Annotated in this window: 77 protein-coding genes, 3 tRNA genes, 1 pseudogene and 1 other annotated feature (1 of these 82 only partly in view); of the genes and pseudogenes, 44 read left to right on the top strand and 37 right to left on the bottom strand. The window is 56.4% G+C overall.

What is annotated here, in order from left to right; genetic code table 11:
- On the bottom strand, positions 1-1620 hold a 1620-nt coding region (locus ACTJKZ_RS17265), incomplete at its 3' end, for an Ig-like domain-containing protein (protein ID WP_440829871.1).
- 1173 nt (positions 1621-2793) lie between these two features.
- On the bottom strand, positions 2794-3462 hold the full coding sequence (locus ACTJKZ_RS17260; RefSeq protein ID WP_150010999.1) for a YecA/YgfB family protein: 669 nt from the start codon (positions 3460-3462) through the stop codon (positions 2794-2796).
- Between the two features lie 355 nt (positions 3463-3817).
- On the opposite strand from ACTJKZ_RS17260, the pseudogene ACTJKZ_RS17255 reads away from it, so the two are divergent.
- Together ACTJKZ_RS17255 and ACTJKZ_RS17250 are read left to right on the top strand one after the other, a co-directional pair.
- A pseudogene (locus ACTJKZ_RS17255) lies at positions 3818-3973 on the top strand (serine hydrolase domain-containing protein); the annotation flags it as partial.
- Between the two features lie 125 nt (positions 3974-4098).
- On the top strand, positions 4099-4614 hold the full coding sequence (locus ACTJKZ_RS17250; protein ID WP_161735949.1) for an RcnB family protein: 516 nt from the start codon (positions 4099-4101) through the stop codon (positions 4612-4614).
- A 46-nt stretch (positions 4615-4660) separates the two neighbouring features.
- Here ACTJKZ_RS17250 and ACTJKZ_RS17245 read toward each other — a convergent pair whose 3' ends face one another.
- The 4 genes from ACTJKZ_RS17245 to ACTJKZ_RS17230 form a co-directional block, all read right to left on the bottom strand.
- Entirely contained in the window at positions 4661-5773 is a 1113-nt protein-coding gene (locus ACTJKZ_RS17245) for an NAD(P)/FAD-dependent oxidoreductase (RefSeq protein ID WP_440829870.1), read from the bottom strand.
- Between the two features lie 19 nt (positions 5774-5792).
- Positions 5793-6545, bottom strand: coding sequence for an amino acid ABC transporter ATP-binding protein (locus ACTJKZ_RS17240; RefSeq protein ID WP_061061528.1), 753 nt, complete (start codon positions 6543-6545; stop codon positions 5793-5795).
- Positions 6538-7344: an amino acid ABC transporter permease gene (locus ACTJKZ_RS17235; protein ID WP_440829869.1), complete on the bottom strand. Its 807-nt coding sequence runs from the start codon at positions 7342-7344 to the stop codon at positions 6538-6540. Before ACTJKZ_RS17235 ends, ACTJKZ_RS17240 begins: the two co-directional genes overlap by 8 nt.
- A gap of 61 nt (positions 7345-7405) precedes the next feature.
- Positions 7406-8218: an ABC transporter substrate-binding protein gene (locus ACTJKZ_RS17230; RefSeq protein ID WP_161735952.1), complete on the bottom strand. Its 813-nt coding sequence runs from the start codon at positions 8216-8218 to the stop codon at positions 7406-7408.
- A 193-nt stretch (positions 8219-8411) separates the two neighbouring features.
- Here ACTJKZ_RS17230 and ACTJKZ_RS17225 point away from each other — a divergent pair, with 193 nt between their 5' ends.
- Positions 8412-9497, top strand: coding sequence for a LacI family DNA-binding transcriptional regulator (locus tag ACTJKZ_RS17225; protein WP_222924615.1), 1086 nt, complete (start codon positions 8412-8414; stop codon positions 9495-9497).
- A 5-nt stretch (positions 9498-9502) separates the two neighbouring features.
- Here the strand turns inward: ACTJKZ_RS17225 and pdxR are convergent, their stop codons facing one another.
- A complete protein-coding gene (gene pdxR, locus ACTJKZ_RS17220) occupies positions 9503-10951 on the bottom strand; it encodes a MocR-like pyridoxine biosynthesis transcription factor PdxR (protein ID WP_285086524.1) in 1449 nt (482 codons plus the stop codon).
- Between the two features lie 99 nt (positions 10952-11050).
- Between pdxR and ACTJKZ_RS17215 the strand changes: the two genes are divergently transcribed.
- Positions 11051-11764, top strand: a complete 714-nt coding sequence (locus ACTJKZ_RS17215) for a GNAT family N-acetyltransferase (RefSeq protein WP_161735955.1) — start codon at positions 11051-11053, stop codon at positions 11762-11764.
- A gap of 16 nt (positions 11765-11780) precedes the next feature.
- Here ACTJKZ_RS17215 and ACTJKZ_RS17210 read toward each other — a convergent pair whose 3' ends face one another.
- The 3 genes from ACTJKZ_RS17210 to ACTJKZ_RS17200 form a co-directional block, all read right to left on the bottom strand.
- Positions 11781-12326, bottom strand: a complete 546-nt coding sequence (locus ACTJKZ_RS17210; RefSeq protein WP_440829868.1) for a hypothetical protein — start codon at positions 12324-12326, stop codon at positions 11781-11783.
- A 218-nt stretch (positions 12327-12544) separates the two neighbouring features.
- Positions 12545-14836: a phosphatidylglycerol--membrane-oligosaccharide glycerophosphotransferase gene (opgB, locus tag ACTJKZ_RS17205; RefSeq protein WP_440829867.1), complete on the bottom strand. Its 2292-nt coding sequence runs from the start codon at positions 14834-14836 to the stop codon at positions 12545-12547.
- Positions 14837-15046: 210 nt separating this feature from the next.
- Positions 15047-15436: a tautomerase family protein gene (locus ACTJKZ_RS17200; protein WP_098051578.1), complete on the bottom strand. Its 390-nt coding sequence runs from the start codon at positions 15434-15436 to the stop codon at positions 15047-15049.
- 102 nt (positions 15437-15538) lie between these two features.
- Here ACTJKZ_RS17200 and ACTJKZ_RS17195 point away from each other — a divergent pair, with 102 nt between their 5' ends.
- Positions 15539-16456 (top strand): LysR substrate-binding domain-containing protein, encoded by a 918-nt coding sequence (locus ACTJKZ_RS17195; RefSeq protein ID WP_222924610.1) that lies wholly within the window; start codon positions 15539-15541, stop codon positions 16454-16456.
- Here ACTJKZ_RS17195 and ACTJKZ_RS17190 read toward each other — a convergent pair.
- Positions 16433-17446 (bottom strand): glycosyltransferase family 32 protein, encoded by a 1014-nt coding sequence (locus ACTJKZ_RS17190; protein ID WP_161735960.1) that lies wholly within the window; start codon positions 17444-17446, stop codon positions 16433-16435. The two genes, ACTJKZ_RS17195 and ACTJKZ_RS17190, sit on opposite strands and share 24 nt — an antisense overlap.
- 502 nt (positions 17447-17948) lie before the next feature.
- Between ACTJKZ_RS17190 and ACTJKZ_RS17185 the strand changes: the two genes are divergently transcribed.
- Positions 17949-18914 (top strand): WD40 repeat domain-containing protein, encoded by a 966-nt coding sequence (locus ACTJKZ_RS17185; RefSeq protein WP_253420996.1) that lies wholly within the window; start codon positions 17949-17951, stop codon positions 18912-18914.
- Here ACTJKZ_RS17185 and ACTJKZ_RS17180 read toward each other — a convergent pair.
- Positions 18896-19450, bottom strand: coding sequence for a histidine phosphatase family protein (locus ACTJKZ_RS17180; RefSeq protein WP_161735962.1), 555 nt, complete (start codon positions 19448-19450; stop codon positions 18896-18898). The genes ACTJKZ_RS17185 and ACTJKZ_RS17180 overlap by 19 nt on opposite strands.
- Positions 19451-20030: 580 nt before the next feature.
- Here ACTJKZ_RS17180 and ACTJKZ_RS17175 point away from each other — a divergent pair.
- The 3 genes from ACTJKZ_RS17175 (at position 20031) to ACTJKZ_RS17165 (ending at position 23527) form a co-directional block, all read left to right on the top strand.
- A complete protein-coding gene (locus ACTJKZ_RS17175) occupies positions 20031-21419 on the top strand; it encodes an MFS transporter (RefSeq protein ID WP_222924608.1) in 1389 nt (462 codons plus the stop codon).
- Between the two features lie 87 nt (positions 21420-21506).
- The gene (locus ACTJKZ_RS17170) at positions 21507-22529 is read left to right on the top strand and encodes a LacI family DNA-binding transcriptional regulator (RefSeq protein ID WP_222924606.1); all 1023 of its coding nucleotides are present in this window, start codon (positions 21507-21509) and stop codon (positions 22527-22529) included.
- 11 nt (positions 22530-22540) lie between these two features.
- On the top strand, positions 22541-23527 hold the full coding sequence (locus ACTJKZ_RS17165) for a nucleoside hydrolase (RefSeq protein ID WP_161735965.1): 987 nt from the start codon (positions 22541-22543) through the stop codon (positions 23525-23527).
- 150 nt (positions 23528-23677) lie between these two features.
- Here ACTJKZ_RS17165 and ACTJKZ_RS17160 read toward each other — a convergent pair whose 3' ends face one another.
- The 3 genes from ACTJKZ_RS17160 to ACTJKZ_RS17150 all read right to left on the bottom strand — a co-directional run bounded on the left by ACTJKZ_RS17160 (position 23678) and on the right by ACTJKZ_RS17150 (position 26313).
- Entirely contained in the window at positions 23678-24142 is a 465-nt protein-coding gene (locus tag ACTJKZ_RS17160; RefSeq protein WP_098051571.1) for a YbaK/EbsC family protein, read from the bottom strand.
- A gap of 94 nt (positions 24143-24236) precedes the next feature.
- Positions 24237-25031: a siderophore-iron reductase FhuF gene (fhuF, locus tag ACTJKZ_RS17155; protein WP_161735966.1), complete on the bottom strand. Its 795-nt coding sequence runs from the start codon at positions 25029-25031 to the stop codon at positions 24237-24239.
- Positions 25032-25215: 184 nt separating this feature from the next.
- Positions 25216-26313, bottom strand: coding sequence for a diguanylate cyclase (locus ACTJKZ_RS17150; protein WP_161735967.1), 1098 nt, complete (start codon positions 26311-26313; stop codon positions 25216-25218).
- 232 nt (positions 26314-26545) lie between these two features.
- Here ACTJKZ_RS17150 and ACTJKZ_RS17145 point away from each other — a divergent pair, with 232 nt between their 5' ends.
- Positions 26546-26830 carry a DUF1435 domain-containing protein gene (locus ACTJKZ_RS17145; protein ID WP_161735968.1) on the top strand — a complete coding sequence of 95 codons (285 nt, stop codon included), beginning with the start codon at positions 26546-26548 and terminating at the stop codon, positions 26828-26830.
- A 146-nt stretch (positions 26831-26976) separates the two neighbouring features.
- Here ACTJKZ_RS17145 and ACTJKZ_RS17140 read toward each other — a convergent pair.
- From ACTJKZ_RS17140 to rsmC, 4 genes are all read right to left on the bottom strand, one after another.
- Positions 26977-27063: transfer RNA gene (locus tag ACTJKZ_RS17140), tRNA-Leu, on the bottom strand.
- A gap of 28 nt (positions 27064-27091) precedes the next feature.
- Positions 27092-27178: transfer RNA gene (locus ACTJKZ_RS17135), tRNA-Leu, on the bottom strand.
- A gap of 30 nt (positions 27179-27208) precedes the next feature.
- Positions 27209-27295, bottom strand: a tRNA-Leu gene (locus ACTJKZ_RS17130).
- A gap of 151 nt (positions 27296-27446) precedes the next feature.
- Positions 27447-28478, bottom strand: coding sequence for a 16S rRNA (guanine(1207)-N(2))-methyltransferase RsmC (gene rsmC, locus ACTJKZ_RS17125; RefSeq protein WP_033731428.1), 1032 nt, complete (start codon positions 28476-28478; stop codon positions 27447-27449).
- 106 nt (positions 28479-28584) lie between these two features.
- Between rsmC and ACTJKZ_RS17120 the strand changes: the two genes are divergently transcribed.
- The 3 genes from ACTJKZ_RS17120 to yjjG are packed head-to-tail and all read left to right on the top strand — an operon-like array spanning position 28585 to position 30106.
- Positions 28585-28995 (top strand): DNA polymerase III subunit psi, encoded by a 411-nt coding sequence (locus ACTJKZ_RS17120; protein WP_161735969.1) that lies wholly within the window; start codon positions 28585-28587, stop codon positions 28993-28995.
- On the top strand, positions 28967-29407 hold the full coding sequence (gene rimI / locus ACTJKZ_RS17115) for a ribosomal protein S18-alanine N-acetyltransferase (RefSeq protein ID WP_161735970.1): 441 nt from the start codon (positions 28967-28969) through the stop codon (positions 29405-29407). The genes ACTJKZ_RS17120 and rimI overlap by 29 nt, the downstream gene beginning before the upstream one ends.
- Positions 29408-29425: 18 nt before the next feature.
- Positions 29426-30106 (top strand): pyrimidine 5'-nucleotidase, encoded by a 681-nt coding sequence (yjjG, locus tag ACTJKZ_RS17110; protein ID WP_440829866.1) that lies wholly within the window; start codon positions 29426-29428, stop codon positions 30104-30106.
- Positions 30107-30197: 91 nt separating this feature from the next.
- On the opposite strand, the gene ACTJKZ_RS17105 is transcribed toward yjjG, so the two are convergent.
- The gene (locus ACTJKZ_RS17105) at positions 30198-30848 is read right to left on the bottom strand and encodes a YtjB family periplasmic protein (RefSeq protein ID WP_095706238.1); all 651 of its coding nucleotides are present in this window, start codon (positions 30846-30848) and stop codon (positions 30198-30200) included.
- Between the two features lie 107 nt (positions 30849-30955).
- Between ACTJKZ_RS17105 and serB the strand changes: the two genes are divergently transcribed.
- The 3 genes from serB to nadR all read left to right on the top strand — a co-directional run bounded on the left by serB (position 30956) and on the right by nadR (position 34646).
- Positions 30956-31933, top strand: coding sequence for a phosphoserine phosphatase (gene serB / locus ACTJKZ_RS17100; RefSeq protein ID WP_440829865.1), 978 nt, complete (start codon positions 30956-30958; stop codon positions 31931-31933).
- Between the two features lie 13 nt (positions 31934-31946).
- Positions 31947-33329 carry a DNA repair protein RadA gene (gene radA / locus ACTJKZ_RS17095; protein ID WP_010253610.1) on the top strand — a complete coding sequence of 461 codons (1383 nt, stop codon included), beginning with the start codon at positions 31947-31949 and terminating at the stop codon, positions 33327-33329.
- Between the two features lie 75 nt (positions 33330-33404).
- On the top strand, positions 33405-34646 hold the full coding sequence (gene nadR / locus ACTJKZ_RS17090) for a multifunctional transcriptional regulator/nicotinamide-nucleotide adenylyltransferase/ribosylnicotinamide kinase NadR (RefSeq protein WP_161735973.1): 1242 nt from the start codon (positions 33405-33407) through the stop codon (positions 34644-34646).
- A 45-nt stretch (positions 34647-34691) separates the two neighbouring features.
- Here the strand turns inward: nadR and ACTJKZ_RS17085 are convergent, their stop codons facing one another.
- Positions 34692-35693, bottom strand: coding sequence for a zinc-binding alcohol dehydrogenase family protein (locus tag ACTJKZ_RS17085; RefSeq protein WP_161735974.1), 1002 nt, complete (start codon positions 35691-35693; stop codon positions 34692-34694).
- 95 nt (positions 35694-35788) lie between these two features.
- Between ACTJKZ_RS17085 and ACTJKZ_RS17080 the strand changes: the two genes are divergently transcribed.
- Both ACTJKZ_RS17080 and ACTJKZ_RS17075 read left to right on the top strand, forming a co-directional pair.
- Complete coding sequence (locus tag ACTJKZ_RS17080; RefSeq protein WP_161735975.1) at positions 35789-36685, top strand: LysR family transcriptional regulator; 897 nt, start codon at positions 35789-35791, stop codon at positions 36683-36685.
- A gap of 112 nt (positions 36686-36797) precedes the next feature.
- Positions 36798-37175 (top strand): type II restriction endonuclease, encoded by a 378-nt coding sequence (locus tag ACTJKZ_RS17075; protein WP_260059136.1) that lies wholly within the window; start codon positions 36798-36800, stop codon positions 37173-37175.
- A gap of 54 nt (positions 37176-37229) precedes the next feature.
- Here the strand turns inward: ACTJKZ_RS17075 and ettA are convergent, their stop codons facing one another.
- Complete coding sequence (ettA, locus tag ACTJKZ_RS17070) at positions 37230-38897, bottom strand: energy-dependent translational throttle protein EttA (protein ID WP_013356691.1); 1668 nt, start codon at positions 38895-38897, stop codon at positions 37230-37232.
- A 180-nt stretch (positions 38898-39077) separates the two neighbouring features.
- The gene (deoR, locus tag ACTJKZ_RS17065; protein WP_161731745.1) at positions 39078-39842 is read right to left on the bottom strand and encodes a DNA-binding transcriptional repressor DeoR; all 765 of its coding nucleotides are present in this window, start codon (positions 39840-39842) and stop codon (positions 39078-39080) included.
- A gap of 380 nt (positions 39843-40222) precedes the next feature.
- Between deoR and rbsK the strand changes: the two genes are divergently transcribed.
- The 3 genes from rbsK to ACTJKZ_RS17050 are packed head-to-tail and all read left to right on the top strand — an operon-like array spanning position 40223 to position 43485.
- Positions 40223-41140 carry a ribokinase gene (rbsK, locus tag ACTJKZ_RS17060; RefSeq protein ID WP_161731733.1) on the top strand — a complete coding sequence of 306 codons (918 nt, stop codon included), beginning with the start codon at positions 40223-40225 and terminating at the stop codon, positions 41138-41140.
- A 9-nt stretch (positions 41141-41149) separates the two neighbouring features.
- Positions 41150-42475 (top strand): L-fucose:H+ symporter permease, encoded by a 1326-nt coding sequence (gene fucP / locus ACTJKZ_RS17055; RefSeq protein ID WP_161731731.1) that lies wholly within the window; start codon positions 41150-41152, stop codon positions 42473-42475.
- Entirely contained in the window at positions 42472-43485 is a 1014-nt protein-coding gene (locus tag ACTJKZ_RS17050) for an aldose 1-epimerase family protein (RefSeq protein ID WP_285086501.1), read from the top strand. Before fucP ends, ACTJKZ_RS17050 begins: the two co-directional genes overlap by 4 nt.
- Positions 43486-43492: 7 nt before the next feature.
- Here ACTJKZ_RS17050 and urtE read toward each other — a convergent pair whose 3' ends face one another.
- The 8 genes from urtE to atzF all read right to left on the bottom strand — a co-directional run bounded on the left by urtE (position 43493) and on the right by atzF (position 55142).
- On the bottom strand, positions 43493-44191 hold the full coding sequence (urtE, locus tag ACTJKZ_RS17045) for an urea ABC transporter ATP-binding subunit UrtE (RefSeq protein WP_033769607.1): 699 nt from the start codon (positions 44189-44191) through the stop codon (positions 43493-43495).
- A 1-nt stretch (position 44192) separates the two neighbouring features.
- Positions 44193-44984, bottom strand: coding sequence for an urea ABC transporter ATP-binding protein UrtD (gene urtD, locus ACTJKZ_RS17040; protein WP_161731728.1), 792 nt, complete (start codon positions 44982-44984; stop codon positions 44193-44195).
- On the bottom strand, positions 44981-46054 hold the full coding sequence (urtC, locus tag ACTJKZ_RS17035) for an urea ABC transporter permease subunit UrtC (protein WP_161731726.1): 1074 nt from the start codon (positions 46052-46054) through the stop codon (positions 44981-44983). Before urtC ends, urtD begins: the two co-directional genes overlap by 4 nt.
- Entirely contained in the window at positions 46054-47619 is a 1566-nt protein-coding gene (gene urtB, locus ACTJKZ_RS17030; protein WP_222924592.1) for an urea ABC transporter permease subunit UrtB, read from the bottom strand. The genes urtC and urtB overlap by 1 nt, the downstream gene beginning before the upstream one ends.
- 99 nt (positions 47620-47718) lie before the next feature.
- Positions 47719-48987 carry an urea ABC transporter substrate-binding protein gene (gene urtA / locus ACTJKZ_RS17025; protein ID WP_161731743.1) on the bottom strand — a complete coding sequence of 423 codons (1269 nt, stop codon included), beginning with the start codon at positions 48985-48987 and terminating at the stop codon, positions 47719-47721.
- Between the two features lie 27 nt (positions 48988-49014).
- Entirely contained in the window at positions 49015-49716 is a 702-nt protein-coding gene (locus ACTJKZ_RS17020; protein WP_440829864.1) for a GntR family transcriptional regulator, read from the bottom strand.
- A 9-nt stretch (positions 49717-49725) separates the two neighbouring features.
- On the bottom strand, positions 49726-53343 hold the full coding sequence (uca, locus tag ACTJKZ_RS17015; protein WP_285086496.1) for an urea carboxylase: 3618 nt from the start codon (positions 53341-53343) through the stop codon (positions 49726-49728).
- A gap of 2 nt (positions 53344-53345) precedes the next feature.
- Entirely contained in the window at positions 53346-55142 is a 1797-nt protein-coding gene (gene atzF / locus ACTJKZ_RS17010; protein ID WP_440829863.1) for an allophanate hydrolase, read from the bottom strand.
- Positions 55143-55413: 271 nt separating this feature from the next.
- On the opposite strand from atzF, the gene sltY reads away from it, so the two are divergent.
- Both sltY and trpR read left to right on the top strand, forming a co-directional pair.
- Positions 55414-57333 (top strand): murein transglycosylase, encoded by a 1920-nt coding sequence (gene sltY, locus ACTJKZ_RS17005; protein ID WP_260059142.1) that lies wholly within the window; start codon positions 55414-55416, stop codon positions 57331-57333.
- Between the two features lie 45 nt (positions 57334-57378).
- Positions 57379-57699, top strand: a complete 321-nt coding sequence (gene trpR, locus ACTJKZ_RS17000; RefSeq protein ID WP_222924588.1) for a trp operon repressor — start codon at positions 57379-57381, stop codon at positions 57697-57699.
- Here the strand turns inward: trpR and yjjX are convergent, their stop codons facing one another.
- Positions 57700-58218 carry an inosine/xanthosine triphosphatase gene (gene yjjX, locus ACTJKZ_RS16995; protein ID WP_161731712.1) on the bottom strand — a complete coding sequence of 173 codons (519 nt, stop codon included), beginning with the start codon at positions 58216-58218 and terminating at the stop codon, positions 57700-57702.
- 204 nt (positions 58219-58422) lie between these two features.
- Here yjjX and gpmB point away from each other — a divergent pair, with 204 nt between their 5' ends.
- Positions 58423-59070, top strand: coding sequence for a 2,3-diphosphoglycerate-dependent phosphoglycerate mutase GpmB (gpmB, locus tag ACTJKZ_RS16990; RefSeq protein WP_161731710.1), 648 nt, complete (start codon positions 58423-58425; stop codon positions 59068-59070).
- 39 nt (positions 59071-59109) lie between these two features.
- Here gpmB and robA read toward each other — a convergent pair whose 3' ends face one another.
- Positions 59110-59991 (bottom strand): MDR efflux pump AcrAB transcriptional activator RobA, encoded by an 882-nt coding sequence (gene robA / locus ACTJKZ_RS16985; protein WP_161731708.1) that lies wholly within the window; start codon positions 59989-59991, stop codon positions 59110-59112.
- Between the two features lie 194 nt (positions 59992-60185).
- Between robA and creA the strand changes: the two genes are divergently transcribed.
- Positions 60186-60659 (top strand): protein CreA, encoded by a 474-nt coding sequence (creA, locus tag ACTJKZ_RS16980; RefSeq protein WP_161731706.1) that lies wholly within the window; start codon positions 60186-60188, stop codon positions 60657-60659.
- 71 nt (positions 60660-60730) lie between these two features.
- Here the strand turns inward: creA and arcA are convergent, their stop codons facing one another.
- Entirely contained in the window at positions 60731-61447 is a 717-nt protein-coding gene (gene arcA, locus ACTJKZ_RS16975; RefSeq protein WP_010253677.1) for a two-component system response regulator ArcA, read from the bottom strand.
- A gap of 609 nt (positions 61448-62056) precedes the next feature.
- Between arcA and ACTJKZ_RS16970 the strand changes: the two genes are divergently transcribed.
- From ACTJKZ_RS16970 to thrC, 5 genes are all read left to right on the top strand, one after another.
- Positions 62057-62761 carry a tRNA/rRNA methyltransferase gene (locus tag ACTJKZ_RS16970; protein ID WP_161731704.1) on the top strand — a complete coding sequence of 235 codons (705 nt, stop codon included), beginning with the start codon at positions 62057-62059 and terminating at the stop codon, positions 62759-62761.
- Positions 62762-62949: 188 nt separating this feature from the next.
- On the top strand, positions 62950-63018 hold the full coding sequence (thrL, locus tag ACTJKZ_RS16965; protein WP_071822204.1) for a thr operon leader peptide: 69 nt from the start codon (positions 62950-62952) through the stop codon (positions 63016-63018).
- Positions 62957-63075 (top strand) — a sequence feature (Thr leader region). (Overlaps the previous gene by 62 nt.)
- Positions 63076-63101: 26 nt before the next feature.
- Positions 63102-65564 (top strand): bifunctional aspartate kinase/homoserine dehydrogenase I, encoded by a 2463-nt coding sequence (gene thrA, locus ACTJKZ_RS16960; RefSeq protein WP_161731702.1) that lies wholly within the window; start codon positions 63102-63104, stop codon positions 65562-65564.
- A 2-nt stretch (positions 65565-65566) separates the two neighbouring features.
- Positions 65567-66496: a homoserine kinase gene (gene thrB / locus ACTJKZ_RS16955; RefSeq protein ID WP_440829862.1), complete on the top strand. Its 930-nt coding sequence runs from the start codon at positions 65567-65569 to the stop codon at positions 66494-66496.
- A gap of 3 nt (positions 66497-66499) precedes the next feature.
- Complete coding sequence (thrC, locus tag ACTJKZ_RS16950; RefSeq protein ID WP_161731698.1) at positions 66500-67783, top strand: threonine synthase; 1284 nt, start codon at positions 66500-66502, stop codon at positions 67781-67783.
- Positions 67784-67845: 62 nt separating this feature from the next.
- Here thrC and yaaA read toward each other — a convergent pair whose 3' ends face one another.
- Positions 67846-68619 carry a peroxide stress protein YaaA gene (gene yaaA, locus ACTJKZ_RS16945; protein ID WP_440829861.1) on the bottom strand — a complete coding sequence of 258 codons (774 nt, stop codon included), beginning with the start codon at positions 68617-68619 and terminating at the stop codon, positions 67846-67848.
- A 209-nt stretch (positions 68620-68828) separates the two neighbouring features.
- On the opposite strand from yaaA, the gene tal reads away from it, so the two are divergent.
- The 3 genes from tal to ACTJKZ_RS16930 all read left to right on the top strand — a co-directional run bounded on the left by tal (position 68829) and on the right by ACTJKZ_RS16930 (position 71909).
- Complete coding sequence (tal, locus tag ACTJKZ_RS16940; RefSeq protein WP_013356716.1) at positions 68829-69782, top strand: transaldolase; 954 nt, start codon at positions 68829-68831, stop codon at positions 69780-69782.
- A 125-nt stretch (positions 69783-69907) separates the two neighbouring features.
- Complete coding sequence (gene mog, locus ACTJKZ_RS16935) at positions 69908-70495, top strand: molybdopterin adenylyltransferase (protein ID WP_285086487.1); 588 nt, start codon at positions 69908-69910, stop codon at positions 70493-70495.
- 106 nt (positions 70496-70601) lie between these two features.
- Entirely contained in the window at positions 70602-71909 is a 1308-nt protein-coding gene (locus ACTJKZ_RS16930) for an MFS transporter (protein ID WP_222924587.1), read from the top strand.
- A gap of 51 nt (positions 71910-71960) precedes the next feature.
- Here the strand turns inward: ACTJKZ_RS16930 and satP are convergent, their stop codons facing one another.
- Positions 71961-72530 (bottom strand): acetate uptake transporter, encoded by a 570-nt coding sequence (gene satP / locus ACTJKZ_RS16925; protein WP_161731691.1) that lies wholly within the window; start codon positions 72528-72530, stop codon positions 71961-71963.
- Positions 72531-72833: 303 nt separating this feature from the next.
- On the opposite strand from satP, the gene dnaK reads away from it, so the two are divergent.
- The 4 genes from dnaK (at position 72834) to nhaR (ending at position 78248) form a co-directional block, all read left to right on the top strand.
- Complete coding sequence (gene dnaK / locus ACTJKZ_RS16920; protein ID WP_013356720.1) at positions 72834-74744, top strand: molecular chaperone DnaK; 1911 nt, start codon at positions 72834-72836, stop codon at positions 74742-74744.
- Positions 74745-74848: 104 nt separating this feature from the next.
- Positions 74849-75994 carry a molecular chaperone DnaJ gene (gene dnaJ, locus ACTJKZ_RS16915; protein WP_135910149.1) on the top strand — a complete coding sequence of 382 codons (1146 nt, stop codon included), beginning with the start codon at positions 74849-74851 and terminating at the stop codon, positions 75992-75994.
- A gap of 164 nt (positions 75995-76158) precedes the next feature.
- A complete protein-coding gene (nhaA, locus tag ACTJKZ_RS16910; protein WP_440829860.1) occupies positions 76159-77331 on the top strand; it encodes a Na+/H+ antiporter NhaA in 1173 nt (390 codons plus the stop codon).
- Between the two features lie 8 nt (positions 77332-77339).
- On the top strand, positions 77340-78248 hold the full coding sequence (nhaR, locus tag ACTJKZ_RS16905) for a transcriptional activator NhaR (protein WP_161731688.1): 909 nt from the start codon (positions 77340-77342) through the stop codon (positions 78246-78248).
- A gap of 36 nt (positions 78249-78284) precedes the next feature.
- Here the strand turns inward: nhaR and rpsT are convergent, their stop codons facing one another.
- Positions 78285-78548 carry a 30S ribosomal protein S20 gene (gene rpsT / locus ACTJKZ_RS16900; protein ID WP_008925553.1) on the bottom strand — a complete coding sequence of 88 codons (264 nt, stop codon included), beginning with the start codon at positions 78546-78548 and terminating at the stop codon, positions 78285-78287.
- A gap of 306 nt (positions 78549-78854) precedes the next feature.
- Between rpsT and ribF the strand changes: the two genes are divergently transcribed.
- From ribF to carA, 7 genes are all read left to right on the top strand, one after another.
- A complete protein-coding gene (gene ribF, locus ACTJKZ_RS16895; protein WP_013356724.1) occupies positions 78855-79784 on the top strand; it encodes a bifunctional riboflavin kinase/FAD synthetase in 930 nt (309 codons plus the stop codon).
- A 29-nt stretch (positions 79785-79813) separates the two neighbouring features.
- Complete coding sequence (gene ileS, locus ACTJKZ_RS16890) at positions 79814-82630, top strand: isoleucine--tRNA ligase (RefSeq protein ID WP_161731687.1); 2817 nt, start codon at positions 79814-79816, stop codon at positions 82628-82630.
- Positions 82630-83136 (top strand): signal peptidase II, encoded by a 507-nt coding sequence (gene lspA / locus ACTJKZ_RS16885; protein WP_003854827.1) that lies wholly within the window; start codon positions 82630-82632, stop codon positions 83134-83136. The genes ileS and lspA overlap by 1 nt, the downstream gene beginning before the upstream one ends.
- A gap of 3 nt (positions 83137-83139) precedes the next feature.
- The gene (gene fkpB / locus ACTJKZ_RS16880; protein ID WP_161731685.1) at positions 83140-83610 is read left to right on the top strand and encodes an FKBP-type peptidyl-prolyl cis-trans isomerase; all 471 of its coding nucleotides are present in this window, start codon (positions 83140-83142) and stop codon (positions 83608-83610) included.
- Positions 83591-84544, top strand: coding sequence for a 4-hydroxy-3-methylbut-2-enyl diphosphate reductase (gene ispH, locus ACTJKZ_RS16875; RefSeq protein ID WP_003854823.1), 954 nt, complete (start codon positions 83591-83593; stop codon positions 84542-84544). The genes fkpB and ispH overlap by 20 nt, the downstream gene beginning before the upstream one ends.
- 223 nt (positions 84545-84767) lie before the next feature.
- On the top strand, positions 84768-85583 hold the full coding sequence (gene dapB / locus ACTJKZ_RS16870; protein ID WP_285086477.1) for a 4-hydroxy-tetrahydrodipicolinate reductase: 816 nt from the start codon (positions 84768-84770) through the stop codon (positions 85581-85583).
- Positions 85584-86052: 469 nt separating this feature from the next.
- On the top strand, positions 86053-86147 hold the start of the coding sequence (gene carA / locus ACTJKZ_RS16865; protein ID WP_161731680.1) for a glutamine-hydrolyzing carbamoyl-phosphate synthase small subunit. Its footprint extends 1054 nt past the window's final position; the window shows 95 of its 1149 coding nt (coding positions 1-95); the start codon lies at positions 86053-86055; the stop codon falls past the right edge of the window.

Raw genomic sequence — 86147 nt, 5'->3', positions numbered from 1 at the left:
GGAGCCGGGCTCCATGCCGCCCCCGTTAATGGTCGGGGTGCTGTCGCTGGTGCTTGCGCCGTCGGCGACCGGGTTACCGGCGTCGTCGGTCATGCCGGGCACGGTTTCGCTGGTGTCGACGTTCACGTTCACGGTGTCGCTGCTGGCGTTGCCGTTCGCGTCGGTGCCGTCGATGACGAGTGCATGCTCGCCGTCGTCCAGCGGATTTTCCGGCGTGAAGGTCCAGCTGCCGTCCTCACCCACGGTGGCGGTGCCGAGCTCGGTGTCGCCGTCGGAGATCACCACGGTGGAGCCAGGCTCCATGCCGCCGCCGTTAATGGTCGGGGTACTGTCGCTGGTAGTGCTGCCGTCCGCCACCGGGTTACCGGCGTCGTCGGTCAGGCCCGGTACGGTTTCGCTGGTGTCGACCGTCACGTTCACGGTGTCGCTGACCGCATTGCCGTTTGCGTCGGTGCCGTCAACGACCAGCGCGTGCTCGCCGTCATCCAGCGGATTTTCCGGCGTGAAGGTCCAGCTGCCGTCCGCGTCCACGGTGGCGGTGCCGAGCTCGGTGTCGCCGTCAGAGATCACCACGGTGGAGCCGGGCTCCATGCCGCCGCCGTTAATGGTCGGGGTGCTGTCGCTGGTGCTTGCGCCGTCGGCCACTGCGTTACCGGCGTCGTCGGTCAGGCCCGGTACGGTAGCGCTGGTGTCGCCTTCTGCCGGGTTACCTGCGTTGTCCCCCGCGCCCGGGGTAGAATCACTGCCATTGTCTTCTGCCGGGATACCTGCATCATCACTCACGCCCGACGTTGTGTCGTCGGTGTCGATGATAACGTCGACAGTGCTGCTGCTGGCGTTGCCGCTGGCGTCGGTGCCGTCAACCACGAGCGCGTGCTCGCCGTCGGCCAGCGGAGCGTCCGGGGTAAAGGTCCAGTTACCGTCCGCGTCGACGGTGGCGGTGCCGAGTTCGGTGTCGCCGTCGGTGATCACCACGGTGGAGCCGGGCTGCATGCCGCCGCCGCTGATGGTCGGCGTGCTGTCGCTGGTGCTTGCGCCGTCCGCCACCGGGTTACCGGCGTCGTCGATGAGAGATGGCGTTGTGGCAGGAACAACGCTGGCAGCACTATTGTCTTCACTGGTTGCTGCAGAGTTATCTTCATTCGCTGCTACAGAGTTGTTATTTCTTGAACCCCCACTGCCACCAGAGTTTGACGCTGCAGCCACACCAATCAATGCAGCAAGACCACCTAAAACACCTCCCGCTACATAGACATTGTCCGCGATAAGGGGATCCGTCGAGGTCGAAACAAGTTCATAAACGCTATTAACCGAATCATAGTCATACGCGTAAATCACACCGTCTGAACCAGAGGCTGTCATGACCGGTATTTCTTCTGCGCTGACGTTCTGCAGGATGATGTCATACTGCTCACCCGTGACATCATCCACCAGCCTGAATTTCATCTGGCCATTCGCTTTTGACGCAATGATCTTCTGGGGAGGCTGCCCATCAACACTGTGAACTTCATAGGACGCAGCCTGTGGCATTGACTCCAATGCCAGCGACTTTCCAGGTTGTAAAGCATGTTTAGCAATAACATTGCCCTGAGTATCTTTAATAATTAATTGTGTTTTCATTTTTCACCAATAGTGTTGAAATGAATCTGGCGGTTAAAAAGTAGCCAGATGCTGCTGTGTTATTTTGATAAAAAATTTTAAAACAGTGAGTTAACCTCCAGATGGCAGTGAGTTATGGCCCGATAACGCGGTGTCATAAAAATGACTAAAAATATATTTTTATCTTAACGCTTAATAATTAGTGTGATTTGACACTCTGTTTAATAATGCTGACCGGTTTTTTCTTAGCTCTGCTATAGGGTTGGTTATTCATTGCCATGGCAAGGTTTTATCCTGTTTGATGGCTAAGCACTTATCTGAGTAGATAGATAAGTGTTTATCACTTTCATCACTCATATCTTATAGAGAGAAGGATGGTTTAGTTAGTTCTTTAACTTTAATCTGTATTCTTACAAATAAAATCATGAAAGGGAATTTACACACTCTTATCCACACGCTGTAGAGGAGTAATCTAAGTTGAGTTAATCAGACAGTATAAAATAAGTTATTATGGATTTTTTTCGATTTTAAACTCCGAAAAACAACTGATCAGACCTTGCATGCAGGAATTTTTTGTCAATCTTGTGTAAATGTATTTAATAATCCGCTACCAGCGCAGAAATGATTTTCGTTTGTTTCTGTTTTTATTAATAATTAATAATATCAGTAGCTTATATGTATTTATTCGGCCTGATTGAGCATTTTCATTATAAATTTAAACGTAGAAAATACGATTGGAGTTAATGCTGTTTTAACAAGAAATAATCGTGCATTATCACATGGCAATAAATAACATCGTTTCATATTTAGCAATAAATGCACTTTTCAAAATCAGCTCATTGATAAGAACGATAGATCGCAATTTTATAACTGTTGTTAAAATAAAGATGTATATCTATCAGGGTTTATAGGGAGTGATAAACCCGGGCAGGCTATACCTGATTTGAAGTTAATGATGGGTTTTTAAACGCAACATTTTTGCTTTTTAACGATGTAGAGTGAAAAATTATTAACTTTCATTCCTGATCGGGAAGGGTGCTTAATACAGAAGGGTAAAATCGTGCTTACCTCAGCGATAAGCATGTTGCTGTTCAGACCGTAGACTGTTTAATCGGGGAAGGTAACGGATAGATAATCTGGCGAGACCTGCCGGGCGGTGGTAACACCCGGCAAGTGATTGAGCTAATCAGTCAATTAATGAAGACAGCACTGCTTATACTTTTTGCCGCTGCCGCACGGGCAGGGATCGTTACGGCCGGGCAGTTTCTCAGCTGAAACAGGTTTCTGTGGCACGGGAATCGCTTCCGGCTGGGAGATCCAGTGGTCATGCAGCGCCAGCGCAGCAGGGCGGATTGCCTCAATGCTGGCTTCCATCTCCTCCGGCGTCATAGCGTCAATCTTTTCGAGGTTCTCTTCCACGCCGTGCAGGGCGATAGCATCCAGCGCAGGCTGCAGATCCGCTGGCAGAGCAGACCAGTCGGTCAGCGCGACACCGCGCATATAGCCGAAGCACCACTCTTCAACCACGGTAAACTCCAGACCCTCCATCTCGCGGATGCCAAACAGCGGTTCGAACTGCTCCGGGAATTCAGATAAGCGATCAGCCACATCATTCATATGCTGGAAGCACAGCGACATAAAACGCGTCATTTCACGCTCGTTGCTCCATTTTGGAATCTGCTTCTCGCCACCCCACAGCGCCACCAACCACTGGCTGGGTTCGACGGTCACAGGGCCGGAGAGAACGGCAGTCAGCAGACCATCCAGTTCGGAGACATCAATAATCGACGCTTCGCTGCCATATTTTTCCAGCATATCTTCCAGCCATTGCAGCTCTTTTTCGGACAGTGGGCCTTCTTTCATGCGGTTGCCTCCCGGGCATATCAAATTTCAGCGCGGCGTTAAGCCTCAAAACCGCAGCAGTGTACACCCTTGTGGGCTGCAACACAGCTAACCCTGTTCGGGCATTCCCTGGCAGTTAAACCGTGTTCAGCCTCTCTGTCACCTGTTATGCAACTACAGTCACGTACGTTCTGGCGCTGCCGCCGCTCAGCTACGCGTTAAATAAATGACTGACAGAAGGAAAACAGCGTTTCCTGCAGCATGGTTTTGGCTGGCTTTTTCACACGGATCGTCGCTATCGGCCAGTGGATGGACAGATTAACAATGCGACCTAATCTGCCTGCTGGCGGATGGTATCACCTTCTCGCAGATCTCCGCGCTGTCGGGCTATATCGGCGCCTACGCCAGTTTTATCGGCTACGACAAACGTCACGGTAATGCGGTTGTGGTGCTGCAGAGCGGCTTTAACCGGAGCAACAATTCAGGCATTGCGTTGTTGGTCGATCTGGCAACTCAGGATAAAGTGGTCTGATCCGTTATCTGGCCTGTGTGCAGTAAGGCAAACAGCGCTGTTTTCCCTGCACATAGCATCAGCACAACGGAACGGAAGTGCGATAAACTTTAGCCTGACTGTCAAAATTCAACGTGGAAATCATTATGCGCAGGACTCAACGTGTACTTTTATCAATGGGATTACTGGTTGGCTCGCTGAGCCTGATCCCCGCTGTACAGGCTGCTGGCGAAGCAACGGATACCGTTCCGCCACCGCCGCAGATCCAGCCCGCTAATCCTGATGCTCAGACCGCGACGCCTGATACCGGCAGCGTTCAGCCAGATGCCGGTGCGGCGCAAAACCAGGCACCGACCAGCTCACAGTCTAATGATGGTATTACGCCCACCACGCCAAACACGCCGTCAACGGTGAATGGTGCGCGCCCTGATTATGAACTCAGCACCATCATCATCGACTACAAACAGTACAAAATCGGTGACATCGTGCCAGAGAAGTACACCGATAAAACTTTCACCATTACCGAGTGGCAAAAGCGTAATCTGCCTGCCCCGCAGGAAAATACTCACTGGGCGTATATCAACGCCAACTACATTCTGATTACCAATGACACTGGCAAAATCGTCATGGGTAAATCGGGTGATATCTTCTTCCGTGGCTAATTCCGTGGATAAATAAAATCAGCCGGTCGTGATGACCGGCTTTTTTTTAGCTGAAACGTTCTGCACTAAAGCTGGCCAGCATCGGATGCTTCTCACCGCTTACGATCTCCTCCGCCAGTAATTCCCCGACAATCAGCGCCAGCGTTGCGCCCGAATGCGTGAACGCCACATAACAGCCCGGCACCTTTTGCAGTTGTCCCAGCACCGGATCGCCATCGCCCGGAATCGGCTTCAGGCCAGTCTTCCAGCTCTGAACGCTGAGCGGCTCGTCACCCCGTAACAGCTTGCTCGCTTCGTCCGCCAGCTTTGCCACGACCTGCTCATCAATATAGTAATCACCTCCGGCCAGCGGCTGGATATCCTCTTCATACCAGTCATGATCCAGCGCGTAACGGTTGCCGGGATTAGGCCGGATGGCGGCGCGGGGCGTGTTCAGCACCGCTTTCAACTCATGGCTGCCTGGTTCCGTGATGACCAGCATGGAGACCGGCGATCCGTTGGGGATCGTCACGCCGAGAGGTGCTACCACATCCGGTGTCCAGGGGCCACAGGCGACCACCACCGCATCTGCCCGCAGCTCACCCTGTTCAGTGCGGATGCCACAGGCGCGGCCCTGATCGGTGAGCACGCTGGCTTTACCGGCATGTTCTATCACTTCACCCCCGCGCGCCCGAAACTGATTCACCAGATACTCTGTAAGGTGTGGCAGGCTGACCCAGCCTTCACCAGGATTAAATATTGCCTGCGGCGGCAGCGCGTCGGGATTGATGGCCGCATCCGCCTGCGCCACGTTATCCGCAGTCATGAGTTGTGAGTCGTAGCCGTGGGTTTTCTCATAAGCATGCCGTGTCTGGGTTCCGGCTGCATCGTCTTTAAACCAGCAGAGCCCGCCATCGAAACGTAGCCAGTCAAGGTCAGGATGTTGAGCAAACAGGGTGCGATAGCGATCGATACCCGCCATGCGCAGCGCATGGTAGGGCAGGGAGCGCTCACCCGCTGAGTTGAGCCACGACAGTGAACGTCCCGATGCGCCGGAGCAGAGTGCAGCTTCGGTCACCAGCGTCACCGCCGCTCCGCGTTTTGTCAACTCCAGCGCCGTCGACACACCGATGACGCCACCGCCCAGTACCACCACTTTTATTTCATTTTTTAACGCCATTATCAGGTTCCTTGCTCAGTTACAGCACTTCAGAGAGAAAACGTTGCAGTCGCGGCGACTGCGGTGCATCAAAAATGGCACCCGGCGGTCCGGCTTCAACAATCTCGCCTTCGTCCATAAACACCACCTGATCTGCCACCTTGCGTGCAAAGCCCATTTCATGGGTCACTACAACCATTGTCATGCCGCGACGGCAGAGATCCGCCATCAGCGTCAGGACACCTTTCACCAGTTCGGGATCGAGCGCGGAGGTCGCCTCGTCAAACAGCATCACCTCGGGATCCATCGCCAGCGCGCGGGCAATCGCGACGCGCTGCTGCTGACCGCCGGAGAGATCGCGTGGCCGGTGATCGGCGCGTTGCCCCAGGCCCACCTCTTCCAGCCGCTGACGCGCAATCGCCATCGCCTGCGCTTTAGGCAAGCCTTTAACCCGCCACGGGGCCAGCGCCACGTTCTCCAGCGCGCTGTGGTCGGGGAAGAGATTGAAATGCTGAAACACCATGCCAATCCGCAGCCGCAGCGCATCGGGTTTGTCGTGCAGCACCGATCGGTCAGCCAGCAGCACATCCCCGGACTGCGGTTCATGCAGCCGGTTGATGCCGCGCAGCAGCGTCGATTTACCCGAGCCGGATGGTCCGATAATGCAGGTAGTACTGCCAGGCGCGACCCGCAGCGAGACGTTACGCAGCACCTCAATCGGGCCATAGGCCAGCGTCAGATCGCGCAGCTCCAGGCTGGCGCCGTGCCAGCTCGCGCCGTTCAGGTTATTCATGGGGGCCTCCGATTCGGGGTTGCGTGACCAGTGAAACCCCGGGCGCTCTGACTTCATCCACTTCTTTTAAGCCGCTTTTCGGTGCCGTCAGGCGACGGCGGCCGGTGCGATAGCGCACATCGACATAGTTGACCATGTGTGTCAGCGGCACCGTGATGATCAGATAGAACAGCCCGGCCAGCATCAGGGGCGAGAGGTTGCCAGTGAGCACTGCCGCATCCTGACCCACGCGAAACAGCTCCCGCTGCTGGGTCATCAGGCCCAGCAGGTAGACCAGCGATGAATCTTTGATAATGGCGATGAACTGGTTAACGATGGCGGGCAGCACACGGCGGATCCCCTGCGGGATGACCACCAGCCGCATTGCCCGGCCATAACTCATCCCCAGCGCCCGGCAGGCCTCCATCTGGCCGCATTCCACGCTCTGAATACCGGCGCGGAAAATCTCGCCCATATAGGCGCTGGCGATCAGGCTGAGGGCGAAGATCCCCAGCGGATAGGGTGTAGGACCGAACAGCTGATAGCTGAATCGCGCCAGGCCCTGACCAATCAGCAGAATGGTCAGAATCGAAGGCAGACCGCGGAACAGATCGGTATAGAGCCGGGCAGGTAGTCGCAGCCAGCGTGAGGACGAGATGCCCATCAGCGCCAGCAGAAGACCAGATAGCGTGCCGAGCAGCGTAGCTGCCAGCGAGATAATCACCGTGTTGACCAGCCCGATGGTCAGCATCTGCGGCAGTACTTCCATCATTGATGGAAAATCAAAGAAGGTGCGGGAAAGAATCGTGAGCAGGTCCATCGCCGTCTCCATGCAGGGTGGGGGATCCCCCGGTTAACTCAGGACGCGGACGTCCGCATCTTTACTGCCCGCCAGGCAGATACTGTTTTGGCATCGGCGATCCGGGGAACCACTTCTCGTAAAGTCGTTTCCAGGTGCCATCCTGCATCGCGGCTTTGATGGCGCCGTCCAGCGCAGCCTTAAAGGCGGGTTTGCCTTTGGCGATGGCAATGCCGGCCGGTGCATCAAACGAGGGGATGTCGGCGGCAGAGACCAGCTTAAAGCGGTCGGCATAGCTTTTTGCTGCCTCGTAGTCGAGGAAGATCGCGTCGAGCGTACCGTTGTTGAGCGCGGAAACTGCGCTGTTGTTATCCGGGAAGCGCACGAGATCGGTCTGGGTGAAGTGTTCGACGGCATAGCTCTCCTGCAGCGTACCCTGGACCACCCCGAGCCGGCGTTTTGCCAGGGTGGCGACATTCTTGACGCCGCTGTCAGAGCGGGTCAGCACGGTGAGAAATCCCGCCAGATAACCCGTCGAAAAGTCGACCGTCTTTTCCCGCGCCGGAGTGATACCGATAGCCGCCACCGCCGCGTCATACTGACCGTTAGCCACGGCCGGCATAATCGCCGAGAAGTCCTGACCAATAAAATCGACCTTATCGATTCCGATTCGGTGGGCGACATTCCGGAAGAACTCGACGTCAAAGCCGGTAAACTCACCGCTGGCATCCGTGAAGGTGTAAGGTTTTGAGTCGCCGACGCTGGCGATGCGTAGCTGACCCGGTTCGATCAGCCCATAAGGATTGTTATCGCTGGCAGCCAGCGTACAGAACGAAAGTGAACAGAGTGCGAGCGTGGTGCCGAGCAGCTTGCCCAGGGTGGTTTGCGATTTCATAGCTCATCCGTTTTTGCAGGTTTAAACATCAGAGACAGTTGAGCCAGCAATTATAATTGAGACCGGTCTCAACGCAGGTGGCACCTCAAGACGTGGGCATTGTGAGACCGGTCTCAAGGGGTTATAATGAGTTTAAGCACAGCCTTTTTTCGGCGTCAATATTCCTGTCATCAACCTGTGATTCAAAATAATTATGACGAGTCAGAAACGACAATCGAAAGCGCCTACCGTGGCGGATGTGGCACGTGCAGCAAACGTCTCTAAAGCTCAGGCGGCCCGTGCGCTGGGCGGTTATGGGGCCGTCAGTGATGAGGTGCAGGAGCGGGTCAGCAGCGCGGCCTCAGCGCTGGGCTACCGTCCGAATGCTTTGGCCCGCAGCATGAATACCGGGCGTTCTCATACCATCGGTGTGATTGTCGGTGATATCGAAAACCCTCACTTTGGCCTTGCGCTGCGCGGCATGGCCGATGTAGCGCGCACGGCCGGTTACCATCTGCTGCTTAGCAACAGCGATGAGAAACTGCAGGCTGAGCAGGATGCAGTGCGGGTGATGCTGGAAAAGCGGGTCGACGGCATTATCGTTGCGCCATGCTGTTCGGAGCACCAGCACAACAGCCATCTGACGCAGGTACTGGAAGAGGGCAGAGCGCTGAAATTATTTGATCGCGCAGTGACTGACCTTAATGTGGAAGCGATCTGCTGCGAATTTACGGATGTCGCCGCAGAAGCGACCGCCCGATTGCTGGAGGCAGGTCATCGTCATATCGCCTATGTTACCAGCATGGCGCTGGCAACCGATTACAGAGCACCAGAGGATTTTGGCCTGACGCCGGTTGCTCAGCGCGTTAGCGGCATGATGCAGGCCTTTGCTGCCGCGGGCGTGGAGTTTGATCCAACGCTGGTGAAAGTGAACGCGCTGGATGAAACGGAGATTGCCCGTATTGTGGCTGAGCTGTGGCAGCGTCCGCAGCCGCCCACGGCGCTGGTGGCCTCTGACAGCGTGGTCGCGATGTGGCTGCTGCGGGAAGTCACGCAGCGCGGACTGCGCATCCCTGCCGATCTCTCATTTGTGATGTATGACAATTTTCCGTGGAGTGAGATTGTCACGCCGCCGCTGACGGTGGTGGCGCAACCGGTCTATGAGATGGGCCGTGAGGCGGCACGACGCCTGATTGCGGAGATACGCGGCGAGGCAGCCGGGCCAATGCCGCGCTTTGACGCCCGCCTGATGATTCGCCAGTCGATTGCTGCGCCGGCCAGCCTGATCAGCGCGGAATGATCAGGTTATCCGGGCCAGCTGAGCAGGCGACTTAGCTGGCGCGTAGCTGCGGTAATTTGCGTGTCGCTGCAGTTGCCATAGCCAATAACCAGCCCCTGCTGCACCCGTTCCTGCAGATAGAAGGTCGAGAGAGCCGTGGGTGCGTATCCCGCCTGGAGCAGTTTGCGGGTGATAGCGACGTCATCCCGATGAGGATCGAGTGGCAGCACCAGATGCATACCGCTGTTACCGCCCAGCAGCGGAATCGACTGACCCGCAGCGCGCTGCAGTTCGGTTCGCAGCCATGCCTGTCGCTGACGATAGAGACGACGCATTTTACCGAGATGGCGGCGATAATCACCACTGAGAATAAAATGCGTCAGTGCCTGCTGCTCCAGACGGTTTCCGCCGCGCAGTAGCTGATGAAGCGCTGGTCGCAGTCGACTGACCAGCGGGGCGGGCAGTACCATAAAACCGATGCGCAGCGCAGGGAACAACGTCTTGCTGAAAGAACCAAGATAGATAACCGGGGCATTATCGGTCATGCCCTGCATCGCCATGACAGGCTCGCCGTGGTAATGGAAGTCGCCATCATAATCATCTTCAATAATCCAGGCCTGGTGCTGCTGCGCAGCAGCAATCAGCGCCAGACGCCGGGCCGCGCTCATTACCGCGCCGGTGGGATACTGATGGGTAGGCGTTGTATAAATCAGACGGGGCGGAGTCCGTTCCCAGTGTATCGGCTCGGGGGCAAGACCCTGCTGATCGATGGGGATCGGGACAACGTTAAGCTCCCCGGCCTGCAGAGCGGCTTTGGCACCGCGATAGCCGGGCTCTTCAATCCAGCCATGGTCGCCAGGATTGCTTAACAGGGCGACGCACAACGTTAGCGCCTGCTGCACACCTTCGGTAATCACAATCTGTCCGGCATCACAACGTACACCACGCGTGAGACGCAACTGCTGCGCCAGTACATCACGCAGTTCGGGATCGCCAAACGGATCGCCATAGCCGAGTAGCTGCGGTGGCGTGTGACTCAATATCTGATTCAGCGTCCGGCGCCATGCAGCCAGCGGGAAATGGGTCAGAGCGGGGATACCGGGACGCAGGGGCAATGCGCCGCTGTCCATTTCCCTGCTGTGGTGAAAGAGATCAATTCGTTTTGCCAGCGGCCAGCTGGCTAACGTATCGTCATCCGTCTGTACGGCAGGTAAAGCCAGCGGGCTGATGCGGCTGCCTTGCCGATCGCTCATCAGATAGCCCTCTGCCTGTAGCTGTGTCCAGACGTTAAGCACCGTATTCCGTGAAACCTTTAGCTCAGGTGCCAGCTGACGCGTGGACGGTAACATCGTTCCGGCAGCAAGCTGACCCTGCAAAATGCCCTGTTTTATCCGCCGATAAAGTTGCTGCTGCAGTGTGGTCCCTGCTGCTGGTATCAATGGAGCCAGCAGCAAATCTGGGATCTCTGGCTTCATGACCTGCTCCGTGGATCCATCATTTTTCATGATTGTGGTACTTTTTAACCCACCATGATAGTGGCAATCTGCAGATATCATCTGTAGCCGGGAGGCGATATGTCACAACACCTGAATCAATTCGGTCAGCCGGTCGGTCAGCCTTTACCAGACTGGCAACCCCGTCCTTTGCCCCAGCATCAGGTTTTCACCGGCGAGTCGTGTCGGCTGGAGCCGTTCAGTGCAGCACGGCATGGTGATGCACTGTCTGAGGCCTGGGAGATGGCTGAGGATGGACGCGACTGGACTTACCTGCCAGCCGGTCCCTTTACCGAACGCCAGGCATGGCAGGCGTATGCCGCACAGCTTGAAGTGAGCCGCGATCCGCTGCATTTTGCTGTGATCGATCTCGCCACCGACCAGGCGGTGGGGAGCCTGTCGTTAATGCGCATCCAGCCTGAATATGGCGTGATGGAAGTCGGGCATGTCATGTTTTCGGCCCGGCTGAAGCAGACCCGCATGGCAACGGAGGCGCATTTCCTGCTAATGCGTTACGCATTTGAGACGCTGGGTTATCGTCGCTATGAATGGAAATGCGACAGCTGTAATGCCCCGTCGCGTAAGGCGGCGGCACGGCTGGGCTTCCGGTATGAAGGCGAGTTCCGTCAGGCAATCGTCTACAAAGGGCGTTCGCGTGACACCAGCTGGTTTTCGATTATCGACAGCGAATGGCCGCAGGTGAAAAAGGGCCTGAAGCGCTGGCTGGCGGAGGATAACTTTACCGCCGAGGGTCAGCAGCGCGAAAAGCTGGAGGCGCTTCGCGACAGACCCTGACCGGGCGATAACGGGATCACATTACACAATCTTTCAGGACCGCCGCCAGCAGGGTGGTGGTCATCAGGATAGACAACCGTTTGATCCAGCGCATATCGGTGGTCAGGGTCACAACGTCATTTCTCAGGCTGTCGACAGCCGAAGTTAATCGGAAATTCATTTCACTGAGAGCGACATCCAGCTTATCCACTTTGCCTTCTGACTGATTAAAACGGATGGCCAGTTTGTCTGTTTTTCTTTCAACATGGCCAAGCCGCTCATCTATCTGATCGACTTTGGCCGTAAGTTTGCCGAGTCGATCGTCCATCTGGTCGATTTTGGTCGTGAGGTTACCGATCCGATCGTCTGTCTGGTCTGCTTTTGTCTGAAGCTGGCCGATCCGGACGTCAATATGATTGGTTTTGGTCTGAATCTGACCGAGTTGCTTCCCGACCTGTGCGCCTGGCGGCCTCTGCTGCATATCGTTAAACACCTCCACCATCGCCTCCGCTTGCTGATCGTTGATCCCTGCCTGTTGCAGCGCTTTAAAGGCTTTATGGGTACTCATCATTGTGCTTGTCATCACGACACCTCCCTGTGTACTCCAGCGATAACCGCATCATGACAGGCACAAAGCGTATCCCCACTCAACCGGTTATATTTTGCGCGACATGCCGAAAAATATCAATTAGTTCAACAGGTAACGTGCAGCGAAGTACGGGCTGGTTCGCAACAGAGAGCTGATGACAGTATGAGGTGCCTCTGCGGATTACCGCAGAGGCGGAAGGGGAAAAAACGGCGTTATGGCTGTGGTACGATTTTAATTTCAACCATACCGATGCCCAGTTTGCGCGGATCCTGGCCGGTGATATTGCCGATGTTACTCAGCTGCGGTTCCAGTGGCGCAATCACCAGCTGATGGCTGGCGTTTGGGTTATCGAAATGCAGAGTATGCGTCGATACCTCTTCGCCCAGCGACAGCAGTTGCTGCTGATCGCCAACCCGAACCGGGATCGCGCGGTGTGCGTTGGGGCCATATGCACGTGCGGTAATGACCAGATCAAACTTAGCCGGGAGCGCATCGACATAATCGATATGCACTTCTGGCGCGAGATTGGCGTTTGACCAGCGCCCCCAGCTCTCTGGCCGTGAGATGCCGCTGAAGCTTTTAACCGTTTCTGGCGCGCCAGGCACGTCGAGCCGGAAGCTGTCAGCGCTATAGCGAATGTTGTTATCTTCAATCCGGATCTGCGCCAGGTTCTGCTGGTAACGTGCCTCGCTGACAGCGCCGTCCGGAAACTGCACTTTGCCTTTCCATTGCGGTTTGTCGACATGCGTCACGGTTGGCGTGCCGCCAAGCTGCCCCATCGCCACACAGAGATCGCCGGAGAGGGCCAGCGAAGGCTGCCAGAGTCGTGCCATTTTAAAACAGCGATCCACCCAGAGAAATTTATCGGCTGAGGCGAAATCGGCCAGCTGATAGCGCAGCGGGGCCGAATATTCCCCTTCCGGCATCGGCTCCACATGCTTATCGCTGATGCGGAACAGAATCGGCAGTTTAAAGGTGGTGCCTGAGAAGCTGAACGTATTCTTCGCCTGATCCACCGTGAAGTTGTCTATCTTCTTCGGGAAATTCCAGAGCTGAATAATGTCAGGTTTCCAGCTCGCCACCTTACTCTTCATATCGTCGAACTGGGTGGAAAGTGAAAGAGAAGAAAGGCTGCTGCGGCCCAGGCCAATCGCGTTATCGCCGCCGAGAATATCCAGCAGCGTTGCGCCATTATCCAGTGTGCTGCGCTTCGCTTCCATCAGTTCCGCCTGCGGTTTATCACCCCGGATCACCATGAATAGATTACGACGAGGTTGTTTGACCAGCCACGGATGCGCCGTGTTATTCATGGCCAGATGATCGGAGCTCACCACAATCACGGTATTTTTAAACCACGGCGACGCTTTGATGCGCGCAATCAGTCGCGCCACATGTTCCTGCGAGCAGGCGACCGCACTGAAGGACTGATTCGGTTTGCCTTCAATGCTGTAGCTTCTGCGATCGCAACTGCGTGAGATAAACCCGTCCGGGTGATGCGTATCGACGGTCAGCGTAAACAGCGCAAAAGGTTTACCGGCCTGGGAGAGTTCCTGATACTTTTCAAAGACTTCGTCCAGCACCGTATCGTCGTAATAACCCCAGTTATTGCGGTAAGCAGGATCGGCAACGCGACTTTTCAGCTCCTGCGAACCATAAAGATTTTCAGGGTCGAAACCGTGCGATTTCAGGAAGACATCTTTACCGGCAAAACGGAGATCGGCACCCTGAATAAACCAGTTCTGGTAGCCGGAGTTTTTCAGGATGTCGCCCAGACAGACGTTTTGCGGATAGAAGCTGGAGAGCGACGCCGACGCATTGCCGTCAAACGGCGCAAACAGCGGAATGCCGCACTGTGAGGCGACCATACCTGCAATGGTGTAGTCGGTGCCGGGTAACTGTTCGGTTTCGCTGAAGTCGATACTCTGCTCTTTCTGCCGGCTCAGCTCAGGCGCCAGGCCGGGAAAGGCGATGGGGTCGAAATAGGTGCGCTCTAAGCTTTCACCATAGATGTAAACCACGTTGAGGCGCGGCTGTTCAATGCGATTACGCGGCACTTTATAAAAGTTGTCGAAGTCAGAATCGGCCATCTGGGTATGCGACACGATGAGCGTCGCAACCTGACGAAAGGCCGGGGTAGTCTGCACTGAGCCGAGTGCGCAGGCGGCCGCCAGCAGCGACCAGCCCATGTGATGCGGACGCTTACGCCGACGCAGAATCCACGACAGCAGGCAGAACAGCAGGAACAGCACAATAATCAGCCCAATCGCGGGCACCACATACTTACTGACACCCGCGCCGGTCAGGCTATTGGTCAGGGTATAGAGCACCGCATCGTTGATGCCGTCTCCGGTAAAATAGTTGCTGGCATACAGGGTGGCGTTCAGCACAACGAAAAGCACCAGCAGGATAAGAACTAGAATAAACCAGAATTTGTTACGCCCGGCTTTACAGGAATAGATTGCAATAGCGGCCAGAAACAGCACGACGGAGACCAATTCGGACAACGGTAAATCCTCTCTCTACAGGGTTGCACGAGGCTTCACGCAACCGGCCACCTTCGGGGGATGGTTTTTCGACAATCTATATTGGCTGTCATCCGGCTGCAACATATCCGGCCCGATTTGTGCGGTGTAGAGCAGATTGGTTAAGAAGAGAGGTTTTCAGGCGTGACGGTGGCTGGCGCACCGTCAGCAGAGCAGAAGTCAGGACGTTTTTCAGAGTTTGCCGGTGAGGTATTGCGCTTCGCCGTCGGCAAAACTCCAGTCACCTTTGTCGTTGGTGATAAAGCTGATCATTAAATCGTTGCCCTGCACGCCACAGTGCTCACGCAGCTCACGCGCCAGCTCCGCCATAAAATGCTGCTTCTGTTCACGGCTGCGTGGGCTGGTATAAACCCGCACCATCACCAGATTATCGCTGCGGCTGAATCCCAGGCCGGTATCCTGAAACACCATCTGATAGCGCTTGTTTTCCTGAACAATCTGATAACGATCGCGTTCAGGCACGTTAAAAGCTGTCAGCACGGCACGGTGCGCTGCATCCAGCAGTGTACGCAGCTCTGATTCTGAACGACCCTGAATAACATCGAATTGCAGTAGTGGCATAGTGAACTCCTCATCGTGATTAATGCGCCTATGGTGACTTCTTTATCCGGCGGGAAAAAGCGCGTAGCCTGAAATGATTATTCAATATAATGAACAATCGCAATGAAAGAGATGAAAACGGATACGCTATGGGATCATCTTCACTGGCTGACCGTACTGGCTGAGCAGGGCAGCTTTACCCGCGCGGCAGAGCGGCTGGACGTCAGCAAAGCGGCGATGAGTCAGAAAATCAAAGAGCTGGAGCAGATAGCCGGTGTACTGCTGGTACAGCGCACCACACGCAGCGTGCGGCTGACATCGGCGGGTGAGAAGCTGGTGGAGGAGTTGCGCGAGCCTTTTGCCCGCATCGAACAGAGTTTTTTCAGCGTGCGCGATACCGCCGGGCCAGTGCGTGGTCTGGTGCGTATTACCGCGCCGGTGGCGTTTGCCCGACAGCAACTGGTGCCGATTATTGGTGAGTTTCTGCGTGACTATCCGCAGGTGCGTCTGCAGCTGGATGTGACGGATCGCATTGTGTCGCTGAGCAGTGAGGGATTTGATCTGGCAATCCGGCACAGTGACACGCTGCCGGAAACCCATGTGGCGCTGCCGCTGTGTGATACGCAGACAGTACTGGTGGCCTCACCCGCCTATCTTAACGAACAGGGTATACCGAACACGCCGCAGGATCTGGTGCAGCATAACTGTCTTTACTATCCGCGTGGTGTTGAATCACCGCGCTGGCGGTTTGCTACCGCAGCGGATGGCGAAGAGGTGCAGGTCCGGATTCAGGGCAGTTTTGCCACCAACAACAGTGAGTCGATACGCGATGCCGCTCTGCAGGGACTGGGAATCGCGATGCTGCCCGACTTCAGCGCCCGTGAAGCGCTGGCCGCGGGCTCATTGCAGCAGGTGTTATCTGAGTGGCAGCCGGTTGAAGCCTTTGCCGCCCGCCTGTGGATCGTCCGACCCTGGGCGGCGCAGGTGCCCCGCGCAGTCACCACCTTTACGCACTGGCTACGCGCGCGTTTTGACCGTTGATGGCAATGCCAGCGCAGGTGATGGGGTGTCCATCATCTCGCCAATCAGGCTGCTGCGGTTATACAAACCCAGCCGCAGATTGAAGTCGAGATGCAGTCGCTCGTTGCCGGTTAATTTGATAATCGGTGGTGGCGTCTCTGGCCGCTGCTGAAACATCACCGACTGCGCAAAGGCGGTGCTGCTGTCGGCATGCAGGCGCTGATAGTACCAGGCGCTGGCTTCCCCTTTACGCAGATAAAGATTGGCTCGCCGGTATTCGCGCATCGCGATCTGCTGCGCCAGTGACAGGAGCTGACGTGACGGATTATCTACATTTTGCACAATCAGCGGAAAATCATCCCGCTTTTTAAGCTCATGGAAATAGTTGCGGATACCGACGTTTTTAACCGGTGCCAGCTGTTTCAGCCATTCGCGAATGAAGGCATTTTGCGGCGGCGCGGCAATAAACCAGCTCTCGGTGACCGGCGCAAGCAGGTTCAGCGTTGATTGCTCGCGATAGTAGCCGATGAGATCCATTGGCCGCGTCTTGTGAACGCGGTGTACCCAGGCGAGATTCTCAAACAGCAGGGTGCTGCAGTCGATACCGATACCGCCATAGCGGTGAATCAGCTCAAGCCGGATGATTTCACTTTTATGTGCCAGCGTCAGATCGGAAGAGATAAAGCTGAGTTCGGGCAGCCACTGCGACAGGGTGCGCTGCGTAACCAGATAAACCTGGTGATCAGGATTGTCCCGCCGGATTTTACTGATATTCAGCGCCATTGACGTCGGCAGCTGATCGTTATGCCAGACCATCCAGACAATCTTTGGAATCTCAGGCAGATCTTTCTGCTGAGCGATCAATACGACATTATCTTCCTGTCCTGGATCATATTCCGGTGCCTGACAGAGGCTCTGTTGTTTCTTATTCCATAACATCTGGCTACTGAACGATATTCTTTTCCAGTTACGCCAGATTTTATGCGCTGAACGTTGGCGATGTGAAGTCATGGTACACCTGTTATTTTTATTTTCCCGCGATAGTTCAGGCTCTGGCCGTTACGCCTGAGGCGTGAACGGACGGCATTGAATAATGGCTCATCCCGATGAATGCGGGAATTAATGAATAGTTTTCCCTGGTGGCGACGCAGTGCGGGAGCGCGCGATAGTTTCCTCACGGCTTTTTAATTGCACTGCACCTTTTTAATAAAACATTATTTACACATTAGCTATGTCTTTTTTTGACTTTAGGATAATACGGAAATCATCCGGTCACCCTATTGGAATAATAATATCGGCATGGTTAATCAGTTATTTAAATGTGTCTGAACACATAACTAAAGAATATCTGAATATTATGCTGAGCCTTTGGGTTTTCTCAGGGCCCGGACATCAGGATCAGTGAATATTGCGCTTAACGTGTAGCGTAAGCCCGGCTCAACAATTCCCGGAATCGTACAGCCTGAAGAGGATTGTCTACGCTTAAGAAGAACTTACTGAGAAAGGAGCGCGCATGCAGAGTGAATCCTATGGTTTACTGGCGGTTGATAAGCAGGGTAATCGCGTCCTGTTTCTTAATCCGGAAACCTTCGCGGTCGAGCGCGAGCTGAACGCTTTTCCACCGCGGCCGCATGAACTCCTGATGCTGGCCCCCTGGGGCAAAGCGTATGTGCCCATCTATGGTGACGGCGTTCATGGCAATAACCCGCATCCGGGTCACAAAGTGGCGATCATTGATTTGCAGCGTCGCGAGATCAGCGGCTTTATCGATCTGTCGCCGTTGCGTGCCCCACACAGTGGGCAACTGGGCCGTGATGGCAAAGTCTATCTCTGCTGTGAGCAGAGCGCCGCTGTAGCCGTGATCGATCCGCAGACCGACAAAGTGGAAAAGATCATCCCGATTCCTTCTCACAACGCGCATCGCCTGACGCTGTCACCCAGCGGCCGCAAACTGTTCACCGATAACGAAGAGGATGCGACCATCACCGTCGTGGATCTCTGTGAAGCAGAGGGACGGGTCATCGATACGATTCTGCTGCCGGGTCCGATTGCGGGCATCGCCGCCTCACCAAAACACCCTTATCTGGTCGCCAGCGCCGCGGATGCGCCGTTACTTTATGTGATCGACCGACAGAGCCACCGTATTCGCCAGCGCATTACGCTGCCAGGTCATCAGCAGCCCTGCCAGGTGGTTCGCTTCAGCGCCGATGGCGAACAGCTGGTGGCGATTGGCGATCAGGAACCACTGGTAACGCTGTTTGACGACCTGCTGAATCCGCTGGGCGATATCAGCGTGGGCAACATGCCGATGGATGGCTGCTTCACGCCAGACAGGCAACAGCTGCTGATTGCTAATCAGGATGATGGCACGCTGAGCGTGATCGATCTGGCGCAGGGTAAAGTGATTGCCACGCCGCGTGTCGGAACAGGCTGTGAGGTGCTGGGCTATTTTCCGATTGGTCAGATAAACGGACGGTGATAGATCGCGGAACTCCAGTGGCGGCTGCTGGCATGTTTTTCTGCCTGCCAGCCGCGTTTACGTAATTCGCGCGCAATCATCTTGTTCATGATGCCGTGGCCCAGCAGCAACACTGTGCCACGCTGTGAGTGTCCTATCAGCTTCTCTGCCGCCGCCGAGGCGCGGCTGCGCGCATGTTGCAGCGACTCCGCTTCACCCGCATAACCGCAGAACCACAACAGCCGCAGTAAGGCCAGCCAGCAGATCGTTGGCAGCTGAAAGGCCCCCGTCCGCAGCAGCGGTACGGCGACTTCGCTGTAGAGCGCATCAATCTCATGAGGCTGCAGGCCAAGCTGGCTCAGAGAGGATTGTGCGCGGGGCAGAGGACTGCAGACAATAATCGCGGCCTGACGGGCGATCTCAATACTGCGCGGTGGCGGCCCGTCACTGACTCCGGACTGATCGTAAGCTTCGCACCAGTCTGCAAGTGTCTGCACGCTCTGACGACCTGCGGCCTGGTGGTCAGGTTTACCGTGTCGCATCAGAATAATGGTCATAACACCTCTGTCAGGCTTTTTTTCAGGGTAACGCATTGTCTGCGCTTGCAGAGATTTTTCAGAATAAAGACGAAGTGTCATCTGCAGGTAATCAGGGTGTGCGACAACAGAACCCGATGAAAGGATTTTAGCCTCGCTTATAACGCTCAATGATTAGAGAAAATGCTAACTTACCGTGCAGAGTGATTTTTTATTGTGCGATATGGTGGAGTTAACTGGCTGAATTTGCGCTGAAAATGTGCGATGACGCAATGTGATAGTGAAGTTTTACTAACAAATTTCGTCGGGATGCCTTGATTTATCTACGCGCGTAGATACACTAGGTCCCCAGTGATTGCTCACGGTGCGATGCATAGTAGGCTCCATTGATTGTTAAGTTACATTCGCTCAGTTTAAGCGACCGGTGAAAAATACATCGGCGAAACGGGGCGAAGAACAAGATTCCAACACCAGGGAATCCTTTAACCTTTCATCATGGTTAGTCAACTGAACGTCGCCACCGGGGGAATTCCGCTTTCATCAGGGAATCGACCCATGGACGGGCGTTTATCAATCTGCATACTCATTCAGGGATAGGGTTATGACGGCACACAATTCCGTTAAGCAGCAGGCATCACTGTCTTCCACCTCAGCCGCCGACGAGCGGTTTAACACTTCTTCAGGCCGAAAAGATTTCTGGCGCGCCACTTTCTCATGCTGGCTCGGAACGGCAATGGAGTACGCGGATTTCGCACTCTACGGCCTGGCTGCCGGTATCATCTTTGGCGACGTCTTCTTTCCGGAATCGACTCCCGCGATGGCACTGCTCTCCAGCTTTGCGACCTGGTCCGTCGGGTTTATTGCCCGGCCTATCGGCGCGCTTTTTTTCGGCTGGCTCGGCGACCGCAAAGGCCGTAAGGTGGTGATGATCTCCACCATCATTCTGATGGGCGCTTCCACCACCTTTATCGGCTTAATACCGAGCTATGCCGCGATTGGCGTCTGGGCTCCGGCCTGTCTGGTGCTGCTTCGCTTTACCCAGGGTTTCGGCGCGGGCGCAGAGTTATCGGGCGGCACGGTGATGTTGGGTGAGTATGCGCCGACAGAGCGTCGCGGACTGGTTTCTTCCGTGATCGCACTGGGCTCCAATAGCGGCACGCTACTGGCCTCACTGGTCTGGCTGCTGGTGGTGCAGATGGATCAGCAGAGCCTGCTGGAGTGGGGCTGGCGTATTCCCTTTCTCAGCAGTGCCTTGATTGCCCTGGTTGCGCTGTGGATTCGACGTCATCTGCGTGAAACGCCGGTGTTTGAGCGCAGAAAAGCGGAGATCGAAGCGGAACGTGCAGGCGTACTGGCGGCGCCGGTAGTGGATCAGCGACCGTTCTTCCAGCGTACACGTGCCTTCTGGACCATGGTTGGCCTGCGTATCGGGGAAAATGGCCCGTCCTATCTGGCGCAGGGCTTTATCGTCGGTTACGTCGCGAAGGTACTGATGGTGGATAAGTCCGTGCCGACAACGGCCGTGTTCCTTGCCTCACTGCTGGGCTTCCTGATTATTCCTTTTGCAGGCTGGCTCTCCGACCGTTTTGGTCGCCGGGTGGTGTATCGCGTCTTCTGTCTGTTACTGATGATCTACGCCTGGCCTGCCTTTACCCTGCTGGACACGCGTGAACCGATGCTGGTTATCCCGGTTATCGTGGTCGGTATGGCACTGGCGTCACTGGGTATCTTTGGTGTGCAGGCTGCATGGGGCGTGGAAATGTTCGGTGTTCATCATCGCTACACTAAAATGGCGGTGGCCAAAGAGCTTGGCTCGATTTTATCCGGCGGCACGGCACCGCTTATTGCCGCTGCTATGCTCTCTTATACCGGTCACTGGTGGCCGATTGCGGTCTACTTCTCTGCAATGGCCGCCATTGGATTCTTTACCACCTTTGTCGCTCCTGAGACGCGAGGGCGGAATCTCAATCTGCCTGAAGATGCCATCTAGATTTGCCTGAGGGTGCCATCTGCCATGGGAGAGCGATAAACAGCAGGCCGTGTAAAGCGGCCTGTTTTTTTTATGGAGGAACGTGATGTGCCTAAGTCGTTAACGGGAAAAGTGACCCGCAGTGAAGTTGCGAAAGCGGCAGGCACCTCAGTGGCAGTCGTCAGTTATGTCATTAACAACGGGCCTCGTCCGGTCGCTGAGGCGACCCGCCAGCGGGTACTGGAGGCGATTAAAGCGACCGGTTACCGGCCAAATGCGGCAGCACGCGCCCTGGCATCCGGTAATACCAAAACGTTTGGACTGGTGGTGCCCAACATCGGCAATCCCTTCGTGGCGTCAATGGCGCACGTGTTGTTGCAGGAGTCGATGAACCACGGTCACGTCATGCTGCTGGGTGATGCAGGTGACGATCGCAAACGCGAACTGGAGTTGATTCAGGGGCTGCTCAACCGGCAGGTCGATGGACTGTTTTACAATAGCGTCGATCGCCATCCTTACATCGACCTGATTAAAGCAAGCGGAACGCCACTGGTGATGCTGGAGCGGGTTGAGCCTCAGCCGGGTGTGAACATGCTGCGGGTCAATGAACGTCAGGCCGCGTGGCAGGTGACGGCACATCTGTTGAGTCACGGTTATCAGCAGGTGGGGATCATCAGCGGCCCGGTCGATATGCTCAACGCGCAGGATCGTATTCAGGGCTGGCGCGATGCCATGCACGATCGTGGCCTGCCGGTTGATGAGTCGCTGATGTTTCCTGCCAGCTACACCCCACAGGGCGGTTACGAGGCGGCACAAACCATGATCGCCCGCGGCTGTGTGCCTCGTGCGTTGTTTACCAGTAATGAAGGTCAGGCGATTGGCGCGCTTCGCGCCTTTTCCGAACATCACATTCGCGTGCCGCAGGATGTGGCACTGGTCTGCTTTAACGGGACCAATCACTCGTCGTTTCATGTCCCGACATTAACCACCGTGCGTCAGCCACTGCGTGAGATGGCACGCTCTGCGATTCAGATGCTGAAAGAGGGGCAGAGCGAAGCGCAATTAAAGGAGTTTCCACACTATCTTGAAATCGGTGAATCCTGCGGCTGTCAGCCGCAAAGTCAGAGTTAATTTATAAAAATATGAAAAGAATCATTATTGATTGCGATCCCGGCAATGGTATCGCGGGTGCCAACACCGATGATGGGCTGGCAATTGCGCTGGCCTTAGCTTCACCAGCCCTGTCGCTGGAATTGATCACCACCGTAGCGGGTAACACGCCATCTGACGTGGGCGCTCGCGTTGCCAAAGATCTGATCGTCCGGCTGGGATTATCTATTCCGGTCGTACAGGGCGCGACGCAGGCGTTACAGGAAGATCCTGCGCCATGGCGCGAGATGCTGGATCATCGGGTCAATCAGCTTGCGCAGGGAAAACTCTGGCAGGATGTGCGTCAGCCAGCCGATGTTGCGGCGGATGCGCTTGATGCGGCTGACGCTATCGGCAAACTGATTTGCGACAATCCGGGCGAGATTACGCTGGTGGCAATTGGCCCGCTGACGAATGTGGCGCTGGCGATGCAGCGTTATCCCGCCATGGCAGAATCGGTGGCGGAAATTGTGATCATGGGCGGCGTCTTCTCGCTGGATGACTACATCAAAGACACCAATTTTGGTCTGGATCCCGAGGCGGCGCATCAGGTGTTGCACAGCGGTGCTACAGTGACACTGGTGCCGATGGATGTCACCACGCAGACGCTGCTGACCCAGCAGGATCTGACCCGCCTCACCGCCGTCGATCATCCGCTGACCGAATTTGTGCGCGACACGCTGCGACCGTGGATCGACTATTCAATGGAAACCCGTCAGCTGGCGGGATGCTGGATCCACGATGCGCTGGTGGTCGCCTGGTTGCTGAATCAGCGAGTCGCCTCAGGCATCGATTACCGGGTTGATATCGAACTGCGTCCCGGTGCGACGCGTGGCAAAAGCTGGCGTTATCGTCAGCCGCTTCGGCTCACTGTCGGTGTGCCTGATCACTGCGGCGCATCGGTGCATGTGCTGCATAGCGTCGATAACACGCTGCTGTTGTCGATCATTGAACAGGCATTTATGCGCCTGACATCCTGAAGTCATGGGCGATTAACTGCGCCCGCTTACTGCGCGTGATCGGCTGCCATGATAAGGCAGTGATTATCAGCGGCTGACAAAATTTGTCAGGTTGTCAGTAGCATTCGGGCGCAGGCAGAAGATGTAGGGTTTATCAACCAATACAAAGCGTTAGATCGCTTCACACACGTCGATCCAGCGGGCGTTAGTCAGTTCAGCCATCTGCTGTGGCGAGATACGGACGGCGCTGTGGATAGCGCCAGCGGCGGGCAGGACTTCATCAAAGCTGCGCAGTGAAACATCACAGTAGACGGTCAGCGGATTCTCCAGACCGAACGGACAAACGCCGCCCACTGGGTGGCCGGTCCAGTTAATCACCTCGTCGACGCTCAGCATCCGCGCTTTCGCGCCCAGCGCTGCTTTCAGCTTGCGATTATCCAGCCGGGCATCACCGCGTGTCACAATCAGCACCACGTCGTTTTTGACTTTCAGTGACAGGGTCTTGGCAATCTCTCCTGGTGTCACGCCATGGGCGCGTGCAGCCATCCCGACCGTTGCAGTGCTTTCTGCCAGTTCAATAATTTCAATTTCAGGGGCGTGTTCGGCAAAGAACTGGCGCACGGACTCCAGACTCATCTTTCTCTCCAGGCTTATCGAAGGCGTAAAAATTGCCACAAGCCTCAGTGCCTGTAAACGAGATAAACGGAGAATTCGCTGTAATTAAGTCTGTTTAGCTGCCGCTCAGTGTGCAGTTGCCGCATTGTTGGACATCAGGGATGCGATAACGCTGGCAACAGCTGCGACGGACCAGTTCGCCGTTACGCGGGATCATGGTGCGGTAAAGGGGGTTTGCGCTGCCATCCAGCAGCCGCTGGTTGAAGAACAGCGCCTGCTCCAGTTGCAGGATCAGCGCCTCATCGATCTGGCTTTTCAGCTCACCCAGGAACCACTGGAATGAGTAGCCCATGTTGTTCCAGATGAGTCGGGCGTTAATATCACCATGCTGCGTAATGCTATCGACCACCGGGATCAGATGCTGCTGAATCAGCCGATCAATGCGCTGCAGGGAATTAAGATAGCGCGCTTCTTCATCTTCCTGCACATCGATCCAGAACGTGGCCGGATGGCCATTCTCATGAAATCCGACGCGAATATGCTCAGGCGAGCAGTCCAGCGCACGTGACTCCTGCAACAACGCCATAATGAGCGGTGGCAGCAGCAGGCCAAAATACCACTGTGCCCAGAGTGACAGCACCGGTTTCGCTTCACGAACGGCATCAGGATGATCGCGATAGAGATAATCACTATAGCGCTGGATGAGCGGACCAAAGGCCTCTGACGCCGACCAGGCGGCAAGTGTCAGCGTATCGCGCGGAGCAGACTGGTTGAACTTCGTCGATTCAAGCAGATAGCTGCGCTGTTGCTGCAGCCGCTCATGCAGACTTTCCGCCAGCGGGCGGTCATTCTGCCGGAAGATCATCGACTGAGCGCTAAAACGCTGTTCCTGAGCTGAAGCAGTTGCCATGACGACTCGCAGAAAGTGTAGATAAGAAAGCAAATGATAATCGTTATTGATTAACTCTACAAGTCGCGTAAAAAAACGTCGCTGCTGGCGGGAAAAAGGCGGGGATTGAGAGCGGTCATCAGGCCGGACAGGGCAGCACTTCGCTCGCCACCGTTCCGTTCAGTAACGACCGCATTATGCTTACTCAGGCATGTTCGCTGGACGTCTGAGGCTGCTGTCGGGGCAAATCTTCCCAGGCCAGGATGGTATTGCGACCCTGATTTTTAGCCACATATAACGCGCTGTCCGCATTGGCGACCGCCAGATCGAACTCATTATCATAAATGGGCGCGATACCCGCACTGATAGTAACGTGGGTTGAAACGGTCTCATTGAAAAGGTGAGGGATTTCTAAATCCAGCACATACTGGCGGATTCGCTCTGCCAGCTTCATGGCGATGGAACTGTTCACATTGGTCATCAGCACCAGAAACTCTTCGCCGCCGTAGCGGGTGACGACATCACGCGAACGCACTGCATCACGAATCGCGACAGAGACCCGCGCCAGCGCCTGGTCGCCCATCGCATGTCCATAGTTATCGTTGTAGGCCTTGAAGTGATCGATATCCAGCAGCAGCACGTAGTGGCTGCCAGCATGGTTTTCCAGAATATTATCGAGCCGGTTCTTCAGGCCGCGGCGGTTATAGAGTCCGGTCAGCGGATCGAGCATGCTGAGATCGCTGAATGTCTCTTTCTCTTCATAGAGCTGATGCATGAGGCGCAGGGTAAAGCTGTCGGCACGGCGGCGCATCAGATGCTGCAGGGAGAAACCGATCAGGGGCAGGATGATCGTCAGCAGGATCAGCGGCAGATGCTGTCCATTGTCGAGCAATAGTACGGTGAATACCGGCGGCGCGACGTGCAGACAAAAAGCACCCAGATAATCGCTCAGGGCGATGGCACTGATAAATAACACACTGATCAAACTGATAATAAGAAAGCCACCATCAAAATAGAACACCTGATGAAAGCGATAATTAATGTGCAAAGCCCAGAGCATGCCGAGCAGGAGTGCTACAGGATTTAACAGGGGAAGTTTTAGTCTGGGCCATATTAAATAGGTAATTAACATGATGCCGCTAAACGCAGCGACACAAATTACCGGCAGGGTCGCGTCATTTGTCTCATTGCTCATTACGGGCAGCAGATAAAATAGCGAAACGGCGATATTTAAAAAGAGAAAAAGCATCACTGAAAGCCGGTATTTACTCTGTTTCAGTTCTTCATATGATTGTAATTTCATTATAAATACTCGTGACGGCCCTGAAATACCAAAGCGCAAGCCGGCAAAAAAAAGATTCTGCCAGAGAGTGAGCAAATTATTGCTGTTGCTGTTATTAAAAGTGTTATCGGCCGCAATCTAGCATTTTCCAACTGGTCTGTCATCTTCGTTGCCGGACGTGACAAAAACAGGCTGCAAGGCCGTTAAAACTGTCATATGATAATGGGAATGCTTATCATTTGAGGTTTGCGTCATGGGGATAGCGATTATTGCGGCCTGCGGCCTGTGGGGAGTCAGCTGGGCATTGGGTAAAAAGCTGGATAGTGCGTGGGGCGTATTGCTGCCCTGCATCGCACTGCCGCTGTTCGCCTTGTGGGAACCGAGCTTCAGTCAGTGGCGGATGGTGATGACGGTTGCACTGCTACTGACGGTCGTAATGCTGTTTAGCCCGCGTCTGCGTCACTATCTGCTGCTGCCCTCCTGTCTGGCGTTAGCAGGCGGACTGGCGGCTATCTCTGTGAATTTTCATCTGATTTAATCGGGGCGGAGCGGCTGAAAATTGTCGTACAGCATGAAGCGACCGGATGAGCGAAATCAGGCTGAAAAAATGAGGTGAGCAGGGGATAAAACGATACTGCAAAGGAAGCTGAAGAGCATTGCGGGAAAAACTGAGGATGACAACGTTGGTGCGAAGAGAGGGACTTGAACCCTCACGTCCGTTAAGACACTAACACCTGAAGCTAGCGCGTCTACCAATTCCGCCACCTTCGCATCGAGTTGTCTGTTCATATCACCGCAATGGTGCGAAGAGAGGGACTTGAACCCTCACGTCCGTTAAGACACTAACACCTGAAGCTAGCGCGTCTACCAATTCCGCCACCTTCGCGCAGTGCTCGCGATATGAAACATGTGATTTTGGTGCGAAGAGAGGGACTTGAACCCTCACATCCGTTAGGACACTAACACCTGAAGCTAGCGCGTCTACCAATTCCGCCACCTTCGCATACCCGTAACATCCTGAGAATGTTACAACCACGGAGGCGCATTCTAGAGATTTTACTCTTTGCGTCAACAACTATTTCGTCGGGCTGAAACGATCGCTGTAAAAAGCAACGTTTTCAGCCCGGCAACGCAGTTAACGCCGGGAAAAGCGCTTAGCGCGTTTTGGCTCCGCGACCGTAAACAGCACGATAAACTTTAAAACGACCGGTCTGCGCGATAACTTCGTGACTGCCGAAGGCTTCATCCAGCGCCTGCGGGTAGGGCAGGAAGGTGTTTGCGACGATACGCAGTTCACCGCCGGTGTTCAGGTGTTTCACTGCGCCACGGATCAGCGCCTGGGCGGCGTCGAGGCTGGTCTGGGTACCTTCATGGAACGGCGGGTTCGAGATAATCATGTCGAAACGCCCCGTGACGTCAGAGAAGACGTTGCTGGCGAAGACTTCGCCCTCAATGCCATTGGCGGCCAGCGTCAATTTACTCGCTTCAATGGCAGCCGCGTGCACGTCGCACAGCCACAAACGTACTTTAGGCGAACGGGCCGGCAGAGAGGCGGCAATCACGCCTGCGCCACAGCCCATATCCAGCACTTTACCTTTGGTATGTGGAGTAAAGGTCGAGAGCAGCAGGGCACTGCCGCTGTCCAGGCCGTCACGGCTGAAGACGCCAGGCAGGGTATGAATCGTCAGACCATCCAGCTGATACTGATGACCAAAGCTGCTGGCATCAAACTCAGGCTGTTTGTCCAGACGACCATGGTAGAGACCACAGCGACGCGCGCTGTCGATTTTCTCCAGTTTCACCCACGACTCCACCATACCTTCAGCACTGCGCACGCCGCTGCGGTTTTCACCGACCACGAACACGTCACAGCCGACCGGCAGCAGAGAGAGCAGGTTCTGCAGCTGGAACTGCACTTCCGGCTTATTCTTGGTCCAGAAGTAGACCAGCGTATCGCAGCCCTGCACATCTTCTGCCTGCGCAACCATGCCGTAACGCGCCTGCTCGCCCATACGACGGCTGAGGTTTTGCCAGTGATGATATTGCTGGGTGTGAACGCGCGACGAGGCGGTTTCCAGCTGAGCGGGCAGGTCATCCTGCAGATCGCCAGCAAATAAAACATGGCGGGCGGTAAATTCATCACTGTGGCGCAGAATGACTTCGCTGGCCGGGGTTAAAGCAGACATGTAGGGCTCCTGTAAGATCTGAGCGGGGATTATAGTGGTTTGTTGGCGCATGTTCGATGGGTTTGCTAGCATAGCGACGCATTCAGGCAGCAGAACAGGTATCACCATGACGTCCAGGCGCGACTGGCTTTTACAGCAAATGGGAATTACACAGTACCAGCTGCGCCGCCCGCGCGTGCTTCAGGGCGAAATTGCCGTCACGCTGGCACCGGATACGCAGTTAATTATTGTCGCTGACGCACCGCCCGGTCTGCATGAACCGCTGATGCGCGACGTGCTGCATGCTCTCAATCTGCAACCCGAACAGGTCATGACCGTGACGCCGGATCAGCTGCAAATGCTGCCGGAGACGCTGAACTGCGCGGGCTGGCTGCTCGGCGTAGAGAGCGAACAGACTTTCAATGGCGTAGCATTAACCAGCGCCTCTTTCAATGAACTAATCAGCAGCGGCGTCGCCAAACGCGCGCTCTGGCAACAGATGTGTAACCATGACAGCCATCTCTTTACTCACCCCTGACGATCTGGCGCAGGCCTACGCCATTGAGTGTCGTAGTCACGCGTTTCCCTGGAGTGAAAAGACGTTTGCCAGCAATCAGGGCGAGCGCTTTATCAATTTACGTCTCGATGTTGACGGCAAAATGGCCGCCTTTGCGATTACGCAGGTGGTACTGGACGAAGCCTCGCTGTTTAACATCGCGGTCGATCCCGCTTTTCAGCGCCGGGGATTGGGCCGCCAGTTGCTGCAGCATCTGATCGATGAACTGATTAAACGCGACGTGCTGACGCTGTGGCTGGAAGTGCGGGCCTCGAACCAGCCCGCCATTGCGCTCTATGAGCAGCTTGGATTCAATCAGGTCAGTCGTCGCCCCAACTATTATCCCACCGCCAGCGGCCGTGAAGATGCCATTCTCATGGCCCTGACGCCGTAGTGGTGTTAAGGAGCTTTAATGATCGATAACTGGGACTGCATCCTGTTTGATGCGGACGATACCCTTTTTCATTTCGACGCCTATGCTGGTTTACAGCGCCTGTTTGCGGGTTATGACGTGCAGTTCACCGACCAGGATTACAGCGATTATCAGGCTGTCAACAAACCGCTGTGGGTCGATTATCAGAACGGCACCATCTCAGCGTTACAGCTGCAGACTCAGCGTTTTAACCACTGGAGCGAAAAGCTCAGCGTGGCGCCAGAGATCCTCAACAGCGGCTTCCTCAGCGCGATGGGCGAGATCTGCACGCCGCTGCCGGGTGCAGTCAGCCTGATGAATCAACTGCATGGCAAGGTAAAGATGGGGATCATTACCAACGGCTTTACCGCGCTGCAGCAGACGCGTCTTGAGCGCACCGGTTTCCGCGATTACTTCCCGGTGCTGGTGATCTCTGAGCAGGTCGGCGTGCCTAAACCGGCGGCAGAGATCTTTGATTATGCGCTGGAACGTATGGGCAATCCGGATCGGCAGCGGGTGCTGATGGTGGGTGATACACCAGAATCAGATATTCTGGGCGGCATGAATGCTGGCGTGAAAACATGCTGGCTCGATCATGGCACCCGGCCGCTGCCGGGACATATCAAACCAACCTGGCAAGTCAAATCGCTGAGTGAGCTGGAAGCGCTGCTGATCGGCTGATGGAAGCTGCCTCGCAAATCCGCAACTTTCCTGTAAAAAAGGCCCGCACAGCGGGCCTTTCTCGTTTTATCTTTACCGCAGCGCAGGCGCGTTACTCTTTCTTCTCGTCGTCCTCATCCCGATCCTCTTTCACCGGAGTGCTGGCGGTAAGCAGAAACGGCGACTGCTGCCAGCGGGTGCGGCGATGGCGCAGCAGGGTACGGGAGAGAATAATGCCGATCGCCAGCGCCAGCAGCATCATCAGACGCAGAATATTGGTGGTGTTATCGACCTGATGTGAGTCGGTGACCAGCACGTGGGTATCCAGCGTTACGCGCAAAAAGCCCAGCGGGCCATCGTTTCCGGCCAGCGGCTGCACAATCTGGTGGTTGAAATAGCTGCCCGCGCGCTTGCCGTCGAGCGCCAGCCGGTCGCGGACATTGATGTTTTCACCGCTGTGCGCCACCAGACTGCCGTCTCCGTCATATACGGATGCATCCAGAATACGGCTGTTCGCCGTCATCTGATTAAGGATGGCTTCGATCTGATTCCGGTTATTTTCACTGTTGTCCATCAAGGGCTTAAGGCTGAACGCCACCTGGCTGGTCAGCGTATGCGCCAACTCCTCGACCTGCTCAGAACGCGCCGTCTGATGGCCGAGACTAAACCAGGAGGCGCCTTGCATCAGCACGACCAGCAGCGCCATCGAGATAAGAACGATCACGGTACGATGTAAGCGAAATTTCAGTGCGGTTTTAGCCATTAATCATCCGGGTCATATCACAACAGAAAGCCTGGAGATTATGTTGCCAGAAGCGACGCAGACAAGGTAGCCTCTTGCGTGGTTTTGTTGTCCCTACAGGAGCTCTGATGCCAAATCGTTTAACCTGGTGCGATCTTCCCGCCGATGTCTCCCTCTGGCCGGGTTTGCCCCTTTCTCTTAGCGGTGATGAAGTGATGCCGCTGGATTATCGTGCTGGCCGTACCGGCTGGCTGCTGTATGGCCGCGGTCTGGATAAGCAGCGGCTGACCGATTACCAGCACCAGCTGGGTGCGGCGATGGTGATCGTCAGCGCCTGGAACGTCGATGAGTATCAGGTGATTCGCCTGGCGGGATCGCTGACGCCGTTTGCCAGCAAGCTGGCGCACGACGCCGGGCTGGACGTGGCACCGCTGGGAAAAATCCCGCATCTCAAAACGCCAGGCCTGCTGGTGATGGATATGGACTCCACCGCGATTCAGATCGAGTGCATCGATGAGATTGCAAAACTGGCGGGCTGCGGCGAGCAGGTGGCGGAAGTCACGGAACGCGCGATGCGCGGCGAACTCGACTTCACCGCCAGCCTGCGTCAGCGCGTGGCCACGCTGCAGGGGGCGGACGCCAATATTCTGAAACAGGTGCGTGATGCCCTGCCGCTGATGCCAGGCTTAACCACCCTGACGCAGAAGCTGCAGGCGCTGGGCTGGCAGATTGCCATCGCGTCTGGCGGCTTTACCTACTACGCCGAATACCTGCGCGACAAGCTGCATCTGTCGGCGGTGGTCGCTAATGAACTTGAAATTCGCGACGGCAAACTGACCGGCAACGTGCTGGGACCGATTGTCGACGCACAATACAAAGCCGATACCCTGAAGAAGCTGGCGCAGCGTTTTGACATCTCGCCGGAACAGACGGTGGCGATCGGCGATGGGGCCAATGACCTGCTGATGATCAAAGCCTCAGCGCTGGGCATTGCGTTCCATGCTAAACCTAAGGTGAATGAGCAGACTGCGGTCACCATTCGCCATGCCGATTTAATGGGGGTGTTCTGCATCCTCACCGGCAGCCTGATCCACGAAGAGCGTTAACAGAGGTATTGATTTGGCCAAAGCGGCAAAACGCGCATTTGTCTGTAACGAATGTGGCGCAGATTACCCACGCTGGCAGGGGCAATGCAGCGCCTGTCACGCCTGGAACACCATCACCGAGGTGCGCATCGCCGCCTCGCCCGCCGCTGCGCGTAACGAGCGCCTGAGTGGTTATGCCGGCAGCGCTGGCACCAGCCGGGTGCAGAAGCTCTCTGAAATCAGTCTGGAGGCGTTACCGCGCTTCTCGACCAGCTTCAAAGAGTTTGACCGGGTACTGGGCGGCGGCGTCGTGCCGGGCAGCGCTATTCTGATTGGCGGCAGTCCGGGCGCGGGCAAATCCACGCTGCTGCTGCAGGTGATGTGCCGGTTGTCCGAAGGGATGAAAACCCTTTACGTCACCGGTGAAGAGTCACTGCAACAGGTGGCGATGCGCGCCCATCGTCTGGGATTACCCACCGAAAATGTCAATATGCTGTCGGAAACCAGCATTGAGCAGATCTGCCTGATCGCCGAGCAGGAGCAGCCGCAACTGATGGTGATCGACTCGATCCAGGTCATGCACATGGCGGAGATCCAGTCATCGCCGGGCAGCGTTGCTCAGGTGCGTGAAACCGCCGCTTACCTGACGCGCTTCGCCAAAACGCGCGGCGTGGCGATCATCATGGTCGGCCACGTCACCAAAGATGGTTCGCTGGCCGGGCCGAAAGTGCTGGAGCACTGCATCGACTGTTCAGTGCTGCTGGATGGCGATGCTGATTCCCGCTTCCGCACGCTGCGCAGCCATAAAAACCGCTTCGGCGCGGTGAATGAGCTGGGTGTGTTTGCCATGACCGAGCAGGGCATGCGTGAAGTCAGCAACCCGTCAGCTATTTTCCTGTCGCGCGGCGAAGAGATCACCTCGGGCAGTTCGGTGATGGTGCTGTGGGAGGGGACGCGTCCGCTGCTGGTGGAGATTCAGGCGCTGGTCGATCACTCGATGATGGGCAATCCACGCCGCGTGGCGGTGGGGCTGGAGCAGAACCGCCTGGCGATTCTGCTGGCGGTTTTACACCGCCACGGCGGATTGCAGATGGCGGATCAGGATGTGTTCGTCAACGTCGTGGGCGGCGTCAAAGTCACCGAAACCAGTGCAGACCTGGCGCTGATGCTGTCGATGGTGTCGAGCCTGCGCGATCGTCCGTTGCCGCAGGATCTGGTGATCTTCGGCGAAGTAGGACTGGCGGGCGAGATCCGTCCGGTGCCCAGCGGGCAGGAGCGCATCGCTGAAGCGGCGAAGCATGGCTTCAAACGCGCCATTGTGCCGGCAGGGAATGCACCGAAAAAACCGATTGCCGGGATGCAGGTTTTTAGCGCGAAGAAGCTGGCCGATGCGCTGGCGATTCTGGACGATCTGTAACGCGCCTGCGGCCGCCAGCGAAAAGCCGCTGGCTGGCCGCTCCCACCTTAACCGCATTGATGCAGGAGGCACGACATGTCGTCGTTTGATTATCTGAAAACGGCCATTCGCCAGCAGGGCCATACGCTGCAACAGGTCGCTGATGCCAGCGGCATGACCAAAGGCTATCTGAGCCAGTTACTCAATGCCAAAATCAAAAGCCCCAGCGCGCAAAAGCTGGAGGCGCTGCACCGCTTTCTGGGACTGGAGTTTCCGCGCCGCGATAAAACGGTGGGCGTGGTGTTTGGTAAGTTCTATCCGCTGCATACCGGCCATATTTATCTGATTCAGCGCGCCTGTAGTCAGGTGGATGAGCTGCATATCATTATGGGTTATGACGAGCCGCGCGACCGCGAGCTGTTTGAGAACAGCGCGATGTCACAGCAGCCGACAGTCAGCGATCGCCTGCGCTGGCTGCTGCAGACCTTTAAGTATCAGAAAAATATTCGTATTCACGCCTTTGATGAAGAGGGGATCGAACCCTATCCGCACGGCTGGGATGTGTGGAGTAAAGGCGTCAGCGCGTTTCTCAGCGAGCACGGCATTGCGCCGGACTGCATCTACACCAGCGAAGCGCCCGATGCGGAGATGTACCAGCAGCACCTGGGCATTCAGACCGTGCTGGTCGATCCCAACCGATCCTTTATGAGCATCAGCGGCGCGCAGATTCGTCAGGATCCGTTCCGCTTCTGGGACTACATCCCGACTGAAGTGAAACCGTTCTTTGTGCGTACCGTGGCGATCCTCGGCGGAGAGTCGAGCGGTAAATCGACGCTGGTGAATAAACTCGCCAACATCTTCAACACTACCAGTGCCTGGGAATATGGCCGCGACTATGTCTTTTCCCATCTGGGCGGTGACGAAATGGCGCTGCAATATTCCGATTACGACAAGATCGCGCTGGGACAGGCGCAGTACATCGATTTCGCCGTCAAATACGCGAATAAAGTGGCGTTTATCGACACCGACTTTGTGACCACGCAGGCGTTTTGTCTCAAATATGAAGGGCGTGAACATCCCTTTGTGCAGGCGCTGATCGATGAGTATCGTTTTGATCTGGTGATCCTGCTGGAGAACAACGTGCCCTGGGTCGCGGATGGCTTGCGCAGCCTGGGCAGTTCAGTGGATCGGCGGGAGTTTCAGTCGATGCTGGTCACGATGCTGCGGGAAAATAACATCGAATTCCTGCACGTGAAGGAAGATGATTATGACGCCCGTTTCCTGCGCTGTATTGAGCTGGTGAAAGCGATGCTGGGCGAGAAAAACGCCCAGCCGTAACGCATGCATTGGCCCGGTCTGCCGCACGGCAGCCGGGTCAGGGCATTAATAGACCATCACCACTTTGCCGCGCATGTGGCCTTCCAGCACGCGCTGGTGGGCGGCGGTTAAAGTCTCAACGCTTAAGCCATGCAGTGTTTCGCTCAGCGTGGTCTGCAGCTTACCTTCATCCAGCAACGCCGATACCGCATCCAGAATCTCGCCCTGACGCGCCATATCCGGTGTATTGAACATGCTGCGGGTATACATCAGCTCGAAGTGCAGTGCCGCACTCTTCAGCTTCAGCTGGTCCATCGACAGGGGATGTTCGTTTTCCACGATGGTGCAGATATGACCCTGCGGAGCGATCAGCTTCGCCATGGTTTCCCAGTGACCGTCGGTGTCATTCAGGCAGAAGATATAATCGACCTGCTTAATGCCCTGTTTCTCCAGCTCACCGATCATATCTTTGTAGTTGATCACCAGATCGGCTCCGCGATCGCGGCACCACTGGGCGGAATCTTCACGCGAGGCTGTCGCAATGATCTTCACCTTGCTGCGCAGTTTCGCCAGCGGGATCGCCAGCGATCCGACACCGCCCGCGCCGCCGACGATCAGCAGCGTCTGATCTTCCGTTGCGGTCTCCAGGTTCAGTCGCTCAAACAGGCCTTCCCAGGCGGTCAGGGCCGTTAGCGGGATCGCCGCCGACTGCGCCCAGTCCAGGCTCTCTGGCTTGTGACCGGTGATGCGTGAGTCAACCAGCTGTTCGGTGCTGTTACTGCCAGGGCGGGTCAGATCGCCCGCATAGAAGACTTCATCGCCAGGCTTAAAGTTGCTGACTGAGCTGCCCACTTCCAGCACAACGCCACTGGCATCCCAGCCGAGAATGCGTGGCTGCTGTAAGCCGTTCTTCTTCGCCCCTTTGTGCACCTTGGTATCGACCGGGTTGACCGACGCGGCTTTGACTTCGACCCGCAGGTCATACTCACCTGGCGTAGGGGTTTCAGGAAAAATTTCGGTAAAGTTTTCCGGATTTTCGGGATTAACTGCGATAGCGCGAATAGACATAAAGATTCTCCTTGGTCAGTGTCTTAAGTGTAGAACCTGATTTTAGCGGTGATAAGATGGACAATCTCTCATAGAGTGTTCGTCTGAGGTGAACAATGGCATTTCGTCAGTGGCAGGATATGGCGCTGTTTGCGCTGGTGGCGGAATGCGGCAGCTTTACCGGCGCGGCAGAACGCGCGGGTCTGCCCAAATCGAGCGTCAGTCAGCGCATCAGTCAGCTGGAACAGCGGCTGGGGATCCGGCTGCTGAATCGCACCACCCGCCAGCTCAACCTGACCTTTGCCGGTGAGCGCTATCTGCTGCATTGCCAGGAGATGATGCAGGCCAGTGAGCGCGCCGATCAGGCGATTGCCAGCCTGCGGGAAAACCCCAGCGGGCGCCTGCGCATTACCAGCCCGGCAGGCATTGGTGCCACGCTGCTGGCGCGCTGTAATGCAGAGTTTTTACGTCTTTATCCTGATGTGACGCTGGATGTCTCGATCTCCGATGAGATGCGCGATCTGGTACAGGAGGGCTTTGATGTGGCGCTGCGCACCGGTCAGCCGCAGGAGTCCTCGCTGATTGGCCGCCGGATAGGCAACTGCCCGCGACTGCTGGTGGCTTCTCAGCACTATCTTAATCAGCATCCACCGCTGCTTCACCCACAGCAGCTCTCGGCCCACCGCTGTATTGCGCATCGCGCCTGGAATGAATGGGTGTTGCAGCGCGATGACGAGTTCTATCGCTGGCTGCTGCCGCCAGGCCATCTCACCGACAATTTACTCTATGCGCGCGAATCGGCGCTGGGCGATGCGGGTATTACGCTGCTGCCGCGCTTTCTGACCGACGGGGCGATGGCGGATCCCCGACTGGTGCCGGTACTGCCGGAATGGGAAATCGAGGGGAATGAGCTGTGGCTGGTCTATCCGGGCCGTAAACTGAATTCACCTGCGCTGGCGCGCTTTATTGAGTTCGCGCTGCAGTCACCGGTGTTCAGGGAGTTTTATCGCTGAACTTAAAATAAAAGTTATAACCGTAACCTGTAACTTTGACACCCGTAGCAGAAAATTACATTGCATTAATTACGATGGCATTTCCCGTTCTTCTCAAAGGAAGAGAAATGTTATGAAAGCTCAAAATTTAAAAAGTGCATGTATTAAAACTTTATCAAAAAGTGAACTTTATGATCAAAGAGAGTTTAATGGTGTAGCAGCTCTTAAAAATATTTTAGGTAATGAAAATAAAGATATTGAAGCAGATTTTGTACTCAGGGGCAGTGATGTCAGCTGTAGTGCATCACTGACTTGGTATGATGCCAGAAAGTCACATGAAAGCCGGTCTGAATTTCGGCTTTATTATGAAGGCAATCCGGTAATGGAGCTCGCAGTGCCTGGTGATAATATTGTCATTGGTTATGATAAAAAAAGTAAATTAACCTGCATTTTATTTAAAACACATGATGATGAGCATCAAGGGCATGTTGAAGAATGGATGCCGCTTTAAAAAAATAAAAAAGGGAAGCATCCGCTTCCCTTTTTAGTATTAATCAGACTGCGATTACTTCGTCATACGTTTGTACTTGATGCGCTTCGGCTCCAGCGCGTCGGCGCCGAGGGTACGCTTCTTGTACTCTTCATATTCGGTAAAGTTACCTTCGAAGAATTCGATGTTGCCCTCATCCTGATAATCCAGAATGTGCGTGGCGATACGGTCCAGGAACCAGCGGTCATGCGAGATCACCATCGCACAGCCCGGGAACTCCAGCAGGGCGTTTTCCAGCGCGCGCAGGGTTTCAATGTCCAGGTCGTTGGTTGGCTCATCGAGCAGCAGCATGTTGCCGCCAACCTGCAGCAGCTTCGCGAGGTGCAGACGACCACGCTCACCACCCGACAGTTCGCCCACGCGTTTGCCCTGATCGACGCCTTTAAAGTTAAAGCGGCCGACATAGGCGCGGCTTGGCATCTCGGTGTTACCGATACGCATGATGTCCTGACCACCGGAAACTTCTTCCCACACGGTTTTGGAATTGTCCATGCTGTCGCGGAACTGATCGACGGAGGCCAGCTTAACGGTCTCACCCAGCACGATGCTGCCGGAATCAGGCTGTTCCTGACCGGACATCATACGGAACAGGGTGGATTTACCCGCGCCGTTCGGACCGATAATCCCGACAATCGCGCCTTTTGGCACAGAGAACGAGAGATCGTCAATCAGCACACGGTCGCCATAGGACTTACGCAGATTGCTGACTTCCAGCACTTTGTCACCCAGACGGGCACCTGGCGGAATGAACAGTTCGTTGGTTTCGTTACGCTTCTGGTAGTCGGTGTTATTCAGCTCTTCAAAGCGTGCCAGACGGGCTTTGCCTTTAGACTGCTGGCCTTTTGGTCCTTTACGAACCCACTCCAGCTCTTTCTCAATCGACTTACGACGAGCCGCTTCAGAAGAGGCTTCCTGCGCCAGACGCGCATCTTTCTGCTCCAGCCAGGAGGAGTAGTTGCCTTCCCACGGAATACCTTCACCGCGGTCAAGTTCCAGAATCCAGCCTGCCACGTTATCCAGGAAGTAACGGTCATGCGTGATCGCCACGACGGTGCCTTCGAAGTCATGCAGGAAACGCTCCAGCCAGGCGACAGATTCGGCGTCCAGGTGGTTCGTTGGTTCGTCCAGCAGCAGCATGTCTGGTTTTTCCAGCAGCAGGCGGCACAGGGCGACGCGGCGACGTTCACCACCGGAAAGGGTGGCGATTTTCGCGTCCCAGTCTGGCAGGCGCAGCGCATCGGCAGCACGTTCCAGCTGGGTATTCAGGTTGTGACCATCGTGTGCCTGGATGATCTCTTCCAGACGGCCCTGCTCGGCGGCCAGCTTGTCGAAGTCTGCACCCTCTTCGGCATAGAGCGCATAGACTTCGTCGAGACGTTTCAGTGCGCCAACCACTTCTGACAGTGCTTCTTCAACCGACTCACGCACGGTGTGTTCAAGGTTAAGCTGCGGCTCCTGCGGCAGGTAGCCAATCTTGATGCCTGGCTGCGGACGCGCTTCCCCTTCGATATCTTTATCGATGCCGGCCATGATGCGCAGCAGGGTAGATTTACCCGCACCGTTCAGGCCGAGTACGCCGATTTTTGCGCCAGGGAAGAAGCTGAGCGAGATGTTTTTCAGGATATGACGCTTCGGCGGAACTACTTTGCCGACGCGATGCATGCTATAGACGAATTGAGCCACGTTGGTTTGAGCCTCTGGGTCTGTTGGTCGTTGGAATGATGTCGAAGTTTAGCCTTTTTCACCGTTTAATCCCAGCCAGGGGGCGGCGAATATTCGCCGGGCAGAAGGGATGCCGGACGGCGTGCGGGATAACTGACTGATTTCCGCGCTCAATTGCTGACGATAGTACCGGGGCAGCCCTCAGGGCAGGCGCAGTGGTATCGCCTGCTGTGCCAGCCAGTTCTGCAATGCCTGGTCGGGCGCGCTGTCACTCACCAGCAGATCAAAGCGCTGTAGCCCGGCGATGCGGGCGGGCAGCACTTTGCCATATTTACTGCTGTCCGCCACCAGCACCGACTTTTGGGCACGCAGCATGGCGTGATGTTTCATCATCAGCTCATTGGTGTTGTAGCAGGTCGCCCCCTGATCTTTGTCGATGCCCGCCGCAGAGATAAAGGCCAGCGTCGGACAGAGATCGTCCAGGAGGGTATGCACGCCAATCGGCGTAAACAGCGCATTGTCGGCATGAAATTCACCGCCGCTCAGAATCACACTACAGGCCGGTTTCTCTTTCAGGGTCAGAAAGGTGTTCATGGCGCAGCAGATGGCAGTAAATGACAGCGTGTCAGGAATGGCATCAACGATATAGGGCAGGGTAGTGCCGCAGTCAAAGAAGACCGTATCGTTTTCGCTGATCAGGCTGGCTGCCGTCTGCGCCAGCCGCTGCTTTCTGGCGGCATTCTGCCCATGCTGATCGCTGACAAAATAGTGACCGGCATGACTTTTCGGGTCGCTGACGATATAGCCGCCCAGCAGGACCACGCTGGAGCCTGGCTCGGTTAAATCACGGCGAACCGTCATCTCTGAGACGCCTAACAAGTGGGCCGCATCTTTCAGATGCAGTTTGTCGGTGCGTTTAAGCGCCTGGGTCAGCTTGTGAATGCGTTCGTCGCGCCGGGTTTCCATGGTCATCTCTCTGTTACCTATCCTGTAGTGCGGAGCAGGAACGCCGGAATCGACGCTATATCGCGACAAACCTCACAGATTTGAATGAGTTGCGTCTCATCCGCCAGGCTGGCAGTCAATCTTACCCGCAATCTGTAAGAGCCGCAAACCTCCGCCGTGCGGTGATCCCGGCCCATCATCACTGGCGGTAACATCTCTCAGCCGTCATGGCCCCTGATGTTATCTTGTTATAATAGTAACACTTTAAATCCCCCTTTATGCCGTTTACCGCCGGTATCTGCCACTTCAGGATGTGGTTTTTGTCACATATTTAACCTTTAAGAAAGGTTATTGTTAATTTAATAACATTTTAAGTGTGAAAAACATCCGGGAGTTCTGTCATGACAATTGCGGTTATCGGCTCAAACATGGTCGATCTGATTACCTATACCAACAGCCTGCCGAAAGCGGGCGAAACCCTTGAAGCGCCCGACTTTGCCATTGGCTGCGGCGGTAAAGGCGCTAACCAGGCGGTCGCGGCCGCGAAAATGGGTGGCAACGTAATGATGGTCAGCAAGGTCGGCGACGATCTCTTTGCTCCCAACACCGTTGCTAATCTGCAGCAGCAGGGCGTGGACACGCGCTTTGTCACTACTGCAACAGGCGTCTCCAGCGGCGTGGCACCGATTTTTGTCGATGACCAGTCGCAGAACCGCATTCTGATCATCAAAGGGGCCAACCAGCAGCTGAAACCGGCCGATATCGACGACGCGGCAGAGGCGCTGAAAGCCTGTGAGCTGATCATCCTGCAACTGGAGATCCCGCTGGAAACGGTCTATTACGCCATCGATTTTGCCCGCCAGCATCAGATCAGCGTGATCCTGAATCCGGCGCCGGCCGTCGCCACGCTGGATATTCACTACGCCTGCAAATGCGACTTCTTTATGCCGAACGAAACCGAGCTGGAGATCCTCACCGGCCTGCCGGTCAACACTGATGAAGAGGTGATCCTGGCCGGGCAGTCGCTGCTGAAGCATGGCCTTAAAAATCTGATTATCACGTTGGGCAGCCGGGGCTCGGTCTGGATGAGCGGCGACGAGATCCATCGCGTGGCCGCCACGCCGGTTCAGGCGGTGGATACCAGCGGTGCGGGCGATGCCTTTATCGGCTGTTTCGCGTATCTGCTGGTGAAAACCGGCGATGTGGTCGCCGCTATGACCCAGGCCTCTGCTTATGCCGCCTGCAGCGTCACCGGGCGCGGCACGCAGCGCGCTTATCCCGACGCCGAGTGTTTCCAGCGTTTTCTCAACCGTAACTGAGGTTCTGCTATGCAACAGAAAATTGTTCAGCAATCTGATGGCTATCTGAATAAAACGCCGCTGTTCCAGTTCATTCTGCTGTCGTGCCTCTTTCCGCTCTGGGGTTGTGCAGCGAGTCTTAACGATATCCTGATCACCCAGTTTAAAAGCGTGTTCGCCCTGAGCGATTTTGCCAGTGCGCTGGTGCAGAGCGCCTTTTATGGCGGCTATTTTCTGATTGCGATCCCCGCCTCGCTGGTGATCCGTAAAACCAGTTACAAGATGGCAATCATGATCGGCCTGGCACTCTATATCGCTGGCTGTATCGCCTTTTATCCCGCTTCGCACATGGCGACCTACACCATGTTCCTGGCGGCGATCTTTGCTATCGCCATCGGCCTGAGCTTCCTGGAAACTGCGGCCAATACCTACAGCTCGATGATTGGTCATCGTGACCATGCGACGCTGCGCCTCAACGTCAGCCAGACCTTCTATCCGATTGGTGCGCTGATGGGGATCGTGCTGGGTAAATATCTGGTGTTCCAGGAGGGCGACAGCCTGGAGAGTCAGATGGCGACGATGACGGCAGAGCAGGCGCATGCCTTCCGTCTGACGATGCTGGAGCACACGCTGGAGCCTTACAAATATCTGGTGATGGTGCTGGTAGTCGTAATGCTGCTGTTTATGTTCACCCGCTATCCGCGCTGCAAACCTGAGAGTAATGAGAGATCGCGCCCCTCGCTGGGCGAGACCTTCCGCTATCTGGCCGCTAATCGTCACTTTAAACGCGGCATTGTGACCCAGTTCCTCTATGTTGGCATGCAGGTCGCGGTCTGGTCGTTTACCATTCGTCTGGCGCTGACGCTGGGGGCGACCAACGAACGTCACGCCTCTAACTTTATGATCTACAGCTTCGTCTGCTTTTTTATCGGTAAGTTCGTGGCGAACTTCCTGATGACCCGCTTCCGTGCCGAGAAAGTGCTGATCGCCTATTCGGTGCTGGGCGTGCTGACGCTGGCCTATGTGATGCTGGTGCCGAACTTTACCGCCGTCTACGCCGCTGTGTTTGTCAGCGTGCTGTTTGGTCCCTGCTGGGCGACGATCTACGCGGGAACGCTGGCGACGGTCGATAACAAATACACCGAAGTCGCAGGCGCGTTTATCGTGATGGCGATTGTCGGTGCGGCCTTTGTCCCGGCGCTGCAGGGCCTGGTTTCGGACTCACTGGGTTCGATGCAGCGGGCATTTGGCGTCTCGCTGCTCTGTTTCGCCTGGGTCGGATTCTACTTCTATGGCGAACTGCGCCATAAAAAACAGCTGGTTGCGACCGGTCGTCTGGCGGAGGAGTCACCATGAAAACCCGTTTACCTTTAGCCCGTGAACAGTTTCACACCACACCCTGGGTGCTGTTAGAGAGCGATGACTTCCGGGTTGAGTTGTTTCGCTATCCGGCGGGCATTGAGGCGGTGCGCATTCATAACCGGCGCGGCAGCGTGACCGTGCTGCCATTTCTCGGACAGATGGTCTGGGACGTGCAGTTCGACGAGCACAATCTGACCATGGGCCACAGTTTTAAACAGCCGCTGCCCGCCAAGTCGATCATCGACACTTACGGCTGTTTTGCCTTTCATTCGGGACTGCTGGCCAACGGCTGTCCCGCACCAGAGGACGATCATCCGCTGCACGGTGAGATGGCCTGCGCCCGCATGGACAGCGCCTGGCTGGTGCTGGAGGATCAGACGCTGTCGCTGGAAGGGGAGTGTGAATATGTTAAAGGCTTCGGCCATCACTACCTTGCGGCACCTGCCGTCCGCCTTCAGGCCGATCGGCCCCGTCTGACGATAGCGATGACGGTGACCAATCTGGCGGGCGCGGCGATGCCGCTGCAGTATATGTGTCACCTCAACAGCGCGTGGATCGACCAGGGACGCTTCCGGCAGTCGATCCCCGATCGGGCATTCCAGCTGCGTCGCTCGATCCCCGCACACCTTAAACCCACACCTGCCTGGCGCGAGTACACGGATCACTTATCGCGCGATCCACAGGCGTTACAACAGCTCGATCAGCCGCAACTCTGCGATCCGGAGATCGTCTTCTTCGCGGACGATCTGCCGCAGTATGGCGATGACGTGCAGTTTGAGCTGCATTCGCCGCAGGGCTATGCGCTGATGACGCGCTTCTCTACCGCGCAGTTTCCGCACGCGACCCGCTGGCTGCTGCATAACCACGATCAGCAGGTGGCGGCCTACATTCTGCCCGCCACCTGTCGTCCAGAGGGCTTTCTGGCCGCGCAGCAGGCCGGTACGCTGATCACCCTGGCCAGCGGCGAAGAGCGGCACTTCTCCGTCGAGACCGGCCTGCTCTGAGCCGGATTTAAATCGCCACCAGGCCGCGCACACCCTCAGCTTCCATGGTGTCGCCGCGGCCACGCTGCACGATCTCCCCGCGCGACATCACCAGATAACTGTCCGCCAGCTCCGCTGCGAAGTCATAAAACTGCTCCACCAGCAGGATCGCCATATCGCCCCGCTGCGCCAGCTGGCGGATTACCGCGCCGATCTCTTTGATCACCGAAGGCTGGATCCCTTCGGTCGGCTCGTCGAGGATCAGCAGCTGTGGCCGGCAGGCCAGCGCCCGGCCGATCGCCAGTTGCTGCTGCTGACCGCCTGAGAGATCGCCGCCCCGGCGTGACTTCATCGCCAGCAGCACCGGAAAAAGTTGGTAGATCTCCTCCGGTACTTCACGTGCCTGGGCAGCCGGAAAGCGTGACAGGCCCATCAGCAGGTTCTCTTCCACCGTCAGACGCGGAAAGATTTCCCGACCCTGCGGCACATAGGCGATGCCCGCCTGCACCCGCTGGTGCGGCTTGCGGCCATTCATGCGCTGCTGCTGCCAGTGAATCTCGCCTGACTTCGCCGGAATCAGCCCCATCAGGCATTTCAGCAGCGTGGTTTTCCCCACGCCGTTGCGCCCCAGCAGACAGGTAATTTCGCCAATCTTAACCTCAAATGACAGGCCGCGCAGAATATGACTGCCGCCATAATATTGATTCAGTTCAGTAACCTGTAACATTTCAGCGCCCCAGATAAACGTCGATAACCTGCTCGTTGGACTGCACGTCGCGCAGCGAACCCTCGGCCAGCACCTGTCCCTGATGCAGCACGGTGACATGGTCGGCGATAGTCTCGACAAAGCCCATGTCATGCTCCACCACCATCAGCGAATGCTTGCCCGCCAGGCTGCGGAACAGCTCGGCGGTGTAGGCCGTTTCGGCATCGGTCATACCCGCGGCCGGTTCATCCAGCAGCAGCAGATGCGGCTCCTGCACCAGCAGCATGCCGATCTCCAGAAACTGCTTCTGGCCGTGTGACAGCAGGCCCGCGCGACGCTGGCGTTCGCCGCCCAGCCGCAGCAGTTTCAGCACCTCATCAATGCGGTCACGCTGTTCGCCGCTGAGGCGGGCGCGCAGGCTGGCCCAGACCGATTTGTCGTCTTTGAGCGCGATCTCCAGATTCTCGAACACGGTTAACGCCTCAAACACCGTGGGTTTCTGGAACTTACGGCCGATACCGGCGCGGGCGATCTCCACCGGTGAAAGGCGGGTCAGATCGCTATCCTGGTCGTAGATCACCCGGCCAGCGTCAGGACGTGTTTTGCCGGTAATCACATCCATCAGCGTGGTTTTGCCCGCACCGTTAGGGCCGATCACGCAGCGCAGTTCACCGACGCCGATCTGTAGCGACAGATCGGTCAGCGCCCGGAAGCCGTCAAACGACACGCTGATTTTCTCCAGTTGCAGCACCGGATCGCGCTGCGCCCGATGGCGATCCGCCAGTTGAGTCTGGGTAAACAGGACATCACTCATTTTTTCCTCCGACGCAGCAGGCCAATCACGCCGTGCGGCAGAAACAGCGTGACCAGGATAAACATCAGTCCCAGGAAGAAGAGCCAGTATTCAGGGAAGGCGACGGTGAAGAAGCTGCGCGCGCCGTTCACAATCGCCGCGCCCAGCAGTGGGCCTATCAGCGTGCCGCGTCCGCCCAGCGCCACCCAGATTGCCGCTTCTATCGAGTTGGCCGGTGACATCTCACCCGGATTGATAATGCCGACCTGCGGCACATAGAGCGCCCCGGCCAGGCCGCACAGCACGGCGGAGAGCGTCCAGACAAACAGCTTGAAGCCGCGCGGGTCGTAACCACAGAACATCAGACGGTTTTCGGCATCGCGTACTGCGGTCAGCACCCGGCCAAACTTGCTGCGCGCCAGGGCAAAGCCGATCCCCAGGCTCAGCAGCAGCAGCAACACGGTGGCGATAAACAGCCCGATGCGGGTGCCGGTCGCCGTCACCGAAAAGCCGAGCAGGGTGGTAAAGCCGGTAAAGCCGTTGTTGCCGCCAAAACCGGTTTCGTTGCGGAAGAACAGCAGCATTCCGGCGTAGGTCAGCGCCTGGGTCATGATGGAGAAGTAGACGCCTTTGATCTTCGAGCGAAAGGCGAAGAAGCCAAACACCAGCGCCAGCAGGCCCGGCACCAGCATGCTCAGACAGAGCGCCCAGACGAAATAGTCGGTGCCGGTCCAGAACCAGGGAAGTTCACGCCAGGAGAGAAAGGACATGAAGGCGGGCAAACCCTCACCGGCAGCCTGGCGCATCAGGTACATGCCCATGGCATATCCGCCCAGGGCAAAGAACAGGCCGTGACCCAGCGACAACAGTCCGGCGTAGCCCCACACCAGATCCAGCGCCACCGCGATCACCGCATAGCAGAGGATTTTGCCGACCAGCGTCAGGGTATAGGTGGAGATCGCCAGCGGATGCGTGGCGGGCAGCAGCGCCAGAAATGGCATCACCAGTAATGCCAGAGTGATCGCCACGCCGATGCCGATCGTCAGGCGCGGCGCGGTGCGCGCCACGCGAAGCGTGATGGGTTGCGTCATCAGTCAGTCACCCTTCCTTTAACCGCAAACAGCCCCTGCGGGCGTTTCTGAATAAACAGCACGATAATCACCAGAATCAGGATCTTGCCCAGCACCGCGCCAATCTGCGGCTCCAGCACTTTGTTCAGAATCCCCAGGCTGAACGCGGCAACCACGGTGCCCGCTAACTGGCCGACGCCACCCAGCACCACCACCAGGAACGAGTCGATGATGTAGCCCTGACCCAGCTCCGGCCCGACGTTTCCGAGCTGTGACAGCGCCACGCCGCCCAGCCCGGCAATGCCCGAACCGAGGCCAAATGCCAGCATATCGACGCGGCCGGTCGGCACGCCGCAGCACTCCGCCATGGCGCGGTTCTGGGTCACGGCGCGCACGTTCATGCCAAGGCGGGTCCGGTTCAGCAGCAGCCAGGTCAGCGCCAGTACAAACACCACAAACAGGATTACCGCGATGCGGTTCCACGGCAGCACCAGATTAGGCAGCAGCTGTAAGCCGCCGGAGAGCCACGACGGGTTCGCCACCTCCAGGTTCTGCGCCCCGAACAGCACCCGCACCAGCTGGATCAGCATCAGGCTGATCCCCCAGGTAGCAAGCAGCGTCTCCAGCGGACGGCCATAGAGATGGCGAATGATGGTGCGCTCCAGTGCCATACCGATAGCGGCAGTGACCATAAAGGCGACCGGCAGCGCCAGCAGCGGATACCAGGCTAAATAGTCCGGTGCAAACTGCTGGAACAGGCTCTGAACCCACCAGGTGGCGTACGCGCCGAGCATCAGCATTTCACCGTGCGCCATGTTGATCACCCCCAGCAGGCCATAGGTGATCGCCAGGCCCAGCGCGGCCAGCAGCAGGATGGAGCCCAGTGACAGGCCGCTAAACGCCTGCCCCAGCAGATCACCCCACATCAGCCGTTTCTGAATCTGTTGCAGGCTTTCCGCCGCGGCTGCCCGCACCGTGGCGTCCGGCTCATTCGCGGGCTGAGTCAGGCGTTGCAGACTGGCCTGCGTGTTAGGATCGCTGGATTCGCCCAGCAGTTTTACCGCCCGCAGGCGCACCATCGGCTCGTCATCCGCCAGTTGCAGGTTCGCCAGCGCCAGCGCTAATGCGGCATGCACCCGGCTGTCCTGTTCGGCGGCCAGGCGCTGTTCCAGCAGCGGCAACTGGTCAGCGGCACCCCCATTCTGCAACTGCTGCGCTGCGCGCAGGCGCAGTGCCGCATCGCTGCTCACCAGCTGGTGGGCGGCCAGCGCATTGTTAACCAGCACGCGCAGGCGATTGTTCATAAACAGCTTTTTCAGGTTTCCTGTGGGCTGCGCCACCGCATCCAGCGGCTGCAGCGTGGATCCCTGCTGGCTGAACGGCTGTTTATTCTGGTCGATGACCACCGTTTCGGCATGCAGCGCTTCCAGCAGCGGCAGGCGATGACTGTCCGGTGCGGTGGCCCACTGTTGCAGCAGCGTGGCCTGCTGGCTGCGGCTGGCGGCGGCAAAGTCAGCCGCCGGTCCGGCACTCGCAAACAGCGGGAGCAGCAGCAGCAGGCTGAAAAAGCAGCGACATAGATTCATAAAAGGAGCCTCGTTTGGGAAGGTCAGCACGGCAGCCTGTTGAGTGCTGCCGTGCTGCCGCGTCACAGCGGGTGACGCTTTCTCATCAGCAACGCGCGCTTACTGCGCGGTCTTCACCGGGTGATCGGGCTTCTTGTCGTTACCGGCAATGTACGGGCTCCACGGCTGTGCGCGCACCGGCTTATCGGTCTGCCACACCACGCTGAACTGACCGTTCTCTTCTACTTCGCCAATCATGACCGGCTTATGCAGATGATGGTTGGTCTGATCCATGGTCAGGGTAAAGCCATCCGGCGCGTTGAAGGTCTGACCGGCCATCGCCGCGCGTACTTTGTCCACATCCGTCGTGCCCGCTTTTTCCACCGCCTGCGCCCACATATGGATGCCAACATAAGTTGCTTCCATCGGGTCGTTGGTGACGACGGTAGCCGCATTCGGCAGGTTGTGTGCTTTGGCGTAGGCGCGGTAATCGGCGACGAACTTCGCGTTGGTCGGATTATCGATCGACTCGAAATAGTTCCAGGCCGCTAACTGACCCACCAGCGGTTTGGTGTCGATGCCGCGCAGCTCCTCTTCGCCCACCGAAAAGGCGACCACTGGAATGTCAGTAGCTTTGATGCCCTGGTTCGCCAGCTCTTTGTAGAACGGTACGTTGGAGTCGCCGTTGATGGTCGAGACCACCGCCGTTTTACCGCCTGCCGCGAACTTTTTGATGTTGGACACGATGGTCTGGTAGTCGCTGTAACCAAACGGCGTGTAGACCTCTTCGATATCTTTGTCGGCCACGCCTTTGCTGTGCAGGAAGGCGCGCAGGATTTTGTTGGTGGTGCGCGGATAGACGTAGTCGGTACCCAGCAGGAAAAAGCGTTTCGCGCTGCCGCCATCTTCGCTCATCAGGTACTCCACCGCCGGAATCGCCTGCTGGTTAGGCGCCGCGCCGGTGTAGAAGACGTTGGGTGACATCTCTTCCCCTTCATACTGCACCGGATAGAACAGCAGGCCGTTCAGCTCTTCAAACACCGGCAGTACCGATTTGCGTGACACTGAAGTCCAGCAGCCAAACACCACTGCCGCTTTATCCTGAGTGAGCAGCTGCCGCGCTTTCTCGGCAAATAACGGCCAGTTAGAGGCGGGATCGACCACCACCGGCTCCAGCTTTTTCCCCAGCACGCCGCCTTTTGCGTTGATCTCATCAATGGTCATCAGCGCCACATCTTTCAGTGGCGTTTCAGAAATCGCCATGGTGCCGGAGAGCGAATGCATGATACCCACTTTGATGGTGTCAGCCGCCTGCGCACTCCAGGCGAACCCCATGCTGATAACGGTAGCGGAGAGGGCGAAAGCCTTGATCAACGAACGTCTTTTCATCATTTAAACCCCTGGGTGGTTGTTATGTTATTCGGTAAGCTGGAGCCGGGCCTGCTGGAGGCGGTGCAGGGTGATCTTCCTGACCTCCGCCTTACTGACGGCGATGTGATCGGTCAGGATGCGTTGTGCCTCGATGGTCTGCTGCTGAAAGATCGCCTGTAAAATCTGCGCATGTTCCTGATAAGTGGCACAGACGCGGTCATCACGGGTGAAGTCGAGCCGACGGATAATGCGGATCTTCTCCGTGAGTTCGGCGTGAATGCGTGCCATCTCCGGGTTACCCGCTGCCGCGACCAGCGTCATGTGAAACGCCTCGTCATGCTGCGACACCACCAGGCCCTCGGTGAGCGCCTCTGCCTCACACCAGAACTGATTCAGTTCGCTTAACAGCGCGCCAGACTGCGGCGCAGGCAGGGCGCAGAGGCGTTTTACCGCCTCGCACTCCAGCACCGTGCGCAGGTCATACAGCGATTCGAACCAGGCGAAATCGAAATTTTTAATCTGCCAGCCGTTGCGGAACCACACTTCGACAAAGCCTTCGCGCTCCAGCCGGAACAGCGCCTGGCGCACCGGCGTGCGGCTGACCGCCATCCGTCCGGCGATTTCGCTTTCGCTGAAACGATCGCCCGGCATCAGGCGAAAGGCGAAAATATCGGCCTTCAGCGCCTGATAGACCCGTTCGGCCAGCGCTTCCGGGCGCGCTTTAGGGGATTGAGGTTGGGTTGTCATCGGCGCTCCTTATTCCAGCCACAGCAGGGTGTCGCCAGGACTGACCGGACGGCCCGCCTGACAGGCAATCCGCGTTACCCGACCGGCCTGCGGGGCGACAATCGCCAGCTCCATCTTCATCGCCTCGACGATAATCAGCGTCTGCCCGGCGCTGACTGCGTCGCCCGGCTGCACCAGCACTTTCCAGATGTTGCCATTGAGGTCCGCCTGCACCGGCAGCCCGTTCTCCTCCTCTTCGATGACGCTGGCAGGCGTGTCATCCGCCTGCGTTGCGTTCTGCTCTTCCTGCGCCCAGAGCTGCACTTCCTGTTCAAAGGCGGTGGCCTGGCGCTGGCGAAACGCGGCAATCTCTGCGGCGTGGTCGGCGAGGAACTGTTGGTGGGCGGCAAAATCAAACTGCGTCTCTTCAATACGCAGGCTGGCACGACCTTCCCGGAAATCTTCGCGCAGCTGGTTCAGTTCGGTTTCACTTACCGGATAGAAGCGCACCTGATCGAAGAAGCGCAGCAGCCACGGCGCATCAGGCGTGAACTGCGGGTTTTTCAGGAAGGTGTTCCAGATAGGCAGCGTGCGGCCCACCAGCTGATAGCCGCCGGGCGAATCCATGCCGTAGATACACATATACATGCCGCCAATCCCGACGGTGCCTTCGGCGGTGAAGGTGCGCGCCGGACTGTATTTGGAACTCAGCAGGCGATGGCGCGGATCGATCGGCACGGCACAGGGTGCGCCAAGATAGACGTCGCCCAGCCCCAGCACCAGATAGCTGGCGTCGAACAGGGTGTCGCGTACCTCATCGCGGCTGCTTAAACCGTTAATGCGCTGGATAAAATCGACGTTGTTGGGCAGCCAGGGCGCGCTGGCACGCACCGTCTCCTGATAGCGGCTGACCGCACCCAGCGTGGCGCTGTCTTCAAATGCCATCGGCATCCACACCACGCGGGAGGGCACTTTCAGCGTGCTGACGTCGCCCAGCGTCGCTTCCAGCGCCAGCAGCAGTGACATCAGCCGGGACTGGCTAATGATGCGGCTGTCGTAACGCACCTGCAGCGAACGCACGCCAGGCGACAGCTCCCCGACACCCGTCTCCGCCTGCGCCGTTAGCGCATTCATCAGCAGATGGACGCGCAGGCGCAGCGCCAGGTCCAGCACGTTGTCACCATACTCAATCAGCACATATTTATCGCCCGCCTGGCGATAGACCACTTTTGGCGTGCTGTTGGTAGCCTCAATGGCGGCCAGAATCGTGGCGGAGCCGTGAGCGGTTTCGGCCAGCGACGGCACGGCAAAGGTTGGTGGATGTTCCGGTCGCAGGGTGTCGACCAGGTGCATCTGTGCTTTTTCCCGCGCCAGCGCATCGTCTGCCGTAATGGGATGGAAGCGGATGGTGTCGCCAGGTTTGACCTGACCCACTTTCCACAGCTCGGCTTTGGCGATAGTTACCGGACAGACAAAGCCGCCCAGGCTCGGGCCATCGTGCGTCAGGATCACCGGGAAGTCGCCGGTGAAATTGACCGCGCCGATGGCATATTCACAGTCGTGAACGTTGGAGGGGTGCAGGCCCGCTTCGCCGCCGTTGGCGCGGGTCCAGGTCGGTTTCGGGCCAACCAGCCGCACGCCGAGGCGGTTGGAGTTGTAGTGCACCTGCCAGTCGCTGGCAAAGAACTCGTCGATGGCAGCCTGGGTGAAGAAGTCTGGTGCGCCGTGCGGGCCGTAGAGCACGCCGATGCGCCATTCACTGCCGTAGTGCGGAATCAGTGCGGTATCGAGTGGCTGCGGATCGCTGACTGGCGCAGGCGTGGTGCAGGCTGCCCGTTCAGGCTGTGAGATCGCCAGCATATCGGCCACGCGCAGGGTACGTCCGGCGTGACCGCCAAACTGTCCCAGTGAAAAGGTGCTGCGGCTGCCCAGATATTCCGGCACGTCGAAGCCGTTACGCACCGCCAGATAGCTGCGGCAGCCGGTCCGCGCGCGTCCCAGCGCCAGAGTCTGTCCCGCTTTCACGGCCAGCGGCTGCCAGGTGCTGACCGGTTCTCCATCAAGCCGGGCGTTGCAGTCCGCGCCGGTCAGCGCCAGAATGGCATCGCAGTGGAAACGCAGCGTCGGTCCCTGCAGAGTAAATTCCAGGCCTGCGGCTGATTCATGGTTACCGACGATGCGGTTCGCCAACCGGAACGCGAGGTCATCCATCGGGCCGGAAGGCGGCACACCAATATCCCAGTAGCCGAGGCGACCAGGGTAGTCCTGAACCGAACTGAAGGTGCCGGGCTGCAGCACTTCCACTACGGAGGAGGCAGGGACGACGCTGTCGAGGTAGCGCGTCCAGACGTTGCCACTGCGAAAAGCGTCGCTGGTGGTGATCTGGCGCAGATAGTCGAGGTTGGTGGCGATGCCATGCAGCTGCGTGGCATCCAGCGCCTGGTGTAGTTTTTCCAGCGCCGCATCGCGGGTGCTGGCATGCACAATCAGCTTGGCGATCATTGGATCGTAGAAGCTGGAGACCTCGCTACCGGTTTCGATGCCGCTGTCGACCCGCACGCCGTCAGGGAAGGTAACGCCGGTGAGCAGGCCGGGGCTGGGCTGAAAGTTCTTCAGCGGATCTTCCGCGTAGAGCCGCACCTCAATGGCCGCGCCCTTTGGAGGCCGCTGCAGACGTGCCCAGTCCACCGCATCGCCCGCCGCCACCTGCAACATGCATTCGACCAGATCGAGTCCGGTGACGCATTCTGTGACCGGATGTTCCACCTGCAGACGGGTGTTCACTTCCAGAAAGTAAAAGGTCTGCTGGTCGACGTCGTAGATATACTCCACGGTACCTGCGCTGCGGTAGTTAACCCGCTCGCCGAGCCGAACCGCCGAGGCGAGCAGGGCGTCACGCGTCGCCTGCGATAAACCGGGTGCCGGCGTCTCTTCCACCACCTTCTGATTGCGGCGCTGCAGTGAGCAGTCGCGTTCGCCCAGTGCCACCACGGTGCCGGTGCCATCACCAAAAATCTGCACTTCAACGTGGCGGGCGCGATCGATACAGCGCTCCAGAAAAACGCCGGCATCACTGAAGAACTGTTCGCCCAGACGGCGCACGCTCTCCCAGGCGCTGGCGAGCGCATCGGCATCGGCGCAGCGCGTCAGGCCAATGCCGCCGCCGCCCGCCGTGCTTTTCAGCATCACCGGATAGCCTATTTCATCGGCGGCCTGTAACGCCGCCTCCAGCGAGGCGAGCAGCGGTGTACCTGGTGTCATCGGGACACCCGCGCTGGCTGCCAGCTCACGGGCGCGGTGCTTCAGGCCGAACTCACCAATCTGCTGCGCGGTAGGGCCGACAAAGGCGATGCCCGCCGCGTCGCAGGCGTCAGCAAACGGCTGGCTTTCAGAAAGAAAACCGTAGCCTGGCCAGATCGCCTGCGCGCCGCTCTGCTGCGCCGCCGCCAGGATTTTGTCGATACGAAGATAGCTGTCGCTGGCTTTGTCGCCGCCCAGCGCGATAGCGATATCGGCCTGCTTAACGTGCTGCGCGTTGCGGTCAGCGTCGGAGTAGACTGCGACGCTTGTCACCCCGAGGCGCTTCAGAGTGCGGATGGCGCGGCAGGCAATTTCGCCGCGGTTGGCAATCAGTACGGTGGTGAACATGCTCAGTGACTCCCCTGTGATGCCAGCCAGTTGCGCCAGCCGCCTGTTTCAGTAATCTCCAGCGCGGTCTTCAGCGCCGAGCCTTCGCAGATAAAGCCTTTCACCACCCGGCCATCAGCCAGCGTCAGGCTGCCGATACCCAGCGGGGCGGGGATCTCCGCCACAAACTCGCCAAAACGCGCGACCGGGATATCCCACAGTTCAACGGTGATCGCAGCGCCCTGTTCATCACGCATCAGGCCGGGCTTTTTGATCGCGCCCTCCAGCAGGGCGAAGAGGCGATAGTGTGGCGCGGTCTGCGTCTCTTCGACCCAGACGGCCTTGCGTTCAGTGAGCTGGAAATTAAGTGGCATGCCGGTCAGATGCGCGCCCACGACCGCCAGCCGGACGTGGTCGGGTGAAGCGGGCAGCGAAGTGCGCCGGGTCGGAAAGGGCTGGCCGGTCGCGCCCAGCGGCAGCGCGAGCTGCTGCTGCCAGCGAAGACCAAATTCCGCCAGCGCCCGATCGTGCCAGGCTGGCGCAATCAGTGTGATGCCAGCCGGGAGATCGTCGTTGCGGAACGGGCCGGGCAGCGCCAGCGCTGAGAGGTCGGCAAGATTGGTGAAGTTGGTATAGGTGCCGAAATGTGAGTTGTAGAGAATCGGCTCCTGCTTCATCTCCTCCAGGGTGTGGATGGTGGGCGAGGTCGGCACGACCAGCGCATCAAACTGTGCCAGCGTCTGGTGTATCTGGCGCGTCAGCTCCGCCCGCAGATACTCCGCCTTATAAGCATCGACCGCGCTGTATTTCAGGCCGCTGGCGACGATCTCATTCACCACCGGGTCCATCTCCGCCGGATGATCGAGCATCCCGCCCACCGCCGCCGTGCGTTCGGCGACCCAGGCGCCGTAATAGAGCTGTTCAGCCAGCTTGCTGAACGGGGTGAAGTCGATAGGGTGCAGCGTTGCGCCGCCCGTCTGTAATGCCTCCAGCGCCTGATCCCAGGCTGCTTCGGCCGCAGCATCATCAAAAAATTCCGGGTTCAAAGGTACAGCAAAATGGGGATGAACCGGCAGGCTGGCCGGGGCGGTGCGCGGATTCACACGCGAATAGGCGTCACCGGCATCATAACCTCCCATGACGCTGGCGACGCTAAACGCATCTTCTGCCGTCAGCGCAAACACCGAAAGGGTGTCGTTGAGGCGACAGGCGGGCACCACGCCGCGCGCAGAGAACCAGCCTTTGGTCGGCTTGAGGCCGACTATATTGTTAAAGCCTGCCGGCACACGGCCCGAACCGGCGGTATCGGTGCCCAGCGAAAAAGCGACCAGCCCGCGCGCCAGCACGGATGCCGAGCCGGAGCTGGAGCCGCCACTGACATAATCAGCATCAAAGGTGTTACTGACCGCACCATAAGGCGAGCGGATTCCCACCAGACCGGTCGCGAACTGATCGAGGTTGGTTTTGCCGATGACGACGGCGCCAGCGGCTTTCAGCCGGGCGACGGCGACCGCGTCTTCGCTGGCGGTATAGGTAAAGGCAGGGCAGGCAGCGCTGGTGGGCCAGCCCGCCACATCAATATTGTCTTTGACCGCAAAGGGCACACCAAACAGCGGCAGCGAGCCGGGATCGCGCTGATAGTCCGCCAGCAGTGGCGCAATCTGTGCCGCTAACTGATCCGGGGTCGCGAGATAGATCCAGGCATTATCACGGGTATCCATCGCTGCCAGGTGTGCGCTCAGCAGTGAGGTTATCTGTTGCGGAGCCTGCTGATAGCGCTGCTGCCAGGCGGCAAGTGTCAGGCCGAGGGTTGAAGTCATAGGAAGAATTCCAGCTGGTATACAAGATGGGATTCAACAGAGCAAAGGATGTGCCACTTTTTTAAGACGATGATTCAACAGTTTAATGCATTCAGTGATAAGATTTTCTGATGATAATTTGCACAATGACGGCGCGCACGCTGAGCGATGACGGTGCGTTTAATGTCCGTATGCGTAAATTTTGCGAAGAACATGGCAAGAGTCCGGTGGCCCGGTTAGCATGAAAGACTGTCTGGCAACTCGCCGGCGCCCAGCAACAGAGGAGATTTACGTGGTGAAGTGGCGTAACTGGATGATAGGGATCTGCCTGGTCGGTTCGGCCAGCAGCGCATGGGCCGATTCGCTGGATCAACAACGGCAACGTTATCAACAAATTAAACAGGCCTGGGACAGTAACCAGATGGCGACTGTGGATCAGCTGTTGCCGACGCTCCAGGATTATCCGCTCTACCCTTATCTGCAATATCGCCTGCTGGCACAGGATCTCGATCAGGAAACCGCCCTGGCCGTGCAGAACTTTATTCGCCAGTATCCGACGCTGCCACCCGCACGCTCGCTCAGTACCCGCTTTATCAATGTGCTGGCCTGGCGTCAGGACTGGCAGGGCGTGCTGAACTTCAGTCCGACCGAACCCAAGCCGGTGCAGGCACGATGTAACTGGTATTACGCCAAGTGGGCCACCGGTCAGCAGCAGGCCGCGTTTGATGGCGCAAAGCAGATCTGGCTGCGTGGCACAGCCCTGCCCGCCGACTGCGATAAGCTCTTCTCGGTATGGCAGGCTTCCGGTCAGGTTTCGCCTATTACCATCCTGGAACGTATCCGGCTGGCGATGAAAGCGGGCAACGACAGCCTGGTGAGTTATCTGGCGAAAACGTTACCTGCTGACTATCAGACCATGTCTGACGCGATACAGTCCCTGCAGCAGGATCCGTTAACGGTCAGCACGTTTGCCAGCGCCGTTGGGCCAACCGACTTCACCCGTCAGGCCACGATTTACGCCTTTACGCGCGTGGCGCGGCAGGACATGGAAAATGCCCGCAGCCTGATTCCGATACTGGTCCGGGCGCAGAAGATGGGGCCGGAAGATGAGCAGGCGCTGAAAGAGATTGTGGTCTGGCGCATGATGGGCAGCGATCTCACTTCTGAGCAGGCGCGCTGGCGCGATGCGGTGGTGATGAACAGTGAGTCAACCGCGCTGGTGGAACGCCGGGTGCGCCTGGCGCTTTCTCAGCATGACAGACGCGGTCTGAACACCTGGATCGCCCGTCTGCCGCTGGAGGCCAAAGAGAAAGATGAGTGGCAGTACTGGCAGGCTGACCTGCTATTTGAGAAAGATCGTAAAGAGGAAGCGGAAGAGATTCTGCGTAAGCTGATGCAGGCGCGTGGCTTCTATCCGATGGTGGCCGCCCAGCGGCTTGGCGTTGACTACCCGTTGCAGGTGGATGAAGCGCCGAAGCCTGACAGTGCCACTGTGCAGGGACCGGAGCTGGCCCGCGTGCGCGAACTGATGTACTGGGGGCTGGATAATCTGGCACGCAGCGAGTGGAGCAATCTGATTGCCAGCCGCACCCACACGCAGCAGCAGATGCTGGCGCGTTACGCCAATGAGCAGGACTGGTGGGATCTCAGCGTGCAGGCGACCATCACCGCAAAAATGTGGGACAGCCTGAAAGAGCGCTTCCCGCTGGCGTGGCAGAGCGTCTATGAGCGTAACACCGAGGTCAAACAGATCCCGCCGAGCTATGCGATGGCGATTTCGCGTCAGGAAAGCGCCTGGAACCCAAAAGCGCATTCGCCGGTCGGGGCGAGTGGTCTTATGCAAATTATGCCTGCCACCGCGGCGCACACCGTGAAGATGTATAACATTCCTGGCTACAGCAATACCAGCCAGCTGCTGGATCCGGAAACCAATATCCAGATCGGCACGCAGTATCTGGAATATGTCTATCAACAGTTTAACCAGAACCGGATCTTCGCCTCCGCCGCCTATAATGCCGGGCCGGGCCGGGTGCGAAGCTGGCAGAAAACCAGTGCAGGCAATCTCGACGCCGTCGCGTTTATTGAGACCATTCCGTTCTCTGAAACGCGCGGCTACGTGAAGAATGTGCTGGCGTATGACGCCTACTATCGTCACTTCATGGGCAAGCCTGACAAGATCCTGTCAGATGCTGAGTGGAATCGCCGTTACTAGCTGTGCTAAGCTTCCGTACTCTTTAGCGAGTACGGAAGCCTCTTCATGACCCATTCTGATTCCCCCTCTACCGATGCGCATTCGCCAGAAGATAGCTGGCAACGCTTTGTCGTGCTGATGCAGCAGGCCTTTGCCGATGGTCATGCATTGCCCCTGATGCAACTGATGATGACGCCTGATGAGCGGGAAGCATTCGGCACCCGACTGCGGATTATCGAAGAGTTGATGAACGGCGAAATGAGCCAGCGCGAGCTGAAAAATGAGCTCGGCGTCGGCATCGCAACTATTACCCGTGGCTCTAACAGCCTGAAAGAGGCGCCCCCAGAGCTGAAACGCTGGCTGGAAGCGCATCTGGGACGCACCTGATCACTGCTGGTAAAGCGGATGGACGAACGGGCAGAGTGCCAGAATCAGTGCCTGATGATAGACACTGGAGCGACTGAGCAGGCCGTTCGTGAACGCCCCGATAGCACCACCCTGGTGTTTGATATTGTCGATGCCGGTTAACCGCGCCATCTCGTCGCCCAGCTCACGGCCTTCACGCAGGCCTGCCAGCACGACTGGCGGCAGGGTAAAACTGGCCGAGCGCGATTCGCCGCGCTGCTTCTGGTTTTCCACGACCATCCAGGCAAATGCGGTGTCATCTTCGATGCCTGCCTCAATCGCTACCCAGAACGCCGCTTCAGGCCGGACCTGTCGGGCATTCATGACGCGCTGACGTGCGCCTGTTCGCGTTTCCAGATGGGTTAACGGTTGTGCTGCTACGCCGCTATCGACCTCGACCCCTTCAATATGGCAGGATCCCTCGCCGAAAACGTCGCTGAAAGCCTGAGCAATCGCGTGAATCTTCGCTGGGTTGGTTGTGGCTGCGACAACATGGTACATAATTGATTGAACCCTCAGGTGATTAAGAGCCTGGCCCATCAGGCGATTTTATGGGCTGGTCTGAACCTGGGCAGTGCCACGATCCTCGCGTACTCCGTGTACGCCGGATTATTCCGCACGCTCCGTGTCCAGACTGTCTGCAACAATGACGCCTGATGGGACAGGCTCTGAGACGATTTTTGTCGCAGTATAACGGAAACTAACATGCTACAGGTCTATCTTGTTCGTCACGGTGAAACGGTATGGAATGCGGAACGCCGCATTCAGGGGCAATCCGACAGTCCGCTGACGGAAAAAGGTGAGCAACAGGCTTATCAGGTGGGTGAGCGCGTCAAACATCTGGGCATCACGCACGTGATTGCCAGCGATCTGGGACGTACGCGCCGCACCGCGGAGATTATTGCGGACGCCTGCGGATGCGCAGTGACGCTGGATCCGCGGCTGCGTGAGTTGAATATGGGCGTACTGGAGAAGCGTCCGCTGGATGGTTTAACGGCGGAGGAAGAGCAGTGGCGCGCCACGCTGGTCAACGGCACCGAAGGCGGTCGCATTCCAGAAGGCGAGTCGATGACGGAGATGGCGACGCGCATGCACGCCGCGCTGAATGCCTGTCGCGAACTGCCTGTCGGAAGCCGTCCGCTGCTGGTCAGTCACGGTATGGCACTGGGATCGCTGGTCAGTACGATTCTCGGTCTGCCCGCGTATGCGGAACGTCGCCTGCGTCTGCGTAACTGTTCAATCTCACGTGTCGATTATCAGCAGAGTGCCTGGCTGGCAGAAGGGTGGATTGTGGAGACGGCGGGGGATATTTCCCATCTTGACGCGCCTGCGCTCGACGAGCTGCAACGCTGATGTCGTGAAAGCTGCCGTCCACAGACGGCAGCCCTGATCTTAGCTGGCGACAGTCTGACGGCGAATCGGAATCAGATATTCGCACCGAATCTCGGTCGGTGGCTCGCTAAGCTTTTTACCGCCATGAGTATAAAAGCGTTCGATGTCCTGTCCCTGACGACGGGTCAGTCCCAGCGTTGGCATGCAGGTGCCATAAAGCAGCAGGATAAATTCCTGCAGATTGACGCGCGGGCCGTTGTAGGTGAACTGCACGTAATCGCCCGCTTCCAGAATAACACTCTGGCCGGAGTGCAGGTTGACCGCGCTGTCAGCAGGCACCGCCGTGGTGTAGAGAATCTCCTGCTCATCATCTTTGTCCTGGCTGGCACGCACCTGATGCAGGCCATACAGCACCGGCGGAACCGTGTCCGTTTCCAGCAGGAACTGCTTCCAGAAGTGAATCCGCATCTCGTCGCGATAGCTGGAGATCTGCTCCAGAATACAGGTGTAGTTCTGGGTTTGTCCCACCAGTACCGTTTCCGGCAGGGTAACGAAAGCCGGTTCCGGCTGCGTCTCATCGTCCAGGCGAATCGGGGGACGAATACCGAATGAGTTCCAGTCGGAAGAGCGACGATACCAGGCCGGAGTCTGAGCAAACTGCTTTTTGAATGCGCGAGTAAAAGTTTGCTGTGAATCAAAACGATACTGCAGGGCGATGTCCAGAATCGGGCGACTGGTCAGCCGCAGCGCGACAGCAGCTTTCGACAGACGACGCGCACGGATATAGGCACCTATTGCGTGACCGGTTACGTCCTTGAACATCCTTTGTAAATGCCATTTAGAGTAACCGGCTTTCTGGGCAACATTGTCCAGTGAAAGGGGTTGATCCAGATGGCTCTCCAGCCAGACAAGCAAATCGCGAATGATACCGGCTTGGTCCATAAAACATCCTCATACTCTGGTGGTGCAGCTAAACGCATTCGAAGAATATTAGCACTCATTGCTCAAAAGACGTGGGCCGTTTTCCGGGGAAGGTTGTGCTAAATCAGTACGGGCTTAAACCCGTTTTAGTTTGGTCATTAATTCGTTTGACAGTACATTACATTCTCATCTATTCCATTTGCAATGGTAACTCCATGACAATAACGCGTCTTATGATCGCTGTGCTGACCACGCTGACCTTTTCCAGCCCGCTGCTTGCCGAACAGATTGGCTCTGTTGATACGGTATTCAAGATATTCGGGCCTGACCACAAAATCATTGTTGAAGCATTCGATGACCCGGACGTTAAAAATGTAACCTGTTATATCAGCCGGGCGAAGACCGGCGGTATTAAAGGCGGACTGGGGCTGGCAGAAGATACCTCTGATGCCGCGATTTCCTGTCAGCAGGTCGGTCCGGTCGAACTGAGTGATAAAATTGCGCAGGGCAAAGCGGAGGGAGAAGTGGTCTTCCGCCAGCGTACCTCTCTAATCTTCAAGAAGCTGCAGGTTGTACGCTTCTTCGACAAAAAGCGCAATGCTCTGGTCTATCTGACCTACTCCGATAAAGTGGTCGACGGTTCACCGAAAAATGCGCTCAGCGCCGTGCCGATTATGCCGTGGCACTGATTAACCTGCTGTATTGAGCGCAAAAAAAACGCCCGCAGGGGCGTTTATTGTTTATCGCATCTGACAGCTGCTTAATCCTGCAGATCACCACAGAAGCGATAACCTTCACCATGGATGGTGGCGATGATCTCAGGCGTGTCCGGCGTAGATTCGAAATGCTTGCGGATACGACGGATGGTGACATCAACGGTGCGATCGTGCGGCTTAAGGTCGCGGCCGGTCATTTTTTTCAGCAAATCGGCACGGGTCTGAATTTTGCCTGGATTTTCGCAGAAGTGCAGCATGGCGCGGAACTCACTGCGTGGCAATTTGTAGTGCTCGCCGTTCGGGTTGATCAGTGAGCGGCTGTTGATATCCAGCTCCCAACCGTTGAATTTGTAACTCTCTACCTGACGGCGCTCTTCGCCTGGCATCGCCAGGTTCATGGTGCGCGACAGCAGGTTGCGGGCACGAATAGTCAGCTCACGCGGGTTAAACGGTTTGGTGATGTAGTCGTCAGCGCCAATTTCCAGACCAAGAATTTTATCGACTTCGTTGTCACGGCCGGTCAGGAACATCAGAGCGACATTGGCCTGCTCACGCAGTTCACGGGCCAGTAGCAGGCCGTTTTTACCGGGCAGGTTGATGTCCATAATGACCAGGTTAACGTCATTGTCAGTCAGCACCTGATGCATTTCAGCGCCATCAGTCGCCTCGTACACCACATAACCTTCCGCCTCAAAAATGCTCTTGAGGGTATTACGCGTGACCAGTTCGTCTTCAACGATAAGAATGTGCGGGGTCTGCATGTTTAGCTACCTAAAATTTGCCAACAAATTGAAAACAGGGCGTACAGCGGTATGGCGTTCTCCATCATCGAGAGCGGCGGGCCGCGCTGAACCGTTGTACGAAATCATATTTTGATAAGCCATCTATCAACGTCAACAACAGTATTAGCTCAGCCAGTCAGGATGAAAATTGCATGCCCCGGGCGTTAATGATAATGGCGCATATCCTAACTGTATTAACAGCAACCTAACAGCACCAACTACAACCGATAAGCATAAAAACAACGCTTCGTTGACTTATATCAAATGCAATTGTAGCACGTTAACACTTTTGTGAAAAACTTCTCGCAGAATGCCTGTTTAGCTCACAAAAAGCATCATTTACGTTACATTTATCACGCCTGTGACCCAAAATGAAACCAGCGGGTAATCACATTCTATCTCTTTGAAGTTAAATAAATTAATAATGATTTCTTTAATAAGGCGGGTTTCGGGGATAAAAATATTCAGGGCATCACTTTTCACTGGTTTTAACATTGTTAACACCCGATTTTCTTGTCGCCTTCTGACAACTGGATCATTAACAGTCATGTTAATATGGCGTTATGTAAATGGACCAATGGAATAAATATGCTTTTTCCCCTGATTCTCGTCTCGCCCGCGCGGCCAGAAAATATCGGCGCTGCGGCGCGTGCCATGAAAACTATGGGGTTCAGCCAGCTGCGCATCGTTGCCAGCGACGCCTGGCAGGATCCGGCAGCGCGCCGGGTAGCCCATGGCGCAGGTGAGATCCTCGATAATGTTCAGGCCTTTACTACGCTTGCCGAGGCTTTAGCGGATATCGATTTTTCGGTCGCGACGACGGCGCGCAGCCGGGCAAAGTTCCGTTACTATGCCACACCCGAGCAGGTTGAAACGCAACTGCTGGAAAAGCGTCAGTGGGTCAACAGCATGGCGCTGGTGTTTGGCCGCGAAGATAGCGGGCTGACCAACGAGGAGCTGGAGCAGGTCGATCTGCTGACCGGCATCCCGATGGCAAATGATTATCCTTCACTGAATCTCGGTCAGGCAGTGATGGTTTACTGCTATCAGCTGTCGAAGCTGAATCAGGTTGAAGCGCCGGTCGCGTCCGCTGCCGACGGGCAGCAGCTGCAGGCGCTGCGTCAGCGTTTCCATCAGCTGCTGGCGCAACTCGATGTCAGTGATGATGAGAAGCTGTCAGACTGGATCGATCAGCGAGTGGGTTTGCTGGAACAGCGTGACAGCGCGATGCTGCATCGTCTGCTGCACGATATTGAAAAAAAACTCACAGATAAATCCTCGGCAAAAAGCTGATTTTACAGCAACAGATCGCAGGGAATTTCTGCATCGCAAACGATCGAACAGCGTTTTGCGATTTGACCGGAGGCTGTGCGCAGTGGTGGAAAACTGTCCGCCGGACAAATCGGGTTGACTTAATGTGCGCTTTGCTTTACTTCTGGAAGCAAGACGGACAGACAAAAACAGACAGAAAATAAATCTAAATGCGTAAAATCAGCCTGAACACCACAATTATTACCACCACCATTACCTCAGGTAACGGTGCGGGCTGACGCATACAGGAAAAACAGAAAACAAGCCCGCACCTAAACAGTGCGGGCTTTTTTTTCGGCTTAAATTCAGGAGAGTTAATATTATGCGAGTGCTGAAATTCGGCGGGACCTCGGTAGCGAATGCGGAGCGTTTCCTTCGCGTCGCTGACATTCTGGAAAGCAATGCGCAACAAGGACAGGTTGCAACCGTGCTCTCTGCACCTGCGAAGATCACTAACCATCTGGTGGCGATGATTGAAAAAACCATCAGTGGTCAGGACGCTTTACCGAATATCAGCGACGCCGAACGCATCTTCAGCGAGCTGCTGCAGGGGCTCGCTGACGCGCAGCCGGGCTTTGAGTTCGATCGACTGAAAACCCGCGTTGATCTGGAGTTTGCTCAGCTAAAACAGGTACTGCACGGCATCAGCCTGCTGGGCCAGTGCCCGGACAGCGTCAACGCAGCGATTATCTGTCGTGGTGAAAAACTCTCGATTGCGATCATGGAAGCGCTGCTGCAGGCGCGCGGTCATGAGGTGAGCGTGATTGATCCGGTCGAGAAATTGCTGGCGGTCGGCCACTACCTCGAATCGACTGTCGACATCCCTGAATCAACCCGCCGTATTGAAGCGAGTCAAATCCCGCCGCAGAACATGATCCTGATGGCTGGCTTTACCGCCGGTAACGAGCGCGGCGAGCTGGTGGTGCTGGGCCGTAATGGCTCTGATTATTCAGCTGCCGTGCTGGCCGCCTGTCTGCGTGCCGACTGCTGCGAAATCTGGACCGATGTGGATGGCGTCTATACCTGCGATCCGCGTCAGGTGCCGGATGCACGCCTGCTGAAGTCAATGTCGTATCAGGAGGCGATGGAGCTCTCCTATTTCGGCGCCAAAGTGCTGCATCCCCGCACTATCGCGCCTATCGCCCAGTTCCAGATCCCTTGCCTGATCAAAAACACCGCTAATCCGCAGGCGCCCGGCACCCTGATTGGTGCTGAAGGCGAACAGGATGAGAGCCCGGTAAAAGGCATCACCAATCTGAATAATATGGCGATGGTCAACGTCTCCGGCCCCGGCATGAAAGGGATGGTTGGAATGGCGGCCAGAGTCTTTGCGGCGATGTCGCGCACCGGTATCTCTGTGGTGCTGATCACTCAATCCTCTTCCGAATACAGCATCAGTTTCTGCGTGCCGCAGAGCGAGCTGGCGCGGGCGCGTCATGTGCTGGAAGAAGAGTTCTACCTGGAGCTGAAAGATGGCCTGCTGGATCCGCTGGATATCATTGAAAACCTGGCGGTGATCTCGGTGGTGGGCGATGGCATGCGCACGCTGCGTGGCATCTCAGCGAAATTCTTCTCGGCACTGGCACGCGCCAATATCAATATCGTGGCGATTGCGCAGGGCTCCTCTGAGCGCTCCATCTCGGTGGTGGTTAATAATGACGAAGTGATCACCGGCGTGCGCGTGGTGCATCAGATGCTGTTCGCCACCGATCAGGTGATCGAAGTGTTTGTGGTCGGTGTCGGCGGTGTCGGCGGTGCGCTGCTGGATCAGTTACATCGCCAGCAGGCGTGGCTGAAGCAGAAGCACATTGATCTGCGGGTCTGCGGCATTGCGAACTCGCATGCGCTGTTAACAAATGTCCACGGCATCGATTTAAGCAACTGGCAGGCGGCACTCGCCGAAGCGAAAGAGCCGTTCAATCTCGGACGCCTGACCCGTCTGGTGAAAGAGTATCACCTGCTTAATCCGGTCATTGTGGATTGTACCTCCAGCCAGGCCGTTGCCGATCAGTACGCGGATTTCCTCAGCGAAGGCTTCCATGTGGTAACGCCGAACAAAAAGGCGAATACCTCCTCCTGGAATTACTATCAGCAGATGCGCGCCGCCGCCGCCAACTCACGACGTAAATTCCTTTATGATACCAACGTCGGTGCCGGACTGCCGGTGATTGAGAACCTGCAGAACCTGATGAACGCGGGTGATGAACTGCTGCGCTTCTCCGGTATTCTTTCCGGATCGCTTTCGTTCATCTTCGGCAAGCTGGACGAAGGGATCTCGCTGTCGCAAGCCACTAACATGGCGCGTGAAATGGGCTTTACCGAACCCGATCCGCGAGACGATCTCGCCGGCACCGATGTGGCGCGTAAGCTGCTTATTCTGGCGCGTGAAGCGGGTCATCAGCTTGAGCTGAGTGATATTGAGATCGAGCCGCTGCTGCCCGCCAGCCTTGTCGAAATTCAGGATGTGGAGCAGTTTATGCAGCGTCTGCCTGAGCTGGATAACGCCTTTGCTGACCGCGTTGCACAGGCGCAGAGTGAGGGCAAAGTGCTGCGCTACGTGGGCGTGATTGAAGAGGGCGGCGTCTGCAAAGTGAAGATCGACGCCGTTGACGGTAACGATCCGCTCTATAAAGTGAAAAACGGTGAGAACGCGCTGGCGTTTTACAGCCGCTACTATCAGCCGATTCCGCTGGTGCTGCGCGGATACGGTGCAGGAAATGATGTTACAGCGGCCGGTGTCTTTGCCGACCTGCTGCGTACGCTGTCATGGAAGTTGGGAGTTTAATCATGGTAAAAATTTACGCACCGGCCTCGATTGGTAACGTCAGCGTCGGCTTCGATGTGCTGGGCGCGGCGGTTTCGCCGGTAGATCGCTCCCTGCTGGGTGACTGCGTCTCCGTGGAAGCGGCAGAGCAGTTTTCACTGACCAACGCCGGACGTTTTGTCAGTAAGCTGCCCGCCGATCCCAAAGAGAACATCGTTTATCAGTGCTGGCAGCGTTTCTGCGAGGCGATTGGCAAAGAGATCCCGGTGGCGATGACGCTGGAGAAGAATATGCCCATTGGCTCCGGGCTGGGTTCCAGCGCCTGCTCGGTGGTGGCCGGTTTAATGGCGATGAACGAGTTTTGCGGCAAGCCTCTCAGCGACAGCACGCTACTGACGCTGATGGGTGAGCTGGAAGGGCGAATCTCCGGCAGCGTACATTATGATAATGTCGCTCCCTGCTTCCTCGGCGGCATTCAACTGATGCTTCAGGAGAATGACATCATCAGCCAGGCGGTGCCAGGCTTTGCGGACTGGCTGTGGGTAATGGCCTACCCGGGCATTAAAGTGTCGACCGCAGAAGCACGCGCCATTTTACCGGCGCAGTACCGTAAAGAAGACTGCATTAAGCATGGCCGCCTGCTGGCCGGCTTCATTCACGCCTGCCATACGCGTCAGCCGCAGCTGGCAGCTAAACTTATGCAGGATGTGATTGCCGAACCTTATCGGACCCGGCTGCTGCCAGGTTTCGCCGAGGCGCGGCAGGCCGCGAAAGAGATTGGCGCACTGGCGTGCGGCATCTCCGGCTCTGGTCCGACACTTTTCGCCGTTTGCAATCAGATGGAAACGGCAGAGCGGATGGCTGACTGGCTGAGCCAGCACTATCTGCAGAATGATGAAGGCTTCGTCCATATCTGCCGTCTCGACACGGCTGGCGCACGACAATTGGGATAACGCATGAAACTCTACAATCTTAAGGATCACAACGAGCAGGTCAGCTTCGCCCAGGCGGTGAAACAGGGTCTGGGTTCGCAGCAGGGTCTGTTCTTTCCGCTGGAACTGCCGGAGTTTGAACTGACCGACATCGACGCGATGCTGGAGATGGATTTTGTCAGCCGCAGCAGCAAAATTCTCTCGGCTTTCATTGGTGACGAGATTCCGGCCCATCAGCTGCATGAGCGTGTTAAAGCCGCTTTTGCTTTTCCGGCCCCGGTGAAACAGGTCAGCGAAGATATCGCCTGTCTGGAGCTGTTCCACGGTCCGACGCTGGCGTTTAAAGATTTCGGCGGCCGTTTCATGGCGCAGATGCTGTCGTATGTTTCAGGCTCAGATGAGCAGATCACCATTCTGACCGCCACCTCCGGTGATACCGGCGCGGCCGTGGCGCACGCGTTCTACGGCATGAAGAACGTGCGCGTGGTGATCCTCTATCCGCAGGGCAAAATCAGTCCGTTGCAGGAGAAACTCTTCTGTACCCTGGGCGGTAACATCGAAACCATCGCTATCGACGGCGATTTTGATGCCTGCCAGTCGCTGGTCAAACAGGCGTTTGATGATGAAGAGCTGAAAAAGACGATTGGTCTGAACTCGGCAAACTCTATCAACATCAGCCGCCTGCTCGCGCAGATCTGCTACTACTTTGAAGCAGTCGCGCAGCTGCCGCAGGAAAAACGTAATCAGCTGGTGGTATCCGTGCCGAGTGGCAACTTTGGTGATTTGACCGCCGGTCTGCTGGCGAAATCGCTGGGCCTGCCGATCAAACGCTTTATCGCCGCCACCAACGCCAATGACACGGTGCCGCGCTTCCTTGGCAACGGCGAATGGCAGCCTAACCTGACGGTCTCTACGCTGTCGAATGCGATGGATGTCAGCCAGCCGAACAACTGGCCGCGTGTGGAAGAGCTGTTCCGCCGTAAAACCTGGCGCTTAACCGATCTCGCCTGTGGTGCGGTCTCTGATGAGACCACGCGCGCCGCCATGCGTGAACTGGCTCAGATTGGCTATGTTTCCGAGCCGCATGCTGCCATCGCCTGGCGTCTGCTGCGCGATCAGCTGCAGGAAGGGGAATATGGTGTGTTCCTCGGTACCGCGCACCCTGCGAAATTCCGCGAAAGTGTGGAAGCGATTCTTGAACAGACTCTGACGCTGCCGCCAGAGTTAGCGGAGCGCGCTGATCTGCCGCTCCTGTCGCACGAGATGACGGCGGACTTCGCCTCACTGCGGGCCTTCCTGCTGAAGTAGTGCTGTAAATGGCTTCCCGGCGGCGGGAAGCCTATTCGCGGAGAGACATTACGCGCGGGGTATTACTGCTCCGCGCGCTTAAAGACCAGCTCGCTCTCCCTGCTGCTGGCTGCATCAAAACGATAGCCATCCAGATCAAACGCTTTAAGCTGCTCCGGCTTTGTCAGGCGCTGCTGAATCACATAGCGGCTCATTAATCCACGCGCCTTTTTGGCATAGAAGCTAATCACTTTATAACTGCCGTTCTTCTCATCGAGGAACACCGGCTTAATCATTTGTGCTTTCAGCTTCTTCGGCTTAACTGCTCTGAAATATTCGTCCGAGGCGAGGTTAATCAGTACCTCATCACCCTGTTCCGCCAGCGCGGCATTCAGCCGTTCAGTGATAACATCGCCCCAGAATGTGTAGAGTTCTTTGCCCGCCGGATTGGCCAGACGAATGCCCATCTCCAGTCGGTAAGGCTGCATGAGATCGAGCGGACGCAGCACGCCATAGAGGCCTGACAGCATACGCAGATGCTGCTGAGCAAAATTGAAATCCTCATCACTGAAGGTTTCGGCCTGCAGGCCCGTGTAGACATCGCCTTTGAACGCCAGGATGGCCTGACGGGCATTCTGCGGGGAAAAATCGGGGTGCCAGCTGTTAAATCGTTCGGCATTGAGGTGTGCCAGTTTGTCGCTGATGCCCATTAACGAGGCGATGCTGGCGGGTGACAGCTCGCGCGCAATCTCAATCAGCTGTTGTGACTTTTCTAACAGCGCAGGCTGGGTAAAACGCGTGGTCGCCAGCGGGCTTTCATAATCGAGCGTCTTGGCAGGAGAGATCACCATCAACATTGTTGCTTCCTCGGTTAATGCCTGGTTTAACAGGGCATTGGCTGCTTATCAGGCTTTGCAGTGTACCAAAAAAGCCGCAAAGAATGACGAATCACACCTATTTGTTCGCGCTATCGTAAACGGCATTCCCTGACCTTGCGCGACCGTTGGCGCGTGATATTATCCCAACAGCCTTTTTTCACACTGACAGTTAACTAAGAGAAAAGAACATGACGGACAAACTTACCTCCCTGCGTCAGCTCACCACCGTCGTTGCCGACACCGGTGATATTGCAGCCATGAAGCTGTATCAGCCGCAGGACGCTACCACCAACCCTTCTCTGATTCTTAACGCCGCACAAATTCCTGAATACCGTAAACTGATCGATGAAGCGATCGGCTGGGCGCGTGAGCAGAGCAGCAACAAAGAAGAGCAACTGCAGCTGGTTTCTGACAAGCTGGCCGTAAACATTGGTCTGGAAATCCTGAAGCTGATCCCAGGCCGTATCTCGACTGAAGTCGATGCGCGTCTCTCTTACGACACGGAAGGCAGCATCGCTAAAGCCCGCAGCCTGATCAAACTCTACAATGATGCCGGTATCAGCAATGACCGCATCCTGATCAAACTGGCCTCTACCTGGCAGGGCATCCGTGCTGCAGAGCAGCTGGAAAAAGAGGGTATCAACTGTAACCTGACCCTGCTGTTCTCCTTTGCTCAGGCGCGTGCCTGTGCTGAAGCGGGCGTGTTCCTGATCTCTCCGTTTGTTGGCCGCATCCTCGACTGGTACAAAGCCAACACCGACAAGAAAGAGTATGCCGCGCACGAAGATCCAGGCGTGGTTTCAGTCTCTGAAATCTACAACTACTACAAGCAGCATGGCTATGAAACCGTGGTGATGGGCGCGAGCTTCCGTAACGTTGGCGAAATCATCGAGCTGGCCGGCTGTGACCGTCTGACCATTTCGCCTGCGCTGCTGAAAGAGCTGGCAGAGAGCGAAGGCACCCTGGAGCGTAAACTGAGCTACAGCGGCGAAGTGAAAGCGCGTCCGGCCCGCATGACCGAGTCTGAGTTCCTGTGGCAGCACAACCAGGATCCCATGGCGGTAGCTAAGCTGGCAGAAGGTATCCGCAACTTTGCCGTTGATCAGGGCAAACTTGAGAAAATGCTGGCAGAACTGCTGTAATCTGCTGACCGTGGCGGCGCAGGCTGCCACGGTTTTCTCTTTTCCGACCCTTTCACTTTATATTATCCTTTCTGCTATTCCCCTTTTACTCCACCGCACCGCGGTAAATCACAGCGAAGCTCATCATGAATACATTACGCATTGGCCTGATCTCGGTCTCCGATCGCGCCGCGAACGGCATCTATCAGGATCAGGGGATTCCCGCACTGGAGAGCTGGCTTGGCAGCGCAATCAGCAGTCCGTTTGAGATTGAGTCCCGACTGGTACCGGACGAGCAGCCGATGATTGAGCACGCCATTTGCGAACTGGTCGATGAACGTTTTTGCCATCTGGTGTTAACCACTGGCGGCACCGGTCCGGCCCGACGCGATGTCACGCCCGACGCCACCTTAGCCGTTGCCGATCGGGAAATGCCTGGCTTTGGTGAGCAGATGCGTCAGATAAGCCTGCAGTTTGTGCCGACCGCGATTCTGTCGCGTCAGGTCGGGGTGATCCGCAAACAGTCGCTTATCCTCAATCTGCCGGGTCAGCCGAAGTCGATCAAAGAGACGCTGGAAGGGCTGAAGGATGAGCAGGGCAACGTAAAAGTGCACGGCATCTTTGCTTCTGTACCTTATTGTTTACAGCTTCTGGACGGGCCTTACGTCGAGACGCATTCTGAGGTAGTAGCAGCATTTCGCCCTAAAAGCGCGATACGTGAGATAAATAACTAAATATTGCGCATTTCAGGCATAAGCTATAGCCCTGCTGGTGTGGCAAAAGATTGACGATATAGTAAGAGTATCTTTACAACCTTGCCTCTTTTGCCTCTGGACTATTATGAATCCGACTTACACGCAGCGTCTGACCGGTAAGGATTACAAAACTCTGGCGCTGGCCGCGCTGGGCGGCGCGCTGGAATTTTACGACTTCATCATCTTTGTCTTCTTCGCCACCGTAATTGGCGAACTCTTTTTCCCTTCAGATATTCCGGAATGGCTGCGTCAGCTGCAGACGTTTGCCATTTTTGCCGCAGGCTATCTGGCACGCCCGCTGGGCGGCATCGTGATGGCGCATTTTGGCGACAAGCTCGGACGCAAAAAGATGTTCAGCCTGAGTATTCTGCTGATGGCGCTGCCAACCCTGATGATGGGCGCTCTGCCTACCTGGCAGACGATTGGCATTGCTGCGCCACTGCTGATGCTGTTGATGCGGATGCTGCAGGGCGCAGCGATTGGCGGCGAAGTGCCGGGTGCGTGGGTGTTTGTCGCTGAGCACGTGCCTTACAAACGTATCGGCATCGCCTGTGGCACGCTGACGGCCGGGCTGACCATCGGCATTTTACTGGGGTCGCTGGTGGCGACGCTGATTAATACCTCGATGTCGCAGCAGGCGATTCATGACGGCGGCTGGCGTATTCCGTTCTTCCTCGGTGGCGTGTTTGGTCTTATCGCAATGTACCTGCGGCGCTGGCTGCATGAGACGCCGGTCTTTGTTGAGATGCAGCAGCGTAAAGCGCTGGCTGAAACCCTGCCGCTGAAGACCGTGCTGGCGGAGCATAAAAAGTCGGTTGTGATTTCCATGCTGCTGACCTGGCTGCTCTCCGCCTGCATCGTGGTCGTGATCCTGATGTCGCCGGTCTGGCTGCAGAAGCAGCTGGGCATCGCGCCCGCGCTGACCCTGCAGGCCAACAGTATCGCCACCGTGATGCTCTGCATCGGCTGCATTATTGCCGGACTCGCTGTCGATCGCGTTGGTGCCAGTCGTACCTTATGTGTCGGCAGCCTGCTGCTGGCAATCTGTAGCTGGCAGTTCTATCACCTGACCGCTCTCTATCCGCAGCAGCTGTTCCTGCTCTATGGCGTGGCGGGCCTGAGCGTCGGTATTGTCGGCGTCGTGCCCTTTGTGATGGTGCGCGCCTTCCCGGCAGAGGTGCGTTTTACCGGCCTCTCGTTTTCCTACAACCTCTCCTACGCGATCTTCGGCGGGCTGACACCCATCTTTGTGTCGCTGCTGATGAACGTCTCAGTGATGGCACCCTGCTGGTATGTGATGGCGCTGGCGCTGGTGGGATTGTTGACGGGGATCTGGCTGCGGCGTGATGTCAGCCACGAGCCTGGCCTGCAGCAGGGAATAAACTCTTTGTAATGCGGGGACGCGGAGACAGGCTCCGCGTCTTTTTCAGGCGTAAAGGCAGGCTTAAAGCGATTTCGCGCCAATCGGCAGAAGAGTGCGGCCAAAGGTGTCGTTCAGCACTTCACCCATTGCCAGATAGCAGGCGCTGGCACCACAAAGTATGCCGACCCAGCCCGCAGACACCTCCAGCGAAGGCAGGTGCATAAGGTGAGCCACGGCCAGCAGCAGAAACAGTAGCGTGAGCGAGCCAAAGACAAACTGCAGCATCCGCGCACCTTTCAGCGTGCCGATAAACATAAACAGCGTGAAGATGCCCCACAGTGCCAGCCAGGCACCCAGGAAGCGTTCATCAGGCGCTTTCGCCAGACCCATCTGCGGTAACAGCAGAATCGCCACAAAGCTTAACCAGAACATGCCGTAAGAGGTAAAGGCTGTCAGCCCAAAAGTGTTGTTCTTTTTAAATTCCAGCAGACCGGCCAGCACCTGCGCGATTCCGCCATAAAAAATCCCCATCGCTAAAATTGCCACGTCCATGTCAAACAGACCCGTGTTGTGCAGGTTCAGCAAAATGGTTGTCATGCCAAATCCCATTAAGCCCAGCGGGGCAGGATTAGCCAGCGTTGAATTTGCCATAGTTCCTCGGCAGTCAGTTGATCGTTAATGAAATAAAAGGACTTCAGCCTGCTCACAGAAAGGAGTAAGGCGACGCATCATATTCAGTGGGTTAACCGTGTTCTTTGATCCCGGCAGGGCCAGAGGTAGAAAAATTTTTTTGGTTTAGCCCTTGATGCGCATCGAAGCGGCCCCATTTACTTGTCATCGAGCGTTGTGAACGTTGGAAAAAAAGCATGTGCTGGCAGGTTGAATGCAAACAACCCGCCCACATAACAGGTTCACAACCCAAATTGGCAACGAATTTAAGTGGGAGATGTTTAGATGGGTAAGATTATTGGTATTGACCTGGGTACAACCAACTCTTGTGTTGCGATCATGGATGGCACTAAAGCACGCGTGCTGGAAAATGCCGAGGGCGATCGCACCACGCCTTCAATTATTGCGTATACACAGGATGGCGAAATTCTGGTCGGTCAACCGGCTAAACGTCAGGCAGTGACTAACCCGCAGAATACCCTGTTCGCAATCAAGCGTCTGATTGGTCGTCGTTTCCAGGACGAAGAAGTGCAGCGTGATATTAAAATCATGCCGTACAAAATCACCGGCGCTGACAACGGCGACGCCTGGCTGGAAGTGAAAGGCCAGAGAATGGCACCACCGCAGATCTCTGCTGAAGTGCTGAAGAAAATGAAAAAGACCGCCGAAGATTACCTCGGTGAGCCAGTGACCGAAGCGGTCATTACCGTACCGGCTTACTTCAACGATGCGCAGCGTCAGGCGACCAAAGATGCCGGCCGTATCGCGGGTCTGGAAGTCAAACGTATCATTAACGAACCGACAGCTGCTGCACTGGCATACGGTCTGGACAAAGGCCAGGGCAACCGCACCATCGCGGTTTATGACCTGGGTGGCGGTACCTTCGATATCTCAATCATCGAGATCGACGAAGTTGACGGCGAAAAAACCTTTGAAGTTCTGGCGACCAACGGTGACACCCACCTGGGTGGTGAAGACTTTGACAGCCGCCTGATTAACTATCTGGTTGCTGAATTCAAGAAAGACCAGGGCATCGATCTGCACAACGATCCACTGGCAATGCAGCGTCTGAAAGAAGCGGCAGAGAAAGCGAAAATCGAACTTTCTTCTGCACAGCAGACCGATGTTAACCTGCCATACATCACGGCAGATGCGACCGGTCCTAAGCACCTGAACATCAAAGTGACCCGCTCTAAACTGGAGTCACTGGTTGAAGATCTGGTTGCACGCTCAATCGCGCCACTGAAAGTTGCGCTGCAGGATGCGGGCCTGTCTGTATCAGACATCAACGACGTTATCCTGGTGGGTGGTCAGACCCGTATGCCACTGGTTCAGGCGAAAGTGACCGAATTCTTCGGTAAAGAGCCGCGTAAAGACGTGAACCCGGACGAAGCCGTTGCCGTTGGTGCTGCGGTTCAGGGTGGTGTACTGGGTGGCGACGTGAAAGACGTGCTGCTGCTGGACGTTACCCCGCTGTCACTGGGTATCGAAACCATGGGTGGCGTGATGACTTCGCTGATCAGCAAGAACACCACCATCCCAACCAAGCACAGCCAGGTCTTCTCGACGGCTGAAGATAACCAGTCAGCCGTGACCATTCATGTGCTGCAGGGTGAGCGTAAGCGCGCCAATGACAACAAGTCACTGGGCCAGTTCAACCTCGACGGTATTCAGAATGCGCCACGCGGTATGCCGCAGATCGAAGTGACCTTCGACATCGATGCGGATGGTATCCTGCACGTGTCGGCGAAGGATAAGAACAGCGGTAAAGAGCAGAAGATCACCATCAAAGCCTCTTCAGGTCTGAGCGATGAAGAGATCCAGAAAATGGTGCGTGATGCAGAAGCGAACGCTGAATCTGACCGTAAGTTCGAAGAGCTGGTTCAGACGCGTAACCAGGGTGACCAGATTGCCCACAGCACACGTAAGCAGCTGGATGAAGCAGGCGACAAACTGTCAGCTGATGACAAAGCGCCAATTGAAGCCGCACTGGCCGCGCTGGAAACTGCGCTGAAAGGCGAAGACAAAGCGGAAATCGACGCCAAAATGCAGGCGCTGATGGAAGTGTCCGGCAAACTGATGGAAGCAGCACAGCAGTCTCAGGCGGGTGCAGCGGATGCCGGTGACGCGTCAGCGAAGAAAGATGATGACGTTGTCGATGCTGAATTCGAAGAAGTGAAAGACAACAAGAAATAATTGCCCCTGACCGGGCGCGACGGTTGGCCTGACAGCCGTTGAAACCAGCACGGGCGTAGGAGATCTCTCCACGCCCGTGCGATCATGTTAAGGGCTAAAAAAACATGGCGAAGAGTGATTACTACGAGATTTTAGGCGTCGCCAAATCCGCGGACGAGCGTGAAATCAAAAAGGCTTACAAACGCCTGGCAATGAAATTTCACCCGGACCGCAATCCCGGTGACAAAGAGGCCGAAGCTAAATTCAAAGAGGTCAAGGAAGCGTACGAAATCCTGACCGATGCGCAGAAGCGTGCGGCCTACGATCAGTATGGTCATGCAGCCTTTGAACAGGGCGGTATGGGTGGCGGTGGATTCGGCGGCGGCGGCTTTGGTGGCGGCGGTGCAGACTTCAGCGATATCTTTGGCGACGTATTCGGTGACATCTTTGGTGGTGGACGCCGTCAGCGCGCCTCACGTGGCGCCGATTTACGCTACAACATGGAGCTGTCGCTGGAAGAAGCGGTACGCGGCGTGACCAAAGAGATCCGCATTCCAACCCTGGAAGAGTGTGATGTCTGCCACGGCAGCGGCGCGAAAGCGGGAACGCAGCCACAAACCTGTTCAACCTGTCATGGTGCAGGCCAGGTGCAGATGCGCCAGGGCTTCTTCACTGTCCAGCAGGCCTGTCCGACCTGTCATGGTCGCGGCTCGGTGATTAAAGATCCGTGCAACGCCTGTCATGGCCATGGCCGCGTTGAGAAGTCGAAGACGCTGTCAGTGAAAATCCCTGCTGGGGTTGACACCGGCGATCGTATTCGTCTGAGTGGCGAAGGCGAAGCGGGCGAGCAGGGCGCACCAGCCGGCGATCTCTACGTTCAGGTCTCGGTGAAGAAACACCCGATCTTCGAGCGTGAAGAGAACAATCTCTACTGCGAAGTGCCAATCAACTTTGCGATGGCGGCGCTGGGCGGCGAGATTGAAGTGCCGACACTGGATGGTCGCGTGAAGCTGAAAGTGCCGTCAGAAACGCAGACCGGCAAGCTGTTCCGCATGCGCGGACGTGGCGTCAAATCGGTACGTGGCGGCGCGGTCGGCGACCTGTTATGTCGCGTCGTGGTGGAAACACCGGTCAGCCTGAATGAGAAACAGAAAGCGCTGTTGCGTGAACTGGAAGAGAGTTTTGGCGGCCCGAGCGGCGAGCATAACAGCCCGCGCTCAAAGAGCTTCTTCGACGGCGTGAAAAAATTCTTTGATGACTTAACCCGTTAAGTTCATCCACGCTGAAAGCCAGCGCCTGCCGCTGGCTTTTTTTTACCTGCGATCAACGCTTCGTTATTTCCGAACAATCCCCGCTAAATAAACTGTTTTTTTCGAGCTGTTATTACCGTTACTCTTAGGGACTTTGATTGATCTCTGGATTAAGGACAACGCGTGTGAATATCAGATTAAAAAAAATAGTTGAAAGCGACGCTACCGGCGGTGTGGTGCTGATTATTGCGGCTGCGCTGGCGATGGTACTGGCCAATAGCGGAGCGACGCAGCAGGGCTATCGCGATTTGCTGGCCATTCCGGTGGAGTTTCGCTTTGGCAGTCTCGATATCAGCAAAGACCTGCTGCTGTGGATTAACGATGCGCTGATGGCGCTGTTCTTCCTGATGGTAGGACTTGAGGTCAAACGCGAACTGGTGATGGGCGCGCTGGCTAAACGTGAACAGGCGCTGTTCCCGCTGATTGCGGCGCTGGGTGGCATGATCGCCCCGGCGATCATTTTTCTGCTGTTTAACGGTGCCGATGCCGCCACCCGCAGCGGCTGGGCGATCCCGACCGCCACCGATATCGCCTTTGCGCTGGGCATCCTGGCGCTGCTGGGAAGCCGCGTGCCGCCTGCTCTGAAAATCTTCCTGATGGCGCTGGCGATCATCGACGATCTCGGGGCTATCGTGATTATCGCGCTGTTTTACACGCATCACCTTTCGATGGCCTCGCTGGGCGTTGCCGCCGCTGCCATTGCCGTGCTGGCGCTGATGAACCTGCTCAACGTGCGCAACACCGGTCTCTATCTGCTGGTGGGGCTGGTGCTATGGGTGGCGGTGCTGAAGTCGGGTGTTCATGCGACGCTGGCGGGTGTCGTGGTCGGCTTCCTGATTCCGCTGGCGAAGAAAGAGGGACACTCTCCGGCGATTCATCTTGAGCATGCGCTGCATCCCTGGGTGCGCTGGGTGATCCTGCCCCTGTTTGCCTTTGCTAATGCGGGTGTGTCGCTGACGGGTGTCTCGTTCGGTAGCCTCTTCTCGCTGCTGCCGCTGGGCATCATGGCCGGTCTGCTGATCGGTAAGCCACTGGGCATTACGCTGTTCTGCTGGCTGGCAGATAAAACCGGCATAGCCAGACTGCCGGAAAATACTCACATCAAAGATATTGCGGCGGTGGGGGTGCTGTGCGGTATTGGCTTCACCATGTCGATATTTATCGCCTCGCTGGCCTACGGCGACATCAGTGCTGAACTGATGACGCTGGCGAAGCTGGGGATTCTGTCAGGTTCGATTCTGTCGGCGGTGCTGGGCTATATGATCCTTGGCTGGCGTCTTAAGCAGCGTGCGGCGTAGGGCATCCTATGGCGCACATTAATTACAATCATCTCTACTACTTCTGGCACGCCTGCCGTGCGGGATCGATTACGGCGGCAGCAGAGGCACTCTCCCTGACGCCACAGACCATTACCGGGCAGATTAAGGCACTGGAGGAGCGCCTGCAGGGCAAGCTGTTCCGGCGTCAGGGACGGGGTCTGGTACCGACGGAACTGGGACAGTTGGTGTTCCGCTACGCTGACCGCATGTTTATGCTGGGTCAGGAGATGCTGGATATCGTTAACTACCGCAAAGAGTCTCATCTGCTGCTGGATGTTGGCGTGGCAGATGCGCTCTCTAAGCAACTGGTCAGTAAGGTACTGGAGACCGCAGTGGTTGCAGAGGAGAAGATTCACCTGCGCTGTTTTGAGTCGACCCACGAAATGCTGCTGGAACAGCTCAGTCAGCATAAGCTGGATATGATTATCTCTGACTGCTCCATCGATCCCACCCAGCAGGAAGGGCTGTTTTCGGTGAAGCTGGGGGAGTGCCCGATCAGTTTCTGGTCCGCGCAGCCGATCACCGATCTCTCTTTTCCGGCTTGTCTTGAGACGCGCCCCCTGCTGATTCCGGGTCGCCGCTCGATGCTGGGGCGCAAAATCCTCAACTGGATCACAACCCAGGGGCTGCAGGTGGAGATTCTCGGTGAGTTTGATGATGCAGCTCTGATGAACGCATTTGGTGCGCGTCAGAAGGCGGTTTTTGTAGCAGCAGCGCTGGACAGGGATCAGCAGGAGGGGAGTTATGAAGTCGGCCGGCTCGATGCGGTGTCAGAGGAGTACCATATACTCTTCGCCGAGCGGATGATTCAGCATCCGGCGGTGCAGCGTCTCTGTCACGCTGACTTCAGCGGACTCTTTCCCCGTCAGAGTACAGACGAAAAAAAACCGGCGTAAGCCGGCTTTTTTAACAAAGCGATAAACAACGGGCGATTAAGCCAGTTTGTTGATCTGTGCAGTCAGGTTTGATTTATAACGTGCAGCTTTGTTTTTGTGGATCAGACCTTTAGCGGCCTGACGATCCACGAGTGGTTGCATTTCATTGAATGCGTTCTGCGCAGCAGCTTTGTCGCCTGAAGCGATCGCCGCGTATACTTTCTTAACGAAGGTACGCATCATTGAGCGGCGGCTAGCGTTATGCTTGCGGCGTTTCTCAGATGTTACGGCGCGTTTCTTAGCTGATTTGATATTAGCCAAGGTCCAACTCCCAAATGTGTTCTATAGAGACAAATCAAAGGCCGAGGACTATGCCCTTCTAACCTGATTTTGTCAATGGATTTGTGCAAATAAGCGTCGCTCTATGAGCAGCACTCGGTTACGTATTTGATGGCGCAAGATTCTACCAGCTTCCCCTCGCTGAATACAGTATTTCGCGACAAAATTCTTAACATGCGCATCTGCAACAGGAAATGCAGCACCTAAAGCATGAAAGGCGTGCTGACGGGTTAACCTGAGTCGCTTTCAAGGGTATAATCCGCCGATTTCCACCGGTTTGGGCCAGCCATGAAGTTTATCCGCGGTATTCATAATCTTAACGAGCAGCATCGCGGCTGCGTTCTGACCATTGGTAATTTCGATGGTGTGCACCGCGGGCATCAGGCGCTGATGTCCCGGCTGTGTGAAGAGGGGCGTAAGCGTAATCTGCCGGTCGTGGTCATGGTGTTTGAGCCACAGCCGCTGGAGCTGTTTGCCGGTGATAAAGCCCCGGCACGCCTGACGCGCCTGCGTGAAAAACTGCGCTATATGGCTGAAGCCGGCGTCGATAAAGTGCTGTGTGTGCGGTTCGACCGTCGCTTCGCAGCCCTGTCCGCCCAGCGTTTTATCAGTGACCTGCTGGTGGACAAGCTGGACGTAAAGTACCTCGCAGTAGGCGATGATTTCCGCTTCGGCGCTGGTCGCCAGGGGGATTTCCTGTTATTACAGAAAGCCGGTGCGGAGTATGGTTTTGAGGTCGTGAGCACCGAAACCTTCTGTGACGGCGGGAAGCGAATCAGCAGCACCGCCGTGCGTCAGGCGCTGGCCGCAGATGATTTAGCGCTGGCGCAGTCGCTGTTAGGTCATCCATTCACCATTTCCGGCCGCGTCGTGCACGGTGATGCACTGGGACGCACGCTGGGTTTCCCCACTGCGAACCTTCCTTTACGCCGCAGCGTCTCACCGGTGAAAGGGGTCTATGCGGTGGAGGTACAGGGTCTGACGCCTGAGCCACTGCCGGGTGTTGCCAATATCGGCACTCGCCCGACCGTAAAAGGTTTACGCCAGCAGCTTGAAGTTCACCTGCTCGACATCAATATGGATCTCTATGGTCGTCACATTGATGTGGTGCTGAAACAGAAAATACGAAACGAGCAGCGCTTTGCCTCACTGGAGGCGTTGAAAGAACAAATTGCGAACGATGTGGTAACGGCCCGGCAGTTCTTTGGGCTGCTTTAACCTGAGCGAAAAACGGAATCGAGAATCTGATGAGTGACTATAAATCTACCCTGAATTTGCCGGAAACGGGATTCCCGATGCGTGGCGATCTGGCCAAACGCGAACCGGGAATGTTGCAACGCTGGTATGCCGACAACCTGTACGGCATCATCCGCGAAGCCAAAAAAGGGAAAAAAACCTTTATCCTGCATGATGGCCCTCCGTATGCGAACGGCAGCATTCATATTGGTCACTCTGTTAACAAGATTCTGAAAGACATTATCGTTAAGTCGAAAGGCATGGCGGGTTATGACTCGCCGTATGTGCCGGGCTGGGACTGTCACGGTCTGCCAATCGAACACAAAGTTGAGCAGATGATCGGCAAGCCAGGCGAGAAAGTCACCGCCGCTGAATTCCGTGCCGCGTGCCGCAAGTACGCTGCTGAACAGGTTGAAGGCCAGAAGGCCGACTTTATCCGTCTGGGCGTGCTGGGCGACTGGGATCGTCCTTACCTGACCATGGATTTCGGCACCGAAGCCAACATCATCCGTGCGCTGGGTAAAATCATCGGCAACGGCCACCTGCATAAAGGCGCGAAGCCAGTGCACTGGTGCCTGGATTGCCGTTCGGCCTTAGCAGAAGCCGAAGTGGAGTATTACGACAAAACGTCACCGTCAATTGATGTGATGTTCAACGCCATCGATGCCGACGCGGTGCGTCAGGCATTTGGCGTAGCACAGGTCAATGGCCCAATCTCACTGGTGATCTGGACAACGACGCCGTGGACATTACCGGCTAACCGCGCCATCTCTCTGCATCCTGAATTTGAGTACCAGTTGATCCAGATCGAGGGCCGTGCCCTGATCCTGGCGAAAGAGCTGGTTGAGAGCGTCATGAAGCGCGCCGGTGTCAGCGAATGGCAGGTACTGGGCGAATGTCAGGGCGCTGCGCTGGAGCTGCAGAAATTCCAGCATCCGTTCCTGGCGCTGGCGTCGCTGGTGGTGCTGGGCGATCACGTGACGCTGGACGCGGGTACTGGTGCAGTTCACACCGCTCCAGGCCACGGTCCGGATGACTATGTCATCGGTCAGAAATATGGCATCGAAACGGCGAATCCGGTCGGACCGGATGGCACTTATCTGCCAGGCACATATCCGACGCTGGATGGGATTAACGTTTTTAAAGCCAACGACATGATCGTTGAGCTGCTGAAAGAGAAGGGCGCGCTGCTGCACGTTGAGAAACTGCTGCACAGCTACCCGCACTGCTGGCGCCATAAAACGCCGATCATCTTCCGCGCCACGCCGCAATGGTTCATCAGCATGGATCAGAAAGGACTGCGTGCGCAGTCGCTGAAAGAGATCAAAGGCGTACAGTGGATCCCGGACTGGGGCCAGGCGCGTATCGAATCGATGGTAGCGAACCGTCCTGACTGGTGTATCTCCCGTCAGCGTACGTGGGGCGTCCCAATGGCGCTGTTCGTTCATAAAGAGAGCGAAGAGCTGCACCCGGACACGCTGGCGCTGATGGAGAAAGTGGCGCAGCGCGTTGAGCAGGATGGGATTCAGGCCTGGTGGGATCTCGACCCGCGCGAACTGATGGGCGACGATGCCGATCATTACGTTAAAGTGCCGGATACGCTGGATGTCTGGTTTGACTCCGGTTCTACCAGCTACTCCGTGGTGGATGCGCGTCCTGAATTTGGCGGACATGCGCCTGATCTCTATCTGGAAGGCTCCGATCAGCATCGCGGCTGGTTTATGTCCTCGCTGATGATCTCCACGGCGATGAAGGGCAAAGCGCCTTATCGTCAGGTACTGACGCACGGTTTCACCGTGGATGGTCAGGGCCGCAAGATGTCGAAGTCGATCGGCAACACCGTTGCACCGCAGGATGTGATGAACAAACTGGGCGCCGATATTCTGCGTCTGTGGGTGGCCTCAACCGACTACTCGGGTGAAATGGCGGTCTCCGATGAGATCCTGAAGCGCTCTGCCGATGCCTATCGTCGTATCCGTAACACCGCGCGTTTCCTGCTGGCTAACCTCAGCGGCTTCAACCCGGCCACCGATCTGGTGAAACCGGAAGAGATGGTGGTGGTGGATCGCTGGGCAGTGGGTCGCGCACAGGCGGCACAGGCCGATATCGTTGCCTCTTACGAGAACTACGATTTCCACGAAGTGATCCAGCGTCTGATGCAGTTCTGCTCAATTGAGATGGGCAGCTTCTATCTCGACATCATCAAGGATCGTCAGTACACCGCGAAAGGCGATGGCCTGGCGCGTCGCAGCTGTCAGACCGCGCTGTGGCATATCGTCGAAGCGCTGGTACGCTGGATGGCACCGATCATGTCCTTTACAGCGGATGAGATCTGGGGCTACCTGCCAGGCGAACGTGCACAGTATGTCTTCACCGAAGAGTGGTATCAGGGTCTGTTTGGCCTGGCAGAAGATGAAGCGCTGAATGACGCCTACTGGGCTGAGCTGCTGAAAGTGCGTGGCGAAGTGAACAAGGTGATCGAGCAGGCGCGTGCGGATAAACGTATCGGTGGCGCACTGGAAGCGACGGTGACGCTCTATGCCGATCCGGAACTGGCTGCTAAGCTGCAGGCGCTGGGCAATGAGCTGCGTTTTGTGCTGCTGACCTCTGGCGCACAGGTAGCGGATTACGCACTGGCGAATGACGAAGCGCAGCAGAGTGAGCTGCTGAAAGGTCTGAAAATCGCGCTGCACAAGGCGGAAGGCGAGAAATGTCAGCGCTGCTGGCATTACACTACCGACGTCGGACAGAATCCTGAGCATGCTGAGGTCTGTGGTCGTTGTTACACTAACGTAGCCGGTGACGGCGAACAGCGTGAATTTGCCTGATGCGTAAACCTATTTTATCAACCGGATTGCGCTGGCTGTGGCTGGTGCTGGTGGTGATTGTTGTCGACTTCGCCAGTAAGCAGTGGGTGATGAACAACATGATGCTGCATGAAACCCAGCCGCTGATGCCTTATCTGAATCTGTTCTACGCGCACAACTATGGCGCGGCGTTCAGTTTCCTGGCGGACAAAGGCGGCTGGCAGCGCTGGTTCTTTGCCGGTATTGCGCTGGCTATCGTGATCTCGCTGGTGGTGATGATGTACCGCAATCACGCCAGCCAGAAGATGGCTAACATCGCCTATGCTCTGATCATCGGCGGCGCGATAGGCAATTTGTTCGATCGCTCATACCATGGCTTTGTGGTCGATTTTATCGATTTCTATGTCGGTAACTGGCACTTCGCTACATTTAATATCGCTGACTGCGGCATCTGTATCGGTGCGGCATTGGTGGTGCTGGAGGGCTTTTTCAGCCCGAACGGCAAACAGGCTAAACAGAAAGGGTAAGTGATGACTGAGTGCGTACAGCGCGAAAGCGCGGTGTTGGTGCATTTTACGCTGAAGCTGGAAGATGGCTCGACGGCGGAATCGACCCGTGCAAACGGCAAGCCCGCGCTGTTCCGTCTCGGTGATGGCAGCCTCTCTGCAGCACTTGAGCAGGCACTGCTGGGGCTGAAAGCGGGTGAAACTAAACAGTTTACCCTGGAACCGGACGACGCCTTTGGCGGCGTCAGCCCTGACCTGATCCAGTATTTCTCGCGTCGGGACTTTATCGATGCGGGTGAGCCGGAAGTGGGAGCCATCATGCTGTTCAGCGGCATGGGCGGCAGTGAAATGCCTGGCGTGATCCGTGAAATCTCCGGTGACTCTATCACTGTGGATTTCAACCATCCGCTGGCAGGTCGTCGTATTCAGTTTGATGTAGAGGTGCTGGAAATCGATCCCGCACTGGAGGCCAACGATGCAAATCCTGTTAGCTAATCCGCGCGGCTTCTGCGCTGGCGTTGATCGTGCCATCAGTATTGTTGAGCGCGCGCTGGAGATGTATGGCGCGCCCATCTACGTCCGTCACGAAGTGGTGCATAACCGTTATGTGGTAAACAGCCTGCGTGAGCGCGGTGCCATCTTCATTGAAGAGATCAGTGAAGTGCCGGATAACGCGATTCTGATCTTCTCCGCGCACGGTGTTTCTCAGGCAGTGCGTGCCGAAGCTAAAGCGCGCAATCTGACTATGCTGTTCGACGCCACCTGTCCGCTGGTGACCAAGGTGCATATGGAAGTGGCACGCGCCAGCCGTAAAGGCGTTGAGGCAATACTGATTGGTCATGCGGGGCATCCGGAAGTCGAAGGCACCATGGGGCAGTACAACAACCCTAATGGCGGCATGTATCTGGTGGAGTCACCGGAAGATGTCTTCAGACTGACCGTCAAAGACGAAAACAATCTGAGCTTCATGACGCAGACCACGCTGTCGGTGGATGACACCTCTGACATCATTGATGCTTTGCGCCAGCGCTTCCCGGCGATTATCGGGCCGCGTAAAGATGATATCTGCTACGCCACCACCAACCGTCAGGAAGCCGTTCGTACGCTGGCGAAAGATGCGGAAGTGGTGCTGGTGGTAGGGTCGAAGAACTCCTCGAACTCCAACCGCCTGGCCGAACTGGCACAGCGTGCCGGTAAGCTGGCGAAGCTGATCGACTCTGCGGATGATATTCAGGAAGAGTGGGTAAAAGGCGTAGCCTGTATTGGTGTAACCGCGGGTGCCTCAGCCCCCGATATTCTGGTGCAGCAGGTGATCCAGCGACTGCGTGAGCTGGGTGGCGAAGCGGCGATTGAGCTGATTGGTCGTGAAGAGAATATCGTCTTCGAAGTGCCAAAAGAGCTACGTGTCGACGTACGCAACGTGCAGTAGCGTTCTGATTTACCTGCTAAAAAGGCCGACTCTGTTCGGCCTTTTTTGTTTTTTTGGTCAGACAGAAAAGACTGTTTTTTGCGGGCGTAATTGCTTTTACTGATAATCACAGGCGGCTGGCATAAAATTCTTATTATCACGGATTAATAGTGGCGTGACTGTTAACTCGTCGTTAACCTGATGACGCTTTGTATGCATAGATTTGCTTTAGGAATGAATAAATATGAACACTATCCGGATTGCTATTGTGGGCGCGCCGGGCCGAATGGGCCGTAATCTGATTCAGGCGACACAGCAGGCAGAGGGCGTAGAACTGGGTGCAGCACTGGTACGCCCGGGTTCATCGCTGACGGGCAGCGACGCTGGTGAATTAGCAGGCATCGGGAAGAATGGCATCCTCATCGCAGACGATTTACGCGCGGTGATTAACGACTTTGATGTGTTGATCGACTTCACCCGGCCGGAAGGCACGCTGGAGTATATGGCGATCTGCCGTGAGCAGGGTAAAGCGATGGTCATTGGCACCACCGGTTTTGATGAGGCAGGCAAAGCGGCCATTCGTGCGGCGGCGGAAGATATCGCCATCGTGTTCGCCGCTAACTTCAGTGTGGGGGTTAACCTGGTGCTGAAGCTGCTGGAGAAGGCCGCTAAAGTGATGGGCGAGTATGCGGACATTGAGATCGTTGAAGCGCACCACCGTCATAAAGTGGATGCGCCGTCTGGCACCGCGCTGGCGATGGGGGAGGCAATAGCCGACGCGATGCAGTGGAAACTGGATGAGCATGCAGTCTATACACGTGAAGGCCATACGGGTGAACGCCAGCCACAGACCATCGGTTTTGCGACGGTGCGCGCAGGTGACATCGTCGGTGAGCATACGGCGATGTTTGCAGATGTTGGCGAGCGGGTAGAGATTACACACAAGGCTTCGAGCCGTATGACCTTTGCAAATGGCGCAGTTAAGTCGGCTTTATGGTTGAAAGATAAGAAATCAGGGCTTTACGATATGCGCGATGTGCTGGATTTGTCGATGTTGTAAGTGTTGTGAACCATCGTGATGTGGTTATTTCAATCGTTAATAACTTGATTGAAAAGGGGCAATGATTTCATTGCCCTTAATTTTATCTAAAAACCAGGGTTAGGATGTAAAATTCTGCTCTGGCGCTTATTTTTATCCATTTACGTCCTTTTATTACCCGGCTGGATGCTATTTTTGACCATTTGGTCAAAAATAAAGAGGCGGTTGCGCTAATTTAGTTTTTAGGCTGCCTGGCAAACGATTATTTAGCCGAGTTTTCCCCTCTTTTTGCCGCTCATGCCCGTTTTTTTCCTCATAAGGCAGATAAGTATGAAAAAATTCCACTGCAGGGTAGACAATGACCAGGGCGATCATTAGAATGCGCGCAATTTGCCAAAAATCGACAATTCAGGCGGTTTTTGCATTGATTCAGGCGGCTGTTTTGAATTAATATGCAGATATATTGACTGTTTATTCCCTGGAGGATGTTTTGATCAAGTCAGCAATCCTGGTTCTGGAAGACGGAACCCAATTCCACGGTCGGGCCATAGGGGCAACAGGATCGGCAGTGGGAGAAGTCGTTTT

This window comes from Pantoea sp. 22096, assembly GCF_052045955.1.
GTDB classification, from domain to species: Bacteria; Pseudomonadota; Gammaproteobacteria; order Enterobacterales; family Enterobacteriaceae; genus Pantoea; species Pantoea alfalfae.
The sequence above is the reverse complement of the archived record's forward strand: the minus strand, read 5'-3'. Positions and strand labels throughout refer to the sequence as shown.

Excerpts from the sequence above, each read along its gene's own strand:
- urtA (WP_161731743.1), bottom strand. The coding sequence starts at position 48,987 with ATGAAAAGACGTTCGTTGATCAAGGCTTTCGCCCTCTCCGCTACCGTT.
- arcA (WP_010253677.1), bottom strand. The coding sequence starts at position 61,447 with ATGCAGACCCCGCACATTCTTATCGTTGAAGACGAACTGGTCACGCGT.
- ACTJKZ_RS17185 (WP_253420996.1), top strand. The coding sequence starts at position 17,949 with ATGCAGAGTGAATCCTATGGTTTACTGGCGGTTGATAAGCAGGGTAAT.
- ACTJKZ_RS17250 (WP_161735949.1), top strand. The coding sequence starts at position 4,099 with ATGCGCAGGACTCAACGTGTACTTTTATCAATGGGATTACTGGTTGGC.
- uca (WP_285086496.1), bottom strand. The coding sequence starts at position 53,343 with ATGTTCACCACCGTACTGATTGCCAACCGCGGCGAAATTGCCTGCCGC.
- ACTJKZ_RS17230 (WP_161735952.1), bottom strand. The coding sequence starts at position 8,218 with ATGAAATCGCAAACCACCCTGGGCAAGCTGCTCGGCACCACGCTCGCA.
- satP (WP_161731691.1), bottom strand. The coding sequence starts at position 72,530 with ATGGCAAATTCAACGCTGGCTAATCCTGCCCCGCTGGGCTTAATGGGA.
- ribF (WP_013356724.1), top strand. The coding sequence starts at position 78,855 with ATGAAGTTTATCCGCGGTATTCATAATCTTAACGAGCAGCATCGCGGC.
- ACTJKZ_RS17175 (WP_222924608.1), top strand. The coding sequence starts at position 20,031 with ATGACGGCACACAATTCCGTTAAGCAGCAGGCATCACTGTCTTCCACC.
- robA (WP_161731708.1), bottom strand. The coding sequence starts at position 59,991 with ATGGACCAAGCCGGTATCATTCGCGATTTGCTTGTCTGGCTGGAGAGC.
- ACTJKZ_RS17085 (WP_161735974.1), bottom strand. The coding sequence starts at position 35,693 with ATGTCTATTCGCGCTATCGCAGTTAATCCCGAAAATCCGGAAAACTTT.
- dnaJ (WP_135910149.1), top strand. The coding sequence starts at position 74,849 with ATGGCGAAGAGTGATTACTACGAGATTTTAGGCGTCGCCAAATCCGCG.
- urtD (WP_161731728.1), bottom strand. The coding sequence starts at position 44,984 with ATGAGTGATGTCCTGTTTACCCAGACTCAACTGGCGGATCGCCATCGG.
- fhuF (WP_161735966.1), bottom strand. The coding sequence starts at position 25,031 with ATGGCAACTGCTTCAGCTCAGGAACAGCGTTTTAGCGCTCAGTCGATG.
- serB (WP_440829865.1), top strand. The coding sequence starts at position 30,956 with ATGCCAAATCGTTTAACCTGGTGCGATCTTCCCGCCGATGTCTCCCTC.
- rbsK (WP_161731733.1), top strand. The coding sequence starts at position 40,223 with ATGACAATTGCGGTTATCGGCTCAAACATGGTCGATCTGATTACCTAT.
- thrA (WP_161731702.1), top strand. The coding sequence starts at position 63,102 with ATGCGAGTGCTGAAATTCGGCGGGACCTCGGTAGCGAATGCGGAGCGT.
- ACTJKZ_RS17190 (WP_161735960.1), bottom strand. The coding sequence starts at position 17,446 with ATGACTTCACATCGCCAACGTTCAGCGCATAAAATCTGGCGTAACTGG.
- ACTJKZ_RS17080 (WP_161735975.1), top strand. The coding sequence starts at position 35,789 with ATGGCATTTCGTCAGTGGCAGGATATGGCGCTGTTTGCGCTGGTGGCG.
- atzF (WP_440829863.1), bottom strand. The coding sequence starts at position 55,142 with ATGACTTCAACCCTCGGCCTGACACTTGCCGCCTGGCAGCAGCGCTAT.
- ACTJKZ_RS17215 (WP_161735955.1), top strand. The coding sequence starts at position 11,051 with ATGTCACAACACCTGAATCAATTCGGTCAGCCGGTCGGTCAGCCTTTA.
- fkpB (WP_161731685.1), top strand. The coding sequence starts at position 83,140 with ATGACTGAGTGCGTACAGCGCGAAAGCGCGGTGTTGGTGCATTTTACG.
- nadR (WP_161735973.1), top strand. The coding sequence starts at position 33,405 with ATGTCGTCGTTTGATTATCTGAAAACGGCCATTCGCCAGCAGGGCCAT.
- fucP (WP_161731731.1), top strand. The coding sequence starts at position 41,150 with ATGCAACAGAAAATTGTTCAGCAATCTGATGGCTATCTGAATAAAACG.
- ACTJKZ_RS17075 (WP_260059136.1), top strand. The coding sequence starts at position 36,798 with ATGAAAGCTCAAAATTTAAAAAGTGCATGTATTAAAACTTTATCAAAA.
- creA (WP_161731706.1), top strand. The coding sequence starts at position 60,186 with ATGACAATAACGCGTCTTATGATCGCTGTGCTGACCACGCTGACCTTT.
- ACTJKZ_RS17160 (WP_098051571.1), bottom strand. The coding sequence starts at position 24,142 with ATGAGTCTGGAGTCCGTGCGCCAGTTCTTTGCCGAACACGCCCCTGAA.
- trpR (WP_222924588.1), top strand. The coding sequence starts at position 57,379 with ATGACCCATTCTGATTCCCCCTCTACCGATGCGCATTCGCCAGAAGAT.
- rimI (WP_161735970.1), top strand. The coding sequence starts at position 28,967 with ATGACAGCCATCTCTTTACTCACCCCTGACGATCTGGCGCAGGCCTAC.
- dnaK (WP_013356720.1), top strand. The coding sequence starts at position 72,834 with ATGGGTAAGATTATTGGTATTGACCTGGGTACAACCAACTCTTGTGTT.
- gpmB (WP_161731710.1), top strand. The coding sequence starts at position 58,423 with ATGCTACAGGTCTATCTTGTTCGTCACGGTGAAACGGTATGGAATGCG.
- ACTJKZ_RS17105 (WP_095706238.1), bottom strand. The coding sequence starts at position 30,848 with ATGGCTAAAACCGCACTGAAATTTCGCTTACATCGTACCGTGATCGTT.
- ACTJKZ_RS17240 (WP_061061528.1), bottom strand. The coding sequence starts at position 6,545 with ATGAATAACCTGAACGGCGCGAGCTGGCACGGCGCCAGCCTGGAGCTG.
- urtE (WP_033769607.1), bottom strand. The coding sequence starts at position 44,191 with ATGTTACAGGTTACTGAACTGAATCAATATTATGGCGGCAGTCATATT.
- ACTJKZ_RS17020 (WP_440829864.1), bottom strand. The coding sequence starts at position 49,716 with ATGACAACCCAACCTCAATCCCCTAAAGCGCGCCCGGAAGCGCTGGCC.
- thrC (WP_161731698.1), top strand. The coding sequence starts at position 66,500 with ATGAAACTCTACAATCTTAAGGATCACAACGAGCAGGTCAGCTTCGCC.
- dapB (WP_285086477.1), top strand. The coding sequence starts at position 84,768 with ATGAACACTATCCGGATTGCTATTGTGGGCGCGCCGGGCCGAATGGGC.
- ACTJKZ_RS17180 (WP_161735962.1), bottom strand. The coding sequence starts at position 19,450 with ATGACCATTATTCTGATGCGACACGGTAAACCTGACCACCAGGCCGCA.
- ACTJKZ_RS16930 (WP_222924587.1), top strand. The coding sequence starts at position 70,602 with ATGAATCCGACTTACACGCAGCGTCTGACCGGTAAGGATTACAAAACT.
- lspA (WP_003854827.1), top strand. The coding sequence starts at position 82,630 with ATGCGTAAACCTATTTTATCAACCGGATTGCGCTGGCTGTGGCTGGTG.
- ACTJKZ_RS17245 (WP_440829870.1), bottom strand. The coding sequence starts at position 5,773 with ATGGCGTTAAAAAATGAAATAAAAGTGGTGGTACTGGGCGGTGGCGTC.
- deoR (WP_161731745.1), bottom strand. The coding sequence starts at position 39,842 with ATGGAAACCCGGCGCGACGAACGCATTCACAAGCTGACCCAGGCGCTT.
- mog (WP_285086487.1), top strand. The coding sequence starts at position 69,908 with ATGAATACATTACGCATTGGCCTGATCTCGGTCTCCGATCGCGCCGCG.
- ACTJKZ_RS17120 (WP_161735969.1), top strand. The coding sequence starts at position 28,585 with ATGACGTCCAGGCGCGACTGGCTTTTACAGCAAATGGGAATTACACAG.
- ACTJKZ_RS17150 (WP_161735967.1), bottom strand. The coding sequence starts at position 26,313 with ATGAAATTACAATCATATGAAGAACTGAAACAGAGTAAATACCGGCTT.
- ACTJKZ_RS17195 (WP_222924610.1), top strand. The coding sequence starts at position 15,539 with ATGAAAGAGATGAAAACGGATACGCTATGGGATCATCTTCACTGGCTG.
- tal (WP_013356716.1), top strand. The coding sequence starts at position 68,829 with ATGACGGACAAACTTACCTCCCTGCGTCAGCTCACCACCGTCGTTGCC.
- nhaR (WP_161731688.1), top strand. The coding sequence starts at position 77,340 with ATGGCGCACATTAATTACAATCATCTCTACTACTTCTGGCACGCCTGC.
- ACTJKZ_RS17225 (WP_222924615.1), top strand. The coding sequence starts at position 8,412 with ATGACGAGTCAGAAACGACAATCGAAAGCGCCTACCGTGGCGGATGTG.
- urtB (WP_222924592.1), bottom strand. The coding sequence starts at position 47,619 with ATGAATCTATGTCGCTGCTTTTTCAGCCTGCTGCTGCTGCTCCCGCTG.
- urtC (WP_161731726.1), bottom strand. The coding sequence starts at position 46,054 with ATGACGCAACCCATCACGCTTCGCGTGGCGCGCACCGCGCCGCGCCTG.
- ACTJKZ_RS17050 (WP_285086501.1), top strand. The coding sequence starts at position 42,472 with ATGAAAACCCGTTTACCTTTAGCCCGTGAACAGTTTCACACCACACCC.
- yjjG (WP_440829866.1), top strand. The coding sequence starts at position 29,426 with ATGATCGATAACTGGGACTGCATCCTGTTTGATGCGGACGATACCCTT.
- ACTJKZ_RS17210 (WP_440829868.1), bottom strand. The coding sequence starts at position 12,326 with ATGACAAGCACAATGATGAGTACCCATAAAGCCTTTAAAGCGCTGCAA.
- rsmC (WP_033731428.1), bottom strand. The coding sequence starts at position 28,478 with ATGTCTGCTTTAACCCCGGCCAGCGAAGTCATTCTGCGCCACAGTGAT.
- ACTJKZ_RS17235 (WP_440829869.1), bottom strand. The coding sequence starts at position 7,344 with ATGGACCTGCTCACGATTCTTTCCCGCACCTTCTTTGATTTTCCATCA.
- ACTJKZ_RS16970 (WP_161731704.1), top strand. The coding sequence starts at position 62,057 with ATGCTTTTTCCCCTGATTCTCGTCTCGCCCGCGCGGCCAGAAAATATC.
- ispH (WP_003854823.1), top strand. The coding sequence starts at position 83,591 with ATGCAAATCCTGTTAGCTAATCCGCGCGGCTTCTGCGCTGGCGTTGAT.
- ACTJKZ_RS17200 (WP_098051578.1), bottom strand. The coding sequence starts at position 15,436 with ATGCCACTACTGCAATTCGATGTTATTCAGGGTCGTTCAGAATCAGAG.
- yjjX (WP_161731712.1), bottom strand. The coding sequence starts at position 58,218 with ATGTACCATGTTGTCGCAGCCACAACCAACCCAGCGAAGATTCACGCG.
- ileS (WP_161731687.1), top strand. The coding sequence starts at position 79,814 with ATGAGTGACTATAAATCTACCCTGAATTTGCCGGAAACGGGATTCCCG.
- thrB (WP_440829862.1), top strand. The coding sequence starts at position 65,567 with ATGGTAAAAATTTACGCACCGGCCTCGATTGGTAACGTCAGCGTCGGC.
- yaaA (WP_440829861.1), bottom strand. The coding sequence starts at position 68,619 with ATGTTGATGGTGATCTCTCCTGCCAAGACGCTCGATTATGAAAGCCCG.
- pdxR (WP_285086524.1), bottom strand. The coding sequence starts at position 10,951 with ATGAAGCCAGAGATCCCAGATTTGCTGCTGGCTCCATTGATACCAGCA.
- ACTJKZ_RS17145 (WP_161735968.1), top strand. The coding sequence starts at position 26,546 with ATGGGGATAGCGATTATTGCGGCCTGCGGCCTGTGGGGAGTCAGCTGG.
- ACTJKZ_RS17260 (WP_150010999.1), bottom strand. The coding sequence starts at position 3,462 with ATGAAAGAAGGCCCACTGTCCGAAAAAGAGCTGCAATGGCTGGAAGAT.
- ACTJKZ_RS17165 (WP_161735965.1), top strand. The coding sequence starts at position 22,541 with ATGAAAAGAATCATTATTGATTGCGATCCCGGCAATGGTATCGCGGGT.